This is a genomic window from Nesterenkonia sedimenti, assembly GCF_012641515.1.
GTDB lineage: Bacteria > Actinomycetota > Actinomycetes > Actinomycetales > Micrococcaceae > Nesterenkonia > Nesterenkonia sedimenti.
This window is the reverse complement of the sequence record NZ_JABAHY010000008.1, coordinates 57,672-147,764: the sequence shown is the minus strand read 5'-3', so window position 1 is coordinate 147,764 and position 90,093 is coordinate 57,672. Positions and strand designations below refer to the sequence as shown.

General features: G+C 63.0%; 83 protein-coding genes, 1 tRNA gene, 1 other RNA gene and 1 pseudogene (1 of these 86 cut by a window edge). 48 read left to right on the top strand and 38 right to left on the bottom strand.

Annotated features, from left to right (window positions below; translation table 11 throughout):
- Positions 1-284: 284 nt before the first annotated feature.
- Genes HGQ17_RS09960 through HGQ17_RS09945 form a run of 4 tightly spaced genes read left to right on the top strand, consistent with a single transcriptional unit; the run spans position 285 to position 5,480 of the window.
- The gene (locus HGQ17_RS09960) at positions 285-1,952 is read left to right on the top strand and encodes an ABC transporter substrate-binding protein (RefSeq protein ID WP_168887790.1); all 1,668 of its coding nucleotides are present in this window, start codon (positions 285-287) and stop codon (positions 1,950-1,952) included.
- An 8-nt stretch (positions 1,953-1,960) separates the two neighbouring features.
- The gene (locus HGQ17_RS09955; protein WP_168887789.1) at positions 1,961-2,914 is read left to right on the top strand and encodes an ABC transporter permease; all 954 of its coding nucleotides are present in this window, start codon (positions 1,961-1,963) and stop codon (positions 2,912-2,914) included.
- Positions 2,911-3,783: an ABC transporter permease gene (locus HGQ17_RS09950; RefSeq protein ID WP_168887788.1), complete on the top strand. Its 873-nt coding sequence runs from the start codon at positions 2,911-2,913 to the stop codon at positions 3,781-3,783. Before HGQ17_RS09955 ends, HGQ17_RS09950 begins: the two co-directional genes overlap by 4 nt.
- A 5-nt stretch (positions 3,784-3,788) precedes the next feature.
- Positions 3,789-5,480: a dipeptide ABC transporter ATP-binding protein gene (locus HGQ17_RS09945; RefSeq protein WP_168887787.1), complete on the top strand. Its 1,692-nt coding sequence runs from the start codon at positions 3,789-3,791 to the stop codon at positions 5,478-5,480.
- 27 nt (positions 5,481-5,507) lie between these two features.
- Here the strand turns inward: HGQ17_RS09945 and HGQ17_RS09940 are convergent, their stop codons facing one another.
- The 11 genes from HGQ17_RS09940 to HGQ17_RS09890 all read right to left on the bottom strand — a co-directional run bounded on the left by HGQ17_RS09940 (position 5,508) and on the right by HGQ17_RS09890 (position 14,706).
- Complete coding sequence (locus HGQ17_RS09940; protein WP_168887786.1) at positions 5,508-6,440, bottom strand: trypsin-like serine peptidase; 933 nt, start codon at positions 6,438-6,440, stop codon at positions 5,508-5,510.
- 164 nt (positions 6,441-6,604) lie between these two features.
- Entirely contained in the window at positions 6,605-7,273 is a 669-nt protein-coding gene (locus tag HGQ17_RS09935; RefSeq protein ID WP_168887785.1) for a GntR family transcriptional regulator, read from the bottom strand.
- 14 nt (positions 7,274-7,287) lie between these two features.
- Positions 7,288-9,072, bottom strand: a complete 1,785-nt coding sequence (locus HGQ17_RS09930) for a gamma-glutamyltransferase family protein (protein ID WP_168887784.1) — start codon at positions 9,070-9,072, stop codon at positions 7,288-7,290.
- Positions 9,073-9,530: 458 nt separating this feature from the next.
- On the bottom strand, positions 9,531-9,797 hold the full coding sequence (locus HGQ17_RS09925) for a GlsB/YeaQ/YmgE family stress response membrane protein (protein WP_168887783.1): 267 nt from the start codon (positions 9,795-9,797) through the stop codon (positions 9,531-9,533).
- Between the two features lie 376 nt (positions 9,798-10,173).
- Positions 10,174-10,550: a transfer-messenger RNA gene (ssrA, locus tag HGQ17_RS09920) on the bottom strand.
- A gap of 45 nt (positions 10,551-10,595) precedes the next feature.
- Positions 10,596-10,967 carry a fluoride efflux transporter FluC gene (locus tag HGQ17_RS09915; protein ID WP_211090580.1) on the bottom strand — a complete coding sequence of 124 codons (372 nt, stop codon included), beginning with the start codon at positions 10,965-10,967 and terminating at the stop codon, positions 10,596-10,598.
- Entirely contained in the window at positions 10,964-11,434 is a 471-nt protein-coding gene (locus HGQ17_RS09910; RefSeq protein ID WP_168887782.1) for a fluoride efflux transporter FluC, read from the bottom strand. The genes HGQ17_RS09915 and HGQ17_RS09910 overlap by 4 nt, the downstream gene beginning before the upstream one ends.
- A 25-nt stretch (positions 11,435-11,459) precedes the next feature.
- On the bottom strand, positions 11,460-12,164 hold the full coding sequence (locus HGQ17_RS09905) for a metal-dependent transcriptional regulator (protein ID WP_168887781.1): 705 nt from the start codon (positions 12,162-12,164) through the stop codon (positions 11,460-11,462).
- Between the two features lie 4 nt (positions 12,165-12,168).
- Entirely contained in the window at positions 12,169-13,029 is an 861-nt protein-coding gene (locus tag HGQ17_RS09900) for a metal ABC transporter permease (protein WP_168887780.1), read from the bottom strand.
- On the bottom strand, positions 13,026-13,781 hold the full coding sequence (locus HGQ17_RS09895; protein ID WP_168887779.1) for a metal ABC transporter ATP-binding protein: 756 nt from the start codon (positions 13,779-13,781) through the stop codon (positions 13,026-13,028). The genes HGQ17_RS09900 and HGQ17_RS09895 overlap by 4 nt, the downstream gene beginning before the upstream one ends.
- Entirely contained in the window at positions 13,774-14,706 is a 933-nt protein-coding gene (locus HGQ17_RS09890; protein WP_168887778.1) for a metal ABC transporter solute-binding protein, Zn/Mn family, read from the bottom strand. Before HGQ17_RS09890 ends, HGQ17_RS09895 begins: the two co-directional genes overlap by 8 nt.
- 129 nt (positions 14,707-14,835) lie before the next feature.
- Here HGQ17_RS09890 and HGQ17_RS09885 point away from each other — a divergent pair, with 129 nt between their 5' ends.
- The gene (locus HGQ17_RS09885; RefSeq protein WP_168887777.1) at positions 14,836-15,192 is read left to right on the top strand and encodes a hypothetical protein; all 357 of its coding nucleotides are present in this window, start codon (positions 14,836-14,838) and stop codon (positions 15,190-15,192) included.
- Positions 15,189-15,500 carry a hypothetical protein gene (locus tag HGQ17_RS09880; RefSeq protein ID WP_168887776.1) on the top strand — a complete coding sequence of 104 codons (312 nt, stop codon included), beginning with the start codon at positions 15,189-15,191 and terminating at the stop codon, positions 15,498-15,500. The genes HGQ17_RS09885 and HGQ17_RS09880 overlap by 4 nt, the downstream gene beginning before the upstream one ends.
- Before the next feature lie 26 nt (positions 15,501-15,526).
- Here the strand turns inward: HGQ17_RS09880 and hisN are convergent, their stop codons facing one another.
- Genes hisN through HGQ17_RS09860 form a run of 4 tightly spaced genes read right to left on the bottom strand, consistent with a single transcriptional unit; the run spans position 15,527 to position 19,324 of the window.
- A complete protein-coding gene (gene hisN / locus HGQ17_RS09875) occupies positions 15,527-16,333 on the bottom strand; it encodes a histidinol-phosphatase (protein WP_168887775.1) in 807 nt (268 codons plus the stop codon).
- Between the two features lie 5 nt (positions 16,334-16,338).
- Positions 16,339-17,337, bottom strand: a complete 999-nt coding sequence (rsgA, locus tag HGQ17_RS09870; RefSeq protein ID WP_168887774.1) for a ribosome small subunit-dependent GTPase A — start codon at positions 17,335-17,337, stop codon at positions 16,339-16,341.
- The gene (gene aroA / locus HGQ17_RS09865) at positions 17,334-18,659 is read right to left on the bottom strand and encodes a 3-phosphoshikimate 1-carboxyvinyltransferase (RefSeq protein ID WP_324615247.1); all 1,326 of its coding nucleotides are present in this window, start codon (positions 18,657-18,659) and stop codon (positions 17,334-17,336) included. The genes rsgA and aroA overlap by 4 nt, the downstream gene beginning before the upstream one ends.
- Before the next feature lie 23 nt (positions 18,660-18,682).
- A complete protein-coding gene (locus HGQ17_RS09860; RefSeq protein WP_168887773.1) occupies positions 18,683-19,324 on the bottom strand; it encodes a DoxX family protein in 642 nt (213 codons plus the stop codon).
- A gap of 233 nt (positions 19,325-19,557) precedes the next feature.
- On the opposite strand from HGQ17_RS09860, the gene HGQ17_RS09855 reads away from it, so the two are divergent.
- Together HGQ17_RS09855 and rsrA are read left to right on the top strand one after the other, a co-directional pair.
- Positions 19,558-20,160 carry a sigma-70 family RNA polymerase sigma factor gene (locus HGQ17_RS09855; RefSeq protein ID WP_168887772.1) on the top strand — a complete coding sequence of 201 codons (603 nt, stop codon included), beginning with the start codon at positions 19,558-19,560 and terminating at the stop codon, positions 20,158-20,160.
- Positions 20,161-20,439 carry a mycothiol system anti-sigma-R factor gene (rsrA, locus tag HGQ17_RS09850; RefSeq protein ID WP_168887771.1) on the top strand — a complete coding sequence of 93 codons (279 nt, stop codon included), beginning with the start codon at positions 20,161-20,163 and terminating at the stop codon, positions 20,437-20,439.
- A 153-nt stretch (positions 20,440-20,592) separates the two neighbouring features.
- Here the strand turns inward: rsrA and HGQ17_RS15910 are convergent, their stop codons facing one another.
- The 3 genes from HGQ17_RS15910 to HGQ17_RS09840 are packed head-to-tail and all read right to left on the bottom strand — an operon-like array spanning position 20,593 to position 25,121.
- Positions 20,593-20,667, bottom strand: coding sequence for a 50S ribosomal protein bL37 (locus HGQ17_RS15910; RefSeq protein ID WP_373868394.1), 75 nt, complete (start codon positions 20,665-20,667; stop codon positions 20,593-20,595).
- Positions 20,668-20,700: 33 nt separating this feature from the next.
- A complete protein-coding gene (locus HGQ17_RS09845; protein ID WP_168887770.1) occupies positions 20,701-21,303 on the bottom strand; it encodes a GDSL-type esterase/lipase family protein in 603 nt (200 codons plus the stop codon).
- Positions 21,304-21,314: 11 nt separating this feature from the next.
- A complete protein-coding gene (locus HGQ17_RS09840; protein WP_168887769.1) occupies positions 21,315-25,121 on the bottom strand; it encodes a multifunctional oxoglutarate decarboxylase/oxoglutarate dehydrogenase thiamine pyrophosphate-binding subunit/dihydrolipoyllysine-residue succinyltransferase subunit in 3,807 nt (1,268 codons plus the stop codon).
- A 126-nt stretch (positions 25,122-25,247) separates the two neighbouring features.
- On the opposite strand from HGQ17_RS09840, the gene guaB1 reads away from it, so the two are divergent.
- The 6 genes from guaB1 to HGQ17_RS09810 all read left to right on the top strand — a co-directional run bounded on the left by guaB1 (position 25,248) and on the right by HGQ17_RS09810 (position 31,888).
- On the top strand, positions 25,248-26,735 hold the full coding sequence (gene guaB1, locus HGQ17_RS09835; protein ID WP_168887768.1) for a GMP reductase: 1,488 nt from the start codon (positions 25,248-25,250) through the stop codon (positions 26,733-26,735).
- 45 nt (positions 26,736-26,780) lie between these two features.
- Positions 26,781-28,172 carry a hemolysin family protein gene (locus tag HGQ17_RS09830; protein WP_168887767.1) on the top strand — a complete coding sequence of 464 codons (1,392 nt, stop codon included), beginning with the start codon at positions 26,781-26,783 and terminating at the stop codon, positions 28,170-28,172.
- A complete protein-coding gene (locus HGQ17_RS09825) occupies positions 28,169-29,242 on the top strand; it encodes a hemolysin family protein (protein WP_168887766.1) in 1,074 nt (357 codons plus the stop codon). Before HGQ17_RS09830 ends, HGQ17_RS09825 begins: the two co-directional genes overlap by 4 nt.
- A 69-nt stretch (positions 29,243-29,311) precedes the next feature.
- Complete coding sequence (locus HGQ17_RS09820) at positions 29,312-30,241, top strand: metal ABC transporter substrate-binding protein (protein ID WP_168887765.1); 930 nt, start codon at positions 29,312-29,314, stop codon at positions 30,239-30,241.
- On the top strand, positions 30,238-31,023 hold the full coding sequence (locus HGQ17_RS09815; RefSeq protein WP_168887764.1) for a metal ABC transporter ATP-binding protein: 786 nt from the start codon (positions 30,238-30,240) through the stop codon (positions 31,021-31,023). Before HGQ17_RS09820 ends, HGQ17_RS09815 begins: the two co-directional genes overlap by 4 nt.
- Positions 31,016-31,888, top strand: a complete 873-nt coding sequence (locus tag HGQ17_RS09810; protein WP_168887763.1) for a metal ABC transporter permease — start codon at positions 31,016-31,018, stop codon at positions 31,886-31,888. Before HGQ17_RS09815 ends, HGQ17_RS09810 begins: the two co-directional genes overlap by 8 nt.
- On the opposite strand, the gene HGQ17_RS09805 is transcribed toward HGQ17_RS09810, so the two are convergent.
- Together HGQ17_RS09805 and HGQ17_RS09800 are read right to left on the bottom strand one after the other, a co-directional pair.
- Positions 31,855-32,631 (bottom strand): alpha/beta hydrolase, encoded by a 777-nt coding sequence (locus HGQ17_RS09805; RefSeq protein WP_168887762.1) that lies wholly within the window; start codon positions 32,629-32,631, stop codon positions 31,855-31,857. The two genes, HGQ17_RS09810 and HGQ17_RS09805, sit on opposite strands and share 34 nt — an antisense overlap.
- A gap of 85 nt (positions 32,632-32,716) precedes the next feature.
- Positions 32,717-33,133 carry a Fur family transcriptional regulator gene (locus HGQ17_RS09800; protein ID WP_168887761.1) on the bottom strand — a complete coding sequence of 139 codons (417 nt, stop codon included), beginning with the start codon at positions 33,131-33,133 and terminating at the stop codon, positions 32,717-32,719.
- 62 nt (positions 33,134-33,195) lie between these two features.
- Here HGQ17_RS09800 and HGQ17_RS09795 point away from each other — a divergent pair, with 62 nt between their 5' ends.
- Complete coding sequence (locus tag HGQ17_RS09795; RefSeq protein ID WP_168887760.1) at positions 33,196-33,639, top strand: HIT family protein; 444 nt, start codon at positions 33,196-33,198, stop codon at positions 33,637-33,639.
- A gap of 8 nt (positions 33,640-33,647) precedes the next feature.
- On the top strand, positions 33,648-34,601 hold the full coding sequence (locus tag HGQ17_RS09790; RefSeq protein WP_168887759.1) for an arsenic resistance protein: 954 nt from the start codon (positions 33,648-33,650) through the stop codon (positions 34,599-34,601).
- Here HGQ17_RS09790 and HGQ17_RS15540 read toward each other — a convergent pair.
- The 3 genes from HGQ17_RS15540 to HGQ17_RS09780 form a co-directional block, all read right to left on the bottom strand.
- A complete protein-coding gene (locus tag HGQ17_RS15540) occupies positions 34,570-34,704 on the bottom strand; it encodes a hypothetical protein (RefSeq protein WP_267873186.1) in 135 nt (44 codons plus the stop codon). The genes HGQ17_RS09790 and HGQ17_RS15540 overlap by 32 nt on opposite strands.
- Positions 34,694-37,093 carry an ATP-binding cassette domain-containing protein gene (locus HGQ17_RS09785; protein WP_168887758.1) on the bottom strand — a complete coding sequence of 800 codons (2,400 nt, stop codon included), beginning with the start codon at positions 37,091-37,093 and terminating at the stop codon, positions 34,694-34,696. The genes HGQ17_RS15540 and HGQ17_RS09785 overlap by 11 nt, the downstream gene beginning before the upstream one ends.
- 172 nt (positions 37,094-37,265) lie before the next feature.
- A tRNA-Leu gene (locus HGQ17_RS09780) sits at positions 37,266-37,349 on the bottom strand.
- A gap of 159 nt (positions 37,350-37,508) precedes the next feature.
- On the opposite strand from HGQ17_RS09780, the gene hrpA reads away from it, so the two are divergent.
- The 3 genes from hrpA (at position 37,509) to HGQ17_RS09770 (ending at position 42,536) form a co-directional block, all read left to right on the top strand.
- Complete coding sequence (hrpA, locus tag HGQ17_RS09775; RefSeq protein WP_168887757.1) at positions 37,509-41,468, top strand: ATP-dependent RNA helicase HrpA; 3,960 nt, start codon at positions 37,509-37,511, stop codon at positions 41,466-41,468.
- A gap of 104 nt (positions 41,469-41,572) precedes the next feature.
- Entirely contained in the window at positions 41,573-41,758 is a 186-nt protein-coding gene (locus HGQ17_RS15330) for a hypothetical protein (protein WP_229503456.1), read from the top strand.
- Positions 41,748-42,536 (top strand): endo-1,4-beta-xylanase, encoded by a 789-nt coding sequence (locus HGQ17_RS09770; RefSeq protein ID WP_229503455.1) that lies wholly within the window; start codon positions 41,748-41,750, stop codon positions 42,534-42,536. The genes HGQ17_RS15330 and HGQ17_RS09770 overlap by 11 nt, the downstream gene beginning before the upstream one ends.
- Positions 42,537-42,554: 18 nt before the next feature.
- On the opposite strand, the gene HGQ17_RS09765 is transcribed toward HGQ17_RS09770, so the two are convergent.
- Positions 42,555-43,274: a lysophospholipid acyltransferase family protein gene (locus HGQ17_RS09765; protein WP_168887755.1), complete on the bottom strand. Its 720-nt coding sequence runs from the start codon at positions 43,272-43,274 to the stop codon at positions 42,555-42,557.
- A 43-nt stretch (positions 43,275-43,317) separates the two neighbouring features.
- On the opposite strand from HGQ17_RS09765, the gene HGQ17_RS09760 reads away from it, so the two are divergent.
- The 3 genes from HGQ17_RS09760 to HGQ17_RS09750 all read left to right on the top strand — a co-directional run bounded on the left by HGQ17_RS09760 (position 43,318) and on the right by HGQ17_RS09750 (position 47,088).
- Entirely contained in the window at positions 43,318-43,683 is a 366-nt protein-coding gene (locus HGQ17_RS09760) for a hypothetical protein (RefSeq protein ID WP_168887754.1), read from the top strand.
- Positions 43,684-43,822: 139 nt separating this feature from the next.
- Positions 43,823-45,658 carry an AMP-dependent synthetase/ligase gene (locus HGQ17_RS09755; protein ID WP_168887753.1) on the top strand — a complete coding sequence of 612 codons (1,836 nt, stop codon included), beginning with the start codon at positions 43,823-43,825 and terminating at the stop codon, positions 45,656-45,658.
- Positions 45,659-45,717: 59 nt separating this feature from the next.
- Entirely contained in the window at positions 45,718-47,088 is a 1,371-nt protein-coding gene (locus HGQ17_RS09750) for a class II 3-deoxy-7-phosphoheptulonate synthase (RefSeq protein ID WP_168887797.1), read from the top strand.
- Between the two features lie 5 nt (positions 47,089-47,093).
- Here the strand turns inward: HGQ17_RS09750 and HGQ17_RS09745 are convergent, their stop codons facing one another.
- Entirely contained in the window at positions 47,094-48,620 is a 1,527-nt protein-coding gene (locus HGQ17_RS09745) for a protein kinase domain-containing protein (protein ID WP_168887752.1), read from the bottom strand.
- A 35-nt stretch (positions 48,621-48,655) separates the two neighbouring features.
- A complete protein-coding gene (locus HGQ17_RS09740; RefSeq protein WP_168887751.1) occupies positions 48,656-49,747 on the bottom strand; it encodes a polyprenyl synthetase family protein in 1,092 nt (363 codons plus the stop codon).
- A gap of 11 nt (positions 49,748-49,758) precedes the next feature.
- Between HGQ17_RS09740 and dinB the strand changes: the two genes are divergently transcribed.
- The 24 genes from dinB to nrdR all read left to right on the top strand — a co-directional run bounded on the left by dinB (position 49,759) and on the right by nrdR (position 76,837).
- The gene (gene dinB / locus HGQ17_RS09735; protein WP_168887750.1) at positions 49,759-50,958 is read left to right on the top strand and encodes a DNA polymerase IV; all 1,200 of its coding nucleotides are present in this window, start codon (positions 49,759-49,761) and stop codon (positions 50,956-50,958) included.
- Positions 50,959-51,076: 118 nt separating this feature from the next.
- Positions 51,077-51,484, top strand: coding sequence for a DUF3040 domain-containing protein (locus tag HGQ17_RS09730; protein WP_168887749.1), 408 nt, complete (start codon positions 51,077-51,079; stop codon positions 51,482-51,484).
- 326 nt (positions 51,485-51,810) lie between these two features.
- Positions 51,811-52,242, top strand: a complete 432-nt coding sequence (mraZ, locus tag HGQ17_RS09725) for a division/cell wall cluster transcriptional repressor MraZ (protein WP_168887796.1) — start codon at positions 51,811-51,813, stop codon at positions 52,240-52,242.
- A gap of 172 nt (positions 52,243-52,414) precedes the next feature.
- Complete coding sequence (rsmH, locus tag HGQ17_RS09720; protein ID WP_168887748.1) at positions 52,415-53,413, top strand: 16S rRNA (cytosine(1402)-N(4))-methyltransferase RsmH; 999 nt, start codon at positions 52,415-52,417, stop codon at positions 53,411-53,413.
- Positions 53,410-54,057, top strand: a complete 648-nt coding sequence (locus tag HGQ17_RS09715; RefSeq protein ID WP_168887747.1) for a hypothetical protein — start codon at positions 53,410-53,412, stop codon at positions 54,055-54,057. Before rsmH ends, HGQ17_RS09715 begins: the two co-directional genes overlap by 4 nt.
- 17 nt (positions 54,058-54,074) lie before the next feature.
- A complete protein-coding gene (locus HGQ17_RS09710) occupies positions 54,075-55,841 on the top strand; it encodes a peptidoglycan D,D-transpeptidase FtsI family protein (protein ID WP_168887746.1) in 1,767 nt (588 codons plus the stop codon).
- Between the two features lie 59 nt (positions 55,842-55,900).
- On the top strand, positions 55,901-57,469 hold the full coding sequence (locus HGQ17_RS09705; protein WP_324615246.1) for a Mur ligase family protein: 1,569 nt from the start codon (positions 55,901-55,903) through the stop codon (positions 57,467-57,469).
- Positions 57,466-58,887: a UDP-N-acetylmuramoyl-tripeptide--D-alanyl-D-alanine ligase gene (locus HGQ17_RS09700; RefSeq protein ID WP_168887745.1), complete on the top strand. Its 1,422-nt coding sequence runs from the start codon at positions 57,466-57,468 to the stop codon at positions 58,885-58,887. Before HGQ17_RS09705 ends, HGQ17_RS09700 begins: the two co-directional genes overlap by 4 nt.
- Positions 58,888-59,997: a phospho-N-acetylmuramoyl-pentapeptide-transferase gene (gene mraY / locus HGQ17_RS09695; RefSeq protein ID WP_168887744.1), complete on the top strand. Its 1,110-nt coding sequence runs from the start codon at positions 58,888-58,890 to the stop codon at positions 59,995-59,997.
- 1 nt (position 59,998) lies between these two features.
- The gene (murD, locus tag HGQ17_RS09690; RefSeq protein ID WP_168887743.1) at positions 59,999-61,495 is read left to right on the top strand and encodes a UDP-N-acetylmuramoyl-L-alanine--D-glutamate ligase; all 1,497 of its coding nucleotides are present in this window, start codon (positions 59,999-60,001) and stop codon (positions 61,493-61,495) included.
- Positions 61,496-61,507: 12 nt separating this feature from the next.
- Positions 61,508-62,842: a putative lipid II flippase FtsW gene (gene ftsW / locus HGQ17_RS09685; protein WP_168887742.1), complete on the top strand. Its 1,335-nt coding sequence runs from the start codon at positions 61,508-61,510 to the stop codon at positions 62,840-62,842.
- Positions 62,843-62,868: 26 nt separating this feature from the next.
- Complete coding sequence (gene murG, locus HGQ17_RS09680; RefSeq protein WP_168887741.1) at positions 62,869-63,975, top strand: undecaprenyldiphospho-muramoylpentapeptide beta-N-acetylglucosaminyltransferase; 1,107 nt, start codon at positions 62,869-62,871, stop codon at positions 63,973-63,975.
- Entirely contained in the window at positions 63,972-65,378 is a 1,407-nt protein-coding gene (gene murC, locus HGQ17_RS09675) for a UDP-N-acetylmuramate--L-alanine ligase (protein ID WP_168887740.1), read from the top strand. The genes murG and murC overlap by 4 nt, the downstream gene beginning before the upstream one ends.
- Complete coding sequence (locus HGQ17_RS09670; protein WP_168887739.1) at positions 65,375-66,127, top strand: cell division protein FtsQ/DivIB; 753 nt, start codon at positions 65,375-65,377, stop codon at positions 66,125-66,127. The genes murC and HGQ17_RS09670 overlap by 4 nt, the downstream gene beginning before the upstream one ends.
- A gap of 317 nt (positions 66,128-66,444) precedes the next feature.
- Positions 66,445-67,656 carry a cell division protein FtsZ gene (gene ftsZ, locus HGQ17_RS09665; protein ID WP_168887738.1) on the top strand — a complete coding sequence of 404 codons (1,212 nt, stop codon included), beginning with the start codon at positions 66,445-66,447 and terminating at the stop codon, positions 67,654-67,656.
- 14 nt (positions 67,657-67,670) lie between these two features.
- Positions 67,671-68,381, top strand: a complete 711-nt coding sequence (locus tag HGQ17_RS09660) for a polyphenol oxidase family protein (protein ID WP_168887737.1) — start codon at positions 67,671-67,673, stop codon at positions 68,379-68,381.
- 10 nt (positions 68,382-68,391) lie between these two features.
- Positions 68,392-69,153: a YggS family pyridoxal phosphate-dependent enzyme gene (locus tag HGQ17_RS09655; protein WP_168887736.1), complete on the top strand. Its 762-nt coding sequence runs from the start codon at positions 68,392-68,394 to the stop codon at positions 69,151-69,153.
- Positions 69,154-69,202: 49 nt separating this feature from the next.
- Positions 69,203-69,883 carry a cell division protein SepF gene (locus HGQ17_RS09650; RefSeq protein WP_168887735.1) on the top strand — a complete coding sequence of 227 codons (681 nt, stop codon included), beginning with the start codon at positions 69,203-69,205 and terminating at the stop codon, positions 69,881-69,883.
- Between the two features lie 45 nt (positions 69,884-69,928).
- Complete coding sequence (locus HGQ17_RS09645; protein WP_211090578.1) at positions 69,929-70,228, top strand: YggT family protein; 300 nt, start codon at positions 69,929-69,931, stop codon at positions 70,226-70,228.
- 109 nt (positions 70,229-70,337) lie between these two features.
- Positions 70,338-71,246 carry a DivIVA domain-containing protein gene (locus tag HGQ17_RS09640; RefSeq protein ID WP_168887733.1) on the top strand — a complete coding sequence of 303 codons (909 nt, stop codon included), beginning with the start codon at positions 70,338-70,340 and terminating at the stop codon, positions 71,244-71,246.
- Between the two features lie 15 nt (positions 71,247-71,261).
- Positions 71,262-71,849 carry a signal peptidase II gene (locus tag HGQ17_RS09635; RefSeq protein WP_211090577.1) on the top strand — a complete coding sequence of 196 codons (588 nt, stop codon included), beginning with the start codon at positions 71,262-71,264 and terminating at the stop codon, positions 71,847-71,849.
- A complete protein-coding gene (locus HGQ17_RS09630; protein ID WP_168887732.1) occupies positions 71,846-72,802 on the top strand; it encodes an RluA family pseudouridine synthase in 957 nt (318 codons plus the stop codon). The genes HGQ17_RS09635 and HGQ17_RS09630 overlap by 4 nt, the downstream gene beginning before the upstream one ends.
- Positions 72,799-76,326, top strand: coding sequence for a DNA polymerase III subunit alpha (gene dnaE / locus HGQ17_RS09625; protein ID WP_168887731.1), 3,528 nt, complete (start codon positions 72,799-72,801; stop codon positions 76,324-76,326). The genes HGQ17_RS09630 and dnaE overlap by 4 nt, the downstream gene beginning before the upstream one ends.
- Before the next feature lie 10 nt (positions 76,327-76,336).
- The gene (nrdR, locus tag HGQ17_RS09620; protein WP_168887730.1) at positions 76,337-76,837 is read left to right on the top strand and encodes a transcriptional regulator NrdR; all 501 of its coding nucleotides are present in this window, start codon (positions 76,337-76,339) and stop codon (positions 76,835-76,837) included.
- 110 nt (positions 76,838-76,947) lie between these two features.
- Here the strand turns inward: nrdR and HGQ17_RS09615 are convergent, their stop codons facing one another.
- Positions 76,948-77,211 carry a hypothetical protein gene (locus HGQ17_RS09615; protein ID WP_168887729.1) on the bottom strand — a complete coding sequence of 88 codons (264 nt, stop codon included), beginning with the start codon at positions 77,209-77,211 and terminating at the stop codon, positions 76,948-76,950.
- Between the two features lie 495 nt (positions 77,212-77,706).
- Between HGQ17_RS09615 and HGQ17_RS09610 the strand changes: the two genes are divergently transcribed.
- The gene (locus HGQ17_RS09610) at positions 77,707-79,050 is read left to right on the top strand and encodes an HNH endonuclease (protein WP_168887728.1); all 1,344 of its coding nucleotides are present in this window, start codon (positions 77,707-77,709) and stop codon (positions 79,048-79,050) included.
- 47 nt (positions 79,051-79,097) lie between these two features.
- Here HGQ17_RS09610 and HGQ17_RS15905 read toward each other — a convergent pair whose 3' ends face one another.
- The 11 genes and pseudogenes from HGQ17_RS15905 to HGQ17_RS09560 all read right to left on the bottom strand — a co-directional run bounded on the left by HGQ17_RS15905 (position 79,098) and on the right by HGQ17_RS09560 (position 89,643).
- Positions 79,098-79,181, bottom strand: coding sequence for a hypothetical protein (locus HGQ17_RS15905; protein ID WP_407670780.1), 84 nt, complete (start codon positions 79,179-79,181; stop codon positions 79,098-79,100).
- A gap of 9 nt (positions 79,182-79,190) precedes the next feature.
- The gene (locus HGQ17_RS09600) at positions 79,191-79,340 is read right to left on the bottom strand and encodes a helix-turn-helix domain-containing protein (protein ID WP_168887726.1); all 150 of its coding nucleotides are present in this window, start codon (positions 79,338-79,340) and stop codon (positions 79,191-79,193) included.
- A gap of 573 nt (positions 79,341-79,913) precedes the next feature.
- A pseudogene (locus HGQ17_RS15075) lies at positions 79,914-80,121 on the bottom strand (IS3 family transposase); the annotation flags it as partial.
- 16 nt (positions 80,122-80,137) lie between these two features.
- Positions 80,138-81,217, bottom strand: coding sequence for an IS110 family RNA-guided transposase (locus HGQ17_RS09595; RefSeq protein WP_168887725.1), 1,080 nt, complete (start codon positions 81,215-81,217; stop codon positions 80,138-80,140).
- 210 nt (positions 81,218-81,427) lie between these two features.
- Entirely contained in the window at positions 81,428-81,988 is a 561-nt protein-coding gene (locus HGQ17_RS09590) for a DDE-type integrase/transposase/recombinase (protein WP_168887724.1), read from the bottom strand.
- A 13-nt stretch (positions 81,989-82,001) separates the two neighbouring features.
- Complete coding sequence (locus HGQ17_RS09585) at positions 82,002-82,169, bottom strand: hypothetical protein (RefSeq protein WP_168887723.1); 168 nt, start codon at positions 82,167-82,169, stop codon at positions 82,002-82,004.
- A complete protein-coding gene (locus HGQ17_RS15070; RefSeq protein ID WP_211090576.1) occupies positions 82,166-82,474 on the bottom strand; it encodes a transposase in 309 nt (102 codons plus the stop codon). Before HGQ17_RS15070 ends, HGQ17_RS09585 begins: the two co-directional genes overlap by 4 nt.
- 40 nt (positions 82,475-82,514) lie before the next feature.
- Positions 82,515-85,736 (bottom strand): helicase-related protein, encoded by a 3,222-nt coding sequence (locus HGQ17_RS09575; RefSeq protein WP_168887722.1) that lies wholly within the window; start codon positions 85,734-85,736, stop codon positions 82,515-82,517.
- Complete coding sequence (locus HGQ17_RS09570) at positions 85,733-87,628, bottom strand: phospholipase D-like domain-containing protein (RefSeq protein ID WP_168887721.1); 1,896 nt, start codon at positions 87,626-87,628, stop codon at positions 85,733-85,735. Before HGQ17_RS09570 ends, HGQ17_RS09575 begins: the two co-directional genes overlap by 4 nt.
- A complete protein-coding gene (locus tag HGQ17_RS09565; RefSeq protein WP_267873185.1) occupies positions 87,621-88,886 on the bottom strand; it encodes a DUF6361 family protein in 1,266 nt (421 codons plus the stop codon). Before HGQ17_RS09565 ends, HGQ17_RS09570 begins: the two co-directional genes overlap by 8 nt.
- Before the next feature lie 79 nt (positions 88,887-88,965).
- Positions 88,966-89,643, bottom strand: coding sequence for an Ltp family lipoprotein (locus tag HGQ17_RS09560; protein ID WP_168887719.1), 678 nt, complete (start codon positions 89,641-89,643; stop codon positions 88,966-88,968).
- 243 nt (positions 89,644-89,886) lie between these two features.
- Here HGQ17_RS09560 and HGQ17_RS09555 point away from each other — a divergent pair, with 243 nt between their 5' ends.
- A protein-coding gene (locus HGQ17_RS09555; protein WP_168887718.1) for a hypothetical protein crosses the window boundary here: on the top strand, positions 89,887-90,093 show its 5' end (the start). Its footprint extends 357 nt past the window's final position; 207 of the gene's 564 nt are visible here — the first part of the coding sequence; it begins with the start codon at positions 89,887-89,889; its stop codon lies off the right edge, out of view.

The window sequence follows — 90,093 nt, the reverse complement described above, 5'->3', positions numbered from 1 at the left end:
CAGACACGCCGACGCCGCAGGATCCCCCACCAACAAGGGCTCCACGCTCAACGGTGAATAGCCCCTAAACACCTGAAACTCCAGGTCAGCCAGGTGTTACCTCAACGAATGGTGAGAATTCGGTACGCGTGGGCCGGGTGAGGTCAACAGGGGTCCTGGGCCCAAGAGTGCTCTGTGAACGGGTGATGAACCACGTTAACATGCCTGTAATGGATTGTATACAACAATTGGTTCAAACGGGTAACCTAGTTCACACTCCACCCCAAACCGGAGAAGAGGGAGCAATGACAAAAGAAGTCAAATACCCCAGAATTCTGAAGTTCACTGCAGCTAGCGCCACAGCCGCGTTTCTGCTCACCGCCTGTCAGGATGTGCAGACCGGTCAGGACAGCGGCAATGGCAATGGCGAAGCCAGCCAGGAGGATCGCGAAACTGTGACCTCCCATCCCATCGACGGGCGCGCCACCCAGGACGGTGGCCACCTGATCGTCGGCCTCTCCGCTGAGCCGGATCTCCTGGACCCCACCCTGTCCTCCTCGCTGCATATGCGCCACCTTGTCCAGCCCATCTGCGAGAAGCTCTACGATATCGACGAGGCCGGAGAGGTCTACCCCGTATTAGCTACCGACCTCCCTGAGGTCTCCGAGGACGAGCTGACCGTCACCATCCCGGTGCGCACCGGCATTCAGTTCTCAGACGGCACAGAATTCGACGCCGAGGCCGTGGCCACCTCCATCGACCGCCACCTCAACCTCGCCGGCTCTTCCCGAACCTCCGAGCTGGGCCCCCTGGAGGAGATCACCGCGGTCGACGAGGAAACCGTGGAACTGACCTTCTCCGAACCCTTCGCCCCCATCGATTCCATCCTGGCTGACCGGGCCGGGATGATCATGTCCCCTGACCGCTTGGAGGAGCTCGGTGAGAACTTCGCCGATGACCCCTCTTGTGTGGGCCCCTTCCGCTTCGTCGAGCGCACCCAGAACGCTGTGCAGTACGAGGCCGATCCCAACTATTACGACGCCGATGAGATCCACCTGGACTCCATTGAATACCGGTTCATCACCGACTCCTCCATCGCCGAGGCCAATCTGAACTCCGGCGATATCCACGTGGCAGACTCCCTCTCACCGCTGGATATGGACGAACTGGTGGAATCCGAGAACCTCACCATGCTGCGGGTGCCTTCCTACGGCTACCAGGGCATCACCCTGAACCTGGCCAATGAGGACGGCGCCGGAACTGACCCAGTTGAGCAGGACACTGAACTCGCCCAGCACACTGAGGTGCGCCAGGCCCTGTCCATGGCTATCAACCGTCAAGCGCTGGTGGACTCTGTGTTCGATGGCTGGTTCGACCCCGCCTGCTCACCGATCAGCCCTGATACACCCTTCAGTACCGATGCTTCCGAGGCCTGCCCCGAATACGACCCCGAAGGTGCGCAGCAACTGCTGGAGGATGCTGGTGTGGAAACCCCGGTAGAGATCACCCTCAATGTGGGTAACAACCCCGAGGCGCAACGACTGGCGCAAGCGATTCAGGCACAGGTCGAAGAGGCCGGATTCAGCATCTCGATCAACCCCCTGGAGAACGCAGCCCTGCTGGAGTCCCAGAACGAGGGTGACTTCGAAGCTATCCAGATCGGTTGGTCCGGACGCGTGGACCCCCACGGCAATACGTTCAACTTCCTCTCCACCGGGGGAGGCAACAACTACTCCAACTACTCCGACGAGCAAGTAGATGAACTGCTCAATGAGGCCACCACTGTCATTGACGAGCAGGAACGGGCCCAGATGTACGGTGAGGTCGTCGAGACCATCCATGAGGATGTGCCGATCATCTACACCCATCGCATCCGGAACCTGACCGGTATGGTCAACGAGGTCGCAGGGATCGAGCAGTACCCCGATGGCGTGCTGCGAGTCTCCCACGCTGCCTTCCTGGATGAGGACTGACCCACCCCATGGGACGTTTCCTCCTCACCCGCCTCTGGCAGTCAGCGGTCACCCTGATCCTGGCCTCCATCGTCATCTTCGTGGGCATCCGAGCCCTACCCGGAGATCCCGCCCTGGCGATGGCGGGTGAGGAGGCCTCACCCGAACAGCTGGCTCAGATCAGGGCCGAGCTGGGCCTGGACCAGTCCCTGCCGGTGCAGTACCTCAACTACATGGGACAGATCCTCACCGGGGACCTGGGCCGCTCCACCCGGTACGGCACCGAGGTCAGCGCCATGATCGCCGACACTCTGCCGGTGACCCTGTTCCTTTCGGTCTACGCGATCCTCATCGCAGTGATCATCGGCATCGGCCTGGGTGTTCTGGCCGAGCGGCGCAAAGGCCGCTGGCCGGAGTGGATGGCCAATTTCGCAGCTCTGATCGGGCTCTCGGTGCCGAACTTCTGGCTCGGTATCCTGGCCATCCTCTGGCTGGCAGTCGGGCTGGGGATCTTCCCCGCCTCCGGTTATGTGGAATTCAGCTCCGATCCGCTGCGCTCGATCTATCACCTCACGATGCCGGCGTTCATCCTGGGCGCCTCCATCATGGCGGTGATCATGCGCCAGACCAGAGCCTCCATGTTGGAGACCATGCAGACCGACTACGTGCGCACCGCCCGGGCTAAGGGCCTTCCGCCAAGCCGGATCCTGCTGCGCTACGGACTGCGCAACTCCCTGATCGTGGTGGTGACCATCGTGGGCCTGCAGCTGGGCGGTCTCATCTCCGGGGCAGTCATCACCGAGCAGATCTTCGGGCTGCCGGGCTTCGGCCGACTGACCCTCGATGCAGTCTTCACCCGTGACTACCCGGTCATCCAGGCCGCAGTGATCATCGTGACCTTCGGATATGTGCTGATCAACCTGGTGGTGGACATCCTCTACTCCGTCATCAACCCCAAGATCCGAGTAGGAGCATCCTCATGACCGTCGTCGAATCTTCACATGAACTGGGTTCGAACCGCGGAAAGGTCCTCCGATCCCTGCGCTCGGCACCCCTTGGCATGCTGGGATTGGGCATGCTGGTGACCATGGCCGCATTGGCGCTGCTGGCCCCGGTCCTCGCCCCGCACTCGCCGACCCAGGTGCATTTCGAAGCACCGTTTCAGCAGCCGCTGACCGTCGGATTCCTCTTCGGCACCGATGATCTCGGCCGCGACATCCTCTCCCGGATGCTCTACGGAATCCAGGTCTCCCTGCAGGTGGGGCTGCTGTCAGTGGCCTTGGCTGTCGTCGTCGGTGTTCCTCTGGGACTGCTGGCCGGTTTCTGGAACTGGTTGGACGGGATCATCTCCCGGCTGACCGATCTCATGCTGGCCTTTCCCTTCCTGATCATCGCTGTCGGCCTGGCCGCGATCAACGGACCCTCACTGACCAATGTGGTCATCGCCTTGGGGATCGCCCAGGTGCCCACAATGATCCGCGTGGTCAGGGGCGAGACGCTGCGGATCAAATCCACCGACTTCGTCACCGGTGCGGTGGCGATGAACGCCTCCGGACCGCGCATCATGCTGCAGCATGTGCTGCCCAACTGCACCTCGGCGATCATCGTTCAGGCCACGGTCATCATGCCGGTGGCGGTGATCGGAGAGGCCATGCTCAGCTTCCTGGGGATCGGCGTGCAGCCACCCACCCCCTCGTTGGGGATTATGCTCGCCGACGCCCAGCAGTACATCGGGCGCAGCCCCACCGCCGCAATCTTCCCCGGTGTGGCCATTGCCATCATCTGCTTGGGCTTCAACCTCTTCGGCGATGCCCTCCGTGATGCCCTCGACCCCGCAAGCGCGAAGAAATGAGCACTATGACCTCCGAGACTCAGAACCCCACCCACAGCGGGGAACTCCTACTGGATGTGCAGAATCTGCATGTCAGCTTCGGTCAGACACAGGTGCTGCACGGGGTCGACCTCCAGGTCCAGGCCGGTGAGCGGGTGGCGATAGTCGGGCAGTCCGGATCCGGGAAATCCACTGTCATCGCCGCAGTCCTGGGTCTGCTGGCCGGCAGCGGGCGGGTCACCGACGGCTCCATCCGGTTGGACACCGGAAGCACCGACGACGCCGGCAATCCTCGCGGCGAGGCGGCCTTCGAGGAGCTCACCGAACTGCCCGAATCCGGGATGCGCCGTATCCGCGGCAACCGGATCGGACTGGTGCCACAGGACCCCTCCACGAATCTGAACCCCTCCATGAAAGTCGGGGCACAGGTAGCAGATGCCCTGCGCGCCCACGGGATGAGGGATAAGCAGGCGATCAACAACCGCGTGGTGGAGCTGATGACCGAGGCTGGTATCCCGGAGGCGAGGCGCCGAGCCGGGCAGTTCCCCCACGAGTTCTCCGGAGGGATGCGCCAGCGAATCCTCATCGCCATCGCCCTAGCCAGGGAACCGCAGCTGATCATCGCTGATGAGCCGACCTCAGCCCTGGATGTGACCGTTCAGCGAGTCATCCTGGACCATATCCAGTCCCTGGTGGATGAACGCGGTACCTCGCTGCTGTTCATCACTCATGACCTTGGGGTCGCCGCTGACCGCTGTGACCGGGTGATTGTGATGCTCAATGGGCAGATCGTTGAGCAGGGTGATCCGCAGCAGATCCTGACCGACCCCCAGCACGAATACACCCGCAAGCTCATTGATGCGGCCCCCACGCTCTCCTCAGCTAAGGCCCTGTCCCAGGCCGGGACGGTCACGGAGTCCCAGGAGGGTCAGCCCACTGAGGATGCGATCCTCGTAGTTGAGAACCTGGTCAAGGAGTACCGGCTGCGCGGGACCGGGGGCGGAATCCTCCGAGCCGTTGACGATGTCAGCTTCTCCATACCGCGCGGGACCACCACGGCGGTGGTGGGGGAGTCAGGTTCGGGGAAGTCGACTGTGGCCAAGATCGTGCTGGGCCTGGAGAAGCCGACCTCCGGTACCACCCTGATCGATGGGATGGACATTAACCAGCGCGCTCATCGGAAGATCCTGCGACGGCGTATGCAGCCGGTGTTCCAGGACCCCTATGGATCACTGGATCCCACCCACAGTCTGGAACGGCTGATCGATGAACCGCTGCGGATATTCGGCATCGGCAATAAACAGCAGCGCCGGGACCGGGTCGCCGAGCTGCTGGATCATGTGGCCCTGCCGCTGTCTGCGGCACAGAAGCGCCCAGGTGAGCTCTCCGGTGGTCAGCGTCAGCGTGTGGCCATCGCACGTGCCCTGGCCCTGGAGCCCGAACTGATCATCGCCGATGAGGCGGTCTCAGCATTGGATGTGCTGGTCCAGGATCAGATCCTTGAGCTACTGGTTGACCTGCAGAACCGATTGGGGCTGTCCTATCTGTTCATCACCCATGACCTGGCCGTGGCCCGGGAGTTGGCCCACCACGCTCTGGTGATGCAGAAGGGCAAACTGGTCGAACACGGCACGGTGGATGAGGTCTTCCTCAACCCCCAGCAGCCCTACACCCAGGACTTGCTGGAAGCCATTCCGGGGCAGTCACTGGCAGCCTGAGACTACCCCGGAATAAGCCGAGGGGCTTTAGTATCCGGCAGCCAGGTCGTAGGCAGCCTCAGCGGATTCGCCGAAGTAGGGCCCATACATCCACAGCGGATTGAACACGTACTTATAGGAGTTCACCGAGGCCTGGGCGCCGGTGGGACCACTGCCCATGAACCAGGGTCCTCCGGAGGATCCACCGGTCATCGAGCAGGGGATGCCGAAGGTTGAGGGGGTCAAGGGACTGTCCTGTGCGTAGCCGGAGCAGGTCTCCAGGGTCTCCCCGTCATAGGGGGCAGCCGCCGGGTAGCCATAGGCAGTGTAGTACTGGCTGGAGTCCTGGTTGAAGGCGATGGGGGAGGCCCCGCCCACTGCCTCTTCCAGGGTGAGGCCTTCCTGTTCCTCAATGACAGCGAAGCCGACGTCATAGCTCATATCACCGGCGGCGATCCACTCCTCAGTGGCCACCAGCTCTTCAGCGGCCCACAGGCCGTATTCGGATTCGCCCTCATCGTAGGCAGGGGCAAAAACATAGTTGTCTGCGAACTCCGCTCCGGGGGCGCCGTCGTGCAGGCAGTGTCCGGCGGTGGCGACTGTGGACTGATTCTCCGAGGCCACCAGATTGCCGGAGCAGACAAAATCACCCTCCGGGGTGCTGAAGAAGACTTTGCCCACGTGTGGGGACTCCTGAGGGTCCGGGGCGCTCAGGGTGGGCTGGACCAGGCGCTCGGTGCCTCGGGCGACCTCCTCGGCATTGTCTACCAGAGAACGGTGCTCAGCCTCATCCACCTCAACGTCAGCCGGCTGGGCATTGGCCATGCGCTCTTCGGTCCAATACTCCTCGGCTGCGGTCTTCTCCGCCTCGTCGAAGGTTTCGGTTTCAGGGGAGCTCGCGCCGGCCGGGGCAGCGGTCAGACCTGCTGCACCCAGTGTGAGAACACCGGTGAGACTCAGTGTGCGTTTGATCCGTTTCAAGGGGCATCCTTAGCTCTTGGGGACGGGTTCATCGACGCTGAGGTCATACCCAAGATGACCACGGCGTCTGAATCGAACCTATCCAGGGTGCTGAGCCCCCTTCAATGAAAATCTCAGGTTTTCGTAAGTTGAGAGGGAATTATGTGGTGGCGCAAAGGCTGTGTTCAGCTGCTGGGGCGGGCGTATTTGAAGTAGGAATCCCGTGAGCCGGCTACATGATGGCGCATAAGCTCTTCAGCTCGCTGCGCCTGGCCCTGACGGACCGCATCGAGGATCAGATGGTGTTCGGCCCAGGCCTCACCGCCGCGTTTTGTCACATTGACCGCGTAGAGCCATTCGATCCGTCCAGAGATCTGATCCAACAGGGAGACCAGTGACTGGCTGCCGGAGAGCTCAGCGATGCGCTGATGGAACTGGGAGTTCAGCGGTGCCAGCTTGATGAGGTCCCCGGCCTTCAGGGTCTGATCGCCCTCGGCGAGGATTCGCTCCAGTTCGACCAGCAGTTCACTGATCTCAGCGGAGCGTTCTCCGGTCTGTGCCGCGCAGCGTTCCCCGGCCCGCCGAGCAGTAGCAGCTTCCAATTCGATTCGAATCGCAAAGAGATCGGCGGCGTCGTCGTCGGGCCGGTCTGCCACTGAAGCCCCCGCATAGGGGCGGATGGTGACCAGTCCCTCGGCAGAGAGGATCCGCAGGGCCTCCCGGATAGGCACCCGGGAGACCTCATAGCGTTCGGCCAGAAGCTTCTCGGTCAGCCGGGCGCCCGGTTCCAAGCCCCCGGAGATGATGTCGGCCCGAATGCGAGCAGCCACCCGGGCCACGTGAACACCAGACATGCGTGGGTGAAGCCTCAGCGTCCGGCGGCGTAGCCCTGGTCGCCGCGGGGGTTGGCCCCGGCGTGCAGCTGCCCGGTCTCTGGATCGCGGGAGACGGCCGAGAGTCGGCCCAGGGCCCAGTCACCGGCGCGCTTGACCTTATGGCCGCGTGCCTCCAGTCCGGAGATCACCTCATCACCCAGGCGATCCTCGACGACGAGACCGCCGGGTTCGATGGTGCGTGGGTAGAAGGAGCCCAGGATGGATGTGGTGTGGAAGTTCGGGGCATCAATGGCCTCCTGCAGGGTGTATCCGCCGATGAGCACCCGCAGCAGCATCGGCAGCTGCCACTGTTCCTGCTGATCACCACCGGGGGTTCCCAGGGCGATGATCGGCTTGCCGTCCTTGAGCACCAGAGTGGGGGTCAGGGTGGTCCGGGGCCGTTTCCCGGGCGCCAGTGTGGCCGGGTGGCCGGGCTCCAGGAGGTTCATCTGCAGGCGGGTGCCCAGGGGGAAGCCCACCTCGGGCAGATGCGGGGAGGACTGCAGCCAACCGCCGGAGGGAGTCGCAGAGATGATATTGCCGGCGGCGTCGACGATGTCGATATGACAGGTATCGCCCTTAGTCTCGCCGGTCTTGGCCACAGTGGGCTCGCCAGTGCCGGCCGGGGCGGTGCCGGGGGAGGGGGAGCCCTCCTGAAGTGGGGGCAGGATCTTATCCACTCCGGGGAGATCACCGGGGCGGAACTCAGTGGAGGCCTTCTCAGTGATCAGCGCTCGCCGGGTAGCGGCGTACTCCTCAGAGAGCAGGTATTCGAGATTGACCTCGGTGTCGCCGTAGTAGGTGTCCCGGTCGGCGAAGGCCAATTTGATGGCCTCGCTGATGAGGTGGACGCCCTCTTCGGTGCTGGGGTCCAGCTGGTGGTCCTCGTAGCCTTCGAGGATCTTCAGCGCCTGCAGCAGGGCCGGACCCTGGCCCCAGGGGCCGGTTTTGGCAATGGTGTAGCCGCGGAAGGTGATGGTCGCGGCCTCCTCATAGGAGGGGGTGAACTCATCGATATCCGCGGCGGTGATCACTGGGGCGTAGTCCTTGCCGTCGGCGTGGCGGTGCGGAGTCTCGAGGTTCTTCTCCACCGCCGCACCCAGCTTCTGCTTCCAGATCTTGCGGGCAGCCTCGATCTGGTCTTCGCGGGAGTCTCCGGGGGCTTCGGCCATTTCGCGCAGCAGTGCGCCATAGGCGGGGTTGGTGATGACCTGCCAGGGTTTGGGTGCCTCGCCGCCGGGAAGCCAGTGATTGGCGGAGGTGGGCCAGTGCTCTTCGAAGAGTTCCTTGAGCCCGGGCAGAGTCTGGACTACGCGGGGGAGGACTGCGTGGCCTTCCTCGGCGTAACTGATGGCGTATTCCAGAACCTCAGACAGGGGGAGGACACCATGGTCGCGGACTAGAGCCAGCCAGGCTTCAGTGGCTGCAGGCACGGCAGCGGCCAGTCCGCCGGCGCCCGGGACACTGTCCATACCCAGGGACTGGTAGTACTCAGTGCTGGCTTTGGCGGGGGCGGGGCCCTGGCCCATCAGGACACGAGGCTGGGGATCTTCGGCGGTGGCGAAGATGGCGGGCATATCTCCACCGGGACCGTTGAGGTGGGGTTCAACGATATGCAGGACAAAGCCGCCGGCGGCTGCTGCGTCAAAGGCGTTGCCGCCGCGTTCGAGGACTGATTGAGCTGCAGCAGTGGCCAGCCAGTGGGTGGAGGCGGCCATACCGTAGTGTCCACGCAGGGTGGGGCGGGTGGCCAGATCTGGGGCCTTGGTGAAGCTCATCAGTGTGGTGTCCTTTCCTGGAGGTCATTCCGGCGTCATCCAACCACATCAGTGTTTCACGAATGTATACAAACCTGTAAGAGGTGGCATAAGTCTGATGCGCCGCACTAGACCCAGTCGTAGCGTCCATGACCTGCAGTGGGGCAACCATGAAGGCGGGCTCCAGCTCCTCCCAACCACGCTCCTTCGTGCACATGGCGAGCTGAAAATACGCCTGGCCGATTGGCGTGGAGGTATCGAATCCGGGGCCGGTGCTCTCCAGTACCAGATGATTGCCCCTGCATCCAGGAATCGAAGGAGGAGCATCTCTCGGCGTCGAGGAGTTTTGATCTGCTCAGCCGCAGGGACAGCTATTCGGGGGCTGATGACTGGTCGCGCCCTCCAGGGGGTGTTCAATGGCATGGGGCAGGTTCAGCTACGGCGCTGATCATTTCGCCGCTAGCCGGGTTTTGGAATTCTTAGGCTTTACTCTTGCTCGAGATGGCTCGCCAGATGAATGCGACGATGAGACCGCCGAGGATGGCGAAAAGCCACGTGCCCAGGTCGAAGAATGATTCATTGACGTTTACGCCAAAGATGGCTGAAGCTATCCAGCCGCCGAGCATCGCTCCGAGAACTCCGGTGATAAGTGTTGTGATCCAGCCGCCGGGTTGGGAGCCGGAGAGAATAGCGCGTGCGATCGCTCCGGCGATAAGGCCCAGAACAATCCATCCGATGATGCCCATTGATCCTCCTAGCCAGAAGTATTTTGTAATTTCAATATACCCGCTGGATGTAGGCCCTGGCTAGCATTCACAGAAATTCATATACAGGCTTTCTGTCATGGGGTTGTGCAATTTTGCTGGGGTTCCATGGGGAGCAATGGGAGGGGATTCTGGGTGCCGTTGAATCAAGAAACCCCTTCTTGGCCAGCAAGCCAGCTGACTAGACGTGAGCCCAACGAGCACATTCGCCCTTGATCAGATGCTGAAGTCCGTCAGTGGAGGCTGGGTCATGATCCTCTCAAGGCTGAAGACCTACCTGGAAACTGGAGGCGCCCCAGGCTGACACAGCCCTGGAACTAAGAAAGGCACCGCCCGGATGGGCGACGCCTTTCGTCACAAGTGGAGCCGGCGGGAATTGAACCCGCGTCCGATCTGTAGTCACATGGGCTTCTCCGAGCGCAGTCTGCTAAGCAGTGTTGCTCGGTCCCAGGCGTCATGCAGACAAGCGCCTGACAGACCCAGCCGCATAAATTGTCGAGAGCCTCCCCTGCGGCGAGGGAGTCTCTCCAGTGGCTATCTAGCTGATGCCAGACTCTGAGTCGATAGCAAACTCAGGCTGACAGACTCGCGGTCGCTGGATTAGGCAGCGAGGGCGAAGTCAGTGCGCTTAGATTCGGCACTTATTGGGTTGCGCAAGGGGTTTTAACGTGGTCACTTGGCGTCCACGGCTCGCTTCCCCATGATCACGACAGATCGTCGAAACCGATCGGCCCCGTGTGTAGTTATCAAACAACACCGCCAAATGGCGGACTCTCTAGTTTATATCAGTAACAAGGCCGCAGCAATGCCCAATATTCCCGCGCCGAGGCCCGCCCCGGTATGTACCAGCCACAGTCCCGCAGCAACGGTTCGTTCCCCGGCCAGCCAATGCTGAGCAGCCCTGAGTGAGACTGCCGAGAAAGTGCTCAACGCCCCGATGAACCCCACGCTCACCAGGGCGGAGACCCCGGCATCCCAGGGGGTGGCCACCGCAGCGATACCGATCATCAGGCCCAGCAGCAGACAGCCCAGAGTATTGGCGATCAGAATCCCGGCCCGCCAGAGGCTCTCCAGCAGGTATCGGCAGACCGCACCGGCGGCCCCACCAAGGGCCACCGCCAAAACCAGTCCCAGGCTCACATCCAAGGTCACGGGCCATCACCCCCGTGCTTACACTGCATTCCCGTGCAGCCGAAGATTGCCCGGCCTATGGTCATCCCAGCAGCTGCTGCGGCGGTACAGAAGATCACCGAGATCAACAGATAAGCCACCATTTCGAAAAGCCCAGGCGGAATCACTTCATCAGCTGAGGTCAGGGTGAACAGTTCCCGGTCCTGGGCCAGCACCACAGCCAGCACCACCGTCGAGAAAGTGGTGAACGAGCCCAAAAGACCCGTTCCCAACACTGGAATCGTCCACTTCGGCAGCCGAGACCACGCATGGGAAACCCCCACCAAAAGCCCCAAAGCACCGGATCCCAACAGGTTGATGGCCAGGGTCATCCACGGGAATTTCATGAAGACTTCATCAGAGAGCTCCACCATCAGCAGACGCAGCACCGCCCCCACGGCACCAGCAGCCGCCACCCAGGCGATCAGAGCAATACGAGATCTCGGCACAGGCTACAGAATAGACGTCCGGGGCCTACTGAGCAGACACGCTGACCCGCACGGCGTGGGCCACATCGTGATCCAAGGGCACAGGGGAGCCTCCGCTGGCGCTGACAACCACATCACCACGGGTCGAGGAGACCACGGTCACCTGGGCGCCGATGGGCACCTGCTGCTCGGCCAGGGCCCGCAGCGCCTCCGGCACGGAATCATCCACCTGCTCCACGCGGACCTCCGCCTCGGCGGGCACCCGGCACAGCAGTGTGGTCTCCGGGTAGTTCAGGGAGAGATCAGCAGCCGGAATCGGATCCCCATGTGGATCAGTGGTGGGATGACCCAACCGGGCATCGAGCCGCTCAATGAAAGTATCCGAGACCGAATGCTCCAGACGCTCGGCCTCCTCATGCACCTCATCCCAGCCGTAGCCCAGTTCCTTGACCAACCAGGTCTCGATCAGCCGGTGGCGGCGAACCATAGCCAGGGCCAACCGGCGCCCCGCCTCAGTCAGACGCACCGGGGCATAGGGCTGATGCTCCACCAAGCCCTGCTCAGCCATCTTCCGCACCATCAGCGAAACCGAGGGGTTGGAGACCCCCAAAGTCCGGGCCAGGGCGCTTGCTGTCACATCAGCGCCCTCCCACTCCGCGAGACCATAGATAGTCTTCGCATAATCCTCCACCGAGGTGGTGGCCCCTTTGGTGGGGAGAGTTGAGCGACCCTGGTCCGAGGTACGTGGCATAGCTCTATTCTGCCAGGGTCTGCACCGCCGAGCGGCGGATCCGAGGACGACGACGCCCGGTCAGCAGGCGTAACAGATACCCCAGGGCGAACTGACCAGCAGCAGCCAGCACAATCGCCCCACCAGTGGAGATATTCAGCCAATAACTGGCATAAACCCCGATCACCGCGGCCAGAATCCCGACCGCGACCGAGATGCCCAGCATGACCGGGAAACTGCGGGCCACCAGGAAACCTGTGGCACCGGGGATAACCAGCATGGCCACCACCAGAATCACGCCCAGGGTCTGCAGGGCGGTGATCGTGGTCAGGGCCAGCAGCACCAGCAGCACCGTGGTCAGCACGCCCACCGGCAGTCCGATGGCCCGGGCATAGATCCGGTCGAAGGCCACCAGAGTGAAATCCCTGCGCTTGATCAGCAGTACGGCCACGGTCACCGCAGCCAATCCGGCCACCTGATACAGATCAGCCCGAGAAGTGCCCAGCACATTGCCGAAGAGGATGTGCTGCAGATGCGTCTGCGTGGTCACCGTGGACATCAGCACCAACCCCAGGGCAAACAGAGAGGTGAAAACTACACCGATGGTGGTGTCGCGTTTCAGAGCGGTGGTCTGACCCAGCAGCCCGATCAGAGCCACCGCCAGCATGCCGAAGACAAAAGCCCCAGCACCCAGGGGGACACCGAGCACAAAGGCCAGTACCACCCCGGGCAGGATGGAATGCGCCACGGCCTCACCCATCAGCGACCAGCCCATGAGCACCAACCAGGAGGAGAGCATCCCGCAGACCGCAGCCGAGATCACCGCCACCGCCAGGGCGTTCTGCATAAACGGATACTCCAGGGGAGTCAGCAGAAAATCGATCATTGCAGGGCCGCCCCAAAAGCTCGGGCCAACTGCTCATCGGTGAGCACCTCAGCAGGGGCGCCGGCGGCAAGCACCCTGCGGTGCAGTAGAATCACCTGATCGGCCAACTGCTCAACCCCCTCCAGATGGTGGGTGGAAATCAATACGGTAGTCCCGGCGTCGCGCAGTTCATGCAGCACCGAGGTGATTACCTGCTCACTGCCGCGGTCCACACCGGCGAACGGCTCATCCAAAAGCATCAGCGGAGCCCCCTGGGCCAAGGCCCTGGCCAGAAACGTGCGTTTACGCTGACCCCCGGAGAGCTGACCGATCCCACGGCGGCGGAACTCACTCAGCTGCACCTGATCCAGGGCCGCATCCACCGCCTGCCGGTCAGTAGCCTTCGCCCGCCGGGTGAACCCAGTATGCGGATACCGTCCCATGGCCACTACCTGATCCACAGTGATCGGAAACGTGGTGTCCACCTGCTCATGCTGGGGGACATAGGAGACCAAATTACGACGACGGGCTGCCACCGGCTCCCGGCCGAAGAGCTTCACCGTGCCCTGGGCCACCGGGGCAAGACCCAGCAGGGCCGAGAAGAGAGTGGACTTCCCCGAACCATTGGCCCCCAGCAGGGCGGTGATCTGCCCGGCCCCCAGCTCCAGGCTGACCTCCTGAAGGGCAATGACCCCCGGATAGCCAGCGGTCAGCCGCTGCACCCGTACCGGGGCAGACCGGTGTCCCTGCGCAGAAGTATCGGTTCTACTCATGACTGCTCAGAATAGTGTCGATGGTGTACTCCAGTAGCTGCAGATAGGTATCGGCATCCCCGTCCTCGGTGAGGGAGTCCACATAGAGTGGGCCGGCCAGTTCGGCCCCGGTGGATTCGGCCACCTGGGCCTGGGCGTCGTCGTTGACTGTGGACTCACAGAAGATGGTTTCCACCCCGTTGTCCTCAACGAAGTCGATCTGCGCCTCCACCTGCTGCGGGGTGCCCTCGTTCTCAGCGTTCAGCGGCCAGAGGTAATGCTCGGAGAGCCCCAGATCCCGGGCGAGGTAGCCGAAGGCGCCCTCACAAGTGACGAGATAATCAGCATCCAGCTCAGCGGCCCGATCCTGGGCCTGCTCGGCCAGTTCGGTCAGCTGCTGCCGGTACTCATCGGCCCGCTCGGCGAAATACTCGGCATCCTCAGGGGAGAGCTCGGCCAGACCGGCCTCAATATTGTCGATATAGGTGATCGCCTGCACGGGGCTGATCCACCCGTGCGGATCCTCGGGCAGGCCCTGGGCGCCATCGGGGTGATTGGGCAGACCGGTGACCTCTTGGACCTCGATGCCCTCCGAGGCGGTGACCACCGGGGCATCAGAGTGGGCGATGAACTGTTCGAACCATTCCTCCAGGTTCAGACCGTTCTCGATGACCAGATCGGCGTCGGTGACCGCCTGGATATCAGCGGGAGCGGGATCGTATTCATGCACCTCTGCGCCGACCGGGGTGATGGACTGGACCTCGATGCGATCACCACCGATCTCGGCGGTCATATCGGCCAGCACGGAGAAGGTGGTCACCACCTGCGGTGTAGCTTCCGGGCTGGCGCCCTGCTCGGTATCGCAGGAGGTCAGGGCGGCAGCGGCGAAGGCTGCAGTGCTGAGGGCGGTCGCCTTTGACCATGCCCCATTAGCAAATTTAGGCATGCCTACACCTTAGTCTCAGGTGAACCTAAACTTCAAATTGCCCGGCAGTCCTGCCAAAGCCCTGGCGTGGCGGGTAACAGTGTGGTTAGCGTGAAGCTGCGTCCTAAACACTGTGAGGAGCCCCACCGGATGAGTACGGCCAAGCAGGCATGTGTCAATGCACTCTTCGACACCGGCGCTGAGCTTGAGCGCCGCGAATACCGCACTGTGCACCAGGATCAACCCACCCCCACGGATCAGACTGACCACGATGGCGACCACCACGTGGTCCTGCTGACCTCACACCAGCAGCAGTACCGCATCGAAGTCTCCCTGAGCGGACCATCGGGGTCCTGCTGTCTCCAGCGCAGCGCCACGGTGACCATCCACCCCGGAGAGGCCAGCGAACATCTGCTGCTGAGCGGCTCACCCGAAACCGACACCACCGACCTCCAATCAACTCTGAGCGCGATGATCCGCCACCACATACTCCAGGAGGACGGATGAAGAAACTGCTCAGGACGGGGCTGGCAGCCCTGACCGCGGGACTCTTTGCATCCGGTGCCACAGTCGCACCAGCACAGGCGCAGGACGAGCTCGCCATCGATGTACTTGAACGGATCGAAACCTACGACGACGCCGACGGCACCGGCTGCGATACCCGCAATGACATCCTGGCCCGGGATCTGGACGCGGCGACCATATCCATCGATGAAGATGGCTGCACGGTCGAATACGAACCCGGAGGAATAGGCCTTCATCGAGGATCTCTTAGAGACCTCGGACTGCGCAGGAACCCTGGCAGCACCGGCTGAGGCGATGACCCAATAGGCCGGAGGCTTCAGGAGCTGAGCTCGGGGGTCAAGGCAGATAATGCTGGCTCGTGCAGCAGACCATTGCTGGCTAGGGCATTGGCCCCGGAGCAGCCGGGGTCATTATCCAGGGAGGTGAACTCCCCACCGGCCTCGGTGACAATCGGCACCAGGGCGGCCATATCGTAGAGCTCCAGCTCCGGCTCGGCGGCGAGATCCACTGCGCCTTCGGCGACCATGCAGTAGGACCAGAAATCGCCATAGGCCCGGGTGCGCCAGACGGTCTCGGTCAGACCCAGGAACTGGTCGAAGCGGCCGATCTCCTTCCACCCCTCCATCGAGGAGTAGGAGAAGCTGGCATCCTCCAGGGCGGAGACCTTGGAGACATTGAGCTGCCGGGCAGAGGAGAGAGACTTACCGGTGTAGGCTCCGCCGTCCTTGGCAGCCCACCAGCGTCGACCCAGGGCGGGGGCCGAGACTACACCCATCACGGGCTCACCGTGATCGACCAGGGCGATAAGCGTCGCCCAGACCGGGACCCCGCGGATGAAGTTCTTCGTTCCGTCGATGGGATCGAGCACCCAGCGACGGGGACCGGAACCGGATTCGCCGAACTCCTCGCCGTAGATGGCATCGCGGCCGCGGGCTCGGGAGAGCTGGGAGCGAATCAGTTCCTCCGCGCTTCGGTCGGCCACGGTCACCGGGGTGAGGTCCGGCTTAGTCTCCACCTCGAAGTCCATGGCGTTGAAATGCTGCATGGTCTGGGCGTCGACCGAATCGGCGATCATATGCGCCAGGCGCAGATCCTCGGTGTACGGGCTGGAATGCAGGCTCATGGGGTTCAGCCTAACGACTGCAGCAGCCCGCGCAGGGATTTCAGCCGGGCAGGCCCGTTCTGACCGGCATTTCCGGCCTCGACATACGCATCCAGGGCGCAGCCGCCCTCGGCGGAGAGGTGGGCGCAGTTTGATTCACAGTCGGCTGAGCCGGGGGCGAGGTCCTCGAAGGCGGCCAGCACATCATCGGGGTCGATATGGGCTAGACCGAAGCTGCGCACACCGGGGGTGTCGATAACCCACCCACCAGTGGGCATGCTCAGCGCCACCGCGGAGGAGGAGGTGTGCCGGCCTCGTCCAGTGATGGCATTGACCCCGCCGGTGGCCCGATCCGCCCCGGTGAGTGCATTGACCACGGTCGATTTCCCAACCCCGGAGTGCCCGATCAGCGCGGTGACCTTTTCGGTGAGCAGTTCGGTCAGCCGGCTGACCGCCTCCTGGGCGACATTGGCTGAGGTCAGGATGGTCAGATCCAGCTGCTCATAGTGAGCGATCAGCTCTGCGGGGTCAGCGAGATCAGTTTTGGTGATCAGCAGAATCGGTTCGATATCAGCCTCATAGGCGGCGACCAGGGCCCGGTCGATGAACCCGGTGCGGGGTTCAGGATTGGCTGCGGCGACTACGATCAGCAGCTGATCGGCATTGGCCACGATCACCCGTTCCTCCACCGCGCCCTCATCATCAGAGGAGCGGCGCAGCAGGGTTTTGCGCTCCTCGATATGCACCAGTCTGGCCAGTGTTCCCTCCTCACCAGAGGTATCGCCGACCAGGCGAACGAGGTCACCGGGTACCACCGGGGTGCGGCGCAGGGCTTTGGCCCGAACCGCGGTCAGCGGGCTTTCATCCGCCATGAGGGAACACAGGTACCGGCCGCGGTCGACCTGCAGGACCCGGGCCAGCTCAGCATCTGAGTAATCCGGGGTCTCCTTAGTCCGGGGGCGGGAGCCCTTCTTATTCGGACGAACCCGCACCCGGGACTCATCCCAGGAATCCCAACGGCTCATGGAGCCACGAGCTCCTTCCACCGTTGGGGGAAGTCAGGCATAGTCTTGGAGGTCGAACCGATGTCCTCAACGCTCACCTCGGGGATGACCAGGCCCAGGATCGCACCGAAGGTGGCCATTCGGTGATCGGCATAGCTGAAGACCTCGGCACCATGGCGTACGGGGGAGAGGACCCGGAAACCGTCATCGGTCTCCTCCGCCTGACCGCCCAGCCGACGGATCTCGGCCACCAGGGCCGCCAGCCGGTCAGTCTCATGGCCGCGCAGATGCTGGACCGAGGTGAACTTGGTCTCCTCCGGGCACAGGGCCGCAAGGGCAGCAACAGTGGGAGTCAGCTCCGCGGTGCCGTCGACGACACCTGGACTGCTCAGCCGCTGGGGTCCACGCACATACAGGGTGCCTGTGCTGTCGCTGGTGGGCTCCAGCTTCACGTCGCAGCCGAAATCCCGCAGCAGCTCCGGCCACCGCCTCCCGATCTGAGTGGAGCTCAGCGGCCAACCCGGCATGGAGACCTCACCACCGGTCACCGCAGCCGCACAGAGGAAAGGTCCGGCATTGGACAGATCAGGTTCCACCCGGACGGTGAAAGGCTCGATAACCCCTGGCTGGACCCGCCAGGAGTAGGGAGTGGGGGAGTCCACCTCAACTCCGAGATCACGTAGAACCTTCAGGGTCATCTCCACATGCTCCAGAGAGGGCACCTGAGAACCCGAGTGGTGAAGGGTCAGACCGCGGGGGAAACGGGCAGCGGCAAGCAGCAGACCGGAGACGAATTGAGAGGAGGCAGAGGCATCAATGGTCACCTCATCACCGGTCAGTCCCTGCTCGTGGGGGTGAATAGTGAAGGGTAGGAAGCCGGGCTCGCCCTCTTCGGTGATCTGCACGCCCAGGCCACGCAGGCCCTCAAGAACAGCGCCCATCGGACGGTGGTAGGCAGTGGCATCGCCGTCGAAAAACACACGGCGACCAGTCAGGGCAGCAACTGCCGGCAGGAAGCGCATCACAGTGCCGGCCAGACCACAGTCGACGGCGACCGGCTCCGCCGCAGTCTCGGCAGTGGGGGAGGAGGTCCCACCGCCGAGACTGATCGGCGTAATTCTCACCGCTGGCTCACCGGCTACTTTCAGATGCTCAATACCAGCACCCAGGCGCTCCAGGGCAGCCAGCATCAGCTGCGAATCCCGGGACTGCAGGGGATTGATCACCGTCGAAGGTGTCCCTCGCCCGGCATCATCTGCCAGGGCAGCCAGCAGCAGATAGCGGTTGGTCAGAGATTTCGACGCCGGGACGGAGACATCACCGCAGACCGGTGCCGCCGCAATCGGCGCAGTCCAGGCAGAACTATTCAGCTGACTTTGTCCTTGGCCTTCTCGGCTTCCTTGGCCGCAGCCTTGGCGGCCTTCTTGGCCTGCTGCTCAGCCTTCTTGAAGCCCTTCTTTGCGTCCTTCTCCCATGCCTTGAGGGTGTTGGCGGCGTCATCGCCGAGATTCTCGGCCCATTTGACGGTCTTCTCGCCGAACTTATTGCCCTTCTTCATAGCGCGCTTGGAGATATGCTCAGCGCGCCAGGACAGGGAAGGCTTACCGGCCAGATCCACAGCGGCGATACCCAGACCGCCCAGCAGGGAAATGTTCTTCAGCAGAGTCTTGCGCTGAGCGACCACATCCTCCTCGGTCTCCAGGGGAGCGGAGCGGTACTCGGCGTAGGAGTTGAGCTTGTGAACCCCGCATAGGGTCAGCGCAGCCAGCCGGGGGAATTTGCCGATGGCCAGCGCGGTACCGGCAGCGATCTGCACTCCGCCCAGAACCTGTGCGGTCAGCTTCGGCTTGGCAGCCAGGGACTCTGCCTGCGGGACGACAGAAGCAATCTCGTTGAGAGTCTCGGAGAGCTCCTCCGCAGCCTCATCAGGATTGCGCAGCCTCTCGACCCCGTTATAGATGAAGCTGGAGCCCAGCAGCGGTCGGGCGAACTTGCGGATCAGGGTCATGCTTCTTTCCTCCTTGCGGCTGCGGGCGGGAACCCGCATGTGAAATACGCTTGTCCTGGACCAATCTATCAAGAGCTTCCAGGGATGGGCACAGCCCCCGACCTAAGGGGCTGATGAGGCCTGAATCCCCGGTCAGGAATGTGTGGGGCGTCGTCGTCGTTCTTCTGACTATGACAGTGGCGACACTAGCCCGGCCAGGCGAGGACCAGGCGCAGCACGTAGACTCACTATTGATGAGTGTTGACGTTAATGAGGAGACCGAGGCTGCACGCCGGGCCCGCTTTGAGCGCGAGGCCCTGCAGTACGTGGACCAGCTCTATTCGGCTGCCATGCGGATGACCCGCAACCCACAGGATGCCGAGGACCTGGTCCAGGAGGCCTATACGAAGGCCTATTCAGCCTTCCATCAGTACAAGCCGGGGACCAATCTGAAGGCCTGGCTGTACCGGATCCTGACCAATACCTACATCAACATCTACCGGAAGAAGCAGCGCCAGCCGCAGCAGGCCAATACGGATACTGTCGAGGACTGGCAGATGGCACAGGCCGCCGAGCACACCAGCTCCGGGCTGCGCTCCGCCGAGGCTGAGGCCCTGGACCACCTGCCCGATTCCGATGTGAAGAATGCCCTGCAGGAGATCCCTGAGGAATTCCGACTGGCGGTCTACTTCTCCGATGTGGAGGGCTTCGCCTACAAGGAGATTGCCGAGATCCTCAATATCCCCATCGGTACCGTCATGTCCCGGCTGCACCGCGGTAGGAAACTGCTGCGTGGACTGCTGGCAGACTACGCCCGCGATCGCGGGTTCAATCGGGGCGAAGGGAGCGAGAAGTAAATGGGCACCGAGAACTGCAAAGAATGTGAGACCACCGCTGAGGCCGCAGCGCGCCTGGAGCGGATCTACGAATACCTCGACGGCGCGCTCTCCCGCTCAGACATCAACGAGGTGCAGGAACACCTCAACGACTGTCCCGAATGCGCCTCCGACTACGATCTGGAATGCCTCATCCGCACCGCGGTGAAGCGCTCCTGCACTGAGCAGGCGCCCGAGACTCTGAAGCTGACCATCATCGAGCGGATCAGCGAGATCAAGGTCGAGGCCAACCACAACTAGACAGCCTGTGAGCCGCGAGCATCGCGAGCGGCGACTTTAGGCGTGAAGCGCGGCAAGGCTTTGCCGCCGGGACCAACTCAGACACTGAAGCCCCGCAGAACTTCTCACCGATCGGTGAGCATCTGCGGGGCTTCAGTCTCTTTGGCTTATGCGTCAGGCGTTGGGCCGCTTGCCGTGATTGGCGCTGTTCTTGCGGCGTGCCTTGCGCTTACGTCCACGCTTACCCATAGCGGACTCCTTTCGTCTACAACCTGCCCAAGTTTACACCCCAAGCCACTGGTGCCAACCACGGTGTAATACCAGCCACGCGATCAGACCGTAGCCGGCCTGGCCGGGGACACCATCATTGGCGGCGAGATCCTCTCGCCACTGGGCATGGTCGACCAGCGGTGAGAAGGCATCCACATAGGGGTGGGAGCGGCGCACGGCCACATCCTGGTAGGCCTTGTTCAGTTCGGCCAGTTTGCGGTTCCACGCATCATCGACTGTGGGCAGTGGTCCCAGCACAAAGCAGCTGATGCCCTGCTGGGATGCCCGGTCGAGGATATTGGCAAGGTTCAGCCTGGCCCGCGCGGAGGAGGCCCCATGCAGGTCATGGCCGTTGAGCGCGACGAGCAGATGCCGGTCAGCGGCACCCTCACCGGCGACCGGACCGAACCGGCTGGCGGCCTCGGCCTCCCACCGCTTGGACAGTGCTTCCACACCCTCACCGGGCACGGCCAGCACATGGGACTGCAGGTGCAGCCCCTCCAAAGGTGTTTTGGACAGCACACGGCCGAACCAGCCGAGGGCCCTCGGATCTCCCAGTGGGGTGATCAGCTCATCGCCAACAGCGACCAGCCGAACCCGGCGAATATTCTCCATACCCAGAGACCCTACAGGTCGAGGTGGCGGAATGCCTTAGCCAGCAGCTCCTCGAGCTCCATGGCGTGCCGCTTGGCCTGGCCCACCGAGGTAGCAGCGGATTCCGGACGGGCCACCAGGGTGAAGTCCTGATCCAGCAGAGGCATGAATTTCAGCCCCAGGAACGGCCAGGGGCCCTGGTTCTCAGGCTCATCCTGTGCGTAGATGAACTCCTCGGCCGCGGTGTACTTATTCAGCTCCTCCTGCAGGGTCTCCACCGGCATGGGGTAGAGCTGCTCGAGGCGAATAATCGCGGTGGTGGCGTCGTCGTGCTTGCTCCGGGTGGCCAGCAGGTCGTAGTAGAGCCGTCCGGAGACCACCAGAACACGCTTGACCTTGGCGGGATCCACATCCGGGTCACCGATGACCTCCTGGAAGGTGCCGGTGGTGAAGTCCTCAACCTTATTGGCAGCGGCCTTCAGACGCAGCAGCTGCTTGGGGGAGAAGACGATCAGCGGACGGCGAGGCCGGGCCACAGCCTGGCGGCGCAGCAGGTGGAAGTAGTTCGCACCGGTGGAAGGCATGACCACGCTCATATTGTCCTCAGCGCAGAGCTGCAGGAAGCGCTCGGGGCGACCGGAGGAGTGGTCCGGGCCCTGACCCTCGTAACCGTGCGGCAGCAGCATCACAACACTGGAGCGCTGGCCCCACTTCTGCTCGGCAGTGGAGATGAACTCGTCGATGATGATCTGGGCACCATTGACGAAGTCACCGAACTGAGCCTCCCAGAGCACCAGAGCGTTGGGGTTCTCCACGGAGTAGCCGTATTCGAAGCCCAGCGCTGCGTACTCGGAGAGCAGCGAGTCGTAGATGAAGAACCGGCCCTGGTCATCGGTGAGGTTCTTCAGCGGGTACCACTCGTCACCATTGGAGCGGTCGTGGAAGACCGCGTGACGCTGCACGAAGGTGCCGCGGCGGGAGTCCTGACCGGCCAGGCGCACCTCGGTGCCCTCCATGAGCAGGGAGCCGAAGGCGGCGATCTCGGCGAAGCCCCAGTCGATGCTGCCTTCGCGGGCCATCTTGGCGCGCTTCTCCAGCAGAGACTTCAGCTTCGGATGAGCGGTGAAGCCCTCCGGGATATTGGTGTGCACCTCGCCGATATGGGCCAGAGTGTCCTCGCTGATGGCAGTGTCATCTGCAGCGCGCTCCGGAGTCTCGTCCTCCTCCTGGGAGGCGGTCGGGGCGACATCCTCACTGGAGGCGCCACCGCCGGATTCCACAGTGGAGACCGGCTGAGTCTGCGCAGCGTGGGTCTCGGTGAAGACCCGCTCCAGACGCTGACGGTAGTCCTGCAGTGCCTGATCAGCCTCTTCCTGGGTGATATCACCACGGCCGACCAGAGCCTCGGTGTAGAGCCGGCGGGTGGTCCGCTTAGCCTCCACGAGGTTGTACATCTTCGGCTGGGTCATCGAGGGATCGTCGCCCTCGTTGTGACCGCGACGGCGGTAGCAGACGAGGTCGATGACGACGTCCTTATTGAAACGCTGACGGTAACGGAAGGCCAGCTGGGCAACGCGAGCAACCGACTCCGGGTCATCGGCGTTGACGTGGAAGACCGGGGCCTGGATGGCCTTGGCCATATCGGTGCAGTAGGTCATCGACCGGGCTGCCGAGGGCGCGGTGGTGAAGCCGACCTGGTTGTTGACCACCACATGCACGGTGCCGCCGGTGCGGTAGCCGCGCAGCTGGGACATATTCAGGGTCTCGGCAACAACGCCCTGACCGGCGAATGCAGCATCGCCGTGGATCAGCAGCGGCATCACCGAGAAGCTGTTGACATTATCCGAACCCTGGTCGAGCCGGTCCTGCATGGCCCGGACAACACCCTCGAGCACGGGGTTGACCGCCTCCAGGTGGGAGGGGTTGGCCGCGAGGTAGACCCGGGTGGAGTTGCCCTTATCGGAGGTGAAGGAACCGCGAGTACCCAGGTGGTACTTCACGTCACCGGAACCGGTGCCGGCATCGCGGCCCTCGAACTCGCGGAAGACCTGAGAGTAGGTCTTGCCGGCGATATTGGTCAGCACATTGAGCCGGCCGCGGTGGGCCATACCGATGGCGACCTCGTCCAGGCCCTCGTCTGCGGCCTCGGAGAGGACAGTGTCCAGCAGCGGGATCAGGGATTCGCCGCCCTCGAGGGAGAACCGCTTCTGGCCGACGAACTTGGTCTGCAGGAAGGTCTCGAAGGCCTCCGCAGAGTTCAGCCGGCCCAGGATGCGGAACTGCTCATCCCGGGTGGGCTTGGAGTAGGGGTGCTCAATCTCGTTCTGGAACCACTCCCGCTCCTCGGGGGACTGGATATGCATGTACTCGATACCGGTGTTGCGGCAGTAGGTATCGCGCAGCACGCCCAGGATGGAGCGCAGCGGCAGCGACTGCTTGCCGCCGAAACCGCCGGTGGGCCAGTCGCGGTCCAGATCCCACAGGGTCAGACCATGGGACTCGATGTCCAGGTCCGGGTGGGAGCGCATCTTGTACTCCAGGGGGTCGACACTGGCCATGAGGTGGCCGCGGACCCGGTAGGAGTGGATCAGCTGCTGGATGCGGGCGACCTTATTGATCTGCTCCTCAGGGTTGACCTGAATATCGGCAGACCAGTGGATCGGCTGGTAGGGGATCCGAAGAGCTTCGAAGATCTCCTCGTAGAAGTTGTCCTTGCCCAGCAGCAGCTCGTGGATGGTCTTGAGGAACTCACCGGAGCCGGCACCCTGGATGACCCGGTGGTCATAGGTGGAGGTCAGGGTGATGACCTTGGAGACCGCGAGGTTGTTCAGGGTCTTCTCGGAGGCACCCTGGAACTCAGCGGGGTACTCCAGGGCACCCACACCGACGATGCAGGCCTGGCCCTTGGACAGACGCGGCACGGAGTGCACGGTGCCGATACCGCCGGGGTTGGTCAGACTCACGGTGGTGCCGGCGTAGTCGCCGGGGGTGAGCTTATTGTCGCGGGCGCGCTTGACCAGATCGTCATAGGCAGCCCACCAGTCGGTGAAGCTCAGCTCCTCAGCACCCTTGACGTTCGGCACGATCAGCGCGCGGGTGCCGTCGGGACGCGGCATATCGATAGCCAGGCCGAAATTGACATGGGCCGGCTGGATGGCGGTGGGCTTACCGTCGACGACGTCGTAGGTGACGTTCATCGAGGGGTGCTCGCGCAGCGCCTTGAGCATCGCGAAGCCGATGAGGTGCGTGAAGGAGACCTTGCCGCCGCGGGTGCGCTTGAGGTGGTTGTTGATCACCGTGCGGTTGTCGATCAGCAGCTTGGCCGGCACAGCGCGAACGGTGGTCGCGGTGGGGACCTCCAGGGAGGCATCCATATTGGCAGCAATGGCCTTGGAGATGCCCTTGAGGACAGTGTGCTTGTCCTCCTTCTTCTCCTCCGGGGGCTCCGGGGTCTCAGGCTTGACCGGCTCGGAGGGGATCGGATTGGAGGGCTCAGCCTTGCGGGTCACCGGCTGGCTGGGGGCCTGCGGTTTGCCGCTGGGCTTCTCATTCCGAGGCTTCTGGGAGCTCTTCGGCTCTGCGGGCTTGGCAGTATCCGGGGTGGTCTCGTCCTTGGCGGCCTTCTGATTGGACGCATTGGGCTCGGAGTCCACCTGGGACTTCTTCGCGGTGCCTGCGCTGTTGTTGCTGCTGCCTTCACCCTCGAGGCGGCGGAAGATATCCGCCCATTTCCGGTCTACGGCATCAGGGTTGTCCCGGTATTTGTCATATATGTCGGCGACCAGCCATTCATTTCCGGGAAACTCTTCCGCAAGACGGCTGGACGTTAGCTCTGGCACTGTGGATACGCCTCTTCCATTGAGTTCTGATGTCAGGCACTGCGCTGTGCTTCAGTGGATCATTCTGCAATCCAGCATAGTGACTTTCTGGTACGGCTTGCCACCGGGCGCGGTATCGTGTCTGTGATGCGTCTCATGAATGAACCCGACCATGACCTGACCTACGCGGACGTCTTTCTCGTACCGTCCCGGTCAGAGGCGGCCTCCCGCTTTGATGTGGACCTTGGAGCCGATGACGGCACCGGAGCGACAACGCCCCTGGTCTCGGCAAATATGACAGCAGTGACCGGCCGGCGGATGGTCGAAACGATGGCCCGCCGCGGTGGACTCGGTGTGCTGCCTCAGGATGTTCCGGTCGAAATCCTCTCCGAGGTCACCTCCTGGGTGAAGACCCGGCACCCGGTGTTGGAGACCCCGCTGAAGGTCACCCCCTCAGACACTGTCCTGGATGTCCTGCACCTGCTGGATAAGCGCAACCACGGTTCGGTCTGTGTCCTCGATGACGATTCCCGCCTGGCCGGGGTGGTCACCGCAGGAGACGGCGAAGGTGTGGACCGGTTCTCCTCCGTGGCCTCGGTGATGCGGATGCCGCAGGTTCAGTTCAGCGCCGATGAGCTCTTCGGGGACTACGACGACGCCCGCATCGCCTCCGAGGCCGACCTCGAGCCGGCTTTCAACGCCATGGAATCTGCCGGTACTGACTACGCCCCGGTCACCACCGCCTCCGGTGAACTGCTGGGTGTGCTCACCCGGGCCGGAGCGCTGCGTTCGACCATCTACCGGCCCAACCTCGACGCCGAGGGGCGGCTGACGGTGGCTGCGGCGATCGGGATCAACGGTGATGTCCGCGGCAAGGCCGAGACGCTGCTGGAAGCCGGAGTCGATGTTCTGGTGGTCGACACCGCCCATGGGCACCAGGCCAAAATGTTCGATGCCCTGGCCCAGGTCCGCCAGGCCGTTGAGGCCACCTCCTTGGTGGTCCCCATCGTGGCCGGCAATGTGGTCACTGCTGAGGGAACCCGCCAGCTGATCGAAGGCGGGGCCGATATCGTCAAAGTCGGCGTCGGACCCGGTGCCATGTGCACCACCCGCATGATGACGGCAGTGGGCCGGCCCCAGTTCTCCGCGGTGCTGGAATGCGCTGCCGCGGCCCGAGACCTGGGCAAACACATCTGGGCCGATGGGGGAGTGCGCTACCCCCGCGATATCGCCCTGGCTCTTGCCGCCGGGGCCTCCCAGGTGATGATCGGTTCCTGGTTCGCCGGAACCTACGAGTCACCCGGGGATCTGCTCACCGCCGCCGATGGCCGCCGGTACAAGGAGAGCTACGGGATGGCCTCTGCCCGGGCGGTCCAGCACCGCACCGCAGCTGAGTCAGCCTTCACCCGGGCCCGGAAGGGACTCTTCGAGGAGGGCATCTCCAGCTCCACCATGTACCTGGACCCGCAGCGTCCTGGAGTGGAGGATCTCATCGACTCCATCGCCGCCGGGGTGCGCTCATCCTTCACCTACGCAGGGGCCGCCACCCAGGCCGAATTCCGGCAGCGGGCAGTGGCCGGAGTCCAGTCCGCAGCCGGTTATGAGGAAGGTAAACCGCTGTCCTCCTCTTGGTAGGATGAAAGCCTTATGGAGTATCGACAACCCGGGCGGGTCCGCTAAGTGGAGTGGATTCTCCTCGGCATCGGCCTACTGCTGATCCTGGGCAACGGTTTTTTCGTTGCCGTTGAGTTCGCACTGGTGGCATTGGATCAGCCCACCGTCCAGCACGCCATCGATCAGGGCGATAAACGGGCTGTTCCGCTGATGAAATGCCTGAAGTCGCTCTCCACCCAGCTCTCCAGCTGTCAGCTGGGCATCACCCTGAACACCCTGCTGATCGGCTATGTCACCGAACCGGCCCTGGGCAGCCTCCTGGAGCCGGTTCTGGAGGCATCCGGAGTCCCCGATGCCGCAGCCGGTGGTGTCTCCCTGTTCATCGCGATGCTGATCGCGACCTTGGTGACCATGCTTATCGGGGAACTGGTCCCGAAGAACCTCGCCGTGGCGGAATCCTTCCGGATCGGCCGGGCCCTGGCCCGCCCCCAGCTGGTCTTCACCGCAGTGTTCAAACCTCTGATCGTGGTGCTCAACGGATTCTCCAATAAGGTGCTGCACCGCTTCGGCCTCGAGGTCAAAGAGGAGCTCTCCGGGGCACGCACCCCCGAGGAGCTCTCCGCTATGGTGCGCCGCTCCGCCAGCCTCGGCACCCTTGATGAGCAGGCCGCGACCTTCCTGGATCGCACCCTGCGCTTCTCGGAGCAGACCGCCGCTGATGTGATGACCCCACGGCCACGAATGGTGACCATCTCCGCTGATTCACCCCTGGATGAGATCATCGACGCCGCCCGCCGCACCGGCTACTCCCGGTTCCCAGTCCTGGGCGATTCCGGGGCTGATGAGGTCCGCGGCATGGTCCATGTGAAGAAGGCCGTGGCCGTGCCGAGGCAGAAACGCGAACCCCTGGTGGCAGCCACCCTGATGAGCGCTGAGTTCGCCCGGGTCCCAGAGACCATCAACCTCGATGCACTGCTGGCCGAACTGCGCCAAGCACCCCTGCAGATCGCGCTGGTCGAGGATGAATACGGCGGCACCGCCGGGGTGGTCACCCTCGAGGACCTCGTCGAGGAGATCGTCGGGGAGGTCGCCGATGAACATGACGCCCTGACCCCTGGGGTTCTGCAGTCAGCCTCAGGCAACTGGTACTTCCCGGGGCTGCTGCGGCCCGATGAGATCAACGCCCAGATCCTGGAGCTGGAGATCCCCGAGGACTCCGCTTATGAGACTGTGGCCGGTTTCGTCCTCTTTGAACTGGGCCGAATCGCCGCCCTGGGGGATGAGGTGGAGGTCCCCGGTGGCCGTCTGGTGGTCGCTGGTATTGACGGTCGCCGCATCGACCGGTTGAAGTACATCCCCGACCCCGAGGCCCGTCGGGCAGCTCTGGAGGCCCATGCCGAGCGGGTCCAGCGTCTGGCCGTGGAGCGCGCGGAGCACCAGAAGGCAGGTGGGCGATGACCTCCGATCTCTTCGGCCTGGTGTGGCTGGTGGTCCTGCTGGCCGGCAATGCTTTCTTCGTCGCCGGTGAATTTGCGGTGCTCTCAGCCCGTCGCAGCCAGATCGAACCGCGGGCCGAGGCTGGTTCCAAACGGGCCCGGACTGCCCTGTATGCCATGGAGCATGTCAGCCAGATGCTGGCCATCGCCCAGCTGGGCATCACCGTCTGCTCGCTGCTGTTGCTGCTGATGGCCGAACCGGCAATCCACCATATGCTTGCGGTACCCTTCGAGGCCCTGGGCGTTCCCGATGCCGCCAGCTATGTGGTCAGCTTGGTCATCGCCCTGATCCTGGTCAGCTTCCTGCATGTGACCTTCGGGGAGATGGTGCCGAAGAACTTCGCGGTCTCAGTGGCGGATAAGGCTGTCCTACTGCTGGCCCCGCCGCTGGTGCTGTTGTACAAGGTGTTCATGCCGATCATCTGGCTGCTGAACACATTCGCGAATCTGGTGCTGCGGATGTTCCGGGTCACTCCACGCGATGAGGTGATCTCCACCTTCACCCTCGATGAGCTGGAGTCCATCGTGGCCGAGTCCAAACGCGGCGGCACGGTCACCGATGAGGCCGGGATTATCGCCGGGGCCCTGGAGTTCACCGAACACACCGCCGCCGAGATCATGGTCCCGGTGGATGAACTGGTCACCGTTCCCCGGGATGTGACCCCCAAACAGGTGGAGAAGGCAGTCGGTCGCACCGGGTTCTCCCGCTTTGTGGTGGATTCCGAGGCCGGAGGTTATGCAGGGTACCTGCATCTGAAGGACGTTATGGCTCTGCCCGAGACTGCCGCGGACTCACCGATTCCGGTGACCGTGGTGCGTTCCCTGGGCAATATGGGCACGGGTGATGATCTCGACACCTGTCTGGCGGCCATGCAGTCCTCCGGCTCACATCTGGCCCGAGTCATCGATGAGGAGGGTGCGACCCTCGGCATTCTCTTCCTCGAGGATGTGCTCGAGGTCCTGGTCGGTGAGATTCATGACATCACCCAGGCCAGAGACTCCCGGCGGCAGCATTCTGTAGACCCGGGGTGAGCGCATCACCTGCTCTCAACAACACTCCTGATTTTGAGAACAGTTTTCAATAAGTGTACGGTATAGCTCATGCGTAAATTCCCCCTAGTCGTCATGGCCTGTGCCGGTGTGCTGATGATCTCCGCCTGCGGTGAAGCCGAGAACGGCAGCCAGCCCTTGGGTGACGGGAACGCCGATGCCGAGGACACCGGTCTGACCGTGGTGGCCTCCATCGATGTCTATACCGATCTCGTCCAGGGCATCGCCGGCGACACCGTGGAAGTGGTCCCCCTGGTGGATTCCACCGCAGTGGACCCGCACTCCTATGAGGCCACTCCTCAGGACCGGATCACAGTGGAGAACGCAGATGTCATCATCGCCAATGGTGGCGGCTATGACTCCTTCATCACCCTGTTGGCCTCCGCCGCAGACAAGGATGAGGACGTCTACCAGCTCATCCCCGGTGAGAATGAGCACTCCCACGAGTACGGCGGCACCTGGGAGAACGAGCACATCTGGTACGACCTCGAGCGGATGAGCGAATTCGTCCTCGACTTCGGCGAGCACCTCGGGGAGATCGCCCCAGAGAACGCCGACTACTACACAGAGAATGCAGAGGCCCTGGCCGCCGAGATCGACGAGCTCGCCGAACGCAATGCGGCCCTTGATGCCGAAGGCCACACCTACTTTGCCACCGAGGCACTCAGCGGATATCTCCTCGACGACGCCGGCTTCGAGAACACCACACCCGAAGAGTTCCTCAACGCCGTCGAACACGGCGATGACGTCTCCCCGCGGCTGTACTCCGATGCGCTGGACCTTGCCGAGGAGATCGACCTGCTCTCCTATAACCCGCAGACCGAGACCCAGCAGTCAGCACGTATCCGCGATGCCGCCAGCGACTCCGGGGCAGTAGTGGTGGAGTTCACCGAAACGATCGACGAGGATGCAGAGGGATTCATCGATTGGATGGATACTAATATCGACATCGTCGAAGAAGCCCTGCAGGAGATGGATTGACCCCCGCCCTGAGCCTGAACGAGGCAGCCGTCACTTTCGGCTCCCGGACCCTATGGTCCGATGTCAGCTTCGCCCTGGACCGCGGTGAATTCCTGGCAGTTCTCGGGCCCAATGGTGCAGGGAAGTCCACCTTCCTCAAAGTCCTTCTGGGACTGCAGCAGCTCTCCTCCGGCAGTGCAGAGGTGCTGGGAAAACCGGTCCGCCGCGGCTCCAACCAGGTCGGCTATATTCCCCAGCACCATAACCTGGAGGCAGAGACCCCGCTGCGTGCCCGCGACCTCGTAGCTCTGGGTCTGGAAGGGCATAAATACGGCATCCCCTGGACCTCCCGGATATCCAAGGCCCGGATCGAGGACCTGCTCACCCAGGTCGGGGCACAGGAGTACGCAGACCGCCCAGTGGGTCTGCTCTCCGGAGGGGAGCAGCAGCGACTGCGTGCCGCTCAGGCCCTGGCCGGAAACCCCGCCCTGCTGCTCTGCGATGAGCCGTTGCACTCCCTGGACCTCAACCACCAGCGGGCGATCACCGAGCTGATCCGCAGCCAGGCCGTGGACCGCGGCTCTGCGGTAGTTTTCGTCACCCATGAGATCAATCCGGTGATCGAACATGTCGACCGGGTCCTCTACTTCGCCCGCGGGGACCACCGGATCGGATCAGTCTCCGAGGTGATGCGCTCCGAGGTGCTCTCCGAGCTCTATCAGTCCCCAGTGGAGGTCATCGAGCATAAGGGCCGGCTGGTGGTCATGGGAGAGCACGCAGAAGGCGAGCACCACAATGATTGAACAGATCACCTCCAGCTTCACCACCGATAACTATTGGGATCTCTTCTGGCTGGTCCGCAACTCCGTGATCACCGCCGGAGTCCTGGGGCTGATGGGCGGGATCATCGGCATCTTCATTATGCTGCGGCGCACCGGCCTGGTAGTCCACGGCATCGCCGAGATCAGCTTCGCCGGGGCAGCCCTGTTCCTGCTGGCCGGACTGGATGTTGTCCTCGGCTCCGCCGTCGGCGCGGTGGTGGCAGCCCTGCTGATCGGGGTCCTGGCCATGCGGGATAAGGACACCTCAGGGGTCACCGCAGTGCTGATGCCTTTCGGCCTGGGCCTCGGCATTCTCTTCCTGCATCTCTACCAAGGGCGCACTGCAAACCGCTTTGGCCTGCTGACCGGTCAGATCGTCGGCGTCGACGATGTCCAGACCCGCACCCTGGTCACCGGTGCAGTGATCATCTCCGCAGTGCTGATTGTCATCTGGCGACCGCTGATGTTCGCCTCAGTGGACCCCCAACTGGCGGCAGCCCGTGGCGTGAAGACCAACTTGCTGACCATCGTCTTTATGATCCTGCTCGGCGGGGCGGTGGCGATGAGTGTCCAGGTCGTCGGCGCCCTGCTGGTGCTGGCGCTGCTGGTGGTCCCCTCAGCAGCAGCACTGAAAGTCGCCAGGCATCCGGCCGCAGTGGTCACCCTTTCCTGTATCTTCGCGGTGGTCTCAGCGGTGGGTGGGATCATGATCGCTATTATGGGCACGGTGCCGATCAGCCCGTACATCACTACCATCAGCTTCCTGATCTACGTGGTTTGCCTGCTGCTGGGCTGGCGGCAGCGCAGGGGCTCTCAGGCCGAGCCGGAAACCTCAGTCACAAACTGAACGCTCCGGCGGTTCAGCAGCTCAGCATCGAAATCCAGAGGTGCCACATGTCGGCTGCGCCGCAGAATCACTTCCCGGGTCTGGGGCACTGCCGCTTTGAGCAGCCGGACTGATGCCTGGCCGACCACCTGGTCGATCGCAGAACGCAGCAGCAGCACCGGGGTCTTCCGGTCCGCCAGCTTCGGCAGAGACCGGCGGGATTCGGCGAAGATCCGGCTCAATTCGGTCACCGCCCGCACTGGGGTGACCGGGTAGGCGATCTCACGGACCCCCGGCCGGGCGATATCACCGGCAATGGCCCCCAGGGTGGGTTTCACCGGGGCCAGCAGACGGGCCAGCAGCCCGGTCCCCGGAGTCAGCCGCAGACCAGGATTGATGGCGACGACGCCGGGGGAGTCCTTCTGCGCGGCCACCCAGAGAGCCAGGGCCCCACCCATAGACAGTCCCACCGGGACCACCTCGGTGCAGCGGGTCTGCAGACGGTCATAGGCGGCGGTTACTGCCTGCAGGATCTCCTCGGCCCGGGTGGCCGAGAGGTCCTCCCAGGTGGTGCCGTGTCCCGGCAGCAGGGGAACCTCAGTGGGGATACCGGCTTCTTCCAGGGCATCGGCCACCGGCTGCACCGAATCAGTAGTCGAGGTGAAACCGTGCAGTACCAGGGCACCTGTGTTAGTCCCGGCGGCGCGCACGCCGTGACGTGGCCCGCACAGATGCTCCACATCTGCACGGGTCCCTGACGTCACGGCTTCCGTCGCATCGCCTCTCGTTCCGCTCACGCGGAACTTCACACCTGAAGTCGGAAATTCGCTGCGCTCTTTCCTCATGTGATCAGGGGATTTCGCTGCAGTTCTTGCACAGACCGAAGAGCTCGAGGGTATGGCGGATCTCGGTGAAGCCGTTATCCGCAGCAAGCTTCTGGGCCCAGGACTCCATCTCCGGGGCTTCGAACTCCACTGCCAGTCCACATTTGCGGCAGACCAGGTGGTGATGGTGCTCCTCAGCGGCACAGAGGCGGTAGATCGCCTCCCCGTCATCGGGCCGCAGAACATCCAGCAGCCCCTCCTCCTGGTGGGACTGCAGCACCCGGTAGACCGTAGCCAGGGAAACCTTCTCACCGCGGTCGCTGAGGATGCGGTGCAGATCCTGGGCGGAGACGAAATCCTCCAACTCACTGAGGGCCGACCACACCGCGCGCTTTTGGCGGGTTGAGCGGCCTTTGACCGGGGGATTGGCAGAGGTAGTCATCGTGTTCACAGCCTAGCAGTGGTGGGCTGTGCAGGTGCTGGGTTTTGGCTTAGTCTTGCCGTATGGCGACTGTGTTTTCAAAGGTGATCAGCGGTGAATTTCCCGGCCGATTCGTCTGGCAGGACGAGGTCTGCGTCGGCTTTCTCTCCATCGCGCCCCTGGCCTATGGGCACACCCTGGTGGTGCCCCGGGCGGAGATCGACAAATGGACCGATGCCGATACCGATCTCGTGGCCCATCTGAGCACGGTGGCCCACCGGATCGGTAAGGCCCAGGTGGAAGCCTTCGGCTCCGAACGGGCCGGTCTGGCCATCGCCGGCTACGAGGTTCCCCATCTGCACTTCCACGTCTGGCCCTCCAACTCCATGGCCGACCATGACTTCACCAAGGCCATGGATGACCCCGACCAGCAGAAGATGGATGAGTCGGCAGAGAAGCTGCGGGTGGCTCTGCGCCTGATGGGCGAAACAGAGAATGTGCCCGCTGAGGAGGATCAGAACAGCTGACCGGCGGTATGAGCTGGCTGGAACGGCTGCAGAGCCTCCTGGTCGCCGCGGCTGCCCTGATCGGCCTCGCCCTGGGGCTGCTCTCACCGGTTGGTGCCTATGGCGAATACGTGATCATCCCGGCCCTGCTGGTGATGCTCACCGCGATCTTCTTCCAGATTGAATCAGCCCAGATCGGTGAGATCCGCCGGGCAAAGGCCCTGGTGGGGCTCAGTCTGGTTCTGAACTACCTCTTCACCCCGGCCCTGGCCTGGGCTCTCGGGGCGGGGTTACTGGGAGGTCAGCCGGATCTACGTATCGGTCTGCTACTGCTGCTGGTGACCCCCTGTACTGACTGGTACCTGGTCTTCACCGCCCTGGCCCGTGGCCACACCGGTATCGCTGCGGCCCTGCTACCGGTGAACCTCATCCTGCAGCTGCTGCTGCTTCCGGTCTATGTGCTGCTGCTCGGTGGTGAGGCCGCCATGGTGGATGCTGGCACTCTCGCCGAGGCCGTGGGGCTGATGCTGCTGACCCCGGTGCTACTGGCCATCGCTGCGCGCTGGCTGCTCCGGCGCCGGCGGGATGCGGTACAGGCCCGCGCTCAGAACTGGGCCTCCGGCGTCGTCGTACCTCTGCTGTGTCTGGCTGTGGCTGCGATGTTCGCCTGGCAGGCCCCGGTCATCGCTGAAAGTGGAACCGAACTGCTGATGCTGCTGCCGGCACTGGGAATCTTCTTCATCCTGCTGCCCCTGCTGGCCACCGCAGCCGCAAGGACAGTGGGGCTCAGCGGAGACCAACGGGTCACGCTGACGATGGTCACCACCGCCAGGAACTCACCGATTGCCCTAGGGATCGCTGTGGCGGCCTTTCCAGATCGTCCGTTGATCGCAGTGGCCCTGGTTTTGGGACCCCTGGTGGAGCTGCCGGTGCTGGCAGCCCTGGCCCAGATCACCCGGTACCGAGGACCTCAGCGCGCTTGACCTTGAGCAGGTCGTGGGTGTCCTCATGAGTCTCCAGCCAGAGGCGCCAGGCGGCGGCGTCGGGGACGGTGAGGATCTTCTCCTCCGGAATCTCAGCGGCCATGATGGGCCCCTAGGTGCTGTCCGGTCAGGGAGTTCTCCACGCCCAGCAGATCCCTGGGGTGCCCGGAGAAGACCACCTGGCCGCCGTCGTGCCCTGCCCCGGGTCCGATATCAATGATCCAGTCGGCGCAGGAGATGACATCGAGATTATGCTCGATGACGATCACTGTCCGCCCGGAGTCCACGATCTTCTCCAACATGCCGATCAGCCGGTCGGTATCGGCCATATGCAGTCCAGCACTGGGCTCATCCAGGATGATGGTGGCGGCATCGGAGCCGATCTCGATGGCCAGTTTGATCCGCTGGCGCTCGCCGCCGGAGAGTGTGCTCAGCGGCTGGCCCAGGGTGAGGTAGCCCAGGCCCACATCGGCCAGGCGGGTCAGGATTTTCGCTGCTGCCGGGATCTTGGCCTCGGTGGCCTCCGGGGCTTTGCCGCTGAAGAAGTTCAGTGCCTCCTCCACCGGAAGGGCTAACACTTCGGCGATATTCTTCCCGCCCAGCCGGTACTCCAATACGGCGTCCTGATAGCGGCGGCCCTCACAGCCCTCACAGACCGTGGAGATCCCGGAGACGATGCCGAGGTCCTGGTAGATGACGCCCGCACCGCCGCAGGTGCGGCAGGCGCCCTCCGAGTTTGCGCTGAACAGGGCGGGTTTCACGCCATTGGCCTTGGCGAAGGCCTTACGGATCGGTTCCAGCAGACCGGTATAGGTTGCCGGATTCGAACGCCGCGAACCGCGGATGGCCGACTGGTCGACGGCGATCACACCTTCCCGGCCTGCGACAGAACCGTGGATCAGTGAGCTCTTTCCGGATCCGGCCACACCGGTGACAGCAACCAGAACCCCGGTGGGGACATCGACGTCGACCCCGCGAAGGTTATGAGTGTCCGCACCACGGATTTCGATGGCGCCAGTGGGGTTGCGGGACTGGTCTTTGAGCTGCTGGCGGGCCTCGAGGTGCTTACCAGTCAGGGTCTCGGAGCTGCGCAGGCCGGCGAAGTCCCCGGTGTAGACCACTTCGCCGCCGTGGGTTCCGGCAGCTGGGCCCATATCGATGATGTGATCGGCCACGGCCATGACCTCGGGGTTGTGCTCGACGACCAGAATGGTATTGCCCTTATCGCGCAGTTTCAGCAGCAGTTGGTTCATCCGGGCGACATCATGCGGATGCAGTCCCACTGTGGGCTCGTCGAAGACATAGGTGACATCGGTCAGCGAGGAGCCCAGATGGCGGATCATCTTCACTCGTTGGGCCTCACCGCCGGAGAGTGTGCCGGCGGCTCGTTCCAGGGACAGATACCCCAGGCCGATGGTTACGAAGTTCTGCAGCGTCTCACCGATCGCGTCCAGCAGAGGCGAAGCCCCGGTGAGGCCTTCTGCGCTGAGGTCGAGTTCATCGAACCAGATGGCCAGATCGCTGATCTGCATGACACACAGATCGGCGATGCTCTTGCCGGCGACCTTGGAGGCTCGGGTCTGTTCGGAGAGGCGGGTGCCGCCGCAGTCGGGGCAGTCGGCGAAGGTCACTGCGCGGTCCACGAAATTACGAATATGCGGCTGCATGGCATCCCTGTCCTTGGACAGGAAGGACTTCTTCACACTGGGAACCAGCCCCTGGAAGGTCATATTCGTACCGGAGATATTGACCTTGGTGGCCTCGCGGTGGAAGAGGTCTTCGCGTTCCTGTTCGGTGAAGTCGCGGATGGGCCTATCGGGGTCGAAGAATCCGGATTCCGCGTAGAACCGCACGGACCAGCCCCCGGGCTTATAGCCGGGGATGGTGATGGCACCTTCGTTGATGGACTTTGACTCGTCCACCAGTTGACTGAGGTCGATCTGGTTGACCTGGCCGCGGCCCTCACAGCGGATGCACATGCCGCCGGTGACGCTGAATCCCGCAGTTTCCTCAGTGCCATCAGCCTTGGTGAGGGTGCCGGTTCCTGAGGAGGAGGCTACGTTGAAGGAATAGGCCATGGGGTTGCCCAGGTTGGGCTGGGCGAAGCGGCTGAAGAGGATACGCAGCATGGAGTTCACATCGGTGGCGGTGCCGACTGTGGAGCGCGGATTGGGTGCCATGCGCTCCTGGTCGATGATGATCGATGCGGTCAGCCCCTCGAGGAGATCGACCTCGGGGCGGGACATGGTGGGCATGAAGCCCTGGATGAAGGCATCATAGGTTTCGTTGATCAGACGCCGGGATTCAGCGGCGATCGTACCGAAGACCAGGGAGGATTTGCCGGAGCCGGAGACTCCGGTGAAAACGGTCAGTTTCCGTTTGGGAATATCGACATCGACGCCGCGGAGATTGTTCTCCTGGGCACCACGAACTCGGATGGACTCAAAAGACAGGCTGCGCTCACTCACCTCACAATCGTACACCGTACGCATTCATGGGCAGTACCACTGTGTGTGGGTGTATCCCCTCGTGAACTCCAAGTGAGGAGCTAATGCTCTCCCCGCCGATGTGCATCTGAGACAACGCCTAGCGTGTTTTGGGCAAAGCGAAGGGCCCCGGTCCGAGAGCTTCACAACTCTCGGGCCGGGGCCCTTTCATCCTCTGTGCGCGAGGGGGGACTTGAACCCCCACGATCGTGAGATCACTGGCACCTGAAGCCAGCGCGTCTACCAATTCCGCCACTCGCGCATCGGCCCCCGTTATCCCGGTTTTCACCAGGGCCCTGGGGACCTCCGAAGTGCTGAAAACAGCGAGAGCTATCGTACCCCGAATTTCACCCAGATGCCTAATCGGCCTCAATGGCCCCTGCTGAGCCCCGGGATCACGCCCCGATAGACTCGATAGGTCATGCCTACCGAGACTCACACCGCACCGGTCTACACCACCGCCGACCTCCACTACCCGCAGCACCTTCCGGTCACCGGTGAACGCGAAACGATCCTCGCGGCCCTGCGCGAGAACCAGGTCGTCGTCGTCGCCGGGGAAACAGGCTCAGGCAAGACAACCCAGTTGCCCAAAATGCTCCTTGAACTGGGCACTCACCAGCACGGACTCATCGGCCACACCCAGCCCCGCCGGCTCGCCGCCCGAACGGTAGCCGAACGCCTGGCCGAAGAACTGCACACCGAGATCGGCCACACCGTCGGCTACCAGGTCCGGTTCACCGCAGAAGTCGGTGAGGACACCTCGGTGAAACTGATGACCGACGGCATCCTCCTGGCCGAGATCCAACGCGACCCCCTCCTGCGGAAATACTCCGCGATCGTCATCGATGAGGCCCACGAACGGTCCCTGAACATCGATGTGATCCTCGGCTACCTCAAACGCATCCTCCCCAAACGCCCCGACCTCAAAGTCGTGGTCACCTCCGCGACCATCGACCCCGAACGGTTCAGTCAGCACTTCGGTGAAGCCCCCATCATCGAAGTCTCCGGCCGCACCTACCCTGTAGAGATCCGCTACCGGCCAGTCCTCGACCTCGAGACCACAGAGGAGGACGAAACTGCTGAAACAGCAGGCGGCCAACCCGAAGAGCGCGACCTGCTCGACGCCGTCAACGACGCCGTGGTGGAACTGGCCGAAGAGCCCGACGGCGATATCCTCATCTTTTTCCCCGGAGAGCGCGAGATCCGCGACGCCGCCGATGCACTGGCTGAAACCGCCAAACGCCACCGCAGGCTCCAGCAGGCCGAAATCCTCCCACTTTTCGGCCGGCTCTCCCTCCAGGAGCAGAAACGAGTCTTCAACCCCGGCGGAAGGCGACGCATCGTCCTGGCCACCAACGTGGCAGAAACCTCACTGACCGTCCCCGGGATCAAATACGTCATCGACACCGGCACTGCACGCATCTCCCGGTACTCCACCCGCACCAAAGTCCAACGCCTGCCCATCGAACCGATCAGCCAGGCCAGCGCCAACCAGAGGGCCGGACGCTGCGGACGAACCAGCGACGGTATCTGCATCCGGCTCTACTCCGAGGAGGACTTCACCTCCCGCCCCGAGTTCACCGACCCCGAGATCCTGCGCACCTCCCTGGCCAGCGTGCTGCTGCAGATGTCCTCGATGGGTATCACCAAAAGCCCCAAGGAACTGCTGGACTTCCCCTTCGTGCAGAAACCCGACGCCAAAGCCGTCAACGACGCCGTCCGGCTGCTGAATGAACTCGGAGCACTGAAGCCCACCGGAGAGGTCACCGGAACCGGCCGACGCCTGGCCCAACTGCCAGTGGACCCCCGGCTGGCGCGCATGATGGTCGAAGCCGCCAGACAGGACTGCCTCACCGAGGTCACCGTGTTGGTGGCCGCACTGTCCATCCAGGACGTGCGTGAGCGCCCCACCGAACACCGCGACGCCGCCGATGCCCTGCATAAGCGCTTCACCGACGACAAATCAGACTTCTCCGCGCTGCTGAACCTCTGGCGATACATCACCGAACAGCAGACCGAGCTCTCCTCCTCCCAGTTCCGCAAACTCTGCCGCCGCGAATACCTCAACTGGCTGCGCATCCGCGAATGGCAGGATCTCGTGGCCCAGCTGGGGGAACTGGCCCAACAGTCCAAACTGGCCAAACAGCGCATCCGCTCCCGCACCCGGGTGGAACATGTGTCCAAACACGACCAGATCCACAAATCCCTGCTCTCCGGACTGCTCAGCCACCTCGGGATCTATACCCCAAGAACCCGCGAATACCAGGGGGCACGCGGCGCAAAATTCGCCATCTTCCCCGGGTCCGGACTGTTTAAGAAGAACCCCGATCTGGTCATGGCAGCAGAACTGGTCGAAACCTCCCGGCTCTGGGCGCGGACTGTGGCAGCCGTGGAACCGGCCTGGGCCGAAGAAATCGGCAGCCACCTGCTCAAACGCAGCCACACCGACCCCGTATGGTCCTCCAAACGAGGAGCGGTGGTGGCCACCGAACGCGTCACCCTCTTCGGTGTGCCGATTGTGGCCGACCGAACCGTGCTCTACGGCAAAATCGACCCCCAGTTCGCCCGCACCGAGTTCATCCGGCACGCACTGATCGAAGGGGACTGGAACACTCGGCACCACTTCGACAAACGCAACCGCAGCCGGTTCAAAGAGATCGACCAGCTCGAGGACCGCACCGGCAGGCGGGGACTGCGAGCAGCCGATCACCACCTGATGGACTTCTTCGACCAGCGGCTGCCACGGGCCATCACCTCCCAGCGGGCCTTCGACGCCTGGTGGAAGAAACAGCGCCACGAAACTCCAGAGCTGCTCGACCTCCCCGAATCCACACTGATGGCCCCCGAGGCCGAACAGGTGGACCTGGAGGCCTTCCCCGAACACTTCGACCACGACGGCCTGCAGCTGGAGCTCACCTACGCCTATGAGGCCGGAGTCACCGTCCGAGTGCCGGTGCTGTTCCTCAACCAGTTGCAGCCCCACCGCTTCGAATGGTTCATCCCGGGCAGACGCACCGAGATGATCACCGGACTGATCCGCTCCATGCCCAAAACCCTGCGCAAAAACTTCGTGCCTGCCCCAGATGTCGCAGCCCAAGCCAGGGAGCAGATGGAGCAGGACAATGAGCCCGAGGTTGATGCCTTCCGCCCCGCTCTGGCAGCAGCCCTGCGGCAGCTCAAAGGCGTCGTCGTCGACCCCGCCGACCTCGATCTCGAAGCACTGCCAGACCACCTGCGGTTCACCTTCGCCGTGGTCTCCGACCGCGGCCGGATCCTGGACTCCAGCTTTGACCTTGCCGAACTCCAAGTCAGATTCAGTCAGGAGAACCGGCAGGCTATCCAGCGCTCCGTCAGCGGAGAGTCCGGAGGGGCAACAGCAAAGCCCGGTTCCTCCGGTCCGAAAAACGCGCAGAAAAGCGCCTCGCCAGGGGCAAAGCGTGGGGGAGGGGGCGCCCTTGCAGATGCCTCCTCCCAATTGCCGACACATGTGCGCCACCAGACCAGCTGGAGCTTCGGGGAGATCCCCCGGGAAGTCACCAGCCAGGCCGCCGGCCGCGAGGTCACCGGCTATCCCGCACTGACCCCGGATGCCACCACCGAGGGCAGAACCCAGGGGGTGCGGCTGACCATCACCGGCTCAGCTGCCGAACAGACACGGACCCACGCATCCGGCGTCGTCGTGCTTCTCAGGGCCGTGCTGCCCTCACCGCAGCGTTATGTGGTCGAGCATCTGAGCAACCGGGAGCGGATGGCCCTGGGCCAGTTCGCCCAGGACACCTCCACCACGGTCGAGCAGCTGGTGGCCGATTCCACCACGGCGGTTCTGGCTCACCTCATCCCCGAAGAACTGCCCTTCACCGAGGCAGCTTTCGAGGCCATCGCCCGGGCAGCCCGTGCCGAGCAGATCGAGACGACCCTGAAACTCACCGACACCCTGGCCCAGGTGCTGACCCTCAACACCGAGCTGCGCTCGCGGTTGGCCTCGGTGAAGTCCAAGGCGTTGAGTCCGGCGGTCTCCGATATGCAGGCCCAGATCGACCAACTGGTCTACGCCGGCTTCGTCACCGCCACCGGCTACGCCCAGCTGCAGCACCTTCCCCGCTATCTGCAGGGGATGCGGCTGCGGCTGGACAGACTGGAATCCGGGCAGGGGGTTGCCAAGGACACCACGGATATGCAGCAGGTTCAGGAACTCGAGGACGACTACGACGCCGCAGTCGAGGCCGTCCCCGAACAGCTTCCGGTGCCGGCGCAGCTGTCTGCGGTGAAATGGATGATCGAGGAGCTGCGGGTCAACCTCTTCGCCCAGCAGCTGGGCACAGCCCAGACCGTCAGCGCCAAGCGAATTCGGCGGGCACTGAAGCAGGCGCAGAGCAATTAATCAGCTCAATTAATCACCAGGTGTGACCCTTGATATATGCTTGAGGGTAAATTAGTCTTCCGGGAAGACAAAAGGTGTGTTGTACATCACCGTGAGGGAGAACTATGTCACCGCACCTGAGAACTCGGATCGCAACCCTGGGCATCGGTGCACTTGCCCTGACCGCCTGCGCCGAGGATGACGGCGACACCGAGGACACCAACGGTGAAGACCAGGAGGCTGCCGAGAACGAGGCGGCTGAAGGGGATGCCGAAGAGGGGGCAGACACCGAGGAGGCAGATGCCCGATGATGCCGAATACCGCGACCACCTTGCCGCCGAATACAACTCACTGACCCACGAGAACTACCTCAAATGGGAGTTCATCCAGCCTGAGCAGGGCGAATACGACTTCGAGGCCGCCGATGCAGTGGTCACCTTCGCTCAGGAACACGGCATGGATATGCGCGGCCACGCCCTGTTCTGGCACTCCCAGAACCCCGAATGGCTAGAGGAAGGCGACTTCTCCGAGGAGGAGCTGCGCGAGATTCTCGAGGACCACGTCCGCACTGTGGTCTCCCGCTACTCCGGCTGCATCCAGCAGTGGGATGTGGCCAACGAGATCTTCGACGACGACGAGGACGCCTCGATCCGAGACGGCGAGGACGGCAATATCTGGATCCGCGAACTGGGCGAGGAGGTCCTGGACGATATCTTCCTCTGGGCCCACGAGGAGGACCCCGAAGCCCTGCTGTTCTACAACGACTACAACGTCGACGGGCTCAACGCTAAGGCCGATGCCTACTACGAGCTGATCGAGGATCAGCTGGAGCGGGATATCCCGGTCCATGGCTTCGGCGCTCAGACGCACCTCTCCATGGAGTACGGATTCGATGACAGCTACCAGGAGAACCTCGAGCGTTTCGCCGATCTCGGCCTGCACAAGCGCGGGGAGGACGGCGAGTTCGAGCGCAAGCCCACCTACTGCGCCATCCAGCGAAGCCTCGTGGATGCAGCAGAGGGTGAAGGTGCCTTTGATGGGGACGAGGACCTCACCGTCTGCCAGGACATCCTGGCTGAGGTGGAGTGACCTCGCGGGCGGGCGGGGCTATTTGCCCCGCTTGCCCTTACCCTGCGCGCTGCGAGCCTCTTCCAGCTGTTTCTTGACTGTGGCGGCATAGACATCGACATACTCCTGACCGGAGAGTCGCATGATCTGTGACATCACCTCATCGGTGACCGCCCGCTGGGCGAACCGATCACCGGCGTTGTCGTAATAGGACTCGAAGGTCATCGGCTCTCCGATGATCAGCCCCACCCGGCGGACCCGGGGGATGTTCTTATCGATGGGCTGGACCTTATCGGTGCCGATCAGCGCCATCGGGATCACCGGAACCTGAGCCCTCAGGGCCAGCTGCGCGACCCCGAGCTTGCCTCGGTACAGTCGCCCGTCTGGGCTGCGGGTGCCCTCGGGGTAGATACCCAAGAGGTCCCCATTGCTCAGTGCCTCCAGGCCGCCGGCCAAGGAAATCTGGCTGGCCTGACCGCCGGAGCGGTCCATCGGAATCTGGCCGGTGATATTGAAGAACCACCGGTTCCACACACCGGCCACACCGCGGCCCTTCCAGTAGTCGTTCTTTGCCAGAAATCGAACCTGCCGGGGAACAGCCACGGGGATGAAGACAGAGTCCGAGAAGGACATGTGGTTCGAGGCCAGAATCGCGGCCCCTTCACTGGGGATATGGTCCAAGCCCTTCACCCAGGGCCGGAATATGGTATTGACTGCTGGCCCGACGGCAAATCTCTTGGCAATGCTGTAGAACGACACATGCCTACTGTAAACGGCCAAAGTGACCGGTACTGTTAACCCTATGGCTCCACCACGTGACGGAAATAACTACTACCGGCGCCGCAACGCTCAGCCGCCCTCGGGTCGGCCGGTGCCGAAGAACCTCGGACAGCGCGGCCCGCGCGACTACAGCCCCCCAGAGCTGGAGGACGACTTCCGCCCGCCGAACCCCGGTAACCCGGTGGCAGGCGCCAAACCCGGTGTGGTCATCGGCGCACTGCTGGCCGTACTGGGCATCGTGGCGCTTGTTGTCCATCCCTTCCTGCCCCTGGATCTGCCGGGCTGGACCACAGCCGCACTGATTGGTGTGATCATCCTGGGCATCGTCGTGCTCTTCATGCAGATGCCCTCCAAACGAGCCGGAACCGACGACGGCGCGCAAGTCTGAGACCGCTCTTCCATCCTGCGGAACTGTGGGTGGTGGGGTTACCTCGCCATGGCAAAAAGCACTGGTAGTGTGAAGCGGAACACATATACTGGCCGGTAAGTAGATGTAGCCCGTACATCCCCTGGGAGGAGATGGACCAATGAAAGAGCACGTAGTACCCGCCGCCGTCGAGGTTGACGCAACACTCAACATCACGGATCTTCTGGAGCGCCAGGTCGCCGAGGACCCCAAGAACGCACTCTTCGGTCGCCAACTGACTCCGGGGGAGTGGACAGATGTATCCGCCGCCCAGTTCCGAGAAGATGTCACAGGCCTCGCCAAGGGATTGATCGCTCGAGGCATCCAGCCCGGCGATCGCGTGGCCATTATGGCCGCCACGCGCTACGAGTGGACCCTGCTGGACTTCGCCATCTGGTACGCCGGTGCAGTCACCGTGCCGATCTACGAAACATCCTCGCCCTCCCAGATCGCCTGGATCGTGGAGGACTCCGGGGTCAAACTGGTCTTCGCGGAGTCTGACTCCCACGCCAAGGCAGTCGACCGTGCGGCCACCCAGGAGAAGCTCCAAACCCTGGAACACCTGCTGACCATCGAAGGTGACGACCTCGAGAAGCTGCGCAGCGAAGGCGCCGGGGTCTCCGATGACGACATCGAATCCCGCCGGTCCGCAGCCAACCTGGAGGATCTGGCCACCATCATCTACACATCCGGGACCACCGGCCGGCCCAAGGGCTGCCAGCTGACCCACGGCAACTTCGTGGAACTTTCGCTCAACGGCATCGCTTCCTTGGGGGAGGCCATCAATAAGCAGTCCTCCACTGTCCTGTTCATCCCGTTGGCCCATGTCTTCGCCCGGTTCATCTCGGTCATCTCCGTGGCCGCCGGTGCTCGAGTGGGTCACACCGCCGATATCAAACAGCTCGTCGACGACCTCGGTACCTTCAAGCCGACATTCCTGCTGGCCGTGCCCAGGGTTTTCGAGAAGATCTACAACGCCGCAATGATGAAGGCCGAAGGCGATGGCAAAGGCAAGATCTTCGCCAAAGCAGCCCAGACCGCCATCGACTACTCCGCAGCCAAACAGGACGGCAAAGTCGGATTCGGCCTCAAACTCAAGCACGGGCTGTTCGACAAGCTCGTCTACTCCAAGCTGCGTGCCCGGATGGGCGGACAGGTCACCCACGCAGTCTCCGGCGGCTCTCCGCTGGGCGCCCGTCTGGGGCATTTCTTCAACGGCATCGGCGTGCTGGTCATGGAGGGCTACGGTCTGACCGAGACCACCGCCCCGCTGACAGTCAATACTCCCACCCAGTCCAAGATCGGCACGGTCGGCCCGCCCGTGCCGGGCAACGCAGTCAAAATCGATGAGGACGGCGAAATTCTGGCCAAGGGTGTCGCAGTCTTCCGAGGCTACCTCAACCGTCCCGATGCCAATGCCGAGGACTTCACCGATGACGGCTGGTACCGCACCGGCGATGTCGGCTTCCTGGATGAGAACGGATTCCTCACCATCACCGGCCGGAAGAAGGAGATTTTGGTCACCGCCGCCGGTAAGAACGTCTCCCCGGCCCAGCTTGAGGACCAGATGCGCGCCGATGCGATCGTCTCCCAGGCCGTGGTTGTCGGTGACGGACGCCCCTTCGTCGCCGCACTGATCACTCTGGACTCCGAGACCCTGCCCTCCTGGTTGGAACCCCGCGGTATCGACCCCAACACTCCGGTGAGCGAACTGATTGAGAACCCCATGATCCGGGAGCACATTCAGTCTGTGGTCGATAAGGCGAACACCACCGTCTCCCGGGCCGAATCGATCCGTAGCTTCAAGCTGCTGGACAAGGACTTCACCATCGAGTCCGGACACCTCACGCCCTCGATGAAAATCCGCCGTGCAGACGTCATGAAGGACTACGCGGACGAGGTGGACAAGCTCTACGAAGACGCAGCGGCGCAACGTGAATCGCAGGCGGGCCAGTAACGGAGTACCCTACTGGGGTGACTGCTGCAGAAGAGACCACCCCACGCACTGAGAAACCGCTGACCGCCCCCGGCGAGATCATCCATACCGGAGCAGCCGAGTATCCGGGCCTGGACCGCTGGCGCGAGCTCCCTCTCAAGCAGCAGCCGGACTGGCGCGGCCACCCCGATTTTCAGTCCGCCTACGGCGAACTGTCCACGAATCCGCCACTGGTCTTCGCCGGTGAGGTCGATAAGCTCAAGAACCGTCTGGCCCAGGTGGCCGAGGGCAAAGCATTCCTGCTCCAGGGCGGGGACTGCGCGGAGACTTTCGACGATGTCACCGCCGATAAGATCAGCGCCAAGGTCAAGACCATCCTGCAGATGGCAGTGGTGCTGACCTATGGTGCGGCCCTGCCGGTGGTGAAGATGGGCCGGATGGCCGGTCAGTACGCCAAGCCGCGCAGCTCGGATATGGAAACCCGCGGGGATATCACCCTGCCCAGCTTCCGGGGCGAGATCGTCAACGGTTTCGACTTCACCGAGGAAGCCCGCATTCCTGACCCCAAACGGATGGTGCGCGCCTACCACAACTCGGCGGCGACCCTGAATCTGATCCGTGCCTTCACTGAGGGCGGGTTCGCTGACCTCCGCGCTGTTCAGCAGTGGAATAAGGGCTTCATGGAGAACCCCGCCCACGCCAAATACGAGCAGATCGCCGGCGAGATCGACCGGGCAGTGCAGTTCATGCAGGCCTGTGGTGCTGACTTCGAGTCCCTGAAGCGCACCGAGTTCTACGCCGCACACGAGGCGCTGCTGCTGGACTACGAGCGTGCTCTGACCCGGATCGACTCCCGCACCGGCCAGCCCTATGTGACCTCCGGTCACTTCGTCTGGATCGGTGAGCGAACCCGTGACCTCGACGGCGCCCATGTGGACTACCTCTCCCGGGTACGCAACCCCCTGGGTGTGAAACTGGGCCCCACCACCAAGCCGGAGACTGCCCTGGAGCTGATCGAGAAGCTGGATCCCGAGCGTGAGCCCGGCCGGCTGACCTTCATCTCCCGGATGGGTGCGGCCAATATCCGTGAGAAGCTGCCCCCGCTGGTGGAAGCAGTCCGGGATTCCGGCGCCAAAGTCGTCTGGGTCACCGATCCCATGCACGGCAACACCATCACCGCGAAGAACGGTTATAAAACCCGCCGGTTCGACGACGTCATGGACGAGGTCCGCGGCTTCTTCGAGGTGCACCAGGCAGCCGGTACCTACCCCGGTGGTCTGCATGTGGAGATGACCGGCGATGATGTGGCCGAATGCCTCGGCGGCTCCGATGTGATCGACGAGTCAGCCTTCGACGGTCGCTACGAGTCCCTGGTCGACCCCCGGCTGAACCATAAACAGTCCCTGGAGATGGCCTTCCTCGTCGCAGAGTCCCTCACCAAAGTCTCCTAAGGGGACTAGGGCAGCGAGGGGATGAGGCTCTCGCTGATGCCCAGCTGGAAGCCCAGCAGCATCACCACGGCCAGCACAATCATCACCACAGCCGCAGCAATACCCTGGCGGGCCGGGGTTGGGCCATTGAGCTCAGCCACCGGCCGCTGGCGCTGCTTCTTATCCTTACCGATGGGTGTGTGCGTCCGCTGAGGCTGTCGTGCCGGCTGCGGACCGGTCTCGGCATCAGCGACACTGAGCCGGGTCGGCAGGGGAACCTCCGCCACTGTCTGTCGATCCTCAACGGCCAGGGTCGCCCAAGGATCAGCCTGTGGCGCCGGGGCAGGGGCCTGCGGCCGTGGGGGAGGAGCGGCTTGGGCCTGGCCCAGGGCAGTGGTGACATCCTCATCCCAGTCCTGATCGCCGTCCTCGGCGGTGGGGAAGTCTTCGGCCGCACCCGGAAGGGCAGCAGTGGCCGGCTCGGCTGACTCCTCTTCGAAGTCCTCAGCCCCGGGCAGATCCTCCTCGAAGACCTCGTCCTCATCATCCTCGAGGGGTTCCTCGGCGGAGCCGGCCGGCATCACCTGGGTCGCCTCTGAGGTCCCGGCGGCTGGGGCGTCGTCGTCATCGGTCTCGGTCTCCGGCTCGGAGAAGTCCTCCGGCGGCGGCGGATTGTGGCGGCGATGTTTGACCAGGGCGCCGTCGAAGTCCAACTGCTCCTCAGTGAGCTCATCGCGCACAGCCTCAAGCTGCTCCAGCAGCTCATCGGCATTCTTGGGCCGGTCCGCTGGATCGGCGCGGGTCGCCTCCCGGACCAGTGAATCCAGGGTCTCGGCCAGTCCCGGCACATAGGAGGAGGGGGCGGGAACGGTGGAATTGACGTGTTGGAAGGCCACCCGGACCGGGGAGTCGCCGGTATAGGGCTGGACTCCGGTGAGCATCTCATAGAGCAGGATCCCGACGGCGTAGATATCGGCCCGCTCATCGGCACCCTCGCCGGAGAGCAGCTCGGGGGAGATATAGGCGACCGTGCCCATCAGGGTGGAGGTTCCCGAATGGTGAGTGGCGGCCCGGGCCAGCCCGAAGTCAGCGAGCTTGATCCGGCCCTCGGGGGAGACCAGCACATTCTCCGGTTTGATATCCCGGTGCACCAGGCCGGCGCGGTGCGCCGCGGAGAGCCCCGAGAGGATCGCCTGAGCGTAGGCCAAGGTCAGCCGGGGCGTCATCGGGCCTCGCTTCAGCAGCGTGCGCAGGGTCGCACCCGGCACATACTCCATGACCATATAGGCGGTCTCACGGGTCTGGCCCTGATCGAGGACCTGCACCACATTGGGGTGGCTGATCAGCGCCGAGTTGCGGGCCTCCTGCTCGAACCGCTGCACGACCTTGCGGTCCTCGGCCATATGCGGGAAGAGCACCTTGATCGCCACTTCACGGTGCAGGCGCTGGTCCTTGGCCAGGTAGACCGTGGACATGCCGCCGCGAGCCACACGCCGTTCGATGGCGTACCGCTCTCCGATGACTGAGCCGATCCAGCTCTCCTCGCTGCTCATTGTTTCAGGGTATCGAAGTCGGCTTCGCTCGGCGTTCAGGACGTGCGGGAGACCAAACGCTGAGCGAGGTCATCGAGGTCATCAAGCACGGCCGCAGAGACCCCCAGCTCAGGCAGCCGCCCCCGCGCATCCCGGCTGGTCTCGGCCAGGGCGGAAATCTCGGCCTCCACCTGCTGTGCGGCACCGCAGGAACGCAGGATCTCCTGGGCGCGGAAGACCTCCTGCTGGGTCAGTTCAGCAGTACCCAGCATCTGCTCCAGCTCATCGGCCTCCGCAGCCGGGGCGTGAGCAAGCCCATAGGCGACCAGTTCGGTGCGCTTACCTTCCCTGAGGTCGTCACCGACTGGTTTGCCCGTCAGCTCAGGATCTCCGAAGACCCCTAAGAGATCATCCTGCAGCTGGAAGGCCTCACCCAGGGGAAGGCCGATCTCGGAGAGAGCCGCCAACAGATCCTCGCTGCCGCCGCCCAGCGCAGCCCCCAGGATGAGGGGGTACTCCACGCTGTACTTCGCCGCCTTATAGATCAGGACATTACGAGCCCGGCTGCGCATAGTCTGCGGGTCGGTGGCGATATCCACCTCCGCCAGAACATCCAGATACTGCCCGGTGATCACCTCGGTATGCATCCGCTCAAAGATCCCCCGGGCAGTGCCGGAGGTTTCAGCGAGGGTCTCAGCACGGGTGAAGGCCTCATTGGCCCAGGCCAGAGCGAGATCCCCGGCCAGAATCGCCCCGGAGATGCCGAAATGTTCGGCGCTTCCGGCGAAACTGGCATCGCGGTGGCGCTGGGTGAACCACCGGTGGGTGCTGGGTTGACCACGGCGGGTATCGGAGCGGTCGATGACGTCGTCGTGGACCAGGGCCGCCGCCTGAAAGAGCTCCAGTGCGGTGCCGAGTTCAATAATGGCCTGCTGCTGTCCGGTGCTGGTCTCCTGATCACCTGCTGCAGCCCGGTAGCCCAACCAGGCAAGCAGGGGACGCAGCTTCTTCCCACCTGCAGTCAGCGCCAGCAGGGAGTCCACCACTGCAGCAGAATTGGGGTCGATCTGCTCGACATGGCGGCGCTTATCCTCCAGAAACTCCCGGCAGCGCTGATTGACGTTCTCGACGTGTCCGTAGGTGGGCATACGCTAAGCCTATGACCTCCCGAAGCCGGGCACCGATCATTGCGCATGTGGATATGGATGCCTTCTATGTGGAGGCCGAACTGCTGGACAAACCCGAACTGCGCGGTGAGAAGATCATCGTTGCAGGGGAGGGACGTTCAGTGGTGCTCTCGGCCTCCTATGAAGCGCGCCGCGACGGCGTGCGCTCGGCCATCCCACTCAGCCGAGCCCGCCAGCTGAGCCCCACAGCCATCGTCATCCCACCCCAGATGCACCGCTACCGGGAACTCTCGGCCAGGATCATGGCCTATTTCGACACGCTGACCCATCTGAAGGAACAGCTCAGCGTGGATGAAGCCTTCCTCGACCTCACCGGGGCCAGGCGCCGGCTGGGAGACCCCGAACAGATGGGGCAGCTGATCCGCGAAGGCATCCGTGCCGAAGTGGGACTGCCGGCCACAGTGGGAATCGCCGACCGGAAGTTCATCGCCAAAATCGCCTCCACACGGGCCAAACCCGATGGTCTGCTGGTGGTGCCACCAGCTGCCCGCATCAAATTCCTGCACAGCCTGCCCGCCTCAGCCCTGTGGGGTGTGGGTGCTAAGACCAATGAAGTCCTAGCCGGGATGGGTCTGCGCACCGTCCAGCAGATCGCAGAGATGCCGCGGGAGATCCTGGCCAAGAAACTCGGAGCCGTCGGCGAGCATCTACATGATCTGGCCTGGGGACATGACCCCCGCGGGGTCGAACCGGTACGGGAGGAGAAGAGCATCGGGGCCGAGGAGACCTTCGCCGAGGATATCCGCAGTACTGAGGCGCTACGCCGGGAACTGCTGCGGCTCTCCCATAAGGTGGCCGGCCGGCTGCGCAGCAGCGGACTGCAGGCATCAGGGCTGAGTATGAAGATCCGATGGCGCGATTTCACCACTCTGACCCGCTCAGCAGTGCTGCGCCATCCCAGCCAATCGGGTCCGGAACTGCATGCGGCGGCTGTGCGGCTGCTGGAGAAACTGGGAGACCGGCCGCAGCCGGTGCGGCTGATCGGAGTCCGAGCTGAGAAGCTCAGCCGCAGTGACGGCAGCCTTCAGTTGAGTTTCGACGCCCACGACGACGACTGGCTTGCCGCCCAACGAGCCTCAGATGCCGTCTCGGGGAAGTTCCCGGGGGCCGCTGTTCAGCCGGCATCCCTGCTGGATGCGGAGAAACCCCAGGAAAACCCCGATTCTGGGTAATAACTGAGGATTACATGACAACTTGATCACAGGTTTGGTCCCCGGCTATGTGCAGAGGCCCCGGAGAAGATAGACTTTAATCCCTAAGGCCATGACCGGAAATCCGAGGAGCGAGACAATGCCACTGTCGGAGCGAGAACAGCGGATGCTCAGGGAGCTGGAGGAACAGCTTCAGACTGAGGATCCAAGTTTTGCGAGCTCCCTGCAGGAAGCTCCTGTCGGCAAGCTGAATGTACGAAACCTCGTGCTCGGACTGCTGGTGGCCGTTGCAGGCATCGGTGTCCTGGTGCTGGGCATCTACCAGCAGCTGATCCCCGTGGGGATCGCCGGGTTCGTCATCATGGGCATCGGCGTCTACTTCGCCACCACGGGCGGAGTATCCTCTGCCGGTCCCAAGAACAGCAACGGTGGAAACGGCAATGGGGGAGGATCCGGTGGATCCGGCCCCAAGAGCTCCACCCCAAGCCCCTCAGGCGGCTTCATGTCCAACCTGGAGCAGAAGTGGGAGCAGCGGCGCCAGCAGTAGCTCCTCCACTTCCCACCACCTAACCCCTGCGAGAGTTCTCGCAGGGGTTTTCTTCTGTCCAGGGGGCTGTTTGTGCCCTCTCTGTGGGATCTTCCTCCACTTTCCTCCCCACCGTCCTCCAGTGGGCTCCCCACTTTCCCCCACTGAGTCCCCGCCATGTAAAACCGCAGGTCAGAAGAGGGTATCTAGAGGCGTCATCGTGAGTCTCGATCCCCGGAAACACGCCTAAGGGGTATATTCAGGGTGGTTATTGTTGGAAAGTGGGGGGAAGTGGAGTAAAGTGGAGCGCGATGGGAAAGTGACTCCAAGCGAAGGAGATGGGCGCCATGTTTCTCGGCACCTATACCCCTCGCCTGGATGACAAAGGGCGCCTCATCCTGCCTGCTAAATACCGTGACGAACTGGCCGAAGGCCTCGTTCTGACCCGGGGGCAGGAGCGCTGCATCTACGTGTTCAGCACTGACCAGTTCGCGGCAGTGCATGCACAGATGCGGCAGGCGCCCCTGACTTCCCGTCAGGCACGTGACTACATCCGCGTGTTCCTCTCCGGGGCTTCGGACGAGACTCCGGATAAGCAGGGACGGGTCACCATCCCCCCGAACCTGCGGGAATACGCGGGACTGGACCGTGAGGTCACAGTCATCGGCGCCGGCGACCGCGCCGAGATCTGGGACACCGCGGCCTGGAATAGCTACCTGGAGGAGAAGGAGTCCGAGTTCTCCTCCACCGACGAGGAAGCCATTCCCGGACTCTTCTGAGCCGGAGACGGAATCTTCGCCAGGCAATTACATAGGGGCCCTTTGGTAAGCCTCCTTACCGTTGCGGACCAACCTGACTTCTCTTCCCCGATGTCAGGCTGGACCCAACGGTGGGGGAGCCGGCTGAAGGGCCTCATTCATCCGTAGACGCCAATGCCGCTAGGAGACCGACATGGCTGACCGTGCACCCGCTGACCGGCATGTGCCGGTTATGCGTGATGCCTGCATCAGCCTCCTGAGCCAGGCAGCCCAGCGGATGCAGGAGGCCACCCCGGTGGTCATCGACGCCACCCTCGGCATGGGCGGGCACACCGAAGCCTTGCTGGAGGCAGATCCGGCGGTGACCGTCATCGGTATCGACCGCGACCCCCAGGCGCTCCAGCTGGCCGGACAGCGACTGGCCGGCTACGGTGACCGCTTCCGCAGCGTACGGGCGGTCTACGACGAAATCGACGAGGTGGCCCAGACCCTGAAGCCCGGTGAGGCACTAGCCGGAGTCCTCTTCGACCTCGGAGTCTCCTCCCTGCAGCTGGACGAGGCAGAACGTGGCTTCGCCTACTCCTATGACGCCCCGCTGGATATGCGCATGGACTCCTCAGTCGACTCCGAGGATCCCACCGCCGCCGAACTGCTGGCTGTGATCAGTGAGCCCGAACTCAAACGCATCCTCTCCCAATACGGTGAGGAGCGCTTCTCCGGGCGGATCGCATCAGCCATCGTCCGGGCCCGGGCGAACACACCCCTGACCACCACCGCCCAGCTGGCCGAAATCATCGACGCCGCCGTGCCCGCAGCAGCCAAACGAACTGGCGGGCATCCGGCCAAGCGCAGCTTCCAGGCCATCCGGATCGCGGTCAACCAGGAACTCGAAGTCCTCGAGCGGGCGATCCCCGCCGCTATGGACGCCGTCGCCGAGGCGGGCGCCGTCGTCGTGCTCTCCTATCACTCCCTGGAGGATCGGATCGTCAAACGGACCTTCACTGCCCGGACGAAATCCTCCGCTCCGGCCGGGCTGCCGGTGGAACTGGAGGAGCATCGGCCCACCTTCCGGCAGCTGATCCGCGGCGCTCACCCACCAGAACCCCGGGAAATCGCTGAAAACCCGCGAGCCGCCTCCGCAAAGCTGCGAGCGGTTGAGAAGATCACCCCCATGGCAAGGAGCACCTCATGAGCTTGGCTACGGTCTCCGATCTGCGCGAAGAACAACGCCAGTCAGGCGAATCCGGGCAGAAGCCCAAACCCGCGCTGCAGGTGCTGCCGAAGATCCGCCGCCGGCAGCGTGGACTCGCCGCCGGTGTGATCATCCTGCTCGTGGCAGCCCTGGCCGCAGTGCTCACCGTCAACATCCACGTGGCCAACACCCAGTACCAGCTGGTGCAGATGACCAATGAGCACCAGTCCCTGGTCCACGAGAACGAGGCCCTGGCCGAACAGGTCCAGTACCTGCAGTCACCCCAGGCGCTGTCGAACTCCGCGGTCACCATCGGCATGGTCATGCCCGCGACAGCTGGAACCTTCGACCTCGAAACCTCGAGCGTGGTCAACAGCGCCGAAGAGGCCCCCTCCACCGGAGCACCCAGCACCTTCGTCGGGGCACCCCAGGAGCCAGGGGCCGAGGCGCCGGCGGCTGTAGACGTCTCTGAACACATCCTGGACGCACCCGGTGGCCTCACTGGATCCGGCGCGTTGCACACCCTCACCGAGGGTTCCGCAGGACAGAATGGAGCCGGCGGAGAGGACCAGAGCACCTCCGCCGACCGCGGGGTCGGCCTCAACGGCGGAACGATCCCCGCGCCCCGGCTGGACGAAGACTAGGAGGACGGCGAGAACCCATGACACGGACCCTCTCGCTGCGCATGCGGATCGGCCTGGCCGTGATGCTTGCCATGCTCGTAGTGCTCGGCGGCCGGCTCTTCCACGTCCAGGGACTCGACCCCGCAGGTCACGCCCACGAAGCGCTGTCCAACCGGCTGCACAGCATTGAGCTGCCGCCAGCCCGCGGTGACATCCTCGATGCTCAGGGGCGGCTGATGGCCAGCTCCGCAGACCGCTTCGACATCGTCGCCGACCCCCGCCTGGTCGGCGAATACACCGTCTACGACGAGCAGCTTCAGATGCAGCGACCGGTCACCGCCGATGAGGCCGCGGTGGAGATCGCCACCATCCTCGACCTCGAAACCGAGGATGTGCTGGAGGCGATGACCGAGGAGGACACCCACTACTCGGTGATCACCCGCTCGGTCACTCCCGAGCAGCAGCGCCAGATCATGGAACTGGAGGTTCCCGGGGTCTACGCCGAACCGGTCTCCGAGCGCACCTACCCCTCGGGCCCGGTGGGCGGCTCGATCATCGGCTTCGTCGGCTCCGACGGCCCCCTGGAGGGCATCGAATCCGCTGAGGATGAAGCACTCACCGGTGAGCCGGGGGAGCGGGTCTACGAAATCGGCGCCGACGGAGTACGCATCCCCAATGCCACCTATGAGGAGATCGCCGCCGAGGACGGTCAGGACATCCGGCTGACCATCGACCAGGACCTGCAGTGGTTCGCCCAGGAGGCCATCGCCGAGAAGGCCAGCCAGTACAACGCCCAATGGGCCAATGCCACGGTTCTCGACCTCAAAACCGGCGAGATCATGGCCATGGCCGACTCCGAATCAGTGGACCCCGCCAACCCCGGGGACTCCGATGAGCTCTTCCGCCGCCCCCTTGCCCTGACCCAGGACTTCGAACCCGGCTCGGTGGGTAAAGCCCTCACCTTCGCCATGGCCCTGGAAGAGGGTCAGATGCAGCCCGATGACGCCTTCACTGTCCCGGACCAGCTGACCGTCGACGGCGAGACCATCCAGGACGCCCGGCCCCATGACACCTACGAGATGACTGCCGCCGGTATCTTCGCGAGGTCCTATAACACCGGCACCGTGATGATTGGCAACGAGGTCCCCGAGGCCACCCGCTACGACTACATGCGCAAGGTCGGCCTCGGCGAGACCCTGGATGTGGGCCTGGGCATCGAGGCCGAATCTATCCTGCGCCCACCCGAGGAATGGGACCCCCGCCAGCCGCTGACCACCCAGTTCGGCCAGGGCTACACCACCAGCGTGCTGCACAATGTGCAGCTCTACCAGATGCTGGCCAATGACGGGGTGAAACAGCCCCTGCGCATTGTGGACTCCTATATCGACCCCGACGGCGATGAGCACCCCGTGGAGACTGAATCCGAACGGGTCTTCTCCTCGGAGACCAGCCAGGAGATGCTCAAACTCATGGAAGGTGTCGTCGACTATGGCTCGGCCATGGACGCCGAAATCGAGGGCTACCGGGTCGGCGGAAAGACCGGCTCTGCCGAAACTGCCGGTGAACACGGCGGCTTCGACGGCTACACCCAGTCCTTCATCGGTGTGGCACCGCTGGAGGACCCCCAGTACCTGGTCTCCGTGACCCTCCACCGGCCCCAGGGCCAGTGGGGCGAATGGGAGATCACCGACACATTCACCGAGATCATGTCCCACACTCTGGCCTCCTACGACGTCGCGCCCACAGGGGCCGACTCGGAGGCATATGATGGATTCGTGGGCGAGAGGCAGGACTATCCGTGGTAACCGTGGGCAGTCTCACAGAACACCTCAGCGCCACGGGATATGATCCGATTCTTACCCCCGTGGCGGATTTTGCCGACCGCACAGAGATCACTGGCGCCGCCATGGCACCAGACCGGGTCGAACCAGGAGATCTCTTCGTCGCGATCAGCGGAGCCCGGGCACATGGGGCAGATTTCATCGATAAGGTCATCTCCCGCGGGGCAGCCGCCGTACTCACCGACGCCGCCGGTGTCACCAAAATCCGGGAGGCCATCGGCTACCGGATCCCAGTGATCGAAGTTGCCGCAGTCCGGGACGCCGCCGGCCCCGCCGCAGCTGTCATCTACGGCACAACGGCAAGCTCCGATCCGGCCCTGTTCGGGGTCACCGGCACCAACGGCAAGACCACCACCACCTACTTCCTGCGGTCCCTGCTATCGACTCTTCTGGAACCGAAGCAGAAGAGCACCGGGCTGATCGGCACCATCGAGATCGCCGCCGGGCCCAGCCCCGAGACTTCGGAGCGTATCGCCTCGGATATGACCACCCCCGAGGCAGTGGCCCTGCATAAGCTCATGCATGAATTCCGGTCCAAGAACGTGGCCGCAGCCGCCATGGAGGTCTCCTCCCATGCGATCAGCTACCAGCGGATCTCCGGGCTGTATTACGACGTCGCCGGCTTCACCAACCTCACCCAGGACCATCTGGACCTGCACGGGACCATGGAGGAGTACTTCGCCGCCAAGGCAGGACTCTTCCGCCGCTCCCGCACCCGGACCTCAGTCATCACCGTCGACGACGCCGCGGGCCACCGGATGGCTGCGGAGGCCACCGGACATGTGGTCACCCTCTCCACAAGCGGCCAGGCCGCCCAGGCGCACTGGGAGGTCGAGGACACCGCAGCCGAGGGGCTGGGCACCGCATTCACCCTGACCAATCGACACACCGGCGAACGCATCCGGACCTCCACCGCCCTGCCCGGGGACTTCAATGTCTCCAATGCGGCATTGGCGGCGGTCATGGTGCTCGAAGCTGCCAGCGACCCGGAACGGCCCCAGGAGTTCAGCCGCGAGGACGTGGTGGAGGCGCTGGAGAGCAAACAGCCCTTCCACGTCCAGGTGCCCGGCCGGATGCAGGTCATCGCCGAAACCCCTGCCGCCATCGTGGACTTCGCCCATAACCCCGATGCCATGATCCGCACCCTCGAGGCCGTGCGGAAACCCATGCAGGAGCAGAACCGCGGCAAACTCATCCTGGTCATCGGCGCTGCCGGTGAACGCGATGCCAGCAAACGCCCCACTATGGGAGCCATTGCCGTGCGGATGGCCGATCACGTGATCATCAGCGATGACGACCCCCACGGCGAGGACCCCGCAGAGATCCGCGCCGGGCTGCTCGAAGGCGCCCACGATGCGATCACCACCGGCGGGCTGGAGACTGTTCTCGAAGAGATCACCCCCCGCGGGGATGCCATCGCCGCCGCTGTGGCAGCCGCAGGCGAAGAGGACACCATCCTGCTGGCCGGACGAGGACACGAGGACCACCAGGATGTCGCCGGAGTCCGGGTGGCCATTGACGACCGGGCCGAGCTGGCCGCCCAGCTGAAGGCCCGAGGATTCACAACACTGACTGGTAGTGGTGCCGCATGATCCCGTTGACCGCCGCAGAGATCGCCCAGGCCGTCTCCGGGAGACTGCACGGCGTGGAGGACCCCGAGGCCCTGACCCTCACCCACGCCGAAACCGACTCCCGGCAGATGCGTACAGGCAGCCTCTTCATCGCCAAACCCGGAGAGACCACCGACGGGCATAACTTCATCGACCAGGCCCTGGAGGTCGGGGCGCAGCTGGTCCTCGCCGAACGCGAAACCCAGGATGCCAGCGGCAACCCGCATCCGGCCGTGATCGTCGACGACGCCGTGGCAGCCATGGGCGCCCTGGCCGCTGAGGTAGTCCGCCGCATCGGGGACCATTCCCCGACCACCGTCATCGGGATCACCGGCTCAGCCGGAAAGACCACCACCAAGGATCTCCTGGCCGCACTGCTGAGCCCCGAAGGCCCCACAGTGGCCCCCCAGGGCTCCTATAACGGTGAGGTGGGTGTTCCGCTGACCGTATTCACCGCCGAGCTGGACACCCGATTCCTGATCATCGAGATGGGAGCCGATGCTCCGGGCAATATCCGGGAACTCTGCGAGATGGTCCACCCCGAAATCGGTGTGGTCCTCATGGTGGGAACCGCCCACGCCGGGAAATTCGGCGGCACTGACAAGATCGCGGCAACTAAGGGAGAACTCGCCGAGGCCATACCGGCGCAGGGACATGTGATTCTCAACGCCGACGACGCCCAGGTCTCCGCCATGGCTGAGCGCGCCCAAGCGCCCATCACCTGGTTCGGAGAATCCAGCGCGGCCGATCTCCGGGCCGAGAACCTCACCCTCGACGAACAGGGGCACCTCGTCTTCGATCTGGTCTCTGAGACTGGTCGCAGCACCGTCACCTCGGGGCTGATCGGGGCCCACCACATCACCAATATCCTCGCCGCCGCCACAGCCGCCCACCGGGCCGGGGCCGAGCTAGAGGAGATCGCCTCCCGCCTGCAGGGACTGGGACCCAGCTCACGCTGGCGGATGGAGCGCACCGACCGCTCCGATGGGGTGACCATCATCAATGATGCCTATAACGCCAACCCCGAATCCATGCGGGAGGCCCTGCGCACCCTGGCCATCCTCAGCCGGGAGGCCGGCCGGCGCAGTGTCGCCGTACTGGGTGAGATGCTCGAGCTGGGGGAGGAGTCTCCCTGGCGGCACCACCAGATTGGTGAGACCGTTGTACGCCTGAACATCGACCAGACCCTGGTGGTCGGCGAAGGGGCATATCCGCTCTACCGCGGTGCCATTGCCGAAGGTTCATGGGCAGATGAAGTACATTGGACCGCTGACGCCGAGCAGGCCGAGGCCTGGCTTCGGGCCGCCCTTCGACCTGGGGATATCGTTTTGTTTAAATCCTCCAACGGAGCCGGTCTTAGACTTCTGGGAGACATAATCGCAGCTGAGGAAAGGAACTGAGTGATCGCAGTTGTCATCGGTGCCGCCCTCGGGCTGCTGTTAACCCTCGCCGGCACTCCGCTGTTCATCCGTTTCCTGGTGAAACGTGGATACGGCCAGTTCATCCGCGACGACGGCCCCACCAGCCACCACGTCAAACGGGGCACCCCCACGATGGGTGGTGCGGTGATCATCCTTGCCGTCTTGGTGGCCTATGCCGCCACCCACGGCATCATGATGCTCACCTCGGATGTTGCCACCGGCCCCACTGCCTCCGGTATGCTGCTCCTGCTGCTGCTGGCGGGTATGGGTGTGGTCGGATTCTTCGACGACGCCGCCAAGATCACCAAGAAGCAGTCCCTGGGACTGACCCCCTGGGCCAAGATCTTCGGTCAGGGTGCCGTCGGCGTGCTCTTCGCCGTTCTGGCACTGCAGTTCGAGGACAGCCAGGGACTGACCCCAGCCTCAACCGCAGTCTCCTTCGTCCGGGAGACCGCCTTCGACTTCGCGGTCTTCGGCACCATCATCGGCGGCATCCTCTTCGTCATCTGGGCGAATCTGATCAATACCGCGACCACCAATGCGGTCAACCTCACCGACGGGCTCGATGGGCTGGCGGCAGCGGCGACCGCAATGGTCACCGCTGCCTATACGATCATCTCGATCTGGCAGTACAACCAGGCCTGCAATGGGGGACGGCGCGCGGTCGAGGAAGTCTGCTATACCGTCCGTGACCCCATGGATATGGCCATGCTGGCAGCCATCATCACCGGCGCGCTGATCGGCTTCCTGTGGTGGAACACCTCACCGGCGAAGATCTTCATGGGCGATACCGGCTCCCTGGCCCTCGGCGGTGCCTTGGCCGGTTTCGCGATCCTAACCCACACCCAGCTGCTGCTGGCCATCCTGGGCGGGCTGTTTGTGATCATCACCTGCTCGGTGATCATCCAGGTCGGCTACTTCAAGCTGAGCAAGGGCAAACGCGTCTTCCTGATGGCCCCACTGCAGCACCACTTCGAGCTCAAGGGCTGGGCAGAGGTCACCGTCGTGGTCCGGTTCTGGATCATCGGCGCACTCTCCGTCGGCCTCGGCCTCGCCGTGTTCTACGGCGAGTGGGTGGTGACGCAGTAGCGTGTCTGCCACCCTCCCTGAGCTGCACGGCTGGGACGGCCCCTGGAAGGGACTGAAGGTCCTGGTCACCGGACTCGGGGTCACCGGCTTCTCAGCAGCCGATACCCTGGCCGAACTCGGCGCCGAGGTCGTCGTCGTCGACGGTGTTGAGACCGAGAAGAAACGCATGGATGCAGCGACCCTCCAGATTGTGGGGGTAGCCGATATCCGTTTCGGCAAAGAGCACACAGAGAATCTGCCCGAGGGGCTCGACCTCATCGTCACCTCACCGGGGTGGCGGCCGGACTCTCCGCTGATCTCAGCGGCAACCGCGGCCGGCATCCCCGTCTGGTCGGATATCCAGTTGGCTAGGCGCCTGGGACCCCGTCCCGGTGCACGCAGCCCCGAATGGCTCGTGCTGACCGGCACCAACGGGAAGACCACCACAGTGACCCTGCTGGAGCAGATGCTCATCGCCGCCGGCCGGCGAGCCGTGGCCTGCGGCAATATCGGTATGCCCATCCTGGACGCCATCCGCGACCCTGAAGGCTTCGATGCTCTGGCCGTAGAACTCTCCAGTTTCCAGCTGCACTACACCGAACCTCTGCAGCCCCTGGCTGCGGCAGTGCTCAACCTCGCCGAGGACCACGTGGACTGGCACGGTAGCCAGGAGGAATACGCCGCCGCCAAGGCAAAGATCTACGAGGGCACCCGGATCGCCTGCGTCTACAACGTCGAGGACCCCACCACGGAGAAGATGGTCGCCGAGGCCGATGTGACCGAAGGCTGCCGGGCCATCGGGTTCACCACCGGGGTCCCGGATGTCTCGATGCTCGGTGTGGTCGACACCGAGGAGGGCGACGCCCTGCTGATCGACCGGGCCTATCTGGACAACCGCCGCAACCAGGCCCTAGAACTGGCCGCACGCTCCGACTTCGGTCCGCTGGCCCCGGCCCATCTGGTGGCCAATGCCCTGGCCGCAGCAGCACTGGCGAGGGCCGCCGAGGTCCCCCCGGAAGCAGTCAAACAGGCGGTCGTCGACTACCAGGCTGCCGAGCACCGCATCCAACCGGTGGCCAAGGCCGATGATGTGCTCTGGATCAACGACACCAAGGCCACCAACCCCCATGCCGCCGCAGCCTCCCTGGCCGCATTCACCGATGTGGTCTGGATCGCCGGGGGCCTGCCCAAAGGCGTGGACTACACCGACTTAGTCCAGCAGGCCGGGCATCGGCTGCGCCATGTGATCCTCATCGGTACAGACTCTTTTCAGCTGCGTTCCAGCCTTGAGCGACACGCCCCGCAGGTGCCCATCACCGAGGTGAGCACAGGTGATGATGGACAGCGAGCAATGCGTGAAGCAGTCGCCGCGGCCGAGGATGTCGCCCAACCGGGGCAGACAGTCCTGCTGGCCCCAGCAGCTGCCTCGATGGACCAATTCGCCTCCTACCAGGAGCGCGGAGAGGCCTTCATCGAGGCCGTGGCGGAACTGATGCAGCGCAAAGGATTTACGACCTAAAGGGAGGCTGGGATGACGACGCTGCGGCCCGTCGACGACCTTCCTGAGACCTCTGACGAGAACGAGACCACGGAGAAGCCCTCCGACGGCTCTGCCGGCCGGGCCTGGCGCGCCGAACGCGCGGCCCGGCGCCAGGAGCGGGTCAAAAAGTTCTGGAACATCTTCGAAGGCGGCAACCCCTACACCAACTACTGGCTGGTGCTGGGGGCGACAATCGCCCTCGCCGCCATCGGCCTGACCATGGTGCTGTCCTCGACCTCCATCGACGCCGATGGACAACCCTTCACCACCGCCACCCGGCAGGCAGTCTGGGCGGTGATCGGAGTCGTCGGCATGTTCGCCATGACCCTGATCCCCACCCGCTGGATGGGCTGGATCGGCTGGGCCATGATGCTCTTCTCCGCGGTCCTGCTGGCCCTGGTGGCCTTCTCACCCTGGGGCTACACCGGTGGTGGTTCCACCAACTGGCTGCGCATCGGCTCCGTCCAGGGCCAGCCCTCTGAGCTGGCCAAACTGGCCCTGGTGCTCTGGGGCTCAGCGGTGCTGGCGCGCAAAGGCAAATTGGTCAGCCAGTTCACCCACTGGATGATGCCCTTCATCGCCCCCGGCACCCTAGCCGTGCTGGTTCTGGTGCTCGCCGGCGGTGACCTCGGAACCTCCATCGTGATCATCGTTCTGGTCGGGGCCATGATCTTCGCCGCCGGCGTTGCCATGCGGTACTTCGCCGTGGCCGCCGCCGGGGCAATCGCAGCAGTGGCCCTGCTGATGTGGATCACGCCCTACCGCATGGAACGGGTCTACGCCTGGCTGGGCACCAACTGTGACGGCCCCGGGGACCCCTGCTACCAGACCCAGCAGGGAATCTACGCCCTGGCCTCCGGCGGCTTCTGGGGCGTCGGCCTCGGCCAGTCCCGGCAGAAATGGGACTACATCCCCGAGGTCCACAATGACTTCATCTTCACCATCATCGGTGAGGAACTCGGCCTGCTGGGCACCTTCCTGGTCCTGGGACTCTTCGCGACCCTGGTGGTCGGCATCTTCCGGGTGGCCAATGGAGTCACCGGCACCGGCACCGAAGCCCGGTTCGTGAAACTGGTCTGCATGGGCATCATCGCCTGGCTGGTCGGTCAGGCCTTCATCAATATCGCCATGGTCACTGGTCTGCTGCCCGTGGTCGGGGTGCCCCTGCCGTTCATCTCCTACGGCGGATCAGCGCTGACCTGTGCCCTATTGGCCATCGGCGTGGTGCTGAACTTCGCCCGGCGTCAGCGGCTCGAATCCCAGAAACCGACCAAGCGTCCCAGCCGCCGGCCGAAGCGGAATAGACTGGCACCGCTGAACGCCTAAGACCACCCAGGGGAGGAAACCCGTACATGAGCGCTGCCACCGTAGTCCTGGCAGGCGGAGGAACAGCCGGACACATCAGCCCGATGCTCGCCATCGCCGAAGCCCTCAAGCGGCTGGCACCGCAGACCCAAGAGTCGATGATCGGCACCACCTCCGGCCTGGAGACCCGACTGGTCCCCGAAGCCGGCTACGAGCTGGACTACATCGACAAGGTTCCCCTGCCGCGGCGCCCCACCCGGGATATTTTCCGGTTCCCGGCACGGTTCAAACAGGCCACCGCTGATGCCGAAACAATCCTGAAGAACCGCGGAGCCGACGTCGTCGTCGGAGTCGGCGGCTATGTCTGCCCACCGGTCTACCGGGCCGCGAAGAAACTGGGCATCCCGGTGGTGATCCATGAGGCCAATGCCCGCCCCGGAATCGCCAACCGGCTCGGAGCACGCAGCGCTGCCTTCATCGGCACCGCCTTCGAAAACACCCCCCTGAAGAAATCCCAATGGGTGGGAATGCCGATGTCTCGACAGATCTCCCAACTCGACCGAGACGCCACCCGCGAGGAGGCCCGCCGCGAACTGGGCATCGACCCCGAGAAACCCACTGTGGTGGTCACAGGTGGATCCTCCGGGGCGCTGAACCTCAATAAGGCCATCGCCTCCGCACTGCCGGATATCCTGGAGACCGGCGCTCAGCTGCTTCATCTGACCGGTGAGGGCAAGACCGTCACCGACGAGGACGGCCAGCCCCTGCAGGCCAGCGACTACCACCAGCGCGAATACCTCAACGGTATGCACCTGGCCTATGCCGCCGCCGACCTCATCGTCGCCCGGGCCGGTGCTGCCACTGTCTCCGAGGTGGCTGCGGTGGGACTTCCGGCAGTCTTCGTGCCACTGCCCATCGGCAATGGCGAACAGGAGCTCAACGCCCGTGGCCTCGTCGACGCCGGCGGGGCACTGATGGTCAAAGACGAACACTTCACCCGCCCCTGGATCCAGCGCAATATCCTCCCGCTGCTGGAAGACCCCCGTCTGCTGCAGACCATGCAGCAGCACTCTGCCGAACGCGGAATCACCGACGCCGACGAGCGGATGGCCCGTGCGGCCCTGCAGGCTGCAGGTATCGAGGTGGCCGAATGAAGCTCGACGAACTCGGCACCGTCCACTTCCTCGGCATGGCCGGAGTCGGTGTCTCCGCGGTGGCCCGGCTGATGCTGGAGGCCGGTGTGCCCATCTCCGGAACAGATGCCAAAGACCTCCCGGTCCTCGAGGAGTTCCGGGCCGCCGGAGTCCCCGTCCGTGTCGGCTACCGGGCGGAGAACCCCTCCGATATCGAGGCAGAGACCGGCCGGCCCATCAACACGGTGGTGGCCTCCTCAGTGGCCCGGGCGGGAAACCCCGAGTACGACGCCGCAGCCGAGGCAGGAGCGCGCCTGCTGCACCGCTCGGAGGGACTGGCAGCAGTGATGGCCGAAAAGCGCGCCATCGCCATCGCCGGAACCCACGGTAAGACCACCACCAGCTCCATGACCGCGGTCATGCTGGAGGCTGCCGGATATGCCCCCAGCTTCGCCATCGGGGCCAATGTAGCTGGATTCAACACCAATGCCCGGACCGGAGCGGGGGAGTGGTTCGTGGCCGAGGCCGATGAATCGGATGCCTCCCTGCTGAACTACCGGCCCGAAATCGCCGTGGTCACCAACGTGGAGCCCGACCACCTCGACCACTACGGCACTGCCGAGGCAGTCGAACAGGTCTTTGTGGACTTCACCGAACGGATCACCGAGGGTGGAGCCCTGATCTACTGCGCTGATGACCCCGGAGCAGCCGCATTGGGGGAGCGGACCGCAGAGGCCCTGGCCGCCCGAGGGATCCGCAGCATCTCCTACGGCACCACGCCTGAGGCACAGCTGCGGCTGAGCGGGCTCACCGCCGATGGCCTCGACCAGCGCGGGCAGCTGCACTGGCAGGACCAGAGTGCCGAACTGCATCTGGTGGTGCCCGGGGAACACAATGCGCTCAACGCCACCGCCGCAGTCGCCGCCGGACTGGCCGCAGGCTTCCAGCTCAGCGAATGCGCCCAGGCCGTGGCGGATTTCCGCGGAAGTTCCCGCCGCTTCGAGCTCAAAGGCGAGGCCGGGGGAGTCCGAGTCATCGACGACTACGCCCACCACCCCACTGAGGTTGAAGCCGTTCTCGCGGCAGCCCGCAGTGCCTGCACCGGATCCGTCCACGCTGTCTTCCAGCCCCATCTGTTCAGCCGGACCCAGTCCTTCGCCGCCGAGTTCGGCAATGCGCTGAAGGCCGCAGACACGGTCAGCGTTCTGGAGATCTACCCCGCACGGGAGGAGCCCATCGCAGGAGTCACCAGTGAACTGCTGGGACACCCGGTGCGCAGCCGCGAAGAGGCCACAGCCGCCGTGGTGGGCTCCGCGGAGCCCGGCGACCTCGTGCTGACCATCGGCGCCGGAGACATCACAAGTCTCGGGCCCGAAATCGTCACCGCACTGCAGAGCGACCTCGCCCAGGAGCGGCCTGCATGACCGAAGCACTGGCTTCCTTCCCGGAGCCGGAGGCAGTCGGGGCACGTCGCCGCCGTCGCCGTGGGATCATCGTGCTGATCGCCGGACTGGCCGCCCTGCTGGGGCTCATCGCCACGATCTACTACTCACCACTGCTGCCGCTGCGCAATATCGAGATCAGCGGCAATGAGCTGCTCACCGATGGGCAGGCCGAGGAACTACTCTCCGATCTCTACGGAGAGCCGGTGGCCCAGGTCGGCCCCGGGGACGTCCGCCAGCGGCTCGAGGAGCAGAATGTGCTCGCCGAGGTCGATTCCAGGCTTGAACTGCCGGATACGCTCGTCGTCGAGGTCGTGGAGCATCCCCCGGTGGCAGAGGTGCACCAGGATTCTGATGTGCATCTCTACAACGAGCACGGCGAGATCATCCGTACCTTCGCCGGGGCCGAACAGCTCGACGCCGAGGACTACGCGACCCCACAGGTCTCCTCTGAGGCCGCACTGGAGGATGAGGCCGTCTTCGGCACTATCGTCTCCGTCTTGGGGCAGCTTCCCCCGGAGGCCCGAGCCCAGATGGATTCGGCCACTGCAGACTCCATCGACTCCGTTCAATTGGAACTGACCGATGGACGTGTGGTGGTCTGGGGTTCTGATGACCGAGGCCAGGAGAAGGCCGCTGTGCTCGAGGCGATCCTCGCCTCCGAGGATGAGGCCTTCACTGAGGCTGAGGTGATTGATATATCCACGCCGTCCACCCCGGTTACCAGCTAGCCGGAGGCCCTGCGGGTAAGGTGGTCGAAACAACTGAAGATGAAGCCCTCTGCCGGGGCGATCCGCTAAGGTTCAAGCTCAACTTGAACCTTGCTGGTAGGCCCCGCGGAACAGAAGAATGACACCTGTCACGAAGGCTCCCGTCCGGAACAGCCAGGACGATGTCGACAGTGCTTGAACTCCCCGAGGCATCCGCGAACTGCCTCGGTGGGTATCGGACACACTGGAGACGGGGAAGACAGTGAGGAGTCGTTCATCCGCTTCCCGGCGGGGGTCTTCGTGCACCTGGACTTCTCGAGACTAAGGGACTAACTCACGTGGCAACACCGAACAACTACCTGGCCGTGATCAAGGTCGTCGGCATCGGCGGCGGCGGCGTCAACGCCGTCAACCGCATGATCGAGGTCGGACTGCGCGGCGTGGAGTTCATCGCCATCAACACCGATGCTCAGGCCCTGCTGATGTCGGATGCCGACGTCAAGCTCGATGTGGGCCGGGAACTGACCCGTGGCCTCGGCGCCGGAGCCAATCCTGAGGTCGGCCGCCAGGCCGCCGAGGACCACTCCGAGGAGATCGAGGAGGTCCTGCGCGGAGCCGACATGGTGTTCGTCACCGCCGGTGAAGGCGGTGGAACCGGCACCGGTGGTGCCCCTGTGGTCGCCCGCATCGCCCGTTCCCTGGGTGCACTAACCATCGGTGTGGTCACCCGGCCCTTCACTTTCGAAGGTCGCCGTCGTGCCACCTCCGCAGAATCCGGTATCGAGGCGCTGCGCGATGAGGTCGACACCCTCATCGTCATCCCCAACGACCGGCTGCTGTCCATCAGTGACAAGAACGTCTCCGTGCTGGACGCCTTCCGCTCCGCCGACCAGGTGCTGCTCTCCGGTGTCCAAGGCATTACCGACCTCATCACCACACCCGGTCTCATCAACCTCGACTTCGCCGATGTGAAGTCCGTGATGCAGGGTGCCGGCTCGGCACTGATGGGCATCGGCTCGGCCAATGGCGAGGACCGTGCGGTCAAGGCCGCCGAACTGGCCATCGCCTCCCCGCTGCTGGAAGCCAGCATCGACGGCGCCCACGGTGTGCTGCTGTCCATCCAGGGTGGTTCCGACCTCGGCCTCTTCGAGATCAACGAGGCCGCACGCCTGGTCCAGGAAGTCGCCCACCCCGAGGCCAACATCATCTTCGGTGCGGTTATCGACGACGCCCTCGGTGATGAAGCCCGGGTGACTGTGATCGCCGCCGGCTTCGACGAGGCCGATATGACCTCCAAGCCGGCAACTCCGGCACCGGCAGCCAGCTCGCCGCAGCGGCCGGTGGCTCCGGTGGCAGGTGCGACCACTGCCGGCACCGGTGCTGCTGCCACCGCAGGCTCGGCATCCTCCCAGGACACTGCCCCGACCCCGCGCGCCACAGAGCAGCAGGCCCCGGAGCAGCCCGCAGAGGAAGAGCTGCCGGAGATCATCGAATCCGACTACAGCGGTAAATCCGACGACGACCTGGACGTCCCCGACTTCCTGAAATAAGGGCGCCGGAGCCTATGAGTCTCTACTGGGAGACCGAACACCGGGGATTCCGGCTGGGCTTCACCTCCGCTGAGACCGGCAACCTCTCCCTGAACCTGGGGGAGGCCGGCTCAGCACAGGATCATCGGAACCGCCTGGCCGAGTATCTCGGTCACACCGAACTGAAGTTCCTCAGCCAGGTGCACTCCGCCGATGTGCTTGACGCCTCCGGTGTGCCGGTCACCGAGAGCCCCACGGCGGATGCCTGGATCTCACCGGATGGCAGCCATCCGCTGGCGATTATGGTCGCCGACTGCCTGCCGGTGCTCTTCTACGCTGAAACTGCTCAGCACAGCCCACTGACCGCAGCTGCCCATGCCGGACGTCCCGGACTCTTGGCCGGGGTCCTGGAGAACACGGTGGAACAGCTGCGCGAATACGGGGGAGAATCCATCACCGCCTGGATTGGGCCTGCCGCCTGCGGTGACTGTTATGAGGTCCCCGAAGATATGCACGCTGAGCTCACCGCAGATCGCCCCGCTCTGGCCTCGACCACCAGCTGGGGGACTCCTGCTCTGAACCTGCGTGCTGAGGCACGTGCTGTGCTGGAAACTGCTGGGGCCGACGTGGTCGATATCTCCGGCTGCACTATCGAGGACCCCACCCTGTTCTCCCACCGTGCCAGCCAGCAGCAGGGGCGGCCCGAGGGGCGCCTGGCCGGGGTCATCGCCCCGGCAGCCCAGTAGGGTGGTACTGATGGATTTTGCGACTGCCTTCCACTCTGCTGCGGAGAACACCACTGATGAGCGCACCCGCGAACTGGCCCTGAACCTCGCCGCCGTCCATGAGCGGATTGATGAGGCCTCTGTGGCTGCCGGGCGAGAGGACCGCCCACAGCTGATCGTGGTCACCAAATACTTCCCGGCCAGCGATGTGCGCAGACTCCACGAACTGGGAGTGCGTCATATCGGGGAGAACAAAGACCAGGAGGCCGGTGCCAAAGCCCAGGAAGTGGGCCCCCTGGAAGAGCTCACCTGGCATTTCATCGGCCAGCTGCAGTCCAATAAAGCCAAATCGGTGGTCCGCTACGCCGATTGGGTGCACTCGGCAGATCGAGTCAAAATCGTCAACGGCCTGCATAAGGCAATGGAGAAGGAGATCGGCGAAGGCCACCGGGAGCAGCCGCTGAACCTCCTGCTGCAGGTGGACCTCCGCGATCCCGTCTCCGAGGACGGCCGTGGCGGCTGTTCCCCCAAGAATCTCAAAGCGCTGGCTGAGGCCGCAGCATCCAGCCCCCATCTGCGACTCAGTGGACTCATGGCAGTGGCTCCACTGGGGGAGGAGCCTGAACCGGCATTCGCCCGGCTGGCCACTATCGCCGAGGACCTACGGGCCGACCATCCCGGTGCGAGCATGCTCTCGGCGGGAATGAGTCAAGACCTCGAAGCCGCTGTGGCCCATGGTGCGACACACCTGCGCATCGGTCGCGATGTCCTGGGCGAAAGGCCCTACCGCTAGTAATGTCGGAATCGCGACACAACCAAAACCTTCCCCAGGAGCTTGAACCATGGCCGGTGCATTCAAGAAGACCATGATCTACCTCGGCTTGGCCGACGGTGACGACTACCAGGAGGACAGCTTCAGCAACGAGGAGCGTCCGAAGTCCTCCCGCCAGACATCCTCCGCTCCTGCAGCAGCCGCTGCAGCCCCAGCACGTGCCGCCGCTCCCGCTGCGAGCGTTCAGACCCAGCCCGCCCCCTCCGCCGCTGCCAGCCAGCCGCAGCCCACTGGCGCTGTGGTCTCCCTGGCTGACCACGCCGCAGCCCAGGCTGAGGCGCCCCAGCAGGACGCCGCGGGCTCCTACAACCAGACCAACCTCGCCGTGGACCCCGATTACCGGGCCCCGGTGACACCCATCAAGCGTGCACCCTCCTCCCGGGACGAAAGCTCACCCATGCGAAAGATCACCACTGTTCACCCCCGCTCCTACAACGACGCAAAGATCATCGGTGAGTCCTTCCGCGAGGACATCCCCGTGATCATGAACGTCACCGAGATGGGCGAGGCAGAGGCCAAGCGTCTGGTGGACTTCGCAGCCGGACTGGTCTTCGGTCTCGGCGGCTCCATCGAGCGGGTCACCAATAAGGTCTTCCTGCTGACCCCGAAGAACGTCGAGGTCCTCGCCGAGGAGCAGGCCGCGGAAGCAGAGCCGGCAGAGGCCGGCGCTAAGTTCTTCAACCAGAGCTGAGGATGTCCCCTCGGAACTGAAACGGTAGGCTAGTCTGCTGTGGACATGATCACTGCACCCCTGTACATCCTGCTGACCGTCTTTCAATTCGCACTGATCGCAAGGATCGTGTTCAACGTGACCGAATCCTATGCGCGGATGTGGCGGCCCAAGGGAGCAGTGTTGGTCCTGGCAGTAGCCATCTACGGCATCACTGATCCGCCACTGCGCTGGCTGAACCGGAAGATCCCCCCGCTGAACCTCGGCGGTGTCGCATTGGATATGGGGTTCATCATCGTCTTTATGGTGGTTATGATCGCCAAGTCTCTGATTCTCGGAAACGCTGACGTCGTCATCAGGCAGTGACTGTAACCCTGACTTGAAGGTTTGGGTCGAAGCGCATACTGTCGCCTGGGTATTCTGACCGGGATACGGTTACCAGCTAACGGCCACTGACGATGAGGTGACGCTTCCCATGGCTCTGACGCCTGAAGACCTCCTGAATAAGGAGTTCCCGGAGACCAAGTTCCGCCCGGGCTATGACAAGGACGAGGTCGACGACTTCCTCGATGAGGTTGTGGTCGAATGGCGGCGGCTGATTCAGGAGAATGAGCAGCTTCAGGCTGAAGTCACCTCCCTGCAGGAACAGCTGGTCGAGCCCGATGACCTCAACGATGCCGGCCTCTCCGGCTACGCAGGCAGCGCAGCCGAGGTCACCGGCACTATGGAGAGCGTCGAGGAGGAGCCCGAGGCGCCCGCCGAGCCGGAGCCTGCACCCGAGGCAGCCGAGCCCGCCGAGAGCGAGCCCAAGGCCGATCCCAATGTCACCGCATACCCCGAATACGCCCTGGGCACCCGGCCGGCCCAGGAACGCCCGGCATCCACCGGCGAGAGCGGTCAGCCCGCTGCAGAGGCAGCCGGTGTGCTGGCAATGGCCCAGAAGCTGCACGACCAGTACGTCGCCGAGGGCGAGCAGACCCGTGCCGCCTACATCAAGGAAGGCGAAGACACCCGCGCGGCCTACATCGCCGAGGGTGAGCAGAAGCGTGCCGAGCTGATCCACGAGGGTGAGACCAAGAAGGACGAGCTCATCACCGAGGGTGAAGAGACCCGGGCCAACTACATTGCCGAGGGTGAGCAGAAGCGCACCGAACTGGTGACCGAGGCTGAGACCCGTGCGGAGAACATGATCGAGGAGGCCGAACTGACCTCCACCCGCACACTCAATGCCCTGGAGCGGAAGAAGACCGACCTCGAGGCCAAGGTCAGCGAGCTCACCGGCTTCGAGCGTGACTACCGCGCCCGCCTGAAGGACTACATCGAGGGCCAGCTCAACGAGCTCAACTCCCAAGGCTCCATTGAGAAGGAAGCCGCCGGAGAGTGACGTAAACTGGCGGGGATGTCAGAAGCCCCACTCAAAAAACCAACACGCAGGACCGCGATCCTCCTCGCTGCGGGGGTCGCGGTCTTTGCGTTGCTGCTGGACCAGGTCGTCAAGATCTGGGTCGAGACCACCATGACCCGGGCCGATGAATTCGAGGTCATCCCCGGTCTGGTCTACTGGCGCTACCACCTCAACCCCGGTGCTGCCTTCTCCATGGGCACCGAATACACCTGGGTGTTCACCATCATCCAGGCCACCGTGCTGACCTTCGCAGTGATCTACGCACTGCGGCTGGGCGGTTCCTGGCTCTGGGCATTGGGCTTAGGCGGACTCGCCGGGGGAGTGGCCGGCAACCTCACCGACCGGCTCTTCCGTGCCCCCTCCCTGGTGGACGGCAGCTTCGAGCAGTTCGGTCAGGGACATGTGGTGGATATGATCGCCGTTCCTAATTTCGCCGTCTTCAATGTGGCCGACAGCTTCATCGTCTGCTCCATCATCGGACTCTGCGCCATGATGCTCTTCGGGCTCAATATCGACGGCACCCGCGAATCCCAGAAGAAGACCAAATCCAGCGACGACGACTCCGAAGAGGTCACCCAATGACAACCCCCTACCAGGTGCCCCAGGAGCTGGGCGGAAAACGGGCCGACGCCGTCGTCGCCGGTCTCTGCGACACATCCCGGACCGAGGCTGCCGCCTGGATCGCCGAGGGACGGGTCGCCTGGGCTGAGGACCGCAGCCAGAGCCACGCCCAGCAGAACCGGGCTGCCGGTGCCCTGGTGAAGAAATCGGAGAAACTGCCCACCGGGGCGGCGATCACCGTCGATATCCCGGAACCGGTGGACCCCAGCGAGATCAAGGTGGAAGCCGTGCCAGAGATGCGACTGCTCTTCGAGGATGAGGACCTCGTGGCCGTGGACAAACCGGTAGGCGTAGCAGCCCACCCCTCACCCGGATGGCAGGGTCCCACAGTCATCGGCGGACTGTTGGCCGCCGGAGTGGAGGTCTCCACCTCCGGTGCCCAGGAGCGGCGCGGGATCGTCCACCGGCTTGATGTGGGCACCTCCGGGGTTATGGTCGTGGCCAAAACCGAGCGGGCCTACAGCGTGCTGAAGAACGCCTTCCGCGACCGCACCCCAACCAAGACCTACCACGCACTGGTCCAGGGTCTACCCGACCCCCATGAGGGCACTATCGACGCCCCCATCGGCCGGCACCCCGGCCACGACTGGCGCTTCGCTGTGCTCGAGGGCGGACGTGAGGCCCGAACCCACTACCGGCTGCTGGAGGCCTATGGCCGGGCCAGCCTCATGGACATCACCCTGGAGACCGGGCGCACTCACCAGATCAGGGTGCACTTCTCGGCCCTGGGCCACCCCTGTGCCGGTGACCTCACCTATGGGGCAGATCCCCACCTCGCCGCTGAGCTGGGACTGACCCGGCAATGGCTGCACGCCCACCAGCTGGGCATTGCCCACCCGGTCAGCGGCGAAAAGATGACCTTCACCTCTGAATACCCGAACGATCTCGATCAGGCTCTGGAGATTCTCAGATGAGCAAGGATTTCGTCCACCTGCACAACCACACCGAGTACTCCATGCTCGATGGTGCCGCCAAGATCGACGAGCTCTTCGCCGAGACCAAGCGGCTGGGCATGAACTCGATCGCGATGACCGACCACGGGTTCCTCTTCGGCGCCTATGAGTTCTGGAATAAGGCCCAGGACTACGACATCAAGCCGATCATCGGCCTGGAGGCCTATCTGACCCCCGGCACCCACCGGACGGATAAGACCCGTGTGCGCTTCGGCGACGGCGTCGACGACGTCTCCGGAACCGGTGCCTATACCCATATGACCATGTGGGCCTCCTCCACAGAGGGTATGCACAATCTCTTCCGGCTGGGTTCCCGCGCCTCCTTGGAAGGGCACTTCTACAAGCCCCGCGCCGACCGTGAGCTGCTCAATGAATACGGCCGCGGGCTCATCGCCACCACCGGCTGCCCCTCCGGAGAGATCCAGACCCGACTGCGCCAGGGCCAGTACGAGGAGGCCAAGAAGGCCGCAGGGGAGTTCCGGGATATCTTCGGGGCCGAGAACTTCTACTGCGAGATCATGGACCACGGCAACGAGATCGAACGCCGGACCAAGGCCGAGCTGCTGCGCCTGGCCAAGGATATGAACCTGCCGCTGGTGGCCACCAATGACCTCCACTACACCCATGAGCATGACGAGCACACCCACAGCGCACTGCTCTGTCTGCAGACCGCGGCCACCCTGGATGACCCCAAGCGCTTCAAATTCGAAGGCGAGGGCTACTATCTGAAGTCCCCGGCCCAGATGCGGGAACTGTTCAAAGAGTTCCCCGAGGCCTGCGATAACACCCTGGACATCGCCGAGCGCTGCGAGGTGGAGTTCGACCTCGATGCCAGCTATATGCCCCGGTTCCCCGTCCCCGAAGGGGAGACCGAGGAATCCTGGTTCATCAAAGAGGTCCAGAAGGGCCTGCACTACCGCTACCCGGACGGAATCCCCGACGACGTCCAGGACCAGGCCCAGTACGAGATCGGGGTCATTACCCAGATGGGCTTCCCCGGGTACTTCCTGGTGGTCGCCGACTTCATCAACTGGGCCAAGGAGAACGGCATCCGGGTGGGCCCCGGCCGTGGCTCCGGTGCAGGTTCCATGGTCGCCTACGCGATGCGAATCACCGATCTCGACCCCCTGCAGCACGGACTGATCTTCGAGCGGTTCCTCAACCCCGACCGTGTCTCCATGCCCGACTTCGACGTCGACTTCGATGATCGTCGCCGCAGCGAGGTCATCGACTATGTGGTCAAGAAGTACGGTGACGAGCGGGTGGCGATGATCGCCACCTACGGCACCATTAAGTCCAAGCAGGCGCTGAAGGACTCCGCACGTGTGATGGGTGAGCCCTTCGCCACCGGTGAGCGTCTGACCAAGGCTATGCCGCCGGATGCCCAGGGCAAGCCGATGCCCCTCGGCGAGATCTTCGATAAGCAGGCTCCGCGCTACGCCGAGGCCGGGGAAATGCGCGAGACCGTGGAATCGGATCCGCGGCTGAAGGAGATCTTCGATCTGGCCTCCGGTCTGGAGGGTCTGAAACGCCAGTGGGGTGTTCACGCCGCAGGTGTCATCATGTCCTCCGACCCCCTGCTGGACATCATCCCGCTGATGCGCCGCGAGCAGGACGGGGCGATCATCACCCAGTTCGACTACCCCACCTGCGAGACCCTGGGCCTGATCAAGATGGACTTCCTGGGTCTGCGAAACCTCACGATCATCTCCGATGCGATGGAGAACGTGCGGCAGAACAAGGGTGAGGAGATCGACCTCGAGAACCTCGACCTCAATGACAGGCCCTCCTATGACCTCCTGGCCAGCGGTCACACCCTAGGCGTGTTCCAGCTGGACGGCTCGGGGCTGCAGTCACTGCTGAGGCAGATGCGTCCGGATAACTTCGAGGATATCTCCGCGACCATTGCCCTCTACCGTCCGGGTCCGATGGGTGCGAACTCGCATACCAATTACGCCAAGCGTAAGAACGGGCAGCAGGATGTCACCCCCATCCACCCGGAGCTGGCCGATGCCCTCTCCGAAATCCTGGACACCACCTATGGCCTGATCATCTATCAGGAGCAGGTGATGGCCATTGCGCAGAAGGTCGCCGGATACTCCCTGGGCCAAGCCGATATTCTGCGCCGCGCCATGGGTAAGAAGAAGAAGGCCGAGCTGGATAAACAGCAGGTCGGCTTCTTCGACGGTATGAAGTCCAACGGCTACTCCGAGGAGGCAGCCCAGACGCTCTGGGACATCCTGCTGCCCTTCTCCGACTACGCGTTCAACAAGGCGCATTCGGCCGCCTATGGGCTGATCGCGTATTGGACCGCCTACCTCAAGGCCAACTATCCGGCTGAATACATGGCGGCCCTGCTGACCAGTGTCGGTGAAAACCGGGACAAGCTGGCGATGTACCTCTCCGAATGCCGCCGGATGGGAATCACCGTCACCCCGCCCTCGGTCAATGATTCCGATCTGACCTTCACCCCGGTCGGTGACGACACCATTCGCTTCGGTATGGGCGCAGTCCGCAATGTCGGATCCAATGTGGTGGCCGGAATCGTCTCCGCCCGCGAGGAGCAGGGGGCTTACACCTCCTTCAGTGACTTCTTCAAGAAGGTTCCGCCCCAGGTGTGCAATAAGCGCACCGTGGAATCTCTGATCAAATCAGGGGCCTTCGATGAGCTCGGTCATACCCGCCGGTCCCTGGTGGCTATCCACGAATCTGCCGTCGACCAGGCGGTCAAGCAGAAGAAGGATGCCCTGCAGTACGAAACCGATATCTTCGGTGCGCTTTCCTCAGGTGATGACGGGCTGGATAGTTTCGACGCCGTCGTCGTACCTGAGCTGCCCGAATGGGAGAAGACCGACAAGCTGGGCTGGGAACGGGAGATGCTGGGACTCTACGTCTCCGATCACCCCCTGCAGGGTCTGGAGCGGATGCTCTCCCAGCACGCTGACCGCTCTGTCGCCTCGGTGATGAGTGAGGATGGACCGCCCGATGGCGCCACGGTGACCATCTGCGGAATGATCACCTCTCTGCAGCGGAAGGTGGCGAAATCCGGTAACCCCTATGCCCGGGCTGAGATCGAGGATCTGGTGGGCACTATCGAGGTCATGTTCTTCGGCAAGACCTACCAGGCGGTGTCCATGGTTCTGGCCGAGGACCTCATCGTGGCGGTCAAAGGACAGGTTGACCGCCGTGAGGATGGGGGGGTGGTGCTCAAGGCCATGGACGTCACCGTTCCCGATATCCAGGAGGACGGAGAGACTGGGCCGGTGGTGCTCTCTATGCCGGTGCAGAAGGCCACCGAGAAGGTGCTTACTGAGCTGGGTTCGACCCTTCAGGCCCACCGTGGACGTTCAGCAGTACAGATCAAACTGGTCACCGGTGAACGGGTCGAGGTTATGCAACTGGGGCACGACTATCAGGTCACGCCCTCGCCCTCGCTCTACGGTGACCTGAAAGTTCTGCTGGGGCCAGCCTGCCTGGAGAACTAATATTAGAGGTATGTTCTGCCCATATTGCCGCCATGACTCCTCGCGAGTAGTGGATTCCAGGTCACTGGAAGACGGTTCAGGAATTCGCCGTCGTCGCCAGTGTCCGCAGTGCTCTAAGCGCTTCACCACGGTGGAGACCACGAGCCTGAGTGTGATCAAGCGCTCCGGTGCCGCTGAGCCTTTTGACCGCTCCAAGGTCATCAATGGTGTGCGTAAAGCCTGCCAGGGACGTCCGGTCACGGCAGATGATCTCGCGGTCCTGGCCCAGGAGGTGGAGGAGACCATCCGTGCCTCGGGTAATGCTGAGGTGGACGCCAACGACGTCGGGCTGGCCATTCTGGGACCCCTGCGCCGGCTGGATGTAGTGGCGTATATGCGATTTGCCTCGGTCTACCGCGGGTTCGAGAACCTCGATGACTTTGAGTCAGCGATCAAAGAGTTGCGGGAGGAAGAACTGCAACCTGAAACCTCTACTGCAAAGATTGTGCAGCCGCGGTTCGGTTTCCGCTAGACTGTTGTTCAGCCTGGCGGTGGTCTCTTCAGGGGAAGGTTGAGATCACCGCCGGCTTTTTTATATCCAGATGCTGATACCGGCGGGGCAGGGATCCCCGGCTCCTCAGATCAGGTGTTCGGAACAGCATGTTTCATAAAGGTGCTAAAGGTGTCCCGAACGTCTGCGGGGACGGCGAGTTCCTCCCACCATCCGAACTTAGGAGCTGCCCCGGGGCTCCATCCTTTTTTGCTGAGATTATCTGACACGGAGTCTCCTCTAAGGGCCTGTTGTACAGCTGTCTGCATCTGTCCGGTTGCGTAGTTGGCCACCGGGCCGATGAACATCAGCACAATGCCAACAAAACCGAAGAAAGCACCCAGTGAAATACTCAACGGAACTCCAAGGCCCGTGAACGCCGCCGGGGACATGTTGATGGACGCTACTCCCAGGATGAGAAAAGGGAGTGCTGTGAAGCTGATGACAACTCCTCCCGCTGTTACTCCGATGTCAGAGATTGTCCTCCGCGGAATCAGCCGTTAGGCGTGTCGCTTCACTACCTGAGAACGGGCTGCCATTGTGACAGCCACATCTGCGCGTTGTTGCTCTTCGTGCGACAGAATATTCGCAGTTTTGTTGAAATTCCTGAGAAGCTGGGCTTCCTTCTCCCAAGGGAGCGCAGGGAATGAGGGCATGTCGGGGTGCCCGCGTACCGTTAGTACATGGAGACGAAGCTGGCGATCCAATGCCCTGGGAGGCCCTATTCTCTGGGGGAACATGGCCGTGTCCAGCCCCCTCGTACAGTGGAAATATGAAGACGATCAGTGGTTTAGGAAGGGTGACGTGCCGGGTATCTGGGCATGTCCACCCCCAGGGGTAGCGTGGGTTTTATGAAGGATGAACAGCAGTTTCCCCGCCCGGAGATACCGGAGCGTGCCTCTCACCTCATCGGTGATGAGGAACTGGAAGCTGCCTGGGAATCCATCGTCGACGCCAACCGTGAAACCGCTGCCTCTATCGAACACTTCCTCACCCACCGTGAGACCCGGTGGAAAGAAACCATGGGCGAGAACCCCCATGTACGAGCTGCAAATAATCGCCAGGCCAACCGGCATGCCGGACTCCTGCTGGGGATGAGTGACCAGCAGGCCACCGCAGTACTCAATGCCGCCGAATACGTCCGTGAACATCTGCCGAAGTTCTGGAAAGCCTTCCGCTGTGGTGCCATTGCCCTGACCAATCTGCGCAAGGCCGCAGTGGAGACCCTCCCACTCATTCACCGAGACGGCCTCTTAGAGATCATTGACGAGGAACTGGTCGACATCGCCCCGGGAAAGACACCCACCGAGCTTCGCTCCTGGATCATCCGGCGTATCCCCGAACTGGATATGGAGCTCTTCAACGAGGCAGCCGAGGACGCTAAAGAACGCCGGTCTGTGACCTTTACCCACTTCGGAGAAGGCATGAGCCTGGTTGAACTCTTCATCCCCACTATTGAGGCCAAGACCATCGAGAAGAAGGTCAACGCCGCAGCGCGAGGCATGAACCGGGCACAGCCGAGGGACACTGACCAGCCACCCATCGGGGGACCCCATCCCGCCGCGGTGGGGGTGGGCGATACCACGCCAGTGGATCACGACGCCCCGTACCACGACCCCGAAATCACCACTGGCGGGGTCGATGACCGGACCATCCGTCAGCGGGAGGCCGACCTCCTCAGCGCCTGGCTGCGAGATGGCCACTGCTACAGCACACCCATCTCCGCAAAGATCTGCGTGATGGTCCCCGAAGAATCACTCACCGGGGAATCTGAGGAACCCGCGGTCAGTGCTGATCGGGCCAGCGTCATCCCAGCGGCAGACATCAGGAAGATGGCAGCTGATCCCGAGGCGGATCACGAGTGGTACACCGCAGGCACGCAGAAGGACAAGAAACGGGCTGACCGGGACATCCTCACGGTGATCTACAACGGACGGTTCGCCCCCGAACGGCTACGGGACGCTGTGATCTTCCGGGACGGGGTCTGCCAGGCCACCGGATGCACCATCCCTGCCGAACGCAGCGATCTAGACCATCAGATCCCCTACGAAAGAGCCGGACCCACCACAGGCACCAACCTCTGGGCACTGTGCCGCAGACATCACCGGCTCAAATCCCACGGCTACCTACCCCCACCCAACGGAGACCCACCCAAGTCTGACACTGGGAAAGAAACTCACCGTAAAGCCGCCTAGGTTATGCCGGTTCGACCGTGTGCGTGAGTAGCCTACGCTTACTGCGATCAGGTGGTGGTGAGGGCTTGGCGCAGTTGCCGCCGGGATTTCAGCTCAAGCTTGGTCAAGATATTGGCCGCGTGATACTCCACAGTGCGCACTTAAAGTACCAGCTCCTGCGCGATCTCCTTATTCGTCAGCTGCTTTCGGACCAACAGTGCAACCTCCTGCTCTCGCCGGGAGAGAAGCTCCAGCTTCTCCAACAGGGCGCCATCCGTGGCTGAGGGCGCAGGCTCAGACTCCTGCACCATCGCCGGTGGTGAAGGTACTGCGACAGGGGTTCCCTGTTGTTCACGCAGTCGCATGGTCAACGAATTCGCATATTCAACTTGACTCTCTACACCGCAAGCCTGGTAAACAGTGGCGCCCCAGCCCACCAGTTCAAGGGCCTGCGCCCTATAAGCTTCTAGCTCCTCGGGGAAGGATAGAACCAAAGCAGCGAACTCCACCGCAAACATTGCCCGTGCCAGGCGTAGCCCCCCGCCCTCACCGGTCGGCTGCGTGGGACGAATAGATGGCAGTGCATTCAGCCGTTCCAAAGAGCTATGGAAAGCGCGCATGGCCTCCTGAGGTCGGCGTCCAGCCCAGTACTCCAGCCCCTCCATATACGAAACCATGAGCAGCCCAGCCGGCCCCTGCATGGTCGGATCCTGCTGAAGGCTCCGGACCAAGGTCGGCAGCATCTCCACCCGACCGCTGGAGCGAAGAGAGCGGCCCAAAGCCATGACCAGGTCGAAAGAAGCTGGCTCCAAGCCGGTTGGGCCGTCCCGCATATTCAGTACGTGATGGGTGGGACTGCTGCACGGATAGGTGACAGTTCCTAGTCACGCCGCCAATGCGACGGCTTCTGTGTAAACGGTCTCGTATTCGACCGGGGTCAGTTTATCCAGGCGCCGCTGCCTGCGGCGTCGGTGATAGGTCCTCTCAATCCAGTAGATGATCGCGGTGGTCAGCTCCTTCCCGCGTGCGCCAGGGCTGGGCGTCGAGGACGTTGTTCTGCAGCAGCGAGTAGAAGGACTCCATGGCGGCGTTGATGCTCCTATAGTTGTCAAGTAGTCGCTGAGGCCGGCTCCGCGGCAGGAGGTCGTGCCTTGATCAGGTGATAGACCTCGCGGATGACATAGCGTTTGAGACACCGGATGATGTCGCGTGTGGACTTGCCTTCAGCTGTGCGTCGAGCGACATAGGCGATGGTGGGTTCGTGGAACTGCATCCTCACGATCACGGTCCTGTAGATCGCCGCGTTGAGCTGCCGGTGCCCGCGGTGGTTGATCCGATGTTTCCCGCTGGTCATTCCGGAGCCAGTCGGCACCGGGCTGATCCCGGCGAGCTTCGCGAACGCAGCTTCAGAGCGGATACGTTCTGGATTGTCTCCAGCAACGATGAGGATCTCCGCTGCCGTGTCCACCCCCACCCCGAAACGTTCCAATATCTCAGGGCAGGTCGTCACGACCAGGTTCTCCACCATCGCCGCGATGTCCTTGACCTCAGCATCGAGTGCCAGCCAACGCCTTGCCACAGTCGGCAGGCTATGTCGTAGCGCATCTTCGGGGATCGTCAGCTTCCGCGGCCGCAGTCCAGCAAGGTGGCGGGCGAGCTTGATCTGAGTCATGCGGTTGGTGGAGGCCCGCAGCTGATCATCACCGTGGACCAACATCGCTTTCAGCCTCACCATGGCACCTGTGCGGTCCCTGACCGCGGTGTCGTGGACGATCTTTAGCTGTCGGATCATCTCCACTGCCCCGTCGGCGGTCTTCGCAGTCGCGGTCGCTAATCCGGATAGTGCCGCTGGTGCAGCGTTGTCGGCATCGAGAGTGTCGGACTTACCATTCATCCGGCGCATTCGCCGATCTGGCCTGCCAGCCTCTAGGACCTTGTGCCCTTTCCGAGGCAGGTACGTGGTCAGGGTGGCCCCGTAAGAGCCGGTGCCTTCGATGCCGAAGACCAGAACCTTCCCGAAGGACTCTGCCCAATTCAGCAGCTGTTTGAATCCACCAGTGTCGGTGGCGATCGTGAGGGTTGCCAGCATGCCGGCCACGGAGTCCATGACGGCCGCGACGTGGATGTGTTTGTGGGTATCGACGCCAATGACGAGGTATCCCGACCTGATCTCTGGTTCTGTGGTCATAGTCCCTGCGCTGCTGGGCGAAGTAGTGTGAACATGGCACACTGTCGTCGGCCAGCAGGACAGGACTGTCACGAGGAGGCTTCGTTGACTTGCTTGCTCCAGGCTCCTATTAGGTCACTACTGGTCGGCGGCAGCGTGTTACTGCGCGCCCGACCGCAGGCTCGACAGTACAACGCCAAGGCACCATCAAGGGCCAATCGCCAGCAAGGGTCAGAACACTCCGGCCAGGACTACCTGATCTTCGCAAGACCCGGTGAAAAGAGACTGACAATCCCCGGCAGCACCGACCCTGCCCATTGAGCCGACCATGCGGTGACGGCTCAGCGCGCGCAGGAATATCCTGCTTCGAAACTGAGATCCTCTGTCGCTGTGAACCACGCAGCCGGCGACATCACCGCGCATCGCGGCGGCGTTCTCCAGTGCCTGAACGGCTAGCCGGGACTTCATTCTCGAGTCGATCGAGTAGCCCACGATCCGGCCAGAGAACGCGTCCTTGATGGCGCATAGGTAGAGCTTGCCTTCGGCGGTCTTGTGCTCGGTGATGTCCACCAGCCAGAGTTCGTTCGGCGCATTGGCGGCGAACACATGCCGCACCCGGCCGTGCTCGTCAACGACCGCGCAGAGGTCGTCGTGGACGGGTGGACCGGGCTTGCGGGCCTTGCCGCGCTTGGGTTTCCCGAACGTGCTGAACCACCCATTGCTAGACGCGATCCACCACGCCGTCCGATCTGACATCGCCTCGCCGTTGTCGCGGGCTTCGTCGGCGAGCAACCGATGCCCGAACTCAGGGGTCGTCCTGGTGGGCGTCGAAGAGCGCGTTCGCGCGATAGGCCTCCACCATCTCGCTGGGAGTAATAGGATTCGCCAGCCACCGGTAGTAGGGCTGCCGGGAGAGCTTGAGAACCCGACACGTCACCGTCACAGGTATTCCCGATTCGGCGAGCTCTGTCACGAGCGGGTAGAGCCTTTTGACGGCAGGTTCGCCTGCGACAGATATGCCGCTGCCCGCCGGAGAACCTCGTTCTCCTGCTCCAGCAGCCGGTTCCGTTTCTTCAGTTCACGGATCTCCGCCGACTCGGACTGGGACTGGCCGGGCTTCGCGCCCTCGTCGATGTCAGCGTGACGTAACCACTTCTGCAGCGTCATCGGATGGACACCGAAGTCTTTCGCGATCTGCTCGATCGTCACTCCAGGCTCACGGTTGCGGGTGACGCGCACGACGTCGTCACGGAACTCGCTCGGGTAGGGCTTTGGCACAGCAACATCCTTCCAGGCTCGCCCTCCCGAGCAAGCCAGCTCAGATGTCACCTACTCGCGCAGCAGTCCCGAGCGCTTTTGGTGGCCTGAGGTTGATGGTGGGGACGGTGGTGGCGTCGATGTTTTGGCGCAGGAGCATTTCCACCATGTCCTCTTGGCGGGGTTGGCCGAGAGTCAGGCGATACCGGGTCAAGGCTGAACGCAGTTGTTCGAAGCGTTCGATATCCCGGCTCATGGGGTACTGAACAAGTACACGCTGGATTTGAGATTCGCCACGGTACACCCACCAGGGAGAGAACTCGCCCTCCTCAGTCTCAACTTTCTCGGCCGCAGAGAAAGCCGCCCGCCAAGCACAAGCGTCCGTGGAGTCCAGCACGTCATTCCAATGTGCCCTGGCCACGTTCTTACGCACCGCGTGTCCGCCGTACCTATTCACCCGGCCCTCGCGCTGTTCGAAGTCCACCGGGTTGCTAGGCAGATTCCAATGCACCACGCTGTGACTCCACCAGTGGAAATCGATACCCTCCTGCCCCACGCTGGTAGAAGCCAACACAAATGGGGCGAACGGGCTATTGAACGCCGAACGCACCACCGACTGACGCGCCACGGCCGAATCCGTCTCGCTCCGGGCCTGCTCCCCACCGCCGTAACGCACCGCAAACCGCGCCTGCATAGGTAGTTGAGTGCGTTCAAGATCTGCCTCATGCGCCACATACCTCGCAGGGCGCAAGCCAAGCGCTGCAGCTACTTCTTGGCCAAGGGCAATCAGCTTCTCATCGTCCATCTCTGCCTGCCCGGTCTCACACCACAGCTGGAAGAGATACTCATCCAATACCGCCCGAAGGTTACCGTCAGCGCAGTAATCCAGCACTCGCCGCCAATAGGGAGCCGAGGGACTCTCACCTTCCGCTAATTGATCCAGGAGACCCTGAACCTCCGGGCGGTTAAACAGCGTACGTAGACCTTCTGCAATGGTGAAAGCAGCGCGCCATTTACCCTGACGAGTGCACTTCTCACCAGCAATAGTCGACACCGCACGGTAGGCCACACTTCCTGGTGAGAACGCTGCGATTCGTGCGAGGTCTGGGTGGCTCAACTCCCCGCCGTCGTGCTTTGTTGTGAATTGCTGTGCCTGCGCAATATTTGATTCCAAACCAAGTGAGCCGCCCGAGCGCCGTTCAGTTTCTACCGTGAATGCGAGGTCAGCGACTTCTTGGTCGAAGGCGCCCGGGACCGCGAAGAAAGCTTCCCAGGCCCGCTGTGCAGGTTCTCCGGTGGGCATTCTGGTTTGCAGCGTATCTACCAGCAACTTAGGGTCTAGTAGTCCATGGTTCTCTCGTGCAGCTTGGAGCTGATCAGTACGGGAGAGCAGGCTCGGGTGCGGCCAGAAAATAGCCAAGGTCGAAAGACTCGTGCCCTGTCCGTCCTCATCGCGCCGGTATGTGAACCGCTGGGTGGCGTTCTCCGGGGCATCGGCATTGCGCCCGCGCTTGCCTAAGCCCATCATGCGCCGTTCGGCCTCGTGGCTCAGGAGCGTTGCTATAGCTGTGGGTGCTGCAGACCACGCCGAGAAGAGCACCTGTTTGGTGACGCTGCCCGGCTCCACCGAGGAATAGACCGGCCCAGGCGTGAGGTAAGGCATGGAGGGTGGCATCCACAATAACTTCCACCACTCTTGGTCCAGAGTTTCGGCGATCAACGCGCGCAGCGGTCCGCTGCCTGGATCAAGCTCCGCACTACGTTCTACCGCAGTTTTCTTTAAGGAACGCATCTGTCGTAGGTTCTTCGCGATTGCTTGCCGCTGTGGCCCTGGTGGCAGCTCGGTCAACTGTTGACCAATCCGATAGCCACTCATGAAGTTCACAAAATACGGAACCGACTTCCAGTACTCCGGGCTCACCGCCGAGCCGAGGGACTTTCCAAGATCTGCCAGTGCCACCCACTCGGAGAGATCCTCTGCGCTAGGTACAGGCACATCAATATGCCGCATGGAGACGAGATCCCGTTCTTCGATCAGACTGGGACGTTCCGAACGGCTCATCACCGGCAACAGTTCGGCACGTACCTCCTCAGCTGCAGCTTCGGCTCCGTGACCGGTGCCGACCGCATCTCGGTAATGACTAAGCGCCGCACGGACGTTAGCGACTTTCTCCGGATTGTGACCAGACAGAAAACTGATGGTGGCGAGGAAGTCTTCGTAGTGGTCCTCTTCATCCTCGTCCGCCCGAGTAAACGGCTTATATGGGGTAGCCGAGAGCAGCAGGACCTTCGCATCCGGGTAGCTAAAAAGCGCATCCGCTAACTCCGCAGACTCTCCCCCACGCTCAGGGTCCAACAGTGATTTGAAACGCTGGAACTCATCCAAGATCACCAGGTTCGGTTGCAGGGTCTGCACGCTCGCACGGGCAAGCAGGGCTCGAAGTTTGGATATAGCGTTCTGCAACGGGTGCCAGATGTCCCACGGAACATCCGGTGCTGGCATATCTAGTTCCTCATGCCCTTCCGGGTAAACATCGGCCATCCAATCGCGCACCCTGATGAATTCAGGGACAGCTTCCGGGCGCGCTAGCCGATCGAACTCGTTTCTGATGGCCGGGTCAATCCCGTCGTCGTCGAATTTTTCAGCCAACCCACCTACGTAGAGGTCACTGAACCGCTGGGCGGAGGAAACCGTGCCCCGAAACATCACACGGGTCAGGTGCTGCTGGTGCGGAGTCTGTTCCAGCAACTCGTCTAGGAGCAATACCAATAGTGCCCGCTCCTCGGCGCTGCCCTGCCTCCAGGATGCTGTGGTGAAGGAGGTCCCCGGGGTGAAAGACACCAGGTTGATGGGCTTCTGCGCGGGGCTTTCAACCGCACTATCTTCCGGCGATTCCTGCGGCGCATGGTTCTGTTCCTGGGCGGTTTCCTTCAGCCGCGCAGTCTCCTTAGCTAATAAGGAGAGCCGAGTAGCCATGGCAATCTCACGCTGGCCAGTCACATTCAAGCGGCCCAGGTTCTGGCCCGCCAGATCACGGTTACTGCAGATATAGACGATAGTGATGCGGTCTACGTTGGGATCAGCTTCCAGCTCCCGGATGGCTTTGGCCACTACACCCCGGGCGATCACGCTCTTACCCAGGCCGGTCTCATCCGCGATCAAGAATCGCCCGCTTCGCTGCTGGGCGTCCTCACCGTAGAACTGTTCGCTGACGTGTTCCACCGCGTCGATTTGGAAGTCACGCAATCCGGCCAAGACCGCGTCCAGATCTACTGCACTCATGAGGTTGCGCCTTTCTTCCCCTTGCCGGACTGCAACTGAGACTGCCGGGCCGTCCACACGTTCGCCCAGAGTTCGGTGAAGCCCTCCGGCAAATTGATAGCTTCCTGGCCTTCCCCCTCGGATTGGTTTTGGATCTCAGCGAGGATGCGTTGGACCACCTCAAGCCCATCGTCACCGCGTGCGAGGGAACGCAACAGCGACTCAAACAGTGCAGGATGGGCAGCGTGACTACCCCATTGGCCAGCGGCCTCACCGTTTGCTGCCCCGAGCCCGATGCCCTCAGCGCCGGTGTTCAGCAACAGTGCGAGGAGTTTGAAGAACGCTTCAGAGTCCGCGATTCCCCTGGCCAGTACCGCGTCCCGCCTTCCCGGGACATCATGGTGCAGTTCCGCGGAGACGATTGTGCTGTCGGAGATTTCCGTACCGTCAATGCGTTGGGTGGCGGTGAGCTGAAGGAATGGGGAGATGGCCGCTAGCTGCAGATTCCGCAGCTCGGTGCGCTCCTCAGCGTGGGTAGGCATTGGCTGATTCTGGCCCTTCTGGGTGTGCAACGCCCAGGTAAGTTCGATGCCTTGTTCAGTCAGTTCGCTGACTTTCTCGTGTACCGACGGCTCGCACCAGATTTCTGCACCGTAGGGATCACCATCGGTCACTTCGAGATGGAATTTCCCGACGGCGAGCTGCCGTAGTTGTGCTGCTAATGCTTGGCGTCCTACCTCAACATCGCTGGCTTCCTGACCACCGTTGGAAGGATACGGTTCCAACATAGAACGCAGGGACTCGAGCACTTTCTCCGGGCCAAGCTGGCGCGTGTGACCGTGTAGTTCCACCATCAACTCCACATTGCGATGAAGTCCGCCACCGGTGAGATTGGCCGAACCGATGAGCGCTCGAGAGCGGCTAGAGTATCGCCTTTCGCGTAGGAAAACAGCCTTAGCGTGAAGACCCGAAAGTGTTCCGGCTTCCGTACCCTCGACTTCGGTAAGCAAATCATCCAGCACAAACGTCTGCAGACTCGTGGCTGCACTTCCGGTCTGCAGTGCTTCCGTGGGCAGCTGGTCAATGGCGTCTGGCCGGGAAATCAACGTGCTGAATTGCGATACATCGCCGAAAGCCGCGTGCATACCTTGTGCTGTCACGAAAGGTGAGATCGTCAAAACGTCCCGGGCCGGAACCTCGAACATGGCCGAACCATTAGGTAAGCGACCATCAGAACCATCAAGAAGGTGGAATTCCAGGTCCGTTATCCCAGGCGGTAGTTCCCAGTCCACTAAAGAAACTCGCTCCGCCAGGCCATGAATCTGCTGGGTTCGCTCAGCCGGAACACCGCTGATGCTCATCTCTGGTAGTCGAGTCAGCAGATCAACCAGAGGCTGATTGCGTCTGGTGCACTCGTCATGGTTCGCAGGTGTGGCTGATTTGCCGTCCAGCCTGACGCTCAGGTCCCAACTGCGGTCCTCGGTCAGGTTCCTGCTCAGGCACAGGAACCGGTAGGCACGCTGAGGTTCACGCGCTGCGGATCCCGGAGACTGGTTCCCGACGTCGTCGTCCTTCTCAAATTCCAGGAACCATACTTTGGGGTGAAAAATACCGGTTGTCGGATTCACCGGGTGAATGACTTCTTCCAGCAGCGCCACCAGCTCCGAACGCATACCGGAACTGATATGCCCGGCTTGGGTGAAAATGGTGATCCGGTCACTGTACTGAGCCAGGGCCGCGAGGATTCCGACGTCGTCATGAGCAACCAAATTCCGCGAGGCAAAGCTCAACGGAATGGAGAGCGCTGTGGCTAAATCCAAGGTGAAGGTAGTGCCCACAGCATGTGCCAGGCTGTATCCGCGAGGTGGCTGCAACATCTCAGTGAGCAGGGAACGATTATTCGGCTCAAGCATGCTGTGCGACCTCAAGGATTTCCGCTGGTTCTGTTCGGTCCTGTGCCGTTTCCCCGGTGGGTCCAGATGCCAGGGCAGTTTGGATATCGCCCAGAATGGTTTTCACATAAGACCAGCGGTAAACGTAACTACCAGCACCTGAGCTGCCGCCCCAGGTCTCTAGGCGCTTCTTATTGCCAATCCGCGCCATCGCGCCCTTATTCCGGCTTTCCCGCTTCCTGACGAGATCCCCGGCCGCGCTAGAAGTGGTGAAGGTGCGCGGGTCTGCGCCGTCGAGTATTTTCACCCAGTCACGTACGAACGCCTCACTTGAAGCACCCAGACGAGACCCACGGATCTTTGTGATCACCAGGAAGAAATCCTCAATATCCCAATCCGTCGCGGGTTGGTTATCAACGAACTCTTGCGCCCACTCGCCGTACCGCTGGGTGAAGCTTTCCGCAGGGTTCTCTATTTTCGTGAAACCTGCGGCCTCGTAGCTTTCGGCGATCAGCAGGTTATAGAGCAGTTGAGCACCGTGGATGACTTCGGAAAAACGTTGGGCATGGTGAAGAATGCGCGCACGTTCACCCGTTGCCGCCAGGGCTGCAGGTTCTTCCCAAGGGACTGCGTTTTCAGTAAGGGAGGGCTGAGCTGCAAGGTGGGCGAGCATGGACTCTGGTTGGCTATAGATGATGCGCTCCCGCAGCCAGTCGGCTTCTTCAAAGGTCAGCTCCATGCCCTCAGGAACTTCATTGGGAAATCCCTCGGGCGCTTCAGGAATGCCTGCGTGCCATGCGCGAAGCGTGGCCTCGCCCAATTCTTCAAGTTCGGTAGCCGCGTGAGCCCCATGCAGGCTCAGCGCTTGTTCGCGGTTCAGATTGGGGTTCTGCAGAATGCCGTAGGTGCTCAATGCTGACCAATAAATGGTGGAGGGCATAGTCTGCAGTGCACTGCCCGCTTCATAGCCAATGATCCCCTCATTGCGGCTGCCTTGATCCCTGAGGGTATTCACTAGCGTCAGTTCGAGTTTGCGCGCGTCCTCTAGGGTTCCGCGCCGAGTTGAGATCTGTTGGAAAATCCACGGGCTGAAGAGCATATAGCGGGCGCGAGTGTGCAGCGTGGACGTACCAGGGAAGAGCCCGTCGCCCAGAGCATCACGGATCTGCCCCAGCCCGAGTTCCTCACGACTTTCCTTGTCTGAGAACAACCCAAGGATCTCCCGCATCCGCTTCTGCTCTTCGCTAGAGGCATCCAACCAAGATATCGACGACGCCATTGTCCTCCCTCTGTGACCAGGCTCTTCCCAGAATAAACGTGAGGGTGGGGCTCATATGTACCCCACCCTCACGTGTTACTCAGTACGCTTCGTTGGCGCCGTGTTCAGCTTGCTCTTGGGTGAAGCCTTCGAACACGAGCTGGTCGATCAGCCCTTGCAGCGAGAAGGACGTAAATTCAAGGTACGACTCTGCTGACCTAACGGCCTGTTCGTTCCAATCGACTTCCACATTATCCACGGCATACTCTGCATCCTCGCGGGAGAAATCCTCGAACTCCAACTGCTCAATGAGGCCCTGGCGAGAGAAACCGGTGTAAGCGAGGTACGACTCGGCTGACCGGAGGGCATTGCGCTGGCCCGAGGTCACATCGTCGTCGTCATCTTCGTCTTCCTCCGCTGCGGCGAGCTCCTCTTCCTCTGCTTCTTGCTCATTTAGCACTGCCTGTGCCTCAGCGAGTTGATCCTCACGCTCATCCAAATCAGATTCGAGGGCTGTTAGCGCCTCTTCACGCTCATCAATGTCAGCCTCACGCTCATCGAGCTCAGTCCGGCGTTCTTCAATGTCCTCCGGCTCAACTTCGACTTCAACCGTGGTCTCAGTTTCCTCAGCTGCCTCTGGCTCAGAGTCTCCTCCTGCGGCTCCGATTCCGATTCCCACGAATAAGGAGCCTGCGATCCCAACAATCCAAGGCCATTTCTTAGGCTTCTTTGCTGGCTGCTCGGTAGCGTCGAATGGTGCGCCATAATCCTGCGCCATGATTTCCCCCTGGTGATTCACTTATGCGAGTGGTGCGAGTGAGACGACGAACATAATCATCGTCGATTCACAGCTTATCTCAAGGCAACATGGGGGACCCTTTCAGTTGCTACCGGCGAGCAGCGCTTTCCAGTTAACGCTGGAAGCCGCGCGGGCAGTTGCTCAGCACGTTCGAAACCCGCCCATGTCCTTATCATTTTCGGAATATAGTAAAGAAATCATTGGCAGGACAGGAGGGGCGCCGTGGAAGCCTTCGAGCAGTTCGTCGCCCTCGCGATGGAATCCGAAGGTTTTGTCGTATCCGGCGCGCTCAAGTTCCCAGTCTCACGCCGCACACGGAAGACCAACTACGAGGAATGGCAGACTCACGGTTACGAGGTCGATCTGGTCGGCGCGAACTCCGAGCGCTTAGTGCTCGCGACCGTGAAATCGTTCTTCGGCTCCCGCGGC

Coding starts and splice junctions, on each gene's coding strand:
- HGQ17_RS09960 (WP_168887790.1), top strand. CDS start 285: ATGACAAAAGAAGTCAAATACCCCAGAATTCTGAAGTTCACTGCAGCT.
- HGQ17_RS09955 (WP_168887789.1), top strand. CDS start 1,961: ATGGGACGTTTCCTCCTCACCCGCCTCTGGCAGTCAGCGGTCACCCTG.
- HGQ17_RS09950 (WP_168887788.1), top strand. CDS start 2,911: ATGACCGTCGTCGAATCTTCACATGAACTGGGTTCGAACCGCGGAAAG.
- HGQ17_RS09945 (WP_168887787.1), top strand. CDS start 3,789: ATGACCTCCGAGACTCAGAACCCCACCCACAGCGGGGAACTCCTACTG.
- HGQ17_RS09935 (WP_168887785.1), bottom strand. CDS start 7,273: ATGTCTGGTGTTCACGTGGCCCGGGTGGCTGCTCGCATTCGGGCCGAC.
- HGQ17_RS09930 (WP_168887784.1), bottom strand. CDS start 9,072: ATGAGCTTCACCAAGGCCCCAGATCTGGCCACCCGCCCCACCCTGCGT.
- HGQ17_RS09925 (WP_168887783.1), bottom strand. CDS start 9,797: ATGGGCATCATCGGATGGATTGTTCTGGGCCTTATCGCCGGAGCGATC.
- HGQ17_RS09905 (WP_168887781.1), bottom strand. CDS start 12,164: ATGCCACGTACCTCGGACCAGGGTCGCTCAACTCTCCCCACCAAAGGG.
- HGQ17_RS09900 (WP_168887780.1), bottom strand. CDS start 13,029: ATGATCGATTTTCTGCTGACTCCCCTGGAGTATCCGTTTATGCAGAAC.
- HGQ17_RS09895 (WP_168887779.1), bottom strand. CDS start 13,781: ATGAGTAGAACCGATACTTCTGCGCAGGGACACCGGTCTGCCCCGGTA.
- HGQ17_RS09890 (WP_168887778.1), bottom strand. CDS start 14,706: ATGCCTAAATTTGCTAATGGGGCATGGTCAAAGGCGACCGCCCTCAGC.
- HGQ17_RS09885 (WP_168887777.1), top strand. CDS start 14,836: ATGAGTACGGCCAAGCAGGCATGTGTCAATGCACTCTTCGACACCGGC.
- HGQ17_RS09880 (WP_168887776.1), top strand. CDS start 15,189: ATGAAGAAACTGCTCAGGACGGGGCTGGCAGCCCTGACCGCGGGACTC.
- hisN (WP_168887775.1), bottom strand. CDS start 16,333: ATGAGCCTGCATTCCAGCCCGTACACCGAGGATCTGCGCCTGGCGCAT.
- rsgA (WP_168887774.1), bottom strand. CDS start 17,337: ATGAGCCGTTGGGATTCCTGGGATGAGTCCCGGGTGCGGGTTCGTCCG.
- HGQ17_RS09860 (WP_168887773.1), bottom strand. CDS start 19,324: ATGACCCTGATCCGCAAGTTCGCCCGACCGCTGCTGGGCTCCAGCTTC.
- HGQ17_RS09855 (WP_168887772.1), top strand. CDS start 19,558: ATGAGTGTTGACGTTAATGAGGAGACCGAGGCTGCACGCCGGGCCCGC.
- rsrA (WP_168887771.1), top strand. CDS start 20,161: ATGGGCACCGAGAACTGCAAAGAATGTGAGACCACCGCTGAGGCCGCA.
- HGQ17_RS09845 (WP_168887770.1), bottom strand. CDS start 21,303: ATGGAGAATATTCGCCGGGTTCGGCTGGTCGCTGTTGGCGATGAGCTG.
- guaB1 (WP_168887768.1), top strand. CDS start 25,248: ATGCGTCTCATGAATGAACCCGACCATGACCTGACCTACGCGGACGTC.
- HGQ17_RS09825 (WP_168887766.1), top strand. CDS start 28,169: ATGACCTCCGATCTCTTCGGCCTGGTGTGGCTGGTGGTCCTGCTGGCC.
- HGQ17_RS09820 (WP_168887765.1), top strand. CDS start 29,312: ATGCGTAAATTCCCCCTAGTCGTCATGGCCTGTGCCGGTGTGCTGATG.
- HGQ17_RS09810 (WP_168887763.1), top strand. CDS start 31,016: ATGATTGAACAGATCACCTCCAGCTTCACCACCGATAACTATTGGGAT.
- HGQ17_RS09800 (WP_168887761.1), bottom strand. CDS start 33,133: ATGACTACCTCTGCCAATCCCCCGGTCAAAGGCCGCTCAACCCGCCAA.
- HGQ17_RS09795 (WP_168887760.1), top strand. CDS start 33,196: ATGGCGACTGTGTTTTCAAAGGTGATCAGCGGTGAATTTCCCGGCCGA.
- HGQ17_RS09790 (WP_168887759.1), top strand. CDS start 33,648: ATGAGCTGGCTGGAACGGCTGCAGAGCCTCCTGGTCGCCGCGGCTGCC.
- HGQ17_RS15540 (WP_267873186.1), bottom strand. CDS start 34,704: ATGGCCGCTGAGATTCCGGAGGAGAAGATCCTCACCGTCCCCGACGCC.
- HGQ17_RS09785 (WP_168887758.1), bottom strand. CDS start 37,093: ATGCGTACGGTGTACGATTGTGAGGTGAGTGAGCGCAGCCTGTCTTTT.
- hrpA (WP_168887757.1), top strand. CDS start 37,509: ATGCCTACCGAGACTCACACCGCACCGGTCTACACCACCGCCGACCTC.
- HGQ17_RS15330 (WP_229503456.1), top strand. CDS start 41,573: ATGTCACCGCACCTGAGAACTCGGATCGCAACCCTGGGCATCGGTGCA.
- HGQ17_RS09770 (WP_229503455.1), top strand. CDS start 41,748: ATGCCCGATGATGCCGAATACCGCGACCACCTTGCCGCCGAATACAAC.
- HGQ17_RS09760 (WP_168887754.1), top strand. CDS start 43,318: ATGGCTCCACCACGTGACGGAAATAACTACTACCGGCGCCGCAACGCT.
- HGQ17_RS09755 (WP_168887753.1), top strand. CDS start 43,823: ATGAAAGAGCACGTAGTACCCGCCGCCGTCGAGGTTGACGCAACACTC.
- HGQ17_RS09745 (WP_168887752.1), bottom strand. CDS start 48,620: ATGAGCAGCGAGGAGAGCTGGATCGGCTCAGTCATCGGAGAGCGGTAC.
- HGQ17_RS09740 (WP_168887751.1), bottom strand. CDS start 49,747: ATGCCCACCTACGGACACGTCGAGAACGTCAATCAGCGCTGCCGGGAG.
- dinB (WP_168887750.1), top strand. CDS start 49,759: ATGACCTCCCGAAGCCGGGCACCGATCATTGCGCATGTGGATATGGAT.
- HGQ17_RS09730 (WP_168887749.1), top strand. CDS start 51,077: ATGCCACTGTCGGAGCGAGAACAGCGGATGCTCAGGGAGCTGGAGGAA.
- mraZ (WP_168887796.1), top strand. CDS start 51,811: ATGTTTCTCGGCACCTATACCCCTCGCCTGGATGACAAAGGGCGCCTC.
- rsmH (WP_168887748.1), top strand. CDS start 52,415: ATGGCTGACCGTGCACCCGCTGACCGGCATGTGCCGGTTATGCGTGAT.
- HGQ17_RS09715 (WP_168887747.1), top strand. CDS start 53,410: ATGAGCTTGGCTACGGTCTCCGATCTGCGCGAAGAACAACGCCAGTCA.
- HGQ17_RS09710 (WP_168887746.1), top strand. CDS start 54,075: ATGACACGGACCCTCTCGCTGCGCATGCGGATCGGCCTGGCCGTGATG.
- HGQ17_RS09700 (WP_168887745.1), top strand. CDS start 57,466: ATGATCCCGTTGACCGCCGCAGAGATCGCCCAGGCCGTCTCCGGGAGA.
- ftsW (WP_168887742.1), top strand. CDS start 61,508: ATGACGACGCTGCGGCCCGTCGACGACCTTCCTGAGACCTCTGACGAG.
- murG (WP_168887741.1), top strand. CDS start 62,869: ATGAGCGCTGCCACCGTAGTCCTGGCAGGCGGAGGAACAGCCGGACAC.
- murC (WP_168887740.1), top strand. CDS start 63,972: ATGAAGCTCGACGAACTCGGCACCGTCCACTTCCTCGGCATGGCCGGA.
- HGQ17_RS09670 (WP_168887739.1), top strand. CDS start 65,375: ATGACCGAAGCACTGGCTTCCTTCCCGGAGCCGGAGGCAGTCGGGGCA.
- HGQ17_RS09660 (WP_168887737.1), top strand. CDS start 67,671: ATGAGTCTCTACTGGGAGACCGAACACCGGGGATTCCGGCTGGGCTTC.
- HGQ17_RS09655 (WP_168887736.1), top strand. CDS start 68,392: ATGGATTTTGCGACTGCCTTCCACTCTGCTGCGGAGAACACCACTGAT.
- HGQ17_RS09650 (WP_168887735.1), top strand. CDS start 69,203: ATGGCCGGTGCATTCAAGAAGACCATGATCTACCTCGGCTTGGCCGAC.
- HGQ17_RS09645 (WP_211090578.1), top strand. CDS start 69,929: ATGATCACTGCACCCCTGTACATCCTGCTGACCGTCTTTCAATTCGCA.
- HGQ17_RS09640 (WP_168887733.1), top strand. CDS start 70,338: ATGGCTCTGACGCCTGAAGACCTCCTGAATAAGGAGTTCCCGGAGACC.
- HGQ17_RS09635 (WP_211090577.1), top strand. CDS start 71,262: ATGTCAGAAGCCCCACTCAAAAAACCAACACGCAGGACCGCGATCCTC.
- HGQ17_RS09630 (WP_168887732.1), top strand. CDS start 71,846: ATGACAACCCCCTACCAGGTGCCCCAGGAGCTGGGCGGAAAACGGGCC.
- dnaE (WP_168887731.1), top strand. CDS start 72,799: ATGAGCAAGGATTTCGTCCACCTGCACAACCACACCGAGTACTCCATG.
- nrdR (WP_168887730.1), top strand. CDS start 76,337: ATGTTCTGCCCATATTGCCGCCATGACTCCTCGCGAGTAGTGGATTCC.
- HGQ17_RS09610 (WP_168887728.1), top strand. CDS start 77,707: ATGAAGGATGAACAGCAGTTTCCCCGCCCGGAGATACCGGAGCGTGCC.
- HGQ17_RS09600 (WP_168887726.1), bottom strand. CDS start 79,340: ATGGTGCAGGAGTCTGAGCCTGCGCCCTCAGCCACGGATGGCGCCCTG.
- HGQ17_RS09595 (WP_168887725.1), bottom strand. CDS start 81,217: ATGACCACAGAACCAGAGATCAGGTCGGGATACCTCGTCATTGGCGTC.
- HGQ17_RS09575 (WP_168887722.1), bottom strand. CDS start 85,736: ATGAGTGCAGTAGATCTGGACGCGGTCTTGGCCGGATTGCGTGACTTC.
- HGQ17_RS09570 (WP_168887721.1), bottom strand. CDS start 87,628: ATGCTTGAGCCGAATAATCGTTCCCTGCTCACTGAGATGTTGCAGCCA.
- HGQ17_RS09565 (WP_267873185.1), bottom strand. CDS start 88,886: ATGGCGTCGTCGATATCTTGGTTGGATGCCTCTAGCGAAGAGCAGAAG.
- HGQ17_RS09560 (WP_168887719.1), bottom strand. CDS start 89,643: ATGGCGCAGGATTATGGCGCACCATTCGACGCTACCGAGCAGCCAGCA.